Raw genomic sequence first — 81,033 nt, 5'->3', positions numbered from 1 at the left:
CTAACAGCTCCAGGAACGCTCCGGTGAACGTGGTGTGCTCGGCGTCCTCCGGAGCGCGGGCCAGTAGCTCCGCCGACCCAAGGAGATACATCCCGTTCCCGGGTGCCGCGTTGAAAGCGGTGATCAATGAGGTGCCGCCGAGCGACGCGCGCCCAGAGAAACAGCAGTCGAGCACGACGACTTTGGACGCCGCCCGGCTCGCCAGCACCGCCTCCCGCAAGGCGGCGAAGGAGTACGCCTGGTGCTCGGCCATACCGGGAGTGAGCTCCGCGGTGCTGCTGGCGGCCAGAAATAGATCCCCGCCCGGGGTAAGCAGACCGTGCCCGATGAAGTAGACCAGCAGAACGGTGACGGCCCGCTTCGCCGCCGTTGCCACGGCGAGGGCCATGCTCTGGGCGTCAGCCGGGTCGAGCACTGCCGTCACATGTTCCGGGCGCACCCCGCAACGCTCGATCAGAGCCGTCCGCAGATCTCTGAAGCTGTCGGCGACCGAGGGTACCGAGGGCAGTCCGCCGTCCTGGTGCGTCGCAGTAGCGATCAGCAGAACCTGTGCACCCGCGCCGTCCAGATCGGTCATCGGTCCTCGCGGCGCTCGACCGGGGCGATCTCCAAGGTCACGTCTCCTTGCTCGTCCTGTGCGCCAAGCAGGATCGCGACATCGGCCACTTGCTGCCGTAGGGCTGCCGCGTCGAGATCAGCCACGTTCCTGGCGGAGAGTCCCAGCGAACGGCGGTCCGGGAGTGTCACCTTGATGTGTATCTCACTGCGCCGGGTACGCAGCCAGGCGATGACGGTCGTGGCCAGCGCGGTCGCCGCGGCGCCGGGACCGAGGGCCACCGTAAGCGCCTCGAGCAAAGGTCCGAGCGTGCCCTTCTCGGGTGGGCTCTCCTTGCAGCCGACTCGGCCTCTCAACTCGTCGACATCAGTCAACCAGGCGTGCAATGAACGAAGCTGGTCAGCCGCCTCCGGGCCGTCGGTGTTCAGCGTCACTTCTCACAAGCCCCCGTCGCTGCCGCGTGTAACCCCACTGCCTTCACGGCCGCAACGAGGCTAGCGGCTGCTGCTGGGCCTGACTAGGGCCCCTGTTCTCCACGGGACAAAGGTGACTCCACCCCGCGGCGGTGCGGTCGTTCGAGGACCTGGTGGGACAGGACAGGGGTGTCGCCAGGCGTGATCAGACCCACGTCGTGAAGGTAGGACAACCTTTGGCCGCAGACACCTGACGAGAGTGGCGAGGGTACTCGACGCACTGCTGGAGAACCCGACGTTTCGTGATGGATCCCAGAGGATTCCTACACGAGGGATCCGATCCAGCCATCTCACCTGAACCACTATCAGCCCCTCATTGGGAAGTGTCACTATCCAAGTTGTCGAGTCACTTCTCTCAAGGGGGACCCATGAAGCGACACAAGATGTCCAAGGCCTTAGCCGTCGCTGCCACTGCTGCCTGCCTCACACTCGGCCTCCAGGCCACCCCAGCGTCTGCGGATTCGGTCTGCGGGAAGGAAGTCGGCGGCGCCATCCTCACGAAGTACAACGAACTGGGAGGCGAAGGCGGCGTCCTCGGGTGCCCCACATCCGGGGAGCTGACCACACCGGACGGCCGCGGACGGTACAACACCTTCGACCACGGCTCGATCTACTGGACCTCCACCACCGGCGCCCACCCCGTATGGGGCGCCATACGCGACAAGTGGTCGGACATGGGCTGGGAAGCCGGCAAGCTCGGCTACCCCGTGAGCGACGAACTGACCAACCCCGACAGCGAGGGCAAGCGCCAGCAGTTCGAAGGCGGCACCATGTACTGGCACCCCACCCTGTCCCACGGCGCCCACGCCGTCTCCGGAAAGATCGGCTGGGTGTGGTCGGCGTACAACTGGGAGTCCGGTGCCTTCGGCTACCCGACGTCCGATGTGTACTGGGACAACGACAACAAAGAGAACTACCAGCGGTTCTCCAAGTTCCAAACGATCTTCTATAACCCCGACGGAAACAACATCGAAGGCTGCATTCACGCGTGCGTCGGCTACTACGGTACGGTCGCGGACGACCCCGCGTCCCAGGCAGCCGACCTGATCAACGAGACCCGCATCGAAATCCCCCTCGACAAGTGGCAGGACACCTTCGTCGTGCGCACCTGGCCCACGCTGAAAGGACGCGCCGGTGGCCGTGCACTCATCCCCGTCGAGTGGGAACAGGCATGGCAGCGGGTACCGCAGCCGTGGGCGATGACCGACACGAAGAACAGCTCCCTGTACAAGCAGTTCGCCTGCCACGTCATGTTCTCCGTCCCCAAGCCCGGCGGCTGGACCGGCGGCGAGTCCTGGGACCTGGAGTCATGGCGTCCTGACATCTCGTGGCTGAAGGCCATGGACCCGCTCACCAACTCCAAGTGCAACTGGGACTGAACCGGCATCGATCCACCGGCTATGAGAAGGGCGTCGGCCCGCACATCACAGTGCGGGCCGAGTCGCGCTTGGTTGTCCTTCAGGAACCATGTCCCGGCTGGCGGTACGTACCATCCGCGGCCCGCCGACCGGTCACAAGCCGGCACTGACACCGGCTACCCCGTTTGTCGGGCCCATGCCGGGGTGAGGGACCGGGTGACACACGGGGCGGGCACTGTGCAGCTGCACGGCTGGGAGCAAATGCCCTGATGCTCCAGGACATCCTCGGTGAAGCCGAGTGGGCGGGCCTCCTCACGTCCGCCGACCGGCGCGGCCTGACCCCGCTGTTCTGGTCCCACGTATGCCCGTACGGAGAAGTCAACCTCGACATGGACACCCGCCTCAGCCTCGCCGCAGCCGCCGTACCTGGGCCCCGGCAACCGGCCGACGATGCCGCTCGATCTCAAAGGGGGTTCCTTTGCGCGCTCGTCTTGCTGTCTCAACGGTGGCCATCACCGTGGCCGGTGTCTTCTTCAGTGCACCGGCCGCGTCCGCAGTGACGCTCCCGTCGACCAACACCGCACATCACTGCATCCACCACACCACCGGCGTGTGCGGCTGGATGCACCACCAAAAGTAGCGGGGCACAACTCGACGAAGGCGCCGTCGCCGCCCTGCGCCGTTTAGCCGCGCGCACACGCCTGCTGAGTCCCGAGCAGTGGCAGGCCACCAGCCCTACAACGAGCGACCAGACCAACGACTTCGGCTGATTCGAGGCGACGCGGTTCGACGCGCCTGAAGCGGTGGCCGGTACGCAGGAACAGTTCCTCGAGCTCGTCGTTCCAGATCTCAACTGCACGCTCGTCGATCACACCGGGAGGCTGCCCGGCCCGTTGTCACTATCAGCGGCGGCTGCACACGATCGAGGGGCGGTCCGGGAAAGAGAACATAGGCCGGAACTCAGCCCACTACACTTACCCAAATCCCCCCTGACCAGGGAAGACGTCAAAGTGCTGCTGGAGTACTAAATGGCATGCTCCTGAGCGGAATTCCGGGATTCCGGGTGGGCTGGATCATCGGCCGGGGCGGCGCCACGCAGCGCCGCTTCGACCCGGCGGTTGCTGGTCATGGATGCCGTGACGGCCGTCATCGCCAGGAGGAGGACGGCGGCGGCGTAGAGCGGCGTGCGTACGTCGTAGCTGGTGGCCAGCCAGCCGCCGAGGAAGGCCCCGAACGGGGCAGCGCACATGGCCAGCATGCGGGAGGTGGAGGCGACCCGGCCCATGAGGTCGGCAGGGACGATCGCCTGCCTGAGGGAGGGCCCGAGCACCATGGTGGCGCCCATGCCGGCCCCGCAGACGGCGAGCGCGAGGCCGGCGACGTACGGGTTCGGGGCAGCGGCAAGGCCCAGGATGGCGAGCCCTTCGACTGCGGCCGTGCAGGTCAGTGCGGCGCCGGTGCCGAGTCGTCGGCCAAGGAAGGAGGCGATGCCCGCACCGAGCAGACCGCCGGTGGCCTCCGCCGTGAGGAGCAGGCCGAAGCCGTAGGTGCCGATGCCGAGGCGGTCGCGCGCGAAGAGGGCGAGGACGGTCTCCACAGCGAGGAAGGCGACGTTGCCGACCGCCGGACGCAGTGCGAGGCCGAGCAGCACTCGGTCGCGGAAGACGTACGAGGCTCCGGCCCGCGCCTGCCGAAGCAGCGACTCGCGGACCTCCGGCACGGGCCGGGGCATGGCGGGAAGCGACCGTACGAGCAGGGCGGAGAGCGCGAACGAGACCGCGTCGGCGAGCAGCGGAACCGCCCGCCCGAGCGCGAGCAGCGCACTGCCCGCAGGCGGCCCCGCGAAGCCGGACATGGCGGTCTGGGCGCCACGCAAGCGCGAGTTGGCGCGCTCCAGGAGTGCGGGGTCGCGGTGGAGCAGATCCGGCAGATAGGCCGTGGCGGCCGTGTCGAAGAAGAGCCCGCCGAGACCGAGCAGGAAGGCGACGGCCGCGAGCAGCGGAATGCTCAGCACGTCGAACACGGCCGCCGCCGCGGGTATCCCGAGCAGCACCGCACGTGCCGTGTCCGCGACCCACATCGTGCGCCGGCGGTCCCAGCGGTCCACCAGCGCACCGCCGAGCACCCCGAAGAGCAGCCACGGCAGGGTTCCGGCGGCCGTGACGACGGCGAGCGCCATCGGATCCCGCGTCAACGTCAAGGCGAGCAGCGGCAGCGCGGCGTGCGTCACCCCGTCACCGAGCGAGGACACCGTCTGCGCAGTCCACAGCCGTCCGAAGCCGGTCGGCAACTTCCGAACGCCTGAGGTCACTTGGCATCTCCTTCGGCCTGCTTCAGCGATGCGGGGTGGAACAGTGCAAAGACGAGTGACGCGTCCGGCAGCGACGGATCGGACAGCTCCCGGTACTCGTCCGCCAGTGCCTGCAGCCGCGCCCCCAGCTCCGCGAACTGCTCCTCGGTGAGCCGCAGATGCGCCATCCGCACGTGCCGCTCGCCATCCACCGGCGACGCCTCCAGATCCGCCACCGCGTGCCGCATGAGCACATCCGGCCCGCCCTCGCCCGGATCCGGCAGCACGATCGCCCGCGCGGCCATTGCGTAGTACCGCTCGTTGACTCCCCGCACCTTCCGGGTTCGTACCACCTTCACCAGGCCGGCCCGCTCCAGCAACCGCACGTGATAGCTGGAACTCCCCTTCGCAAGGCCCACCCGCTCGGCGATCTGCGTAATCGTCGCCGGCTCGAAGCGGAGCACGGCCATGATCCGGTGACGCGTGAGATTGGAGACGGCGCGCAGCTGCTCGTCCGTGGTGACGTGAAACGTCTCGGGAGGATCATCGGTAGGCATGCGAGTAATGGTCAACGATTCTTGACCATTGGGTAAGCGGATTGCGCGCGGACTTCCAGATCTGCTGTCCGGCGCGTGAGACCTTCTGCCAAAGCCCTCCCCCGCTGCCGATCCGGGGAGCTGCGGCCGCGCTGCCGGCCACCAAGTGCTCTTCGATGGACACCCGGGTCACAGGGGCTTCCCCAGACCGTGCTCGGTGGCGATGCGGGCGATGTCGTCCGGGGTTCCGGACATGATGGTGCGGGCGTGTTCGGTGACGAGGTCGGCGGGCCAGTCCCACCAGGCGGCGCGCAGCAGTTGCTCGACGTCGGCGTCGCTGAACCGTTGCCGGATCGGTCTGGCCGGGTTGCCACCGACGATCGTGTAGGGCGGAACGTCGGCGGTGACCACTGCGCCGGCCGCGATGATCGCGCCGTCGCCGATGCGCACGCCGGGCATGACGGTCACCTGGTGACCGAACCAGACATCATTGCCGATCACCGTGTCACCGCGGCTGGGCATGGACGTGACGATATCCAGGGTCTCCTCGGTCCAGCGGCCGCCGAACATGGTGAACGGGAACGTGGACACCCCCATCGTCGGATGGTCGGCACCGGCCATCAGGAACCTGGTTCCCGAGGCGATCGCGCAGTACCTGCCGATGACCAGACGCTCGGGGCCGTACGCGTACAGGACGTTGAGGTGCTCGAACCCGGTCGCGCCGGCCGGGTCGTCGTAGTAGGTGTACTCGCCCACGGCGATCTTCGGCGAGGTGACCAGTGGCTTGAGGAACACCACCCGGTCATGCGCCGGCAGTGGGTGAACGAGGGTGGGATCAGGCGACAAGGTGCGGTCCTTCGGATCTGTGGCTCGTTTGGCCCTCGGGATGGGACAGGCAGGACGGCACGGCACGGATCGTGTCGTCCTGTCGGAGTGTGATCACCGGGCAATCCCCTTGTCAAGACGGCACGTGTCGTGCCGTTAGGATGGCGACATGACCGATCGTCGCCCCAGCCGTACCGACCACCGAACCGATGCGATCATGAGGGCAGCACTCGACCTGGCCCTTGAGCTCGGCTACGCCAAGCTCAGCATCGAGGCGGTCGCGAACAGGGCCGGCGTCGGCAAACACACCGTCTACCGCCGCTGGTCGTCCCGCGGCCTCCTCTTCCTCGACGCGGTCCTCAGCCTGAACACCGAAGGTCTGAGCCACTCCAACACCGGCGATGTCGTGGCCGACCTGCGCGAGACGATGATCAAGGCTGTCGATGTGCTGGGCCGGCCCCCTTGGGGTCCGCTGTACCAAGCTCTCATCGGCGAAGCGCAGCATGATCCCGAAGTCGCCGCCGCGCTCAACCAGCGCTTCATCGAGCCGCAGACCGCCGACACCCTGGCTCGCCTCAAAGCCGCCAAGGACCAGGGCGAACTCGCGCCCGACTTCGACCTCGACCTGGCATTCGACATGCTGTCCGGCCCGCTGTACTACAGACTCCTCATCACACAGCAGCCGATCACACACGACTACATCGATCGCGTCCTGCAAGCGGCCTTCGCCGGCATGAGCCCCAGACCGCCCACGCGATAGAGGGCGTCAGCCGGTCACGAGCTGCACTGTCCGCCTATGACGAAGAGTTGCCACCCCCATCAGCGTCGCTACCTCTCTGTCGGGTCAGGGCGACACCGCACTTGCCGACAAACAACTCGGCCAGTGAACTAGGAAGCAGGCCGGTTCGCCGCCGATCACGATCACGTCCGCCATGACATTCTGCCGGTGTCGGGGATTCGGGAGCGGTCGCGCGGTCCATGTCGACCTTGTCCTCATCGGGGGCCAGTGGCGTCGTCGGGTACCTGATGATCGCCAAGTGCTTCGTGGGCCACGGAGCGGCCGGACCAGCGGCCGGTCTGCTGGGCGGCGGCATCACAGCCCTGGGAGCAGTGTTCCTGAGTAACCGGTACCGCAACTCGCGCTGATGCGGTCCCACTTGTGAACTCACGCCACACGATCTCGCCGGGTTCCGCTCCCCCACGCCCCGCTGTCTGCGGGGGCGGCGACGAAATGCAGCCCTCGGCCGTCTCAGTCGGGTGAACGGGCTTGTCCAGGACGGCACTGACGGCGTGATCATGCCAGCCACCGCAAGATCGTCTCACCTGCCAGTGAGGCAGTTGCCGAGCCGGTCCGCCTGCTCTGCACGATGGACTCCACCATCGCCATGCACGTCGTAGATCAGCGCCTCCGTGAAGGTCGAACCCAGGGACCACAGGACGTCCGGCCCTACGGCGACGACGCGCCCGCCGGCTGCGATGTACGGCCTCAACTGGACCGACCACGAACCCAAAGGGCTGTGGCTGACTGAGTCGTGCGTGATTGCGCGGCCCGGGACGGCGGGCCGCGACCGGAGGTTCAGGCCGCGTTCGCGAGCTTCTGGCGTACGACGATGGCGTTGAGCCGGACGGCGAACGGCGCGGTGTCGGTGAGGTCCAGGGTGCGCATGCGGGACTTGTCGAAGCCGATGGTGACGTCGGTGCAGAAGGCCACGGCGTACAGGTAGGGGCCGGCTTCTTCGTCCTGGAGGGCGAAGAACAGGTCTCGGTAGTAGCTCGTGTGGTCGGGGCCCTCGTCGTAGTAGGCCAGTCCCGGTTCGCCTTCCTGTGCCGCGAGATGGGTGAAGGCGCCCGCGAGGTCGTGCTCGACGGTGTCCCAGAAAGACGCCTGAGCCGCCTCGGGCGGGAGCGCCTGACGGACCGCCTCCTTGAGGGACAGGGCCATCACCAGGAGCGGCGCCTCCTCCTGGAGCCCCCAACCGCGGACCATCTTGACGATGTCGCTGTCGGGAAGCGCGGCGGCGGCATCGCGGATGTGACCGAAGTCGTAGTTGACGGTGGCGGGCGCGATCGCCTCCTGGAAAGCGCGTCCCAGAGCTTCCGCTTGAGCTTGGTGGGCCTCTCCCACCTGGGTGACTGTCCTGAAACTGGCTGCCAACTCCCCCTCCTTCAACATTTTGTTGTACTGGTGGGGTGTCAGTATGCCGCAGCGGTGCGCCGGCGCGAGCCGAGGGGCGTCGGCCGGGCACCACCGCGCGGTGGTGCCCGGCCGTTCCTCTCGCCGTGGCCGCCGGGTTTCAGTGGCCGGCGGAGCCCTCGGGCCGTGCGTGGCGCGGGAGGAGGAAGGAGAGCAGGAACGTCAGGACGAGCATGCCGTCGACGATCCACAGCACCGTCTTCATCACGGAGCCGAATCCGGTGCGGAAGGCCGACTTCGCGGTGGTCTCCAGCGCGCCGGATATCCGGGCGCCGGCCTGCGGCGACGTCACGGCGGACCGGGTGTCCTTCCCCAGGCGCGCGCAGGACGCCGGCGTAGCGGCCGGATCCTTGGCGACGGCACGGTCGGAGGCGCACCGCCGCAGGTCCGCCACGACGCGGTCCTGGGCGGCCGGTGCCACGTGCGCCGCGCTCAGCTGACCGCGCAGGCCGGCCGCATGGTGGTCGACGGCGGTGGCGATACCGCCGCCGAGCAGGCCGAAGAACACGGTACCGAGGAGCGCCACGCCGAAGGCGCCGCCGAGCTGCTGCATCGCGGTCATCGTGCCGGACGCCGAGCCCGTCTCGTGCTGCTCGACGCTGGCGAGCACGATGTCGAAGAAGGGGGCCATCAGCAGGCCCATCCCGATGCCGGTGACGAGCAGGGCCGGTACGAGCTGCCAGGGGCCGACGCCGCTGCCCACCGTGTCGAGGGTCAGCCACACGCCGAACACGCCGAGCGCCATGACCAGCGTGCCCGCCTGGAGCACGCCCCGGCCGAACCGGACGACGGCCTGGGCGACACCGAAACCGACGATCATGCCGCCCGACCAGGGCACCATCACCAGGCCCGCCTTCAGCGGCGAGTAGCCGAGGCCGATCTGGGTGTAGAGGTTGAAGACCAGCATGAAGCCCTGCATGGTCGAGAAGAAGACCAGCCCGAGGGTCATGCCTCCACTGAACCCGCGCTTGCGGAAGAGGCTCGGGACGACCAGCGGGTCACGGCCGGCCTCGCTGCGGCGCGACTCGTAGGCGGCGAAGGCGCCGAAGACGGCCACCGACGCGGCCATCATCGCGAACGTCCACCCGGGCCAGTCGTACTCACGGCCCTGGACCAGCGGGAAGATGATGAGCAGCGCGGCCAGCGAGACCAGGAGCACGCCGGGGGTGTCGAGGCGCGGCCTGTCGCCGGAACGCCCCTTGGGCAGGTAGCGCAGGGCCCCGAGGAAGGCCGCGGTCCCCAGCGGCAGGTTGATCAGGAAGATCATCCGCCAGCCGGTGCCGAGGTAGTCGGCGTCCACGAGCCAGCCCGCCAGGATCGGCCCGCACACTGCGGACAGCCCCATGACCGGGCCGAACATGCCGAACGCCTTTTGCGACTCCTTCGGCGGGAACATCTCCTTGATCATGCCGAGGCCCTGCGGCAGCATCACCGCGCCGAACAGTCCCTGCACGACGCGTGCGGCGATCAGCATCTCGGGCGACACGGCGAATGCGCACAGCAACGAGCCAAGGGTGAAGCCGGCGGCTCCCACCAGGAACATCCGGCGGCGCCCGTGGATGTCGCCGAGCCGGCCGCCGGTGACGAGTCCGACGGCCATCGAGAGGGTGTACGCGGCGGCGAGCCACTGGAGGGTGGAGGCGCCGCCGCCGAGGTCGGCCCGTATGGAGGGGCCGGCGATGTTCGTGACGACGGCGTCGAGGAGATCCATCACCTCGGCCGCGAGGATGACGAACAGCGCAGCCCAGCGCCACCGGTAGGGCGCCGGCGAGTCGGTGGGCCTCTCGGCGGACGCGACACCGGTGGTGGACATCGGAAACTCCTGGCGGAAGGCCGCGTCGCGCTGAGGAGACGCGGGCGCGGCGGGACGGATGGACGAAGGCTGCCCGGCTCACTGGACACGGCCCAGGGAGCTGGCGACCGGACACTCGGGAGAACGGTGTTCACCGTAGCAGAACAGCGCTCACCAAGAGAACGGTGTTCATTAAGATATAGCGCAATCACTCTCCCGGAACAAGATATATCGCGTCTCAGGCTCGGCGTATGCCGTCATCCTGGGCAGAACACTGTTCTCCGGGTCCCTAGACTGATCGCATGAGCGACGCGGCCGCCGGCACCCCCGCACCCCCTCCACCGTCCCCATGGGAGCGCGAGCGCCCCGCTCGAGCCGGCGCACCCGCACGCGCGCCGCTGTCACGCGACCGGATCGTCGAGGCTGCCCTCACCGTGCTGGACCGGCACGGACTCGACGGCCTCTCGATGCGCCAGGTGGCGGCCGAACTGGGCGTCGCGGTCTCCGCCCTCTACGCCCACGTCAGCTCCAAGGACGACCTCCTGGAGCTCATGTACACCCGGCTCTTCGACGGCTACGCGCTCCCCGCACCCGATCCGGAGCGCTGGCAGGAGCAACTGCGCGACTTCGCCACCACCTGGCGCAGGCGTCTGCTGTCCCACCGGGACATGGCCAGGATCTCCATGGGGCACGTCCCCTTCACCGCCGAACTGCTGCCGCACGTCGAGTCGTTGCTCGCCCTCTTCCGCACCGCCGGCCTGCCCGACCGCATCGCGGCGGAAGCCGGTGACCTTATCTCCACCTACATCGACGGGTTCGTCCTGGAGGAGGGCATGTGGCGGGACCGGGCCGCTCGGCACGGCGGTGGCACCGCCTCACCCGCCCGCCCCGACTGGGGCGAGATGGCCGACGAGATGCAGAAGTACTTCGCGTCCCTGCCCGCCCAGGACTTCCCCCACCTGCGCGCCCTGTCCGGGCTGATGGTGACGGACTCCTCCGACGAGAGGTTCGACATCGGCCTGGAGATCATTCTGCGTGGCCTGGCGAGCTACCTGCCGGCCACGCCAGCCGGCCGGGTACCAAACACGCATCGAGTCCCGGAGTCCGGCGAGACCCGGGAAGCCGGCCGCGCCGGGAGGTCCGAGGGGCGTACGGAGTCTGGTGACACCCCGGGAGCCGCCGCGTCCCGGGGGGCCGGTGCGACTCCGGGAACCGGTACGGCTCCGGGAGCCGGTGCGGCTCCGCAGGTCGGCCCGGCACCGGACGCCGGACGCGGCACCGGCACGGCCTGAGCCCCGGATGGTCCCCCGCTGTACATGTCTCACGGCCGGTCAGGAAACCGCTCCCTCGAACCGACCCGACAGGAGGCCGACCATGACCACCGCACCGTCTCCTCACGGCCAGGAGCGCACACTCCGCGCGGCGCCACGCCGGCGCCGGTTGTCCCGCACCGTACTCAGCGGCTTCGTCCGCGGCGCCGCCACCGCCATCCGTACCGTCCTCGCGGGCTGACTCACCACCTGGGCCCGCGAACACCTGTGAGCCGACGGCGAAGGCCTGCCCGTCGAGGAAACACTGGCGGAGCTCGATCATCATGGCCGGGAAACGAACGACAGCTCTCACGCCTCGATGCGCTGCGCTCCGCCTGACCCAACAATCCCCAAGGAGGAGGCGGCGGGGCTGGCACCGGCAGCAGGGCGGGCGCGTCCGGTCACCGGCTGACGACACCGAGTAAGCCGACGTCGTCATGCTCCGTCCCCGACCGCTTCGGATGACCGATGCACCGGGCCCGCACCTCGTCCAGGCCCGCGTCACCGCCCGCCTCTTCCGGAGCCATGACCACCCCGTGTGCGCTCCGGGGTCCGGCGGACCCGCCCGAGCACCGGGCATGCGGACGCCCCGCCACTGGCGGCTGGATCCGCCCGGCCTCAAGGCCCTGCTCGTCCCGTCCGTGCTCAGGCTGCTCAGCGGAATCAGAAACCGTCGCAACATGAGTTCGACGGACGAGCAATCCCGACGGACGTCATCTCCGTATTAAGTCACAGGAAGCAAGACCTTCTCCACAACAACATCAACCGAGAAGTTCGCAAATCGTTTGTGGTCGATTTCGGAAGGTGATGGTCCGCCGCCCGAATGCGCTTCGCGGGCGGCGAGCGGCGCACAGAGCTACGCGCAGGCTCTCAAGCGCCGGGGACGGCTCATCGAGGCCGCCTGAATATCAAGCACACCCTCAGAGAGGGGCTCACCATGCGCGTACACACCCGTATCAAGAAAGCGGCCATCGCAGTCGCGGCGGCGCCGATCCTGGCCATCGCCGCCGGAGCCGGGGCCGCCCACGCAGCCGCCACCACCGCGCCCGAGCACGTCGTCTCGTTCCACCAGGACAACGGCTGGGGCTGGGGCGACGGTGGCGGTTGGGGCTGGGGCGGCGGTCACAACCACGGCTGGGGCTGGGGCTGGGGTGAAGGACACCACCACCACGGCTGGGGCTGGGGCTGGGGCTGGGGTGGAGGACACCACCACCACGGCTGGGGCTGGGGCTGGGGTGACTGAGTTCCAGCAGAACTGATCGCCACCTGAGATCCAGTCCTCAACCCCGAAAGGAGAAGCTGCCATGCGTGCAAAAATCTCCACGGTCAGACGCGTGGCTGCCGCCATCTGTACCGCTCCCCTCATCGCCATAGCGGCCGGCGCGGGAGCCATCAGCGCGGCTGCGGCTGACCACCACGCACCCAACAGCACCGCCGCCGTGTCCCCCAAGCCCTGTCCTCCCAAGCACACCTGCCCACCTGGTTGGGGTCCGGGATGGGGCTGACGGCCCAGGAACTGTAGGACCGCAACGCGGTCCTACAGTTGGTTTCCACGTTCACGACCCGCGTACTGGAGGTAGCGCTCCTTGTTGCCGGCTTCCGGACCGGTTACTCACGGCGCCAAGCGGGCCATTCCCCGCGGGGTCGGCCGAGATTGCATGAGCCGCGCAGCGTCTTGCCGTCCACGGCGATCGCGCCGCCCAGGGGGGTGCCGAAAGTGACTGGTGAGGATGGTGGAGAGCCCATTTGAGATCCAGAATGATTGGATGGTTACGCTTGAGACTCCCCGTCTGATCCTGCGTCGCTGGCGCGAGGAAGACGTTGCCCCCATGGCCGCCGTCAATGCCGACCCTGAGGTCATGCGGTGGATCCGTGACGGCAGCGTCCTTGACGAACAGCAGACTCGCGGCAGGATCCAGGCATGGGAGAGCGAGTGGGAGTCACAAAGCTTCGGCCTGTTCGCCGTGGAGATCCGGTCCACTGGCGAGCTGGCCGGGTTCACCGGGCTTTCGGTGCCCGGCTTCTTGCCGGAGGTACTGCCGGCGGTTGAGGTCGGCTGGCGGCTGGGACGTTCCCACTGGGGGCAGGGCTTGGCCACCGAGGCCGCTGCGGCCGCAGTACGGTTCGGGTTCGAAGAGCGAGGGCTGGATCGAATCGTCAGTATCGCGCAAGTGGGCAACGACGCGTCCGAACGGATCATGGCCAAATTGGGGATGCATCTGTTCTGTGAGACCGTCAATCCCACCGGTGGTCGGCGAGTTCGGGTGTTCGAGTTGTCGTCGGACCAGTACGTCACAACCACTCGTTGATGGCGGCAACGAGGACGGTGGCCTCGTAGCGGACCGCGAGTTTGTCGTACCTGGTGGCCACGGCTCGATGTCTCTTGACGCGATTGATGCCGCACTCGACCGCGTGCCGGGCCCTGCAGTCCTCTGGGTCGAACTTCGGTGGCCGGCTTCCGCCGGACCCGCGCTTCTTGCGGTTGCGGACTTGGCCAGCCTTGTCCGGAGTGGTGCAGCGGATACCGCGAGTCCGCAGGTGGGCGCGGTTCTTGCGGGACGCGTACGCCCTGTCCGCCCGCACCCGTCGCGGGCGCACGCTGGGCCTGCCGCGCCCCGGTCGGGGCACCCGGATACGGCCCAGCACGACCTCGAACCGCGGAAATCCCCGCACTGCCAGGCCGTGATCACGAGGAACATGGGCTTCTGCCTCTGTTCGACGGCCGGGTGCAGCTTGGTGGTTGGACCGCCGCGGGAGCGTCCTGGTCCGTGGTCGTCCGGCTCGCAGGCGACACCGCCAGGCGGTTCCTGTGGGCAGTCCCCCGTTTTACGCGCACCGGCAGCGTGCTGGTGGGCGCGCAGGACCGTGGAATCTACGTTGAGATCCCAGGTGATCAGCTCCTTGGCATCCGCCCGGGCCCTGCAACGCGGTGAAGATCCGATGCCAGGTGCCGTCCCGCTGCCATCGACGGAACAGGTCGTACACCCGGCCCCAGGGTCCGTACTCGGCGGGCATGTCCGGCCGCGGGACACCGGTGCGGACCCGGAACCGTACGCCGTCGATCAGCTGTCGCCGGGCCCAGGTCAGCGGGCGGCCGGGCTTCTCGCCCATCGGCAACAACGGCTCCAGGACCGCCCATTGCTCGCCCGTCAGGTCTCCACGCGCCACAAACGAAGATCATCGCACGACTACTGCAACGGCCTGGGGAGCGATGACCGGTAGCGGTTGGTCGGTCAGGGCCGCGGGACAATGAGCGGCAGATCTCGGTGGAAGACGACCATAGCCCGGCCTGGGCCGTTGTAGTCGTCGACGATCTTAGTGTTGAAGCCGAGGCTGCGATGGAAGGCGATCGAGCCGGTGTTCTCGACTGACGTGATCGCCTTCAACTTCCGTGCACCGTGACGTTCCGCTGCTTCAGCGAACGCCGTGTACAGACGACGGCCGAGACCGGTGCCACGGGCATCATCCCGGGTGGCGATCAGATGCACGTACCCGGTGCCGTCCGGGGTGACGAACCCGAAGATGTACCCGCGGATTCCGTCCTCGGCCCGGGCAACCAAGCAGGTGGAGCCGAACTCCTGCACCATAGCCAGAAGATGCAGCGACCGAAGGTCGCGTTCGCCCCAGTAACGGGAGTGATCAGTCAGGACCTGGTGGAAGTCGGCCACCGCGGCCGGTGCGATGTGTATCCCCATGATGACGATCATGACAGGCGCCCTGGCTGTATGGGTCACGAGCGTTGTTAACGCGGGCCGTTCTTGATCGTGGCGAAGGCCCCCGTGTGTGGTGGAGGTGTCGAATCTTCACCGCATGGAGGCCTTCATGTCCCACCGTAATGCCCGGCAACGGCCCGCGATTCTCCGCTTTGCCCCTGGCGCCGCACCACCCCGCCTCGCCCGTACGTGCCGTGAGGAGGGAAGCAGGTAGATGTGAAGCCGGCCAGTTTCCGTGGAGGCCAACGGTGGCGCGGGTCGGGAAGCGGACCGCGGTGCCCAGAGGGGATCGGGGCGGTGGTCGGCGTCAGAGGATGCCACGCCGTGAGTCTGGGAGCATCGGCGAAGCCGCTCATGCCCCGCTGAAGTCGAGAGCCACGGGCTGGAGGCTCGGTGGCAGTTGGCTCTGCGGCTTGGTCGGCGGGGTCACTGGCTCGAGGCGACCGTGCAGGAGCAGGCACAGCGTGACGGCAACGGCGGTGAAGGCCCATCGCCCACCCGAAGGCGGCGTCGAAGCCGCCGGCCCAGGCGCTCGGTGTGTGGGCGTCATCGGCGATGTGCTGGAAGACGACAGCGAGGTCGGCGATGCCCACCGAACCGCCGGTCCGCTGAGCGACGCGGGCGATGATGCCGGCGTCCGGGATGTCTTGGTGTTCCAGGCCGACGTACGCAGCGCCGGCTGGCGGGATCATGGCGGCGCCCGAGCCGATGCCGCGGACCTGCTGAAAGTGCAGAAGCAGCAGCATCGTCGCCCCGTACAGGGGGTGTCACCCAGGAACAGCAGCGCGGAGGAGGAAGCAACCGCGCGATGGCGGAACAGCCGCAGGTTGACCAGGGCGCCGGCGGTGCGGGTCAATGCCCAGGCGGTGAAGCCGGCGACAATGGTGAGTCCGCCGATCAGTGGGATGAGGACCTTGGCGCCGGTGAATCGCGCACCGGTGCCGAGGAGCCCGACAGGATCCGAAGCGTCATCAGCAGCCTTGCGATCAAGCCGGCCGCCCAGGGCGGCAACGATCGAGGCCGCCTCCTCATCCAGAGCGACGCGTGCGGCGGGGGAGGCTGCCGTACTCGTCGGCTCAGCCCCGGGATGTGTCGAGCGCGGCCCCCTCACGGTTCCACCGGCTGTGCCGCAACGGCCGGCCGCCCCTGGAGAGCAGCAGTGGCAGCAAGCGGTACGGACCCGTTGTTCCAAGGGCGGTGACCGTGTGCCGGCGCGCCTGTTGCGTCCTGAGGCCGGTGGGCTCCTCGTCCGGGCCGGGAGCCGAGACCGATTGTCAGTGGTGCGTGAGACGGTGGGAGCATCGAATCGGGATGAGGGGGAGCTGGTCATGTCCGGAAACCAGAACTACATCAATCATGTCGCCCTTGTGCTGGATGCCAGTTCGTCCATGTCGCATCTGAGCCGCAAGGTCGTCGAGGTCGCCGATCAGCAGATTGCGTACCTCGCCCGCCGGTCGAGGGAGCTGGACCAGGAAACCCGCGTCACGGTGTACGTCTTCGCGGACAAGGTGAAGTGCGTCATTTACGACAAGGACGTGCTGCGGATGCCGTCACTGGAGCAGCTGTACCGGGTCGGGGGCATGACGGCCCTGCTGGCGGCCGCACTGAAGTCTCAGCGGGAGCTGGCGCAGACGGCTCAACTGTACGGCGACCACAGCTTCCTGACGTTCATACTCACCGACGGGCAGGAGAACGCGAGTCATCGCTGCCCCGACGCCCCTGCCACGGATCCGCGTGCACTGGTCGGGGCCGTGGCCGACATGATCGAGACACAGGAGGACAACTGGACGCTGGCCGTCCTGGTGCCGGACCAGATGGGCCGGCGCGAGGCCATGCAGTGCGGTTTCCCGAAGGATAATGTCGCCATCTGGGACGCCACGAGCACACAGGGACTGGAAGAGGCCGGGCAGGTCATCCGGCAGGCCACCGAGAAGTTCATGGTGGGGCGTACCAAGGGCATCCGGGGATCGCGGGCGGTGTTCTCCACGGGAGCCGAGGCGGTCAACAAGGACACCATCAAGGCGGCCGGACTCACGCCGGTTGATCCGTCGCAGTACGAGCTGATTCCGGTGGCTCGTGACGCGGCGATCCGGGACTGGGTCGTCGAGTGCGGGCACACCTACCGTACCGGTGGTGCCTTCTACCAGCTGAGCAAGTCGGAGAAGATCCAGGCGCAGAAGCAGATCGCGGTGCTGGAGAAGAAGACGGACCGGGTGTACACCGGACCCGAGGCCCGAGCCCTCCTCCGCCTGCCCGACGTGGAAGTTCGAGTCAAGCCGGACCACAACGACGACTTCACGATCTTCGTGCAGAGCACGAGCGTGAACCGTAAGCTCGTCCCGAACACGCGGCTGCTGCTCATGCTCTGACGCCTTGAAAACCGTCTCACGGGTCCGCGGACCAGGGGCCCGTGTGCTGCGGGCCTGTGTGCTGCACAACCGCCGCTGCATCAAAAGCAACTGCCCGCTCCGGAGGAACCAGGCCCCGTCCGCAGAGGGTAGGTGACGGAACTATCGGGCCACACCGACCCTGCCTGATGGGCTCGGAAAGGCCGAACTCCCATTGCTCAACCCCAGGTCTCGCCGGTGACAAGGTGGGGGCCGAAGTAGCGGGTGGCGACGGACGCGAGCGGTGGCAACGGGCTGTCCTCCATTGCGTGCTTGAAGGTGTGCACCAGGCATGAGCGCACAGGGTGCACCGGTCCATGAGGCTTCCAGCCGTCGTTCGTGGACAGCGGCCGGTTCTGCGGTCGGGCCAGGGAGAAAGCGACGAGCATCGTACGTGCGTCCTCGTACCCGAAGTAGTCGGCGATCGCCCGGTTGGTGAAGTCCAGATGGTGGAAGACGACCGCCACGTCCTCCTCCCCGTATGGTGCCTGCTGCAGGGCCGGCAGCACGTCGAGTATGGCGTCACCGCGGGCCAGAAGCCGGGCCCGTTCGAGTGAGTCACCCCACGGCGGGGGATCGTCGTCCCGCAGGCCTTCGGGATACTCCTCGGAATGCAGAACGGTGCCGACCTCAGGGGCGTCCCAGCGGGCCTGCCCGCTGACGCTCCCCCAGTTCAGACTCGCATTGACACACAACTCGCCCGCAAGCAGTGCCCAGGGCACGCAGGCCACCCGCTCGCGCGCCAGGCCGACCACGAGCTGCCCGAAGTCCTCCCGGGACAACAGGGTCGGCTCGGCGGGCGCGGTGAAGGCATCGGTCCATATCCCCATGCAACGGGTCTACAGGCAGCCTTCGCGGAGGGCCAACGAAATACGGGTGCACCGTGCGTCATCCAGCACAGCAGTGAGATGCCGCTGACACTGATGGCAGAGGAGGCGTGGTGGCCAGTACACAGGGAGTGGGCAGGACTCCCGCCGTGACCGGATCGGTCCGCACACGGACCCGATGAGCCCTGTCACCGCTCTGGTCGCGCCGGTCAGGATGGGGAGCATGACCCGAGCACTCATCGTCATCGACGTCCAGGAATCCTTCCGCGCCCGCCCGCTGTGGGAGACCATCTCCAACCCGAAGATCGCCAACCAGGTCGACCGCCTGGTCCGGCTCGCCCGCCAGGCCGGGGACCTGGTGGTGTGGGTACTGCACTCCGAGCCTGGCAGCGGCGATGTCTTCGACCCCGCCCTCGGCCATGTCCGGCTGATGGAGGAGCTGGAGCGCCGGGACACGGAACCGCTGATCCACAAGACCTCGCACAACGCTTTCACCACAACCTACCTGCAGCAACTGCTCACAGAGCGCGGCATCCGCGAGCTCACTGTCTGCGGCATCCGAACCGAGCAGTGCGTCGAGACCACGGCCCGCGTCGCGAGCGACCTCGGCTACCGGGTCACCTTCGTCATCGACGCCACTGCGACCAACCCCGTCCCGCACCGGGATGCTCCAGCCGACCAGAGCATCGCCGAACTGCTGGCGGACCCCCGCACCCTGAGCGCCGAGGAGATCATCAGGCGCACCGAGTACGCCCTCGCCGGCCGCTTCGCCACCATCACCACCGTCGGGCAACTGGAGGCCTCGGCCGGGCCTCGGGCATGATGACCGGATCGTGAGCCACATCGCCTTTCTCCTGGTGCCCGGACTCCATCTGCTGGACCTGGCAGGACCCGCGCAGGTCTTTTCCACGGCCTCCGACTTCGGGCACCCCTACGCACTCAGCTACATCGCCGAGCAGCCCCTGGTCCCCACCGCTCAGGGCGTGCCACTGGTGGCCCGGCTCGACTGGCCCGAGCTCGGCCCCGAGGACCTCATCGTGGTGCCCGGATGGCGGGCGCTCACCCTGGCCGGCGGTCCTGCCATCGGCGCGGCCTCCCTGCAGTCTCTCCGGGACCACCACGCCAGGGGCGGGACCGTTGCCAGCGTGTGCGCCGGAGCCGAGGCCCTCGGCCGGGCCGGCCTGCTCGACGGCCGCCGCTGCACCACCCACCACGATGTGCAGGATGAGCTCGCACGCCGCTACCCCAGGGCGACGGTCGACCGTGATGTCCTGTACACCGCCGACGACCGGGTGGTCACCTCGGCGGGCATCGCCAGCGGCATCGATCTGGCCCTGCACCTGATCGCCACCCGCCACGGCCCCGCGGTCGCCGCCCAGGTGGCCCGCGACATGGTCGTCTACGCCAGGCGCAACGGCCATGAACCGCAGGCCAGCGCGATGCTCCGATACCGGTCTCACCTCGACGACACCGTCCACCAGGCCCAGGACCTGCTCGACGCCCGCTTCGACCAACCGTTGCCCCTGGCCGTCCTGGCCGCGGCCGTGGGCGTGAGCGAACGCACCCTCACCCGCCTCTTCACCCGCGCCACCGGCGGCCTCACTCCACTGCGCTATCAGCAAGTCCTCCGTCTCGAACGCGCCGAGCACCTCATCAGTCACGGCGCCACGGTCGAGGCCGCCGCCCGCGCGGTCGGGTTCGAGGACTCCCGTATGCTCCGCCGCCTGAGAGCCCGCGAGCACTGACCAGTGGCGCACGCCAGGCTGCGAGCTGCACCGGCCCGACGACGTCCTCCAGGGCCAGGCCGGCTGCTTCCGCGAGCGTGGACAGGTCCACGGTGCGGTGGTCGGCCGGCGGGTGCGGCACCACCTCCTCGACGGGTGCGAACTCACACGCGCTGCTCGCGGCGGACAGTGCCTCGGAATCCCGCCTGTCTCTAGGACGGCGCGGACGGTGGTCAGCCGTACCCGCAGGTGCGGGTACGGCTGGGATGCTGTCGACGTACGGGAGGCGCGGCACCACATGGCCGACGGACCTGACCGTCCATCGCGCCCCGGGAGCGGACGATCAGCGCGGGGTCGCGCAGCGGTTCAGCGAGGCGCCTGCGCATCCCGTCCAGGACGTCGACGTGAACGGCCGGGGTGGCGAGCAGAGGCCGCAGCGTCGCGCCACCACACCTCGTGGATGAACAGCTGCTCGGACCCCCACGCCATCAGTCGTGTGGGTCTGCCGACCGCCACCAGGGGCTCGGCGCCGAGCCAGGTTCTGCCGGGGGCGGCTGCCGAACTGGCTGGGAGCATTCGAGGCCGGCCCACCGGCTCGCACACGACGATGACCGTCCGCAGCCTGAGTCGACCCTGCGTGATCGCTTCGGCCGGCAGCGCTCCCCCGCTTTGTTCGCAAACGCAAGAGGCTCGCTGGTTGGACTTGCGAGGCGAAGCGTGGCCCCTTGAGAGCTGGGCCTCGGCCCCGCCCCACATCGTGCTGACTCCCGCCGAGAACACCTTCGGGCTGCGCGTCACGCCGGCGCGGGACGACGAAGCGTGCTGGACCGGCAACCTGCTCACCCTGTCCGAACTGGCCCGATTTCAAGCTCCCCCGCCGGCCCGACTGCCAGCGGCACTGCGACGCCACCGTGTGCGGCGAGTCGGCCTTGCCAGATGGGGGTGTGACGAGGGTGGACTCCGCGAGTGACGGCCGGGTCCGGGCCCCATGAGCCGACGATGTGCTCGTTCTCGTCGGACCAGGTGAACAGCGACTGGTCGCCGAGCACACCCCCGAGTCCCTGCTTCCGGCGCGTTGGAGCCCATCAGAGTGACGGCATCGAGTGCGCCCGCAGGGCCTCGACCGAGCGGGTGCCTTCCTGCGCGTCGAACGGTGACCTACCGCTTCCGTCCGCACCCGTCTTCTAGCCTCGGCGACATGCTGGGGCTTCCTGCGCACATCCGTACCTGCCTGTTCGACCTGGACGGGGTGCTCACCCAGACCGCGAAGGTGCACGCGGCCGCCTGGAAGGAGATGTTCGACGGCTATCTCCGCGACCGCGCGACGCGCGAAGGGACTGCGTTCGTGCCGTTCGACGCGGTCGGCGACTACGACGAGTACGTGGACGGGCGGCCCCGTGAGGACGGCGTGCGTACGTTCCTCGCCGCGCGCGGGGTGCACCTGCCCGAGGGATCGCCCGAGGACCCGCCGGAGGCGGAGACGGTGAACGGCCTGGGCAACCGGAAGAACGAGCTGGTGCTGCGACGGATCCGCGAGGAGGGGGTGGAACCCTACGACGGCTCGGTCCGGTACGTGCACGCGGCGCGGGCGGCGGGCCTGCGCTGCGCGGTGGTGTCGTCGAGCGCGAACACCCGGGACGTTCTGAGGGCGGCCGGCATCGAGGAACTGTTCGACGAGCGGATCGACGGAGTGGTCGCCCGCGAGCGCCGGCTGCGGGGCAAGCCCGCCCCGGACACCTACCTGGAGGCCGCCCGAGAGCTGGACACGGATCCGGAAGAGGCCGCGGTGTTCGAAGACGCCCTCGCCGGCGTCGAGGCCGGGCGGGCGGGACGGTTCGGTGTGGTCGTGGGTGTCGACCGGGTTGGCCAGGCGGAACAACTGCGAGCCCACGGCGCCGATGTGGTGGTCCGAGACCTGGCGGACCTACTGGAGGAACGGTGATCACCCATCCCAGCTTCACGGTCGAGCCATGGTGTCTGCGCGAGACCGAGCTGAACCTGGACGTGCTCGCGCAGAGCGAGTCGGTCTTCGCCCTCTCCAACGGGCACGTCGGGTGGCGCGGCAACCTCGAGGAGGGAGAGCCCCACGGACTGCCCGGCGCCTACCTCAACGGCGTGCACGAACGGCATCCGCTGCCCTACGCCGAAGCAGGCTACGGATACCCCGAGTCGGGCCAGACGATGATCAACGTCACCGACGGCAAGATCTTCCGGCTGCTGGTCGACGACCACCCGTACGATCTGCGCTACGGCCGGCTCGTCGCGCACGAAAGGGTCCTGGACTTCCGCTCGGGCATCCTCAGCCGCACCGCACGATGGACCTCGCCCGGCGGCCGTACGGTGCGGATCTCCACGCGGCGGCTCGTGTCCTTCACCCAGCGATCGGTGGCCGCGGTCGTCTACGAGGTGGAGCCGGTCGACGGTCCGACCACGGTGGCCGTGCAGTCCGAGCTCGTCGCGAACGCGCAGCTGCCGCGGTTCGAGGGCGATCCGCGCGTGGCCGCGGCGATCGAGTCACCCCTGGTGCCGGAGGAGAATTTCGCGCAGGACACCCGGCTGCGGCTGGTGCACCGCACCGACCGCAGCGCGCTGCGGGTGGCCGCAGCGGCGGACCATCTCGTCGAAGGGCCGCAGAGCACCCGCTGGACGGCGCAGTGCGAGGCCGACGTCAGCCGGCTGACGGTGACCGCGGACCTGGTGCCCGGGCAACCGCTCCGGCTGGTCAAGTTCGTGGCCTACGGCTGGTCGGGCGAGCGTTCGCTGCCGGCCGTGCACGATCAGGTGGACGCGGCGGTGGCGGCCGCGGTCAGCACCGGCTGGGACGGTCTGGCCACGGCACAGCGGTCGTACCTGGATCGCTTCTGGGCGGGCGCGGACGTCGAGGTCGAGGGCAGCGCGCGCATCCAGCAGGCCGTGCGGTTCGCCCTCTTCCACGTGCTGCAGGCGGCGGCCCGTGGCGAGAACCGGGCGCTTCCCGCCAAGGGCCTGACCGGGACCGGGTACGACGGCCACTGTTTCTGGGACACCGAGTCCTATGTGCTGCCGGTGCTGACGTTCACGGCGCCGGAGGCCGTCGCACCGGCGCTACGGGCGCGTCACCGGATGCTGCCGGCGGCGCGGGAACGCGCGCGTCAACTGGGGCTCGCGGGCGCGGCGTTCCCCTGGCGCACCATTGACGGTGCCGAGTGCTCCGCCTACTGGCCGGCCGGGACGGCCGCCTTCCACATCAACGCCGCCATCGCGATCGCCGCCGACCGGTACGTCCTGGCGACGGGGGACGAGGACTTCGAACGTGGTGAGGGCCTCGAACTCCTCGTGGACACCGCCCGGCTGTGGCGCTCGCTCGGGCACCATGACGCGGAAGGCGTCTTCCACATCGACGGGGTCACGGGCCCCGACGAGTACAGCGCGATCAACCGTGACAACCTGTACACCAACCTGATGGCCCGCCAGAACCTGATCTCGGCAGCCGACACTGTTGCGCGTCATCCCGAACGCGCCGCGGAACTCGGCGTCGACGACGAGGAGACCGCCGCGTGGCGGGACGCCGCGACCCGCATGGCGGTGCCGTACAACCACGCGCTCGGCGTGCACGAGCAGTCGGCCGGCTTCACGAGCCTCCAGCGCTGGGACTTCGAGGCGACCCCGCCCGAGAACTACCCGCTGCTGCTCCATTACCCCTACTTCGACCTGTACCGCAAACAGGTGGTGAAGCAGGCCGACCTGGTGCTGGCGATGATGGAGTGTCCGGATGCCTTCTCCGACGAGCAGAAGGCCCGCAACTTCGCCTACTACGAGGCCCTGACCGTCCGTGACTCCTCCCTGTCGGCGTGCTTCCAGGCGGTGCTCGCCGCCGAGACCGGGCATCTGCGCCTGGCCTACGCCTACCTCGGCGAGGCAGCGCTGATGGACCTGGAGGACCTGGAGCACAACACCCGTGACGGGCTCCACATCGCCTCCCTCGCCGGAACGTGGATCGCGCTGGTCGCGGGGTTCGGAGGCTTGCGCCGGTACGGCGGTGACGACGGGAGACAGGCCCTGCTAGCGTTCGCACCGCGCCTGCCGGAGGCGCTGTCCAGGGTGGCGTTCACACTGCTGGTACGCGGACGCAGACTGAAGGTGGACGTCGGTCCGTCCCGGGTGCGGTATCACCTGGAGGAGGGCGAACCCCTCGTCGTGCTGCATCACGGGGAGCCGACGTCCCTGACTCCCGACGCGCCGGTGGACCGCCCGATGCCGCCCGCACCCGTCCTCCCCGAGCCGCAACAGCCCCCGGGCCGCCGCCCGGTGGGCCTGCCCGTCGAGGAGGAGGACCGGGCGGCGACGCCGGAGTAGCGCACAAGAGCGACACCAAGGACGCACAAGTGATATCGCTGGTTCTGATCACGACCCCTGTCCAGTTGCCTTCACCCGGCCGTGGGAGCGTTCGGCGTTGCCGGCGAAGATCTCGCGGTAGGCCCACTCCGTCTGCATGGAGGCGCGAGAGCCGGTAGTTCTTGGCGTTGTCGGTCATGACCCGCTCCTACAGGGCGGCCGGAGGGGGTGTGGGAGGTGCTGTGAGCGTACAGGTCTCTCTGGTCTCGGTCCCTGGCTAGGACGCACCGCCCATGGCGACCGCCGCTGTTCGAGCCGCCGACACGAATGCTGCGATCGCCGGGTGCGCGCCGCCGCCCGCGCGGAAGGCGACCCTCGAGCGACGGAAGAGGGGCAGCCGGGTCAGGACCACGCCCTCGGGGGCGTGCGAGACAGCCATCTCCGGTATAAATCCGGCACCTTGCCCGATCGCGGCCAGTGCCAGGACCGTACGGAAGTCGTTGACCTGATGGCGGATGCGCGGCTGGAAACCGGCCGCCTGACAGGCGCGTACGGCCATCGCGTGACCGGTCGTACCGTCCCGGGCCGTGATCCATGGGGATGTGGCCCACGGTCCGAGCAGCTCCGCCAGCGTGTCTGCGCGCGCGGCGGGACCGGTCGCGTGAACGCTGTCCGTGGTGCCACCCGTGGCCAGGTACATCGGCTCCTCCAGCAGGGGCACCTGGTCGACCGCGGTGTCGGGCGCCGCGGGAACGAAGTCGTAGTCGTGGACGAGGGCCACATCGAGTTCGCCGGCGCGGAGGCCGTCGGAGACTCGCGCCGAGTCGATCTCCTGCAGCATCGGTTCCAGCGCGGGATGACGCTGGGCGAGTTCGGCCAGCGTGGCGGGCACGATCGCGAGGCCGCCAGAGGGAAACGTCCCGATCCGAAGCGGTCCGCCGATGCCCTCGCGTGCCCCGGCCAGCTGGGAGACCGCCAGTTCGAGGCGTTCGAGGACGGCGTCAGCGTGGGTGACGAGGGTGCGGCCCGCCGGCGTGAGCACCACCCGTCTGCCACTTCGTTCCAGCAGGGGCACACCGGCCTCGCGCTCGAGCACGCCCAGCTGCTGGGAGACAGCCGAGGCGGTGAAGTTCAGCGCCTCCGCCACGGCCGCGATGGTGCCGCGCCGGTCCAGTTCGCGCAGGAGGTGGAGACGTCGAGCATCAAGCATAAGATCATCTTACGTATAGACGTAGAAACATGAGCTGGATCTACCGGGTTTGAGTCGGCCAGGCTGACCTCATGAAGCCCGAAGCAAACCTCACCGGCCTGTTCGTCCCCTTGGTGACTCCGTTCACCGACGACCTGCGCCTCGCGCCGGACGCGCTCGCCTGCCTCGCCCACGAGGCGCTGTCGGCAGGTGCTCACGGACTCGTTGCCCTGGGCACCACCGCGGAGGCGGCCACGCTGACGACCGAGGAGAAGCAGGCCGTGGTCCGCATCTGCTCTGCCGCCTGCCGGGCACACGGAGCTCCACTGATCGTAGGCGTCGGCACCAACGACACCGCCTCCGCCATCATGACGCTGCGGGAGCTCGCTCAGAGCGGTGACGTCACCGCGGCGCTGGTTCCCGCGCCGCCCTACACGCGACCCGGCGAGGCGGGAGCACTGGCTCACTTCACGGCACTCGCCGAACATGGGGGTCTGCCGCTGGTCGTCTACGACATCCCGTACCGCACCGGTCAGTCCCTCAGCACCAGCACCCTGAACGCGCTCGCGCAGCTACCCGAGGTCGTCGGGGTCAAGTACGCGACCGGCGCGATCGACGCGGCCACGATGGAGCTGCTCGGCTCGTCGACAACGGGATTCGCGGTGCTCGGCGGCGACGATGCCGTCATCTCGCCGCTGCTCGCGGCGGGCGCCCGCGGCGGCATCCTGGCGTCGGCCAACGTCCGCACCGCGGACTACGCCGAGCTGATCTCGCTCTGGCGACGCGACGCCACCGGACCGGCCCGCGAGCTGGGAGCCGAGCTGGCGCAGTTGTCCGCCGCGCTGTTCGCCGAGCCGAACCCCACCGTGATCAAGGGGGTGTTGCACGCCCGGGGCCGCATCCCCAGCCCGGCCGTCCGGCTACCACTGCTGGCTGCTTCCGCCGATTCGGTTCGGAGGGCGGCGGACCTGGCGACCGCCCGGACCCAACAAGCCCACCAAGGGGCTGCGGCCTGACGAGGGCACATTGTCCGAGGGATGCCATTGGGCTTCGACGCAAACTGATTGCGCCCGCCGCTCCCGTGCCACAACGCGCCCCACGTGGACCAGCTCTCCAGGCGGCCGAGGCGAGCGCCCGACATTGGGAGACCGAGTCCGTGCTCCCCGGGATGACAGTGGGTGGGCTTGCTGGTCACCTTGCGCGTAGCGTCCTCCAAGTGGAGTGGTTCCTCGACGGTCAGGTCTCCGGCGCAGAACCGGTGTCACCGGTTCGGTACGGCGCGCGGCTCGCAGATACGTCGTTGCCTGACTCGGCACTGAACTTCGGGGTGCACACCCGCAGCGAGGTAACTGCCGCAGTCGGCACCGTTGTTGTGGCTGAGCGGGCGCAGGCAGCGTTGGGGGGACTGTCGCAGCGGCTGGGCATTGAGTCGGCCGATCGGTGGGTGGCTGTCCTCCACCGGCCGGACGAGGAGATGTTGCTGGACGGATACCTGCAGGCCCGTTGCGTCGAGCAGGCGGTGCACCTCGATGACCTCGCCAATCGGACCAGGCAGGGCACTCACTGGCCATTTGGTTCACGGAGTCCGCGGTGGCAGATAGAGGCAGCTACCGGCGCGGTGAAAGGCCAGGAAGTGGTCGGGCTCGCGCTCGTGGCGACGGTGCGTGCGCCGGCAGCCGGTGAGCCAGGCGGTGGTGCGTTCGACGCTCCAGCGGTGTCAGCCCAGGTGTGTGGAGTTCTCGATGCCGCGGCGAGCAACACGAGAGATGACGCCGCGCGTGCGTAGCCATCGCCGCAGGTTCCGGGAGAAGACGACCGGCAATTCCTGCCCCGACGGCGCCACCACCTCCACCCGCCGGCCCCTCTCGGGGCTCAGTCCTCGTGTGCGCCCGACACCACACTGGGCTGGAAAGCAGGGGGGTGTGAACCACGTCGTTCAGGCTGCTCCGGGAACGCATCGGCCCCGAGCACGAAACGGCTTGATGGGCGGCGTCATCCGGACGCGCTGCAGCGCCGGCCACCCGGCCGGCTATCCAGCCTGATGGTGTGCCACCGAGGCCTGACGGGGTGTTGTGGTCCGATGAGTAAAAGTACTCATGACGCCCACCCAGCGGTGGGGAACGATCGAGGAATGACGACGCGAAAGAAGACCAGAGCCCGGCTCGGGATGCTGCCCTTGGCGGTGATGGTCCTGCTGACGGCGGGGTGCGGAACGCAGCGGGCGGGAGACACCGCCAACGCGTACCGGCGTTCGCATCCGACGCCGACCGGCATATCGACGCCGAGTGCCCCAGCGGACTTCCCCTGCCCCGGCGAGAGCACCAAGCCAGCTCCGCCCACGGCCGCCACTGCCCCCAGCTCAACCGTGCCACCGACCGACCACTACGCCGAAAACCACGGCTTCAGGGTTCCCATCCCGCTCCACGGCCAGAGCCGCTGCGACGGACTCACCGCCGTCGGACGCGTCAAGAGAGCACTCGAACCACTGCGCCGGCGCGGCGACTTCGCCCCGGACCACGTGCGCGACGCACTCGCCGGCCTCGGTTACTCCCCCGGGAAAGTGCAGGCGTACCAGGATGGGTCCGGGGCCGGCTTCCTCATCGACATCGGCGTCTCCCCTTGGTGTGTGGAGGGCACGATGAGCAGTTCCTCCACCCAGGCGGATGCCTTCGGCGGCTACCCCGACGGCACCGGCTGCGAGCCCCCGAGCGGCGGCCACTGACCGCAGCGTCCGCCAGTGGCACACCATCAGCGTTCGCCGTCACAGGGCATTCGTGAATGCGGGAGCCGTCGTACCGGCAGGGCCCGCACTTCGCCGCCACAGCCTGGGGTTCTGCCGCGTCCATCTCGCCGGCCGGGCTGCGCCTGGGCCGCCGAGGCGAAGGCGTGGATATCGGCTCGCCGGCCGGGCGGCCGCCCCCGGCTTTGCCAGCTCTTTACAACCCGGCTCGCCGCCGCCTCGTCTCTCCCCTCGATCCGTCACCCAGCCCGCCGACCCGGCGGGCCGACGAAAGAGAGCGATTCGATGCGCCGAACTGTCCTCAGTGCCATGGCACTCGCGGCCACCGCCGGGCTGGCGGGCACCGTGCCCGCGTTCGCCGACAGCCCCAGCCCGGTCCCCACCGTCGCCCCCAGCGCGACGCCGAGCACCGAACCGACCCCTCTGCCCAGTGCCTCCCCCACCCGGGCGCCGAGCGCCGAACCCACCCGGACGCCGAGCGTCTCTCCGACCTCGATGCCCAGCGCCTCTCCGACCCGGGCGAACGGCCGTGGCCAGGTCGCCGTCGTGCCGAAGGGCGCGCCCGACACCGGCGTGACGGCGGCGTCCTCGGGGGCCGGGCCCGACGGTGGGCTGATCGGCGGCGGCGCCGCCGCGGCGGTCGTCGTGGGCGGCGGGGTGGTCTTCGCCGTACGCCGGCGGCGGACGACCGGGGCATGACCCCGCTCTCCAGGCGCGCCTTCGCCGCCGCTGCGCTGGCCGCGCTGCTCGCGGGCTGCGGTGGCCACTCGTCGCACCATGCCTCCCAGGACGAGAGGGCCAGGGGTGCGGGATCCGGCGGTGCGCCACGGCCGTCGTCGGCCGCCGCCAAGCCGGTGCACGCGCTCGGGCGTTCGGTCCCGGTCGGGTTGCGGATCCCGGCGATCGGGGTCGACACCCCGGTCATGCAGCTGGGGCTGGCGCCGGACGGTACGGTGCAGGTGCCCCCGGTGACGGCCCACGACCGGGCGGGCTGGTACCGCAACTCCCCGACGCCAGGTCAGACCGGCCCGTCGGTCATCCTCGGCCATGTCACCGTCGGCACCTACGGCGACGGTGTCTTCCGCCACCTCGCGCGCCTGCACCGGGGCGACCGGATCGTGGCACGCCTGGAGAACGGCACGGCCGCGGTGTTCGCCGTCCGCGAAGTGCGGACGGTCGCCAAGGCGGACTTCCCGGTGGCGGACGTGTACGGGAACGTGGACCGTCCCGAGCTGCGGCTCATCACCTGCGGCGGCCGCCGCACCGGTCACGGCTACCTCGACAACGTGATCGTCTTCGCCGCGCTGACCCCCGCCGGCCCCTGATCCACCGCCGTGCACCCCCGGGCCGGTGGAACGTATGCCGCCTGTCCGGGGTCCTCACCTACGACCCCTCTGATCCGGGAGAGCGTTGAAACGGTCCCGCGACAGGGCAGCGTCCGAACTGTTCGCCGCCCTCTACCCCCGCCTCGCCGGCTGGTGCCGCCGTCTCGTCGACGACGACGAGACGGCCCACGAGATCGCCTCCGAGGCGTTCACCCGGCTCTGGGCACGCTGGACGTCCGTGGCGGAGCCCCGCGGTTTCCTCTACGTCACCGCGGCCAACCTCGTGCGCGACCACTGGCGCCGGCTGGAGCGCGAACGCAGGGCCGTGCGCCGCGCCGGCACGGAAGCCGCCGTTCGCCCGCACACCGAACAGGCCGACCCGTCCGTACGCCTGCTGGTGCAGTCCCTGCCGGAACGACTGCGCGTCCCCATCCTCCTGCACTACTACGCTGACATGCCGATCCGGGAGGTGGCCGTACTGACCGGGCGCAAGGAAGGAACCGTCAAGGCCGATCTCCACGCTGCCCGGGAACTGCTCCGCGTCCACCTGAGGAGAAGCCTTGACCACACGTCTTGACGATGGCGAGGAATATCATGAGTTCGCTCCCGACGACCCGCTAGCGGTGATCCTGCGGCCCACCCCCGACCACCTCGGCGCGCCCCCCGGCCGCTACGAGGCGATCCGCCGCGCCGCGACCCGCCGCCGGCTGCTGCGCGCCGCGGCCGGGGTCGGCGCGTCCTGTGCGCTCGCCGCCCTCCTCGCGCTACCGCTGACGGCACACCGGCCGCACCCGTCCCGGACGGTCCCCCTCGCACCACCGCCCGCGACCGGCCCCACGACGCCAGCCGCCGCCTCAGCGACGCCCCCCACACCGTCTGCCTCGCCCACCCCCACGGCCCCGCCACGGACGGCCGGCCCCCGCCCCACCAGGAGCTCCCAGAACGGCCCTTCCACCATCACCTCGGGAAATTCAGTGACACCCACCTCGGTGCCGACCCGCGGCCCCTCAGCGACACCGACCCCAGCGAGGACGGAACCGTCGGGGAGCCCAAGCGCCACCGTGTCCACCTCCGAGCCCGGCACGAGCCGGCCGTAGCCGGTGCTGGATTCCCCGAACGGCGTACACACCTCGGCGCCGTAGCAACCGGTCCGCCGACGCGTTCCGCTGGTCGGTTCGAAGAAAGTCGTGAGCCGCTGTCCATCCGGCACACTTCAACGTCTTGAGTGACAGGATCGGTGCCGGTGAGTACCAGAGTCTCGAGAGACCGCTCGGCTACGAACATCCCGGGCCTCGACGACCACTTCGAGATCACGGGCCGCAACAAGTTCAGGCCCCCGTTGCGCACTCCGGTGTGCGTCATGACCCACGGGTCCGGACTGCGACTTTGGGAGTCCTCCGATGAACTCCTCGACCGGTTCCACCCTGGAGGTCGTGCCCAGCCCCAGCGGCGTGACGCACCGTCTGTTCTGGCGAGGGCGACGTGAGAGCCCACTTGAGTTCACGCTTCGAGCGGCTGCGAGCACCTCGGCCTCAGTGGCGTCCGGGCGGCCGAAGGTGATGTTGTCGCGGACCGTGCCGTCGAAGAGCATGCTGTCCTGCGGGAGCAGGGTGATATGGTGGCGCACCTCCTCGACGGGGAGTTCCGCGATGTCCCGGCCGTCGAGCAGGATGCGGCCCCGGTACGGCTCGTGGAACCGCAGCAGCAGCTTGCCGAGGGTGGACTTGCCGGCACCGCTGGGTCGGGTCACCGCGACGAGCAGGCCGGTCGCGATGTCCAGGTGCGCTCCTTCCAGCACGGGGTGTCCGCTGCCGGCATAGGAGAAGCTGACGTCCTGGAAGGTCACGCCGAGCAGGACGTGCTCGCTGGTCCAGCCGGCGAGATAGCCGCCCGCCGAGCAGCAACGTCTCCACCAGGCGAGCCCAAGTTCAGCCGCGCGCGGTCCACTTCGCCCGGTCTGGGATCCGCGCTTGACCGGCCAGGACCTGGGCCTGGTGGAGGCGAGGAGTCCCCCTGTCGCGCCGGCCTGGGCTGGTAGGCTCCCGCAGTCGATCATGAGCATGATCGTTCGACGTACGGAGACGGAATGAGGGGGCCCGTGCGAGCGATTCCCATGACTATGGCACTGGCGTGTCTACTGAGCGGGGCCGTACTCACCGGCTGCGCGGCCGGTGGCGGCGATGCCACAAAGTCCGCTACCGACCTGCTCGACGAGGCCAACGGCACAATGCGCGCCCTGCGTTCGGTGACCGTGGAGACGACCAACACCACAGCCCACGGCACCGTGACGACCCGGCTCAGCACTGACCTCAAGAACCGATGCAAGGCGAAGACCAGCTGGGCCGGGAACGGCAGCCTCGAACAGATCCGGATCGGTGACACCGACTACGTCCGTCCGGACGAGACATACCTCGAGAAGTGGAGCGGCAGGAAGATCGACGCCCTCCGGCCGAAGCAATGGGTGAAGCAACCCGCCGACGAGGCACAGCCGGGGGACGGACTGACGAAGTGCACTTGGACGTTCGCCTCGTTCGGCAGCGTGAAGAAGGGCGAGGCCACCCGCATCGGCGTCCGGGAAGCAGTCGCGCTGCACGTTACGGACAAGGCAGACAAAGAGGGACAGTACACTTTCTACGTTGCCACCGAGGGTAAGCCGTACCTGCTTCGGGTCGCCTACAGAGGCGGCGGAAACGACACCACCACGTCTTTCAGCAAGTTTGACGAGCCGTTCGATGCCCAGCCGCCCGCATCGGCAGGAGTGCTGGACGCAGGACGTTGATGGCTGGGTCGCCGCGCCGATGAGTACCACGGCCGTGGCTGGGCGCGCGGCCCAGCCACGGGCGCCACTACTGCACGGCCTGCGGCGTGGATCGTTCGAAATTGGTGCATTGGCCGTCTGTTTCGGGGAACAGAGCTGCGGTGTTTCCCTCATCAGTCTCTCGGGTCGCAGGGCGACCGGGACCCCAGGGCCGTCAGCGCCGACGGAGTTTCGAACGCAGACGGCGGTGCGGGCAGGAATCGGCTGGTGGGGGGAGTTCAGGCGTAAGCGTCCTCGACAGCCACTCGTCGTACGGTGCGCAGCGTCGACTGGAGAGTGTCCAGATCGGTCGAACCGAGAGCGAGGCGGATCGCCTGTGGTGTGTGCGCCGAGGTGGCGAACGGCTCGGCCGTGCTGACCGAGATGTGCTGACGCGCGAGGGTGGCAGTCAGCCGGTCGGCGCGTGCGTCCTCGGGCAGCGGCAGCCATGTGAAGTAGGACGAGGGGTGGCTGATGAGTGGCAGGCCTGCCAGTTCTTGTCTGGCGAGTGCTTGACGGGCCTTGGCGTCGTCTCGTTTCTGCGCTTCCAGGTGGTCCACCGTGCCGTCCTCGAGCCAGCGGCAGGCGATCGCGGTGGTGAGGGCCGGGGTGTTCCAGGTGGTCGCCCGAATCGCGCGTTCGAGCGACGGCACCATAGAGGGCGGGGCGACGACGAAGCCGACCCGGAGGCCGGTGGCGACGCTCTTGGACAGTCCCGAGACGTAGACGGTGATGTCCGGTGCACTCGCAGCCAGGGGCGGTGGAGGGTCCTCGACCAGGTAGGCGTACGCGGCGTCTTCGATGATGAGCTGACCGTGCCGCCGAGCGATCTCGATCAGGCGGGCGCGATCAGCCGCCGGCATGACCCACCCCAGAGGGTTGTGCAAGGTTGGCATGGTGTAGATCGCGCGCACGGGGCGGGTCGCGCACAGCTTCTCGAAGGCATCGAGATCCGGCCCGTCGGTGGTTGTGGGTAGGGGCTCCAGGTCGAGATGCAAGGCATGTGCGAGCACCTTGAAACCGGGGTAGGTGAGTGCGTCGACCGCGACGACGTCGCCGGCGTTGAGCGCGGCCATGACGGTGACGGCCAGGCCGTGCTGTGCACCGTTGACGATGAGAACCTGATCCGCGTCAGGAGTGATCCCTCGACGCCTCAGGTGCCGTGCGATCGAGGCTCTGTCCTGGGGGCGCCCTCGATGTGGTTGGTAGCGCAACAACGAGTCGAGTTCACCGGAGGTGGCCACCTCTCGCAAAGCCTGTCGCAGGAGATCGGCTTGACCAGGCAGCGACGGATAGTTGAAGTTGAGGTCGATCGCATCCGTAGCGACGCATTGCTGATCGATGCCGTGACCGGCGGGAACCGCGATGTCACGCACGAAGGTGCCGCGGCCCTGTTCCCGGCTGACCAGGCCCATCGCTTCCAGCTCGGCATAGACCCGCGTCGCGGTCACCACGGCGATGCCCTCGCGGGCGGCGAGTCCGCGGTGTGTCGGCAGCCGCGCACCTGCGGCGATCCGCCCGGACCGGATGTCGGATGCGAGCGCGTCAACCAGCTTCTTGTATCGCGGGGCTGCCATGCCCCGGATTGTATCCATGACAATTCTTTGACTGTCCTGTTCGCGGGTCCTTACCGTCGAGACCCACTCATCCGGAAGGGCAGCCACCGTGCACATCGCCATCCTCACCTTCGAGGGCTACAACGAGCTCGACTCCCTGATCGCACTCGGGGTGCTCAACCGCATCAAGACCGACGACTGGCGTGTCACCATCGCCACTCCCAGCCCCAAGGTGACGTCGATGAACGGGGTGGTCATCGAGCAGATGTCCACTCTTGAGGAGGCGTGCGCCGCTGACGCCGTCATCGTCGGCAGTGGCATCGCCACCCGCGAGGTCGTCGAAGACCAGGCGATCATGAACATCCTGCGTGGCCTGGATCCCTCGCGCCAGCTCATCGCGGCGCAGTGCTCCGGCGCACTCGTGCTGGCCAGGCTCGGCCTGCTCGACGACATCCCGGCCTGTACCGACCTGACCACCAAGCCCTGGGTCATCGCCGCCGGCGTCGAGGTGCTCAACCAGCCCTTCTACGCCAAGGACAACATCGCCACCGCCGGCGGCTGCCTCGCCTCGCACTACCTCGCCGCCTGGATCCTCGCCCGCTTCGCGGGCAACGACGCCGCAGAAGCTGCGCTGCACTATGTCGCCCCGGTCGGCGAGAAGGAGGAATACATCGAGCGCGCCTGGCGCAACATCACTCCCTACCTGCCCGCTCCCGCACCGACGCTCGTCTGACCAACCAGTCGCAAGCAGCGGCCGCCAGGAACTCCCCCGGCAGCGTGGCCGCTGGTTGCGCCCGGCGTTGGGGCTCGTTCGGCTACGCCGCGACGCTCGCGATGAGCGGGGGGATCTCGGCGGTGAGGTTGCGCATGTCCTCCCCTGCCGCGTGCACCGTGGTGGTCGCGAACTGCCATTCCTCGGAGGGTGCCTGATCGCAGAGCAGTCGCCGCCCTCGGACTGGCCGACGTCGGGTCTCCCACTCCCCCGGCTCCGGGTCCGGAAGCCGCGGCGCGGCCGGTGTGACGAGGGGAATGGCGCTGTCGTCCACGGGGGCGAGGTCGTTCGTGGCTGCTCAGTAACGGCGCAGCAGCGGCCAGAGCACGGGCCATGGCCGGTCCGGCCCTGCGCAGAGCACCACGGCCGCGTGCTGCTCCTGGTTCGCCGTGCCGAGTCCGTTGTCGACTCGCGCCACCGTGTGGCAGGCGGTGAAGTGCTGCTCCAGCTCGGCATAGCCCGCTGGGTGGACGAGCAGCACCGGACCGGTGGCGCCGGCCGGTGGCGGGCCCCAGGCGTGCAGGCCCATGTGGCCGGAGTACGGTGCCGGCAGGCCGAGAGCGGGCCCGTACCGCGCGATGGCGCCGGCCTCGCCGTAGTTCGCGGTCAGCAGCACGGCGGTGGCCCGCTGGTCGGCGGGGATCGCTGCCCAGCCGGTGGCGGTGGCGCGTGCGAGCTGTGGCCAGCCGACCTCCTCGCCGAGGTCGGGGTCAACGGCCATCGGCACGGTCAGCGCCGACGCGGGCAGCACCGGCAGGGCTGCCAGGGCGCCGGTGAGCAGGGCCGCGAGCAGTCCGCCTGCCAGCTTGGCGCGATGCTCATGGATCCAGTGGGCGTACGGCTCGCAGCCGGCGGCGCTGATCGCGTACAGCAGCGGAATGGGGTAGTACCCCTTGCCGCCGCCGGCCAGCACCAGCAGGCACAGAACCACCCAGGCCACCACGACCGGTCGGGCCCAGCGCAGCTCCGGCCGGCGCGACAGCCGGCTCAACCCGGTCAGCCACAGGGGTGCCAGCACCGGGGAGAACTGGAGCAGCTGCATCGGCAGGGCGAGCAGGCGCCCTCCGACTCCGACATCGGCGCTGATTCCGTGAGCCACCGTCAGCTCAGGCCAACCACGCGCGGCCTGCCACCACAGCGTGGGGATCGCGAAGGGCAGCGCGGCGAGGACCGCGGTCAGCGGACCCAGCAGCGCGCGTGGACGCGGTACGAAGAAGCCCCGCGGTCCGGCCGTCAGCGCGCCCAACGCGAGGGCCGGCAACAGCGCCAGCACCAGCAACTTGTTCAGCAGTGCGATCCCGACCAGTGCTCCCAGTACGGGCCACCAGCGGAATTGGCCCGTGCGCAGCAGTCGGAGCGTCAGCAGAATGATCGCCAGCCAGACCGTCAGGTCGAAGGTCGCGGTGGAGAGCAGGTGGCCGATTCCCAGCGTATAGCCCGAGCAGGCCGCGGCTGCTGCGGCGAGTACCTGTCCGTCGTGTTCGGCGCCCAGCTCTCGGGCGATCAGCGCGGTGAGCGTGATCGTGATCGCGGTGAGCAGGGCGGGCAGGATCCGCACGCCCGTCGGGGTGGAGCCGAAGAGCTCCGCGCCGAGCCTGGCCAGCAGCGGGGTGAGGGGTGGCTGGTCCGGGTAGCCCCAGGCCGGGTGCCGGCCGGCGAGCAGGAAGTACAGCTCGTCGCGGTGGAAGCCGTAGCGGTCCGACAGCGCGATCAACAGCGTCGCGGCCGCCGCCGCGATCCCCCCGACCGGCCTGGCTGCGAATCGCCGCAGGCGCGGTTGCTCATCCCCCCGAACGCGCATGTGGAGATTCTGACAGTCCGGACGGGGCCGGAGAAGGTCCCGGACGACGATGGGGCGCCGCTGCCGTGACCTCGGGCTCCTACAGACGGCTCAGTACGTTCGCCTTGCAGCCACCTTTGCCTATGTACTCGTACGTCGACAGCAGGTCAGGGCCGCGCCGACAGTCCAGGCCAGCCTTCAGGGGAAGACATACGAGACGGCGAAGTGTGCGGACACCTCCGTGGACTGCTCAGGGCACTCGCAGGCCGCCTGTTCCCACCACCATGGCCTCCCCTATCGGTTCACATAGCCCGTCACACACGCAGGTCGCCTCGTCCGCACCCGGAGAAGGCGACCTGCACGCTTTCGCTCGGCTATGGGTCGGCACCAGCTGAGCGCAAGGCACCTGTGTGGGCTCTCAGTTGATGCGAGTTCCTGCGCCGCTGACCCGGACGCGCGGGTCACCCGCGCGCAGCGTCACCGTGAGCTCGCCAGGGCGGCCCAGGTCTTCGCCCTGATGCAGGGTCAGGACGACGTCCTCGGGTACCAGGCCGAGTTCACGGGCGTACGCTCCGAACGCGGCGGCCGCAGCGCCCGTCGCCGGGTCCTCGACGACGCCGCCGACGGGGAACGGGTCACGGACGTGGAAGACGGTGGCCGACTCCCGCCACACCAGCTGGAGCGTCGTCAGGTCCAGGCGGTGCATCAGGGCTTCGAGGCGCGGGAAGTCGTACGCGAGATCGGCGAGGCGCTCGCGCGTCGCCGCCGCGAGAACGAGATGGCGGGCACCGGCGAACGCCACACGGGGCGGGAAGGCCGGGTCGAGATCGACGGCCGGCCAGCCGAGCGCGGCGAGTGCCTCCGTGAGGTCGGCGTCGGCCACCTCCTCGATGTGCGGCTGGACACTGGTGAGCGTGGCCCTGACCGCCCCGCCCTCCTCGGCCACCTCCACCGGCACGATGCCGGCGCGCGTCGCGAAGAGCAGTTCCCCGGCGCCTATCCGCTCGGCGAGCGCGACGGCCGTCGCCACGGTGGCGTGCCCGCAGAACGGCACCTCGGCCTTCGGGCTGAAGTAGCGGATGCTGTACGCCCGTCCCTCCTGGCCGCCGAGGCCCTCCGGAGGCGCTGTCAGGAACGCGGATTCCGAGTATCCAAGGTCCGCGGCGATCGCCAGCATGTCCCTGTCGTCCAGGGCTGCGGCGTCCAGAACAACACCGGCGGGGTTTCCGCCATCGGGGACGCTGGAGAAGGCTGTGTATCGCAGCACCTCGGGCCGCGGCGCATTCGTCGTCATGCTCCTAGCAACGAGAGCGGGGCGGCGACTATTTCACAGGAGCAGTCCGATCGAGGACCTGATCGCCTGCGGCAGACTCCGGCCGGAAGCAGTGACGGGCGGATGCGACCCGCCGCATGGCACCGGGCCTGCCCGCTCGCCGATCCAGCCGAGCGCGAAGGAGGCCGTTCAGACCTCCGGGCCCCACGGCACGACAGGGAGAAGGCCGGGCAAGCCCTGTCGGCAAGCACTCCCCCGGGGATGGCGGTGGCACAGCCGGGTCGGGGACCGGCTCACAGCACCGCCACGACCGGACCGCCACCACCATCCAGATGAAGTTCCCGCTCTGGCACGCAGTTGCACGTCATCGAATCGCCGCATCACATGGCCGGGCTCGAAACGGGCGAGAACGAAGACGATGAAGCCCCGGCTCAACGCAATCGGGTCAGCCGCTCCGTGCTCGTCGACCGGTCCGGGTGAAAGGCGACAGGTCTCCTGAGGGCAGCCAGCCCCATCGGGCCTCCCGTTCCCTGCTTCTCGCCGTGGACGCTCGCCGAACGCCACTATTGGGTAACTGGGTTACTGACGCGCTCGGTCTCATCCTGCACGAGCAGGGAAAGCAGAGAGGCCACGGAGAGGCCGGCTTCCGCCGGATGTCGCAGCACCTTGTCCGGCTCGATGCGGTAGGTGTTCGTGCGCCCATCACGCGTGTGGGAGAGGTAACCGTCCTGCTCGAGATCGGAGATGATCCGCTGGACGGCGCGCTCCGTGAGCCGGCAGCGGGCGGCAATGTCGCGGATCCGGACGTTCGGGTTGTCGGCGATGGCTGCCAGCACGCGCGCGTGGTTGGTGATGAACGTCCATCCGGTGTGAGGTTCGGGCACTCCAACCATGCCCAGCAGTTTACGGGATACCGTTGCCAGAACCCAGATACATGACATACTTTTCACGTATTCGCTGACTCCCGTGATGAAGAGCCACGGAAGGAGCCTGAGGGTGTCCTGGGATGAAGCTGTCATGCCAAGACTCATGAGCAACGCCGGCGGGAAGCAGTGGTCGGACCTGGCCGGCGAGGAGGCCCCGGAGGATACGGTGATTCAGTACGAATGGCGCGGTGCCTGGGTCGTCGCCGCGCACGGCTCCTACGACATGGACTCGATCCCGCCTCTGGCGGACGCACTGGGCGCCGCCGCCAGGAAGCATCCGAAGGTGGTCCTGGACACCTCAGGGGTTGTCTTCGCGGACTCGTCGTTTCTCAATCTGCTGATCCTTACCCACCAAGCGGTCACCCTGCGCGTGGTCGCGCCGCCCCGGCAACTACAGCGGCTCTTCGAGATCACCGGAGCCGACGACGTCCTGGAGATACGTGAGACGGTGGATGACGCCGTCGTCTCCTGAGTCCCCCTCCACCGGAGAGCCGGGCGCGCGCCGCCGGATTTCAAACGCCACTTGCCCCCAGATCTCGGACGGGAGCTCCGGTAGAGAGGCCAGGAGGCCCCCGACCTGCAGTTGATGGAGAGGGATGGTTGACAGGCTGACGCCGAACTTGCCGGTGCGGTCTCACTGCTCCGGGAGCTTCAAAGAGACGAGGCCGGCGGCCCGTGTCGTACGGCCAGCATGGCCACGTCGTCGTCGTTGTCCGGTGGGCGCGCCCGCGCCAACAGCTCGTCGGTGAAGGATTCCAGAGGGCGGTGGGCCAGGGACGCGGCGTGGCGGCACAGACGGTCCAGGCCCTCGTCCAGGGTGCGGCTCGGGGACTCGATCAGGCCGTCGGTGTAGAGGAGCAGGGTAGCCCCGGGTGGCAGTTCCGCTGTCGCGTCGGGGCGAACCTGGCCGGGTGTGACGCCCAGCAGGACCCCGTGGCCGTCGGTCAGATAGCGGGCCATGCCCTCGTGGGTGACCAGCAGCGGCGGTGGATGGCCCGCGTTGGTCCAGGACAGCTCGCACTGGCCGGCGTCGTTCTCACTCATCCGGGCAAAGACCAGCGTGGCCATGGAGACCTCGGCGATGTCCAGGGTCGCCCGGTCGAGCCATTCCACGATCTTGCTCGGTGGCTTCTGCTGGGACACGGCGTACGCGCGGAGCATGTTGCGCAGCTGGGCCATGCCGGCCGCGGCGTCCAGGTCGTGGCCGACGACGTCGCCGATGACGAGGGCGGTGGCGCTGTCCGGCAGGGTGAACGCGTCGTACCAGTCGCCGCCGACTTCTGAGGCGTCCGGCGCGGGCAGGTAGCGCGCGGTCATGCTGCGGCCGGGCGTCCGCGGGAGCTTCGGCAGCAGATGGCGCTGCATGGTTTCGGCGACCTTGCGCTGGCGCTGGTAGAGGCGGGCGTTCTCCAGGCCGAGGCCGGCGCGTCGGGCGATGTCCTCCAGCAGGGCGGCGTCGGTCGCGGTGAACCGATCGGGCTGGTCGGCGCGGCCGAGGGTGAGGGCGCCCAGTACGTCGTGCAGGCTGCGGAGGGGGACCACGATCGCCGAGTGCATGCCGGTCGCCTCGAACAGGCGCCGCTGCTCCACCGCGATGCCGGAGTCGGGCGGTCCCTGGTAGGTCTCGGGGCCGGCGAAGGAGGACGTGACGCCGCGCAGGGCGCGGGACAGGGGCATCGGGGACTCCTGCGGCACGGGCGGCATGGGCCCCTGGAGGTCCTCCCGGAACACCACGGTTCCGCCTTGCGCGTGGGCGACGGCGAAGCGCGACACTTCGTCCCGCTCGCTGATCAGGTCGATGACGGCCCAGTCGGCGATGCGGGGCACCACGAGGTTGATCAGGCGGCGCAGCGCCTCGTGGATGTCCAGGGTCGAGGTGAGCAGGGTGGTGGTCTCGGCGAGCAGAGCGAGCCGTTCGAGTTCGGAGAGCCGTCCGCCGGCCGGTTGCCGCTGGGCGGGACGCCCGGAGCGGCCGGCGGAGTGAAAGAGGAAGAGCGTGGCCGACGGACGGATACCGATGTCGCAGGGGGTGGCCAGCCATGCCACCGGCAATAGCGTGCCGTCGCCACGCTCGAACCACTCGTCCTCACCCTGCTCCGTGCGCCCACCGAGGGCGCTTTCCCGCATCCGGCACTCGGCCCTCGGCATCGGCTCCCCACAGCTGGTGCGGTGCAGTAGATCGTGGGCGTCCTGGCCGACCAGATCCGACACGGAGCGGCCCAGGAGTTCCTCGCCACGCGCGTTGACGGCAACGATGAAGCCCTGCTCGTCCGTCAGGTAAGCACCCGTACCGAGGGCGTCGAGGGCCCTGACAACCGCTTCCTGCGGACCGTCCGGGCCCCACATTGCCGCCTCCCGTCAGCGGAGAAATCGTCTGGGCCACCGCTGCGATCCGGGTTCCCCCTGGGCCACGGCCGACCCTCCCGAGGGGAACCGCATCGAGCGGGGCCGGCAGGGAATCACGGTGCGAGCAGCCGCCCGACGCGACCGCTGTAACGCCGTTCACGCTGGTCAGCGCGCGAGCCCGCGGCACATGACCGCAGCTCCCCGAGCCGCGAGGACGGCCTGGCCGCTGCAGGGGCTTCGTCACTGCGCCCGGCCGGTCTGCCGGCAGGATCCGAATCGGTACTCGACCCGTTGCGGTGTCCGCCGCTTGGGGCCGCGCTGTCCGACGACACCGGACCCTGCGCCGAGCCCTTCGTCCTGGACCGGGTCGGCCGCCCTGGACGAGGACGGCGTCATCTACCTGATGGCGATCAGGGACTGGGCCACGCACGCCCCCGCGGCTGCCACACCGGGGACCACCCGCGCCATCGCCCACTTCGTCGGCCAGGTCCTCGCCGACGCACCGAAGGACGTCGCCCAGGCTCCGCAGGCGCTGCACGATGATCAGGTGCAGCGGACCCGTGCGGTGGTGGACACCGAGGTGACTCTGCACCGGTTGCCGCACCACCGCACCGGGTGGATGCGCACCCGGTGCGGTGGTGCGCACCCGACCGGGGGGGATCGCGCATCCGGTGCGCACCACCGCCCGCCGCGCCGTTGCCACGGCTCGGATTCGGCGCCTCGTCCCCTCACGGATCCACTGCGCTCGCAGGTCACTGCGGCCGATGCCAGACTGACGACGTGGCCGTCTTGTGGCGTGACCGGGTGAGGAGGCCGGGTATCGCCGTACGACTGGCGGAGGCGCCGGTGCCCACGGGCGGGGCGACCGGTCTGGTGCCTGTACGGCGCCGCGTACGCACGCCATCCGCGCCCCTGAGCGGGCGGCCGAAGGGGCACAAAAGACGCGCACGCCGCTCCTCGCCAGGTCCGCCCACCCGGGCCGGCCATCCCCACGGCACGAGTCGGTCCACGGCCGCCCCAGCCTGCGGACCCTGCTCGGGCCCCACCTCAGGGGGCACGGCTCAGGGAGGTCTCTCACATGAAGGCCTTCATACGGGACGTTGCTATCGCCGTGGTCGCCGTGTTGACGGCTCTTGCTGCCTGTGGGCAAGAGGGCGGGACCGGCGTCCACGCCGGAAGCGGCCCGAGGATCGGCCTGCTGCTACCGGATGCCATCACATCCCGCTGGGAGTCCAAGGACAGGCCTCTGCTGGAGGAGAAGATCAAGCAGTTGTGCCGCGACTGCACGGTCGAGCACGCCAATGCCAACGGCGACGTGGCCGCCCAGCAGCGACAGGTGGACTCCATGATCACCAAAGGGGTCGACGCACTGGTACTCGTGGCCGTCGACGCCAGCGCGCTCAGCGCCGCGGTCAGGAAGGCGCACGACGCGGGCGTCCCCGTCATCTCCTACGACCGCCTCGACGAGGGTCCGATCTCGGGCTATGTGTCCTTCGACGGCCGGGAGGTCGGCAGGCTCCAGGCGAGGGCGCTGCTGCAGGCCATGGCCCACCGGGCAGCCGGTGATCAAATCGTCATGATCAACGGCGATCCCACCGACCCCAACACCCTTCTGTTCGAAGCAGGCGCCCTGTCGGTACTCAAGGGCAAGGTCAAGATCGGCAAGACGTACGACACGCCCATGTGGCGTTCGGACATCGCCAACATGAACATGTCCGGCGCCATCGCCGACCTCGGCGCCCGGAACATCAACGGCGTCTACTCCGCCAACGACGCCCTCGCCTCCGGCATCATCTCCGCCCTCAGGGCGAACAAGGTCTCCCCGCTGCCGCCCGTCACCGGCCAGGACGCCGACCTCGGAGCCGTGCACCGCATCGTCGGCGGCGAGCAGTACATGACCGTCTGGAAGCCCACCAGCGCCGAGGCCTCCGCGGGCGCCGCCATGGCCGTGGCCGCGGCTCGCGGCGAGAACCTCCACCGCATCGCCACCGGCACGGTGCGCACCCGTGGCGGCAATGTGGTTCCGGCCGTCCTGCTCACCCCCGTGTCAGTGACCGCCGGCACCATCAAGGACACGCTCGTGAAGGGCGGCGTGTACACGGTCCAGCAGATCTGCGTGCCCCGGCTCAGAACGGCCTGCCACCGGGCCGGACTGACCGGATAGACCGGTCCACCACAGCCGGGCCCGGGGAAGGAGATGGTTTCCGTGCCGGCTCCACCACTGCTGGCGCTGCACGGCGTGTGCAAGCGCTTCGGCGTCGTTCAGGTCCTCACCGACATCGAACTGAAGATTCGCGCGGGCGAGGTCGTGGCGCTTCTGGGGGACAACGGGGCCGGCAAGTCCACCCTCGTCAAGGTGATCTCGGGCGTGGCCCCCGCGGACTCGGGCATCATCGAATGGGAGGGACGGACGGTCAACATCAGGCGTCCCCAGGACGCCCGGGATCTCGGCATCGCCACCGTCTACCAGGACCTCGCCCTGTGCGGCAACCTCGACGTCGTCGGCAACCTGTTCCTCGGGCAGGAGATCCGCAGGCTCGGCTTCCTCGACGAAGTGGAGATGGAACACCGTACCCGTGACCTCCTGAAGCGCCTGGCGACGGGCCTGCCCGATCTGCGCTCCCCCGTCGTGGCCCTGTCCAGCGGCCAGCGGCAGACGGTCGCCATCGCCCGCTCCCTCCTCGGCGATCCCCGGGTACTCCTCCTGGATGAACCGACGGCATCCCTGGGCATCGAACAGACCGCCGAAGTCCTGGAACTCGTCGACCAGCTGCGTGACCGCGGCATGGGAGTTCTCCTCATCAGCCACAACATGGCCGATGTCAAAGCCCTCGCAGACCGGGCCGCGGTGCTGCGGCTGGGCCGCAACAACGGCTTCTTCAACGTGAGCACCGCGTCCCACGAAGAGATCATCTCCTCCATCACCGGGGCCACGGAGAACGTTCCCCACCGGATGGCCCACCGGGAGGTGGACTGGTGACACAGGACCGCAAGAACACAGACAACAGGCAGGCCGCCCCCGCCGCCGGACCCCGCCGACCGGGGCCCGGGCGGAAAATCGTCCGAGTGGTGGAGGGCTGGGCCGCCGCGTCCCGGCACAAGTTCATCGCCGGCGAACTGGGCTCGTTCCCCGTCATCCTCGTCCTGCTCGCGGTATGGGTCATCTTCCAGTGCCTCAACCCGAACTTCCTCTCACCCCGGAACCTGTCCAACCTCAGTGTGGACATCGTGGGTACGGGTCTGATCGCGGTCGGCATCGTCTTCGTACTGCTGATCGGCGAGCTCGACCTGTCGGTCGGTTCGATCAGCGGTCTCGCGGCGGCCGTCTTCGCCGTGCTGAGCGTCAACAACGGCGTCCCCGAATGGCTCGCCGTCATCCTCGCGGTGCTCGTGGGCACAGCGGCCGGCACCATCCAGGGCTTTTCCTTCGCCAGGACCCGCGTGCCCGCGTTCGTCGTCACGCTCGCGGGGCTGCTGACCTGGAACGGCGTCATGCTCTACGTCCTCGGCACCAGTGGCACCATCGACCTCGACTCAAACGGCCTCGTCGCCAAGCTGACCAGCTACTACTTCAGCAACACCGCCGTCGCCTACGGTGTGGCGGCGCTCGGCGCGGGCCTGCCCTTCGTCATCTCCTACCGGAACAGGAGCCGGCGGCGGGCCCTGGGCCTGCCGCACCGTTCGCTCTCCGAGCTCGGGGTGCGCACGGGAGCGCTCACGGTGATCGCGTTCGCCGCCGCGTACGTGCTCAACCAGTTCCACGGACTGCCACTGGCCCTCCTGATCTTCCTCGTCGTGGTGGCCGGACTGGACGTGCTCCTGCGCAGCACGTACCTCGGACGACAGGTCTACGCACTCGGCGGCGGTGTCGAGGCGGCCCGCCGCGCCAGTATCGGCGTAGTGCGGGTGCAGACCGTGGTGCTCGCGGTCTCCGGCACAATGGCCGCGATCGGCGGCCTGTTCCTCGCCTCACGGATCACCTCGGTCAGCCAGTCCTCCGGCTCGGGTGTCCTGCTGCTGAACGCCATCGCGGCGGCGGTCATCGGCGGCACCAGCCTGTTCGGGGGACGCGGCACGACCTGGTCCGCGGTGCTCGGCGCGCTGATCATCCAGTCGATCGCCTCGGGCATGGCGATCATGGACATCCCGGTCGCCCTCCAGTTCGTGATCACCGGCGGGGTACTGTTCGCCGCCGCGGTCATCGACGCACTGTCGCGCCGCTCCCAGGAGGCGCACGGCCGGGCTTGAGCAGTCCGTTCACCCGGACCGCGCTCCCCGGCAGGGCCGACCATCGGCCACGTGGTCACCTGCCGTGTGCTCTCCGGCGACGCCGACGTCTCCGCGGAGCTCGCCGTGCCGGACCTGTGCCTCTTCGAAAGGGTCCTCACAGACGAGGCAGCAAGCTGAGCGCCGGGGTGCTTCCCCATGGAGAAATCGACGCGCGAGAGTCAGGTCATCTCGGAGGCTTGCCCTGACGGATGGTCTCCACGGCGAACACCGGGTTGATTGGTTCGACGACTTGCTCGACGGTAACTGCCACGAGATGGGCTGGGGCATCGCCACCCCTCCGATCCCCGCCCCGCGCGGGGACGACTCCGATCTGGTGAAGCCCTCCGTCGATGCGATCGACGAGGTATGGGCGGTTGCCGACCAGCATGACATAGCGGTTACGGCTGGTTTTCGCTGCCGAGCGTGGACATCCTTATTCGACCTCGGACTCTGAATATGAATTCGCAGAACGATGCAACCGGAGTCACTCCGCTCACGGAGCGAAGAGGAAGCCATGGGGAGTCGTCGCTGTCTCCTCAGGCCGCAAGTGCTGCAGCATCAGGTCTACCTGCACACGGACAGCCTCTACTGGATTCGTTCGGGCTTTGTTGCCCTGGCCCTCGCGAGGGCCACCGAGCGCGAGGGACGGCAGCTGAAAGACGTCGACGCCATCGTCGGCCTGTACGGCGCGTTCGAAGATCTCGGTGAGCTGGAGCGCCATGTGGTGACTACAGCGACCAGACGGTGGAGCAGACCGCCACAGAGCTCGCCGCCGGTCTTCAGGCAGGCCGGTTCACCCTCGAAACCGCGGCTCAGTGATCACACCGGCTTCGTGACTCCCAAGGGCTGACAGGCGGAAGCCCCCTTGCTCCTGCTGTGCGCCCTGCTCCGCAGTTGGGAGGACCGCTTGGGTGCGCGGGGCGTCGCCTTTGACTGCGCGATGATCCACGTCTCCGTCGCCCGCCCGCCCCGGGATGCCGATCACGCGACCCACGTCGCTCTCGAACACGTGCTGACGGGCGCCGATAAGATCTACGACGGCACCGTCCCGTACCCCGAGTACGCCGCCTCACTCGTCAACTCTCCCCTCTGGTCTACCTGGTGGGATGACAACGGCCGACACAGCAAGCTGAGCTGCCGGTGTGTGATCAGGCAGCAGGCGAGTTCGACGAAGGCTTCATGAATGTCGGCTCGGCGTTCCCACCGGACGCGAAGGGTCACGGGCAGTCCTTCTCCGACGTCTGGTCCTGGACAGGCAGGCGCTCGTCGACGGCGTACAGAGGGTGTACTTGGCCGGGGTTACTCCGCCGGTCGGTGCGTCGGTAGGGGTCGCTCAGTAGGCTGGTTCGGCGGGCGGGATGATGATCGGCATGACTTCGATAGCCCAGACTCCGGTCACCGGCCTGGACCTCACCGGATTCACGGAGCGTGAGCCCGGCGTGTGGACCGACGCGGCGGGGATCATCCTTTCGGTTCACTTCTTTCCCCTCGTACCCGACCTGCCCGCGCCGCTGCACGAGCTGGACCGGCTGCGGTACGAGCGCGCGCAGGGCGTGGCAAGGGCCGGGGGCGGCCTCATCGAGGCGGTGACGGGAACCGTGGACGGGGTCACGGCGCTCCGCCAGCTGATCAAGATGCCACTGGGAAACAGGCCGGGGCAGGCCTTCATCGGCAGTTGGACGCTACCGAAGGACCGTTGCAGCACCGTGGTGAAGGTGCAGGCCGCGGACCGCGGGATGACTGGCCTGCGGGAGGCCGTGGTGGCGGATCGCGTGGGGCTGGCCGACTACTTCCAGCCTCACCCGTACGCCGGAGGCGGACAGTTGAGCGGGTTGCCCTACCACGTAGCCGACCTGGAGCAGTGGGATACGCAGTTCCCCGACCATCCGCTCACCCTGGTACGAGCCGCCCTGCACCGGCTCACCCCGACTGTCACTCTGCACGAGCAGTTCAAGGCCCTGCCGCCATTCGCCGGCCTGGTGACGGCACCCCAGCCTCAGCCCGGACCGGCTCCGGCTCCGGCTCCGGCTCCGGCTCCGGCTCCGGCTCCCTACAGTGGGCCGGTCCCGGCCCCGCACGCGCATCCGGGTTCCGCGGCGCCGCCGTACCCCGGACCGGCCTCTCCGGCCGCACCCCGGCGCGGTTGGTTCCGCCGCAAGGGCGTCTGAGGGCTGACCGATATCGTCCGCAGCGCGTGCAGCCACTGAACTGGCCATGCGCCTCGCGGACTTGAGGCAGACGGTCTCGCCCTGGGGGCCTGTCGGTTACTGCCCGCGGCGATCGCGTTTTCCATCGCCAGCGGGCCACTGGGCGGCACATTCACCCCGCGGGTTCACACCCGCTCAGGACACGAGGGGCTGCTCTTCCGACTCGGTCAGCTTCACGGTGCACAGACCACCACGCTCGGTCTTCACATCCACCACCTCGAGTTGCGTGCCCGGCAGGAGGATGAACTCCTCCTCGCCCGTGAACGCGGAGAAATTGCGAATGCCGACGGCCCGTGCGGGTTGCACTTCGAAGAGCGTCCGCTTGCCGCGACTGCCGAGGAACCCCCGTGCCACGCCGAGCTCGGATGTGCACGAGGACACGCCCCACCAGGTCACGGTCCGCCCCACCGGGTACTGCGCCCGCAGGTCCAGCGGTACTCCGCGCCACAACGGCGCCCTGCGCACCGGAAGCCCCGACACGGCCGAGAACAGCAGCCGCAGATAGGGGAGGTACGGGACGACCTTCGACCGGTCCGGATTGCGCAGGACAGCGTTGATCTCCCGGTAGAACGCGGACTCGCAGGTGTAGAGGTAGAGGGCGGCGACGGCGTCGGCGGACAGGCCCCCGGTGCCTTCGTCCGCCCGCAGCTTGCCGAACTCGTGCGACCGCTGGACATGCCGGTCGAGACCGCGCAGCAGCCTGCCGACGGGGCTGACAGCGTCCCGGAAGTCCATGAGCGGGGTGTCAAACACACCGGTGATCGCGTCCAGGACCAGGCCTTCGTCCCTGACGCTGGAAAGTCGCTCCAGGTACAACTGGTGCAGCTCCATGGTGGACGTGATGAACGCGCCCATGCGCTGGGCGACATCACTGTCCGTCCCGTCGGACCCTGCCGCAGTCCTGTCCCACCCTCGGCTCGGCAGCCAGTCGACCGGGTCGGCGCCCACCGACGCGAGGGCGTCGTTCACCATGGCGAAGTGGTCGCCGTCGCAGAAGATGTCGCCCTGCGCGGCGGGGTTGCAGTGGTCGATGTGCCGGACCTCGACCTCGGGGTACATCTTCTGGAGCCGGAGGACGACCTGCTTCAGACTGCGGGCGTGGGCCCCCCACCACGCGAAGACGACACCGCGGTCCTCCTCGTCGGCGTTCTGCTTGGCCTTGAGTATCTCCTCGACGATCCGCTCGGCGACCGGACGCCAGAACCCCGTGTGCGGGTCGGCCCCCCTCGGCCCGTCGCTGCTGGCGGTGAGGGCCGCGTTCAGCAGCAGTACGCCCTGCGTGAGCATCGCCTGGAACCATTCCGGCGGCTGGACGGTGTCCTGCTTCTTCAGCAGGGCGCGGATGTCGGCGATCGGCGTCTTCTTGGGGATGCCGTACTTCCACATCGCCGCCGCCTTGATGATGCAGCGGATGCTGACGACCCTGCCGAACTGGCTGTCCTTCCAATCGTGGAAGGTGTTGTCGAACATGGCGATGCCGGTGGCGCTCTCCGGCCGTGGGTACGGGTTCTGCCCGAAGATGACGACCTTCCACTTGTGGGGCGGGTTGGGCTTGAGCGCCTGGAAGGTCAGTTCCCGGACGGGAACCACATCCGGGCCTCGGCCCGGGCCGATGAACGAGGCGGCGTTCGGCTGTGCCTCGATGACCGGCTTCAGCAGCGGGAACCACGGTTCACCGCCGTCCTTGAACAGTTCGTCGAGGGCAAGCGGGTCGTTCGGATCGGGCTGGGCCGAGGCGTTGTCATTGATCACGGCCGGGAGGCTAGCAGCGGGGTACGACAACGCGATCTCCCAACTGCGTTGTCAGTGGGTGCCTGTAGCGTCGTGATCACTGGACAGCCCCTTTCCCGACGGGAGTGTGGAAGATGACCGTGAACCGTGTGCAGCCGCCGCTCAAGGTGGTCCTGACCGACATCAACGTCAAAGTGGTGCACGCGTGGCGGGCTGCGTTCGCCGATACTCCCGAGATCGAGATCCGCAAGGGGTCGATCGTCGATGAGACCGTCGACGCCTGGGTCAGCCCGACCAACTCGCGGGGCCTGATGAACGGCGGGGTCGACGCCGTCATCAAGCGGCACCTGGGCGCGGGGATCCAACTGCGCGTACAGCGGGCGATCCGCGACCAGTTCGGGGGACGGCTCCCGGTGGGAAGCGCGGTGTGCGTTCCGTCCGGGGCGACCAACCCGAAGTTCCTGATCTCGACGCCGACGATGGAACAGTCGTCGCAGAACGTGAGCGAGACCCTCAACGTGGCCCTGGCGTGCGCCGCCGCGTTCCAGGCGATCCACCACCAGAACAACAAGGCACCCGGCAGCATCACGTCGGTGGCACTGGTCGGCATGGGAGCCCAGACCGGCCGGGTACCGGCACGCGTGTGCGCCAACCTGATGTGGACGGGCTACACGCTGTTCAACGACTACTGCTTCGACGACTACGACGACCTGCGGACCACGATCATCGGCCAACTCGATGACATCGAAAACGCTCCTGCCGACACCCAGGTACGCATAGCGCCGCCCAACCGGGGGTCATCCCGTCGGTGACCATCGTGAGAACCGTCGCCGGCGTTGTGTTTGATCGCGCAGGCTGCGCAGCGCCCCGACGAGCAGCCCCCTCCTGCCGCGCATCCGCTCTCTCTACGCCCTCGTGCCGCTGAACGCCGCACACAGCACCAGGAACCTTTACCAGCCCCCGTGGCCGAACCCCGGATCATCACCAGCGTGTGTGGACCGCACAGGAGCAGGCGCACCCCGGCCGCGCCGGGTACTCGGACCGGCACGGCCAGGCGGAGACGTCAGCGGGCCAGGGTGGCTGTGCCGGGAACGCGTCCCGGTGGGCGCGAAGCGGCCGGCAGGCTGGACGGCACGGGAGGCGTTGTGCACCTGGAAGCGGCCATGCACTGGCCGCGCGGGCCAAGGACGTGGCACGGGCGCCTGACGACACGCCCTGGTAGCGGTTCTCACACGCGATCAGCGTCGTCCGATGGGACCGCCGCACACCGGAGCCAGGTGCATCGACCAGCGGTTGCCGTTCTGACGGGCCGTACGCACCCGCTCGGCCAGGCCCTCGGCCGGCGGTACACGCAACCTCTCTGCCAGGGCGAGGGCGGAGGTCTGGCCCCGGACGTGGTGCCGCCCGCCTGCCAGCCTTGCGCCACGGTGACGTTCACGCCGCGATCGGCCGCGCGCTCGGCGTCTTCGACGGAGCCGACCTGTGCAGGTGGAGAACGCCCGTGGCGTACAGGCGTGCGGAGGGGGCCGACCGGGTCTTCCCAGAAGGTCGAGACGATCGGCACTTCCTGTCCAGACAGGCTGCCCCTCACGTCGTCGACGGGGAAGTCCAGCACCAGGTTGACGGCGAAGGAGTGTCCGTCAGTCAGTTCGTGGACTCGGCGGATCTGCTGCGCCGACTCTTGGAGACCGGCGCAGGTGAGCGCCAGTCTGCCCAGTCCGAACGCACGGAAGACCGGGGGGGAGTTCGGGGGGCCAGTTCGGGAGTGGCCGCCGAGCCGGTGGGGGCCTGGATGACGGGCATACGGATGCCCAGCAGGGCCGCAGCGGTGAACCAACCTGCTTGTGTTCATTGGGCGTTCGCCCTCTCCTGTTCGGGTCCCCGGGGGCGGACCGGCGCAGCAACTCGCCGCGCGCCTACGGCTACTGGGGATGCGGAAGGTGGACGACGTTCGTGACCTCGGCAGTGCCGCCCAGGTGGACCGTGGCACCGGACGGGCTGTGCTGTGCAGTAGCGATGATCGTGGCGGGGCTGCCGACGGAGTCGCCCATGTCGACCGCGATGCCGGTGATGCCCTGCCCGGCGAGGTGTGCGACCAGGGAGGCAGTGCTGTTGGCGTTGGCGATGTCTTCCGCGACGCCGATCGACGGGGCGAACATACGGGCTGCAAGGCGGCCGCTGGGGGCCGGAGGGGAGTAGACGTAGCAGCCTAGGATGCCGAGGCGGTCACAGGCGGCACGGAGCAGTTCGAGGTCGGGATGGAGGGCGGCCAGAGCGGACCGAGAACCGACGGGAACGAGCAGGCGCGGCCGCCCCACGGAGGCGACGCGGACGCTCTGCGCAAGAGCGGTGTCGGAGGCCATGCCGAGAGCGGGCAGGATGAGGTCGCACTCGGCATCGGTGGGGTCACGCAGTTCGACGGGACCCGAGTTGAATGCAGCCTCGATGTGCGCTTTCTCGCGTATGGCCCAGCCGGGGAAGACCCGCTGCGGAGTATGGAGGGTGACCCGGTACTCCCGGCCGTCGGCGCGGTCGGCCAGGAAAGCCACAGCGGCGATCGTCCCGTGGCCGCACGCGGGCAGTTCTCGCTCGGCGGTGAAGAAGCGCAGGGAGACCGCGACATCGCCGCCCCGGCCATCGAGCGGCGAGACGAAGACGGCGTGTGAGGTTCCCAGCAGGGCCGGTACGCGACGTCGTTCGTCGTCACTCAGCGGCGCTTCGTCCATCACCGCCGTGGGGCTCCCGCCTGCGCCCTCGCGCAGGCACGCGCGGACGATGGCGACGGGCAGGCCACGCTCACTCATCAGACGCCGTCCCGCGCGTCGGTCGCGCGGAACATGTCGAACCGCGGTGCCCCCGGCTCCGGTGGGAGCCTGGTGGCGCGGGCGGTGAAGCTGATGGCTTGGTACCAGCCGCACAGCATCAGCAGGTCGAGGATCTGTTCGGGGCTGAAGTGAGTGCTGAGCCGGGCCCACAGCGTGTCGTCGATGTCGTGGCCGTCGTGCAGGGCGTCGGCTGTGTCGATCAGCAGTCGGTCGCGTTCGCCGGTCCAGCAGGGGTCGGCGCTGGATCCGTGGGTCAGGGAGGTGATCTCTTCGGTGGTCAGGCCGGCGCGGTCGGCGAAGCGGGCGACGTGGACGCCCCATTCGTACTCGCAGCCGCACCGGGCGCAGGTGCGGTCGATGACGAGCTCGCGGTCCCGCAGACCGAGGCTGAGTCGGCGGCTGAGCTGGTAGGAGCCCCAGCCGTGCAGTGCCTGGGCGAGGGGGAGGTTGCGGGCGAAGGTGCGGAAGAGGGCGATCGGTTCCTCCCCGCTCGGCATCATGCGCCGCAGTACCGCCGCGCTCTCCCCGGGATAGGGGGCCGACAGTGGTGGGATCCGGGTGGCCATGGCGTTGCATTCCTCCTCACAGGGTGCTTCGCATTTCGAAGCACCCTGTGAGGAGGGTAGTGTTTCTGATTCCGAAGCACCACCCCGCACCCGGCACGAGAGAACGGCATCCCCCATGACGCCAACGCCTCGCCCGCGCCGCCCGGTCCGTGGTTCCACCACCGGCCGTCCGCTCATGGCCGCGCTCGACCTGTTCGGTCGGCGGTGGATCCTGCGCATCATGTGGGAACTGCGCGACGGACCGCTCGGTTTCCGGCCGCTGCAGCAGCGGTGCGACGGTATGTCATCCAGCGTGCTGCAGCAGCGCCTCACCGACCTGCAGGAGGCCCTGCTCGTCGAACGCGACGCCGTCGGCGCCTACCAGCTGACCCCCCTGGGCCGGGACGCCTATCACGAACTCCGCGGGCTGGTCCGCTGGTCCGACCGCTGGGCGGCCGAGCTCGACCGCCGGCCGCCCGATCGGCCGACCACAGGGTCGCCGCCGTCGGCCTGATCCGTCGCACGGCAGACGGGAGGAGGAAGGGTCGGTCCGCGAGGTGCCACGGCGCATTGAACAGGGTGTCCCGGGCGTGGGCAGCAAGCAGGATGGCAAGGGTGGGCCGGTCGGCCCCGACCGTCTCGCCCGGGTACTCGTGGCCGACCATATGACACTGCGCCGACAGGTCGAGTGGGACAGCTGCGTCATCGGCGGTGAGGTGTACGACCGTGCCCGGCGCGACGCCGTCGATCGTTTACGCAGGCGCAGCAGGAGCGTGACGCAGAGCAGTCCGGTGCCGTCGAAGGTGATGTCCGGATCCGGTATCGGCGTGGGGGCCGTGGAGAGAACCTTGCAGTGAGGAGGAGACGCATGCGCGCCATGCAGTTCGAGCGGTTCGGTGGGCCCGAGGTCCTTACGGAGGCCGCGGTGCCCGAGCCGGTGGCGGGGCCGGGTGAGACGGTGGTCGAGGTGGAGGCGGCAGGCGTCAACTTCGGCGACATCAAGCAGATCGCGGGCGAGCAGCCCGACGGCCCCTACGCCCCCAAGGGCCCGCTGCCGCGGATCCCGGGCATGGAGGTCGTAGGCCGGACGGCGGACGGGCGGCGGGTCCTCGGCCACGTCCTGCAGGGCGGTTACGCCGAGCGGACGGTGGTCGCCGAGCGAGACCTGGTCGCCGTGCCGGAGTGCGTGAGCGCGGGCGAGGCGCTGGCGGTCCTCATCCAAGGGCTGACGGCCTGGCACCTGCTGCGTTCGGTCGCCCGGATCAGACCCGGCGAGAGCGTGGTGGTGCATGCCGCCGCGGGCGGCACCGGAAGCCTCGCGGTGCAGCTGGCCCGGGAGTTCGGGGCCGGGCGGGTCATCGCCACCGCGTCCTCCGAGGACAAGCGCGCCTTCGCCCTGGAGCTGGGCGCGGACGTGGCGATCGACGGCGAGGCACGGGGTTACCGGGAGCGGGTCCTGGCCGCCAACGGCCGGCGGCCGGTCGACATCGTGCTGGACGCCATCGGCGGCCCGGTTCTCGACGCCGCCCTGGACACCTTGGGCTACCTGGGGCGGCTTGTCACCTACGGCGCCTCTGCCCGGCAACCGGCCTCCGCCATCGCCCCGAGCCGCCTTGCGGTGGACAGCCTCACCGTCGCGGGCTTCTGGCTCACCCCACTGCTCCTGCGGGAGGGGGCCGGGGGCGCGCCGCTGGAGGAACTGCTCGACCTCACGGCCAGGCGGCGCCTGCGACCGCTGGTCGGAGGGGAGTACCCGCTCGGGCAGGCCCGCCAGGCACACGAGGACCTGCTCGCCCGCCGCACGAAGGGAAAGCTCATCCTGGTCCCCCAAAACTGAACGTGCAGGCCGATCTCACCTTCATGACGGGACGGCCGCTGGTGGGCCGGTGAACGGGCGGACATCGATGACGCGCATGCCTGCGGCTCGGGCGGCGGCCATGCCCTCGGCGCTGTCCTCGGTCGGCCTGTTCGGCGAACGTGACCTTCGCACAGGCCGGGTTCTCACAGTACAAACGGCGCACGCACAGCCACCGATCGCCCTGTCGGCGAGATGGCGTACGTCACGGCAATACACCCAGTCGATGGTGATGCCGCAGCCCGAACACCGAGCAGGTGCTTCAGCACTGGTACGAGACCGGACGGTCACGACAGGCCCTGTCACTTCGACGGAGACAACCGCCACGCCGGTCAAGTGCGGTAAAAGCCAGGGAAGTTCAGCAACACATAACGAGAGGATGCCCAGCACCGGGAAGTCCGTGTCCTACGTGCCCGCGGTGATCGCCGGCTACGAAAATCTTGCCAGAGCAGGCAGAGGCTGTACGCCGACAACTGGGCCTGAGTCAGTCGCCGATGAACCACAGATAGAGGTGCAGCCCGCGTTCCACGACCTGGCACAGCTCGCGGGCCTGACCGACCCAGTCACCGCCCAACTCGGCGGGAAGCCGGTCGAGTTCCGCCAGCAGCAGTGGCACCTGCCGCTGGTTGAAGACGGCATCCCCGTACGGCGTCAGGGCCCAGAGCATCGGGAACTCCGCCGAATCCAGATCCGCGAAGCCAGCCGTCCACTTTACGCCGGCTTTGGCGCTAGCCACGACGTTCCCGCTGTCACCACGCACCGCCATATTGATCATTCGCCGAGCCTATCCGCACCCACTGCCGCCCACGAAGGAATTACCGACCGGGGCGGGGGCGTCGAACTTCTGCGAGAGGCGGGCTCTCAGTCGGGGTAGTGCGGCACTGCGGGTGCAACGCCGGTCGTCGCTTGCCGGGCTTTTCGACGGTCCACCCGTGTGCTTCGTAGTAGGCGCAAGAGCCGGCGGCGGCCGGGCTGGTCGACGAGGTGGCGACGGCAGGGCGCCGACGCAGCCGCCAGAGGCCGGGGGCGCGGTTCGAACGGGTTCGGGCAACCGACCGGTAATCGGATTGAACCGGCGCTGGTGGGCGGAGAGACTTGCGCGGTGATCACGGAGCTGTCCCCCCACAATCTGACCTGGGACGAGGTGGATCCCGCCCGTCATCCGTTCGACAGGGAATCGGCGGCGCGGGTGGTGAGATCGCTCGGGCCGGCCGCGCGGGTGCCCCGACGCCCCGACGTACCACCGGGTGACCAGACCCTGCGCGAGTGGAGCTGGGACGAGGCCAGACCCTGGTCCGACGCCATGACGTACGCCCTGGCCGAGCACTACGGCAGCTGGGTCGCCGGCTGGCGGTGGGCGCACGACGAAGGGGACTACGACGGGGGTCCGGTCGGCAGCTGGTGCTGCCCGCAGCACTCGGTCACCACCCCGGACGAGACCCTCGATCGCGTGACCGCGGCGCTGTGCGAGTGGCGTGAGTGGCTGGAGAGCCTGGCCACACGATTCGAGGCCTACCCGCTGGACCTGGCCGACATCGACGACCAGCGGATCTTGTGGGACCGCACCGCCCGCAACCTGATCCTGCACGTCACCGACCGCACCGGCTGCGGCAGCGCCTGGTACGGGCACTGCCATCAGGTACTCAGCTGGTTCCTCACCCGCTGGGGCGTCGCGGCGGACGACGCCGAGCACCTGGTGGACCGGGCGATCGGCGGCCGGTTCAAGAGCTGGACCGGCCCCGGCCCGGTACTGGTCGACGACATCGCCGAGCGGCTCGCGGCCTCCGTGCGGCCGCACGCGGACGCCCGGGCCGCCGAGTCGCCGCTGCCCGACCACCTGGAGCGCTGGCTCGCGGTGCGGGAAGCCGTGCCGTGGCAGGAGGCCCAGGACAGCACCGGGGATGGACCGGTGACGCCGTCCCGCGACGGAGCGGCGGAGGAGATCCGCACCTTCGACGCAGTCCTGGACCCCGCCCGCGGACAGGGTCTGCTCACCGCCCTGGAGCTGATGCGGGCCGACGCCGCGCGCGGGGCCCGGCTCGACTTCGACCTGATCCAGGGCTGGCAACGACACGTCCTGGGCACGCCCGCGCCGCCGCCGTTGCGCACCTTGGCCGCCTTCGCCAAGGGCGGCCGGGAACGGTACGGCATCGGCCCGGACACCCGCGCCCGCCTCGACGCCTGCCTGGCCGAGAGCGTGAAGGACGCCGCCCGGCCCCTCCCACTGACCGCCCGGGCCGCACGCGCCTTCCTCGACGTCTGCTTCTTCCACCCCTTCGACGACGGCAACGGCCGCTCCGCCCTCCTCACCTGCCTCTTCGTCCTGGCCCGCGAGGGTGTCGCGCTCGACAACGTGCGACTGCTGCGCCGTGTCTCCTTCCAGGCCGACGAGCCGCAGGACGCGCTGACCCTCACCCGGTACATCGACCTCCACCTGAGCGAGACCCGGCGAAGGGGCACCGACCCGGCCTCCTGAACGGCCTGCGGCCGCGTCCCGCTACCCCACGACGCAGCCGGCCGCCCATTGTCACCCCGCCCCGGCGACTCCCTCAGACGCCAGCTGCTCCGCGGCGGCCAGGATGCAGTCGCGCGGTACCAGGACCAGGGACTCACCCTCACCGATCGAGGCGCCCAGCTCGTTCATCCGCTCCGCCTCCGGCGCGGTCAGCAGATGCGACTTCCCGATCACCAAGAAGTCGCCGTCGTCCAGCTCCAGGACGTCGGGGCAGTTGTTCGCTCCGACGGACCCGCGCTCGGCGGGCGTCGATCCGATACGGCGCATGAGGCTCCTTACGGTGACACGATCGGTGTTATGAACACCAATACGGACTGGGTCTACCGGGTGTTCGAGCCCCACGGCTCCGAGGGCTGGCGCCCCTACGGCAGCGACCCCGAACGATGGCACGGCGTGATCACCGCCGCCGACACGGACGAGGGCGCCAAGCACGCCATCGGCCGCATCGTCGCCGACCTCATGACCGAGTGGGAGAGGACCGGCCTCCACCACGCGATGCACGTGCGCGTCTTCCTCTGGCACGACGAGGCCGGCCGGATGGAGGATGCGGACTTCGTCGTGGAGGTCCGGCCCCGATCCGACTTCGACACAGCGTGACGGATCCGGATACTCGGCCGAAATCCACGTCGACGGCAATCCGCCCGTGGGGCACCGAAACCCCTGATCAAGGGAGCCGCAGGTACGACCTCCTTCGCGGCCTCATGCTTCGCCTCGATGACCTGGGCGATGGGTGATCTCCGCCCGGCCCGGAAGTCCCCGTGTGCGGCTTCCTGGTCGCAGAGGGCGATCAATTCGGCTCGGCGTCGGCCCACGGAGGATGGAAGGCCGGAATGACGGAAAGGACCTCTAGATCGCAGACCGCCGCCGCACCCGAAACTTCAGACGGGGGCGTCGGGGGTGGTGCCGGGCGAACCATGAGGGCGAACGGGACGGCACCTATGATCTCCAGCCTGGGCGATGAGGAGGTCATGTGGCGTTTCAGGACCATGTGCAACGGGTCGCGGGCGAGGTCGTCGGAGGGTTTCCGGCGGACCGTGGCATCTACGCGGTGACCTTCCGTGTCGACAGCGTCGATCAGGATCCGCGGTTTCCCTACGTGGCGATCGGCTACACGACCGAGGCCGATGCCGCGGCATCGGGGCAGCAAGCGTCGGACGACTGGGAGGCGCGTTGGAGCTACGCGTTCTTTCCGGAGACGGGGCTCGAGGGGGTAAGGAGCGTCGGGCGTGATCCGGACGGTGCTCACTTGCACCGGCAGGAGGCGGAGTCCCGGGGGCTCTGGTACGAGGACGACGACGAGCCGGGTGATCGCCACGAGCAGCTGGTCGAGTGGTTCTACCAGGTGTGCGTCACAGCCGCTCGGCACCTCCACGACAGCGGCAGGATCCTGGAGGTACTGGGACGGCGGGTACCGGTGATTCTGTACGACATGTTCGACCCCGACGCGATGTTCCGGCTGACCTCGGACGCCAATCCAGCGGAGTTGATCGCCGAGTTCATGGCCGAGGACCCAGGTTGACGGCGACATGCGTGGCGGTGGTCGTTCCCCGCGCTACGCCGAGCAGCGGGCGTGTGTACGGGCCGCGGCGCGTCCGCCGGGCGACCGTGCCGGTGAAGGCCGACCCGACGCGGTCCAGGCTCTCCTCCACGCACGCGACGCGAAGCCGCCGCCACAACAGGGGCCAGGCCGGCCATGCCGATGCCTGCGATCCCTCGGCAAGAGGCGGCCGCAACCGGGCCCGTCCGCCCTCGTCGGAGGGCAGTGTCAGAGCTGTGTGCGACGGTATTACCGCGAGCTCGAACTCGGCCTGGGCCTGGACCACTTCGAAGAGCGCTCCCGGCCTGGCCGGCGCCACCACGTCACCCTGGTGACCGCCACCCACGCCTTCCTCACCGAACAACGCCTGGCCCCAGGAGTCCCGGAGCCGGCCTCACCCTCTACCAGGTCCTCGGCAGGCCTGTCGGTTCTCTGGTCTAGGGTCGCGCGCATGGCTGAGCCCTCCTTTCTGACCGCCGTGCGCGAGTCGTACGACACGGTCGCCGCCGATTACGTCGAACGCGTCCCGCCTCCCGCCGAGATGGACCCGCTGTCACGCGCGATGCTGGCGGGGTTCGCCGAGCTCGTACGGACGGCGGGTCTGGGGCCGGTCGCGGATCTGGGGTGCGGCCCCGGACGCGTAACGGCGCACCTGGCCGGCCTGGGAGTGTCCGCCTTCGGGGTCGATCTGTCACCGAAGATGATCGGGCTGGCCCGGCACGCCTATCCGAACCTGCGGTTCACCGAGGGCTCGATGACCGCGCTGGAGTTGGGGGACGGCGAGCTCGGCGGCATCCTGGCCTGGTACTCCACCCACCACACGCCCCCGCAGTGGCTGCCGGCGGTGTTCGCCGAGTTCCACCGCACGCTCGCGCCCGGCGGCTACCTGCTCTGGGGAGACTATGTCGGCGATGAACGGCTGCAGCCGACCCAGGGCTATGGCCGTCCGGTGTCCTACGAGTCGTACCTCCTGCCACTGGACCGCATGGCCGGCCTGCTGGAGCAGGCCGGACTCGTCGTCACCGCGAGGCTGGAGCAGGAGCCCGGCGGACGGGTCAACAGACCGCACGCCTGCCTGCTGGCCCGCAAGCCCGAAAAGCCCTGACGGGGCGTGTTGCTGCGGCGTGGCCGCTCGTGTCAGATCGCCAGCGGTCACGGCGCGGCGGTCAGGCCGCGCGGTTGAGAGGGCGGCCCCCTGACCGCTACGTCGCAGACTCATGCTGCCTGTCCACCATCACCTGGAACCGTCAAGCAGCATGCGAGACACCGTCAAACGAATCCGGGGACCATGCTGTGGAGGAGGTCACGGTCGAGGACCGGACAGTGGACTCACCGACCTGGCGATGGCGGGTCGGAAGGTCACCGCCGCGATACCGGGATGGGGCCCGGGACCACGTCGTACGTTGTTCCGCGCCGCCGGTCGGTGGTCGGCCGACCGGCCGCCCGTCACCGCCGTCCGCCGAGAAAATCGAGGATGTGACCGAAGACGTCCAGGGCGGCGCCCCGGCCGAGGAATGTGTCCAGGTGGCCGTAACCGGGGATCTCGGTGTAGGACACGTCCAACTGGGGCTGCCGGTGGGCGAGTACGTCGTGGCAGAGGCGCTGGGAGTCCAGCCAGAGGCCGTTCTCGCTGCCTGCGAGGAGCAGGACCGGGGTGTCGATGCGGTCGGCCGCGTCCAGGGCGTTGGGTGGCAGTGCGCGGTAGCGGTGGTCGGTGTCGTGCCAGCGGACCACGCTGCGGGCCAGTTCGATGCGGCGCAGGTGGGGCAGGATCCACAGTGGCGCGGGGCCGAGGAGGTCGGCCAAGCGGCCGTGGGTGGCCTCGGAGAGGTTCTCGTGCTGGAAGAGCGAGGCGCCCGTGCCCCAGGCGGAGTTGTGCAGGATCTGGCAGGTCGGGTCCGGGCAGCTCGCCTTCCGTGACGCCAGTGCGAACAGCGGGGTGTACTTCGACCACAGGCCCACCTTGCGGAAGTCGACCGGGATGTGGTCGATCCGCGTCTTCAGCAGCTCCCCCGCCAGCGACATCCGCAGCGATGTGCGGCCGGCGAGCTTCGGCGTCAGGAACACACCCTGGGACACCACACCGGCGAGGCCCGGCACCAGTCCCGCCGCCATGCTCAGCGACAGCGTGAGCGAGCCGATGCAGTGCGCGACCACGAACAGCGGGCGGTCGCCGATGCGTTCGCGGATACGGGCGACGGCCGCGGGGATGTCGTACAGGGCCACGTCGTCGTACGTGTACCGCCGGCCGGTCTCGTTGTACGGCAGCCGGCAGCTGCCCCGCCAGTCCAGCAGCCAGGGCTCGTAGCCGTCGTCGAGGAGGACGTCGACCAGATTGCGGGTCTCCGGCAGCAGGAACATGTCGGCGGACGCGGTGTGTCCGTGCAGGAGCAGCACGGCGGGGCGGTCCGCGGCGCCGGTGTCGATGCGGGTCAGGCCGAGGCGGACGCCGTCGTCCGCCCGGAAGGGGATCTCCTCGACGCGGGCCGGGTCCAGGCGGTGGTGGAGCGGACGCAGGGCCGCGGCGGTCCTGACCCGGCGCAGCGCCGGCCCGCCGGCGCGGGAGGTGGTCGTCCTGAAGATCATCGGTGGTGCTCCGTGGGGGTCGGGGTGCGGCGCAGGTCGAGCAGGTCAGCGGCGGCGCGGGCGAAGGGGCCGAGCAGGCCGCGGCCCATCTCCAGGCCGAACCAGGCGAGCCAGGTCAGCTTGGCGGCCCGCTTCTCCTGGCTGGTCAGCCGCGGGTCGACCTTGATGCCGTCGATCTGGTCGCGGACGTAGGAGTCCGCGGGCACCACGACCTCGCCCGCCAGGCTCGCCGGTTCGCCCTCGCGGCCGATCCGCACGGTCAGCGCGCGGGTCTGCCGCCACAGGTCACGGCGGGCCCGGGCGTACTTGTGGCCCTCCAGCCACCAGTGGCCGCCGTCGGCGTCGCGCAACCGCAGCCGGTAGCGCAGAAGTTGGTGCTTCAGCCCGTGCTGCTGCGGGATTCCCTCCTCGGGGCGGACCCATATGTCACCGCGCTCGACCGCCAGCGGCTCGGGATGTACGGCGGTGCAGACGACCTCGCCGGTCACGTCCACCCGCCGCTCCTTCACCAGCTGGTACATGCTCGCGATGGAGAGGGTGAGCGCCATGGTGCAGGGGCTGTCGGCGGGGGCGCCGACCGGGCCTACGCTGCCCTGTGTCGTCTCGGAGAACCACAGGTAGGGCCGGTCGTCCTTGTGCGGCAGCCGGGCGAGGCCGTCCTGGGCGAGCCGCTCGAAGGTCCTCAGCTGGGCCTGAGCGTCGTAGCGGGCCGCGGGCGGCAGCCCGAGCGCCTCGACCAGCGCGGCCGTGCGTGCGCCTTCCGCCGCCGGGCCCTTCAGGGTCGCCTCGCACAGCTTGAGAGCGGTGGGGCTCTGCAACACGCGGGTGAGGAAGGCCAGTTCGGGCACGGGATCGGCCGCCAGGCGGGCCAGGGCGTCGGTGCGCCACTCGTCCCAGTCCTGGACGCGCACGTGCATACCGCCGAGCGCCATGTCGCGGACGACGTCGTCGAGCGTGTTGGGCACGCCGGTGAGGTTGTAGTCGTAGCCCCAGGCGTCGGGCTCGCAGATCGCGGCGACGGCGACCCGGCTCACCCAGTCCACCGGGGCCGCGTTCAGGTAGCGGAAGGCCGGTACGGTACGGAAGCGGCCGAAGGCGGAGATCAGGCCGCTGCTCAGGTCCTGCGCATTGTAGGCGCCGGTCTTCGTGTGGCCGCCGATGCCGCCGGGGCGCAGCGCGGTGACGACCAGGCCGTGATCGCGGGCACGGCGCAGGGCGACCTCGGCGGCCCACTTCGACTGGTCGTAGCCCGAGACCAGCCGGTCGACGTGGGCGAGGGGGTCGTCCTCGCCCATGGAGGTGATGCCGACCTCGTTGAAGACGGCGATCGAGGAGATGTGGTGCAGCGGCTTGGGCCGCCCGGTGGCCGCGAGTTCGGCGAGGGTGAGCGCGCCGAGGACGTTGCTCGCCCGCAGCGACTGGTAGCCGCGCAGGAAGTCCACGGCCGCCGCCACGCCCACGACGCTGTCCAGTTCGTGGGCGAGCGTGTGCCACAGGTCGTCGGGCAGGCCGAGCCGCGGCCGCCGGATGTCGCCGGGCAGCACGGTCACCCGGCGTCGCACCTCCGACGACCAGGGCAGCCGGTAGCTCTTCAGCGCCTCGCCGAGCCGGGCGGCGGCCGCCTCCTCGTCGGCCGCGCGGACCAGGCAGTAGACATGCGCGTCGCTGTGCCGGAGCAGGTCGAGCAGCATGTGACTGCCGAGGAAGCCGGTGGCGCCGGTCAGCAGGACCCGGCGGGGCGGCAGCGGGTCGGGCACGTCGGCGAACGGCAGGCGGTCGGCGAGGGCCAGATCGGCGAGGATCTGCTCGAGGTCCTCGCGGCGGGCCGTGGCATACCGGTCGTCGCCACTGCCGGCAGGGGGGCGGAGCGCCGGCGGGGTGCGCGGCGCCGGGATCGGGAGGGTGCGCGGAGCGGGGGGCGGAAGAGCGCCCGCCGCGGAGAGCGGCAGTGTGCCGGGGGCCGGGTCCACGACAGCGCCCGCGCCGGAAACCGGCAGCGTACCGGCGGCCGGAACCGGCAGAGTGCCCTGGGCGGTGGGCGCCGGGGTCCCTGCGGGCACGGCCGACGGGGCGGCCTCGCTCGACGCTTCGGCCCCGGTCGCCCGCAGCCAGCGCCGGGCGAGACTGATCGGACGGGCGTCGGCGAACACCTCGTCCAGATCGAACTCGATGCCCAGCTCGCCCTCCAGCTCCGCGACGAGTTCAACGGCGTGCACGGACGTGCCCCCCGCGTCGAAGAAGTCGGCGTCGGGCGACAGGTGCCCCGCGGGCAGGTAGCGGCCCGCCGCGGCGGCGATGGCCGCGGCCACGTCGTCCACGTCGCGGGCGGGCGGGGCGGGGGCGGCACCGGAGTCCGCGCCGCCGGCGGCCTGCATCACCCTGGCCAGCAGGTCGTCCACACCGAGCCCGCCGCCACCGCGCTCGATCGCCTCGGCGGTCGCCCGCTGCCCGGAGTCGTCCGTCACGTCACGCATGAGTGCCCTTCCACGATGTGCGCGTCCTTTCCCTTGCCTTCCGACAAGGCCCCTGCTGTCCGGCAAGGCCCCTGCTTCCGATGAAGTCCCTTGCTCCTGACGAAGTCCTCACCTGCTGCCGCGGACGTCCTCACCGCTGCTCCCAGGACCGGAACGCCCTCAGGTGGTCCGGTGTGACCACGGCCTCCAGGCGCTCGTCGTCCTGGTCACCGCCGCCGAGCGCGGCCAGCAGCCGCCGTGCCGGTACGTTGCGCTGCGTGCGCTCCGCCGTCAGCCGGACCTTCGCGCAGCCCAGTTCCTCGGCGCGGTCGGCCAGCCACTGCAACAGGCGTTCCTCGACCCCTCGGCCGAGCGCCCGGCAGCTCATCAGCCAGCCCAGGACGTCCAGTTGATCGCCTTCGGCGCAGAGCGCGAGAAGCGCGATCTGGCCGTAGTCGCCGAACCGGTCCCGGGCCGCCGCCGTCCACACCTCGCCCCGCTGCCGCCACCGGGCGACGTCGCCGCCGTCGGCCGACCGGGGGCGGAGCGTGAACTGGTTGGTGCGGCGGAGGAGTTGCTCGGCCCGCTGCACGTCCGCCTCGGACAGCTCCCGGATGTCGACCTGCAGCTGCAGGTGCGCGAGGAACTCCTCGAAGCCGGCGGTTTCGCGGACGGCCTCCCGCTGCTGCTCCTGTGCGTAGAAGCGGGCCCGCAGCGCGTCCTCGGCGGTCGCCGCGGCGGGAACCAGCGGCCACAACCGGCCGAGGAAGTCCTCCAGTTCGTCCGCGGACGGGCAGGTCACGGACAGCACCTGCGGCAGCGCGGCGCGCGCCTTGGCGATCTCGGCGGGGTTGTCGTCCAGGAACAGGAAGCTGTCCAGGCCGAGGTTGAGCGTGCGCGCGGCCTCGGCCAGGCGGCCCGGCTTCGGTCCCCAGGCGGCCGACAGCACGCTGAAGTGCTCCGCCTTCAGCAGGCTGTCCGGGCGGTCCAGGACGGCGCGGACCGTGGCCTCGTCGTTGTTGCTGACGAGCGCCAGCAGCGCGCCCGCCTCGCGCCACTGCAGCAGCCTGCGGGCGAGCAGGGCGCGCGGGCCGGTCAGGTCGACGGCCTCGGGGCCGATCTCGCCGGCGACCCCGCCCCACAGGGTCTCGTCGCCGTCCACCGCGATCACCTTGGGCGCGGGGCGCAGCGCCGCGCGTACGACCTCGGCGAGGCGCAGTGCCACGGCCGCCTGGAAGGGAGGGGTGAAGGGCAGGTGGGCCAGCCGCTCGGTCCGCTCGTCGAAGGGTTCCGCGACGGGGTGGTGCCGGGTCCAGTCGTCGGGGCCGAGCACCGCGACGCCGGGCAGGCGGCCGAGGTCGGCGGCGACGTCGTGCTCCCACCGCCGAAGGCGGTCCTCCTGACGGGCGGCGGGCAGGAAGCCGACGATCAGCGGCTTGCGGGTGCGTTCGGACAGGGCCTTCAGCGCGGCCGGGTAGGCGGTGCGCAGCTCGGCGAGCAGTGCGTCGTCGACCGGGCCGAAGCGCTCCAGGTCCGCCGCCCGCAGCAGCACCACGCCCACCGCCGTCGCGGGGTCGGCGAAGACGCCCGAGGGGTCCTGGAGGCTCGCGAGCACGTGGTGGTACGGCGCCTCGGTGATCGCCAGTGCGCCGTTCCCGGCCCCGTCCTGGACGGCTGCCTCACACATCAGCGGGAGGTTGCCGAGGGCGAAGGTGGCGGCGAGGGCCAGGGTCCGGCCGGCCGCGGGCGCCGTACCGGCTGCAGCCCGGATGCCGGCGTGCACCGGGACTGCCGGGTCCTCGGCCGTGGCCGCGAGCAGCGTCAGGAACTCCTCCCCCAGTTCGGCGGTGGTCGCGGCGTCCAGGATGTCCAGGTTGTGGTCGAGCCGGATGCGTGCCGCGTCCGGGGTCATGGTGATCATGAGGTCGAGGTCGGAGTAGCCGGTGCCGGCCGGCAGCACCTCCAGTCGGGTGAGGCGGCGCGAGGACCGTACGTAGTTGAAGTACACCTCGACGAGCGGCGCGTTCTCCCGGTGCAGGCCCTGCCGGGCCAGGGTGGCCAGGACGTCGGAGAACATGGCGCCCTTGGCCAGGACCCGCTGCAGGCGCGCGTCGGTGCGGCGCAGCACGTCGGCGGCCTGTTCGCCCGCGCGGGCCTCGGCCGGGAAGGGCACCGGCACGCCGAAGAAGCCCACCGCGTCGTACGCGTCGGCGTGGATGCGGGTGTCCACGGGCACGGCGAGCACGAACCGCTCCCGCTCCCGCTTCCTGGCCAGCAGCACCGTCAGGGCGCCGAGGCAGAAGGCTGCGGGAGTGACGGCCAGCCTGCTCGCGGCCGCCGCGACCCGTTCCATCAGCCCGTCGGGAATCGTCACGGTCACGCTGCCGGCCCGGTACGACCGGGTCGCCGGGCGCGGCCGGGCCAGCTCCAGGTCGAGCCGTTCGCTGCCGTGGAAGTGCTCGCGCCACTCGGCGCCTGCGCCCTCACCGCCCTGCTGGGCCGCGATGAGCAGGGCGATGTCGCGGTTGGTGACGGCGGCGTCGAGCGGGGTGCCGGACAGTTCCGCGTCGATCTCGCCGGCCACGAGCAGCAGCGACTGCAGGTCGCTGACCGCGTGGTGGGCGCCGAACACCAGGATCTGGCCGTGGGCGCCGCCGTCCACCAGCTCGAACCGCCACAGCGGAGTGGTCGCCAGGTCGAACGGCGGCTCCAGCAGGGCGCGCAGCCGCTCGGCGGCGTCGACCGGGCCTTCGACGGCCGTCCAGCGCAGCACCGGCTCCGCCGGCTCCCGGTCCACACGCAGGTGCCGGACGCCTTCCCCGGCGGTGACGATCGCGGTGCGCAGGGCCGCGTGCCGCGCGACGAGCCGCGTGAGGATGCCGGTGAGCGTCCCGGAGGTGGTCGGCTCGGTCAGCCGTACGGCGAGGCCGATGCCGTGGGCCGCGTCCGGCATGTCCGGCCGGGCGCTGCGCAGCAGTCGTACGACATCGCGTGTGGCGGGCCGCAGTTCGGTCTCCGCGACCTCACCTACGAGGTCGCCGGAGTCCTGCTGCGGCACGGCTCCCTGCTCCGGCAGGCCCTCGGCCAGGGCGCGGGCGAGGCCGCGGATGTCGGATGCCGCGAACACGTCGGCGGCCGGGAGCTCCACGCCCAGATCGCGGACGAAGGCGTTGCGCAACCGCACCAGCATCAGGGAGTCCAGGCCCAGTTCCTTCAGGGCCGTGGTCGCCGACACGTCGGCCACTCCTCCGGAGACCTCGCCGACCCGGGCGCGGACGTACGCCTCGAGCCAGGTGGCGCGGTCGTCGTCGGTCGTCGCCGCGAACACCTTCCTGACCAGGTCGTCCGAGGCGGCCGTGCCCGACGGCACGGTGACGAGGTCGCCCAGGATCGGGCGGGTGCGCGCGGCGTCGGGGACGAGCGTCAGCATCTCCCAGTCCAGGGCCATCGGCGCGAGCTGGCGGCGGGCGGTGGCCAGGACCCGATCGAACAACTCGCCGCCCTCCTGCGGCGAGAAGGCGACCAGGCCCGAGCGGCTGGTCTCGGCGGCCCGGGTGCCGGACCCGGCGACCATGCCGACACCGGCCCAGGCACCCCAGTCCAGGCTCAGCGCCCGGCGGTCGGAGCGGGAGAGGTGGTGTGCCCAGGCGTCGAGGAAGGCGTTCGCCGCCGAGTACGGGCTCTGCCCGGCCGACCCGAGGAGCCCGGCCGCGGAGGCGAACAGGACCAGGTTCCGGGCCTCCGGGATCAGCTCGGTGAGGAGCGTGGTGCCCAGGACCTTCGGGGCGAGGACACGCAGGACACGTTCGTCGGTCAGGTTCGCCACCGTGGCGTCGTCGAGCACACCGGCCGCGTGCACGACCGTGGCGATCGGGCCGCAGGCGTGCCGTACGGCGTCCAGGGCGGCCGTGAGACTCTCGCGGTCGGCGACGTCGGCGCGGGCCAGGTGCACGGTGACGCCCCGCTCCTGGAGACTCGTGATCCAGTTGCCGGCCTCCGCGTCGGGCGTGCCCCGGCTCATGAGGGCCAGCCGGCGGGCCCCGCGACGGACCAGCCGCTCGGCGACGACGCGGCCCAGGCCGCCCAGGCCGCCGGTGATCAGGTGCACACCGTCCACGGAGGTCTCGCCGGTACCGCCGTCGTCCGGGCGGGTGCGGGCCAGGCGCGGCACCAGGCGGCCGGTGCCGCGCAGGGCTACGAGCCGTTCGTCGTCGGCGTGCCTGAGCTGGGTCCACAGGGCGTCGGCGCCGTCGGTGGGCGGCAGGTCGATCAGCGTGGTCGACAGCTCCGGGTACTCCTGCGCCACGGCCAGCCCGAAGCCCCAGGCGAGCGCCTGCTGCGGGTGGGTCACCGAGGTGCTGTCACCGGCGGCCTGGCTGCCGCGCACCACCACGAACAGGCGCGGGGCCCGGCCCTGCGGGCGGTCGGCGAGGGCGCGCACCAGGTGCAGGGTGCTCAGGCAGCACAGCCGCGCCGCCTGCTCGGCCGATCCGGCGTCGCCGATCGGCGGGGCGTCGAGCGCGGTCAGCTGGACCACCCGCTCGGGCGGCCCGCCCGCGAAGGCCTCCGCCAGCAGCCGGGCCAGGTGGTCGGGGTCGGCCGGATCGAGGACGTAGCGGCCGGGCCCCTCGGCGGCGAAGGCGCTGCCCGTGCGGGCGATGACGTGCGGCACGGAGGAGCCGAGCCGTTCGCCGAGAGCGTCCGCCATCCCCGTGTCGTCGGCCAGGATCAGCCAGCTGCCCTGGACCGGCGGTTCCTGCGCCACCGGGCGCGGGTGCCAGCGGGTCTCGAAGAGGGCGCCGTCCAGCGGGGAGAGCGCGGCCAGCCTGAACTCCTCGATTTCAAGCAGGAGTTGCTCGTCCTCGTCCCAGATCCTGATGTCCAGGGTGGCGGTGTCGCCGGACACGGAGCGCAGTTCACAGCTGGCCCAGGCAGGCGTGGTGCGCAGGCCGGTGAACCGCAGCCGCCCCGCCCCGGCGGGCACGAACGCCCTTCCCTCGGGCGCGTCCCCGGGCAGCGCCGCGGTGTGGAACGCGGCGTCGAGGACCGCGGGGTGCAGCAGGTGACCCGCGGCGGGCCTGGCGGCCAGTCGGGCCAGGGCCGCCGAGCGCCCGCGGCGGCCCTGCTCCAGGCCCCGGAAGGCGGGGCCGTAGTCGATGCCGAGGGCGGTCAGCCCGGCGTACACCGCCGGCAGGTCCACGTCCTGCGTGCACTGCTCACGCACGGCGGCGAGCCGTACGGCGTCGGGCCGCGCGCCGGCCGGGGGCTGCTCGCCGGACACCGCGATGCGTCCGCTGACGTGACGCTCCCACCGCGGGCGCCGCTCACCGGCGGGAGCGGAGGCGACGGTGAAGGACCTGGAGCCGTCCCGGGCGGGCCGCAGCACCAGCTGCACCCGTACGGGCCGTTCGGGATCCATGCGCAACGGCTGTACGAACTCGGTCTCGGTCAGCTGGACTTGGCGACCGTCCTGCACCGCGGTGGCGGCCTCCAGCACCATGTCGAGGAAGGCGGCGCCGGGCAGCCAGACCTCGTTGTCGACCCGGTGGTCGTTCAGATAGGCGAAGCGGCTGTCCCGCAGGTCGATGTCGTTCTGGAAGAGGTGCCGGTCGGGCTCGTCGCTGGACTGGACGTGCGTGCCCAGCAGCGGTGAGGCGCCCGTGGCGGTGGGCGGGGCGGGCGCGAGCCAGTGGCGTTCGCGGGCGAAGGCGTAGGTCGGCAGATCGACGCGCCGGCCGTGGGGGAACAGCGCCGGCCAGTCGGGGGTGTGCCCCGCGACGTACAACTGGCCGACCCCGCGGAGCAGGGCGTCGGGTCCGTCCTGCTGACGGCGCAGCGAGCCGACGCCGGCCACGTCGATCCCGGCCTCGGCCGCCACCGCCTCGATGGAGGACAGCAGCGACGGGTGCGGGCTGAGTTCGACGAAGTAGCGGTAGCCGTCGTCCAGCATCCGCCGGACGGTGTCGGCGAAGCGGACGGGCTGCCTGAGGTTGGCGTACCAGTAGTCGGCGTCCAGCCGGTCGCCGGGGACGGGTTCGGCCAGCACCGTCGAGTACAGCGGGGTCGGCGCCTGTGCGCCCCGGATGCCGGAGAAGCGGTCGAGCAGCTCCGCGCGCAGGGGTTCCATCAGCGGGGTGTGCGAGGCGAACGGCGTCGACAGCCGTCGTACGGCGATGCCCCGCTCCTCGAGGTGCTTGCGCAGTTCGGCCAGGGCGTCGGCGGCGCCGGAGACGGCCGTGGAGCCTGCGCTGTTGACCGCGGCGACGAACAGCCGGTCGGCGTAGGGGGCGAGCAGTTCCTCGGTCTGCGCCCGCGGCAGCTCCACCGCGACCATGCCGCCGTGCCCGACCAGCGGGACGACGGCCTGGGCCCGCCCGGCCACCACGGCCACGGCGTCGTCCAGGCCGAGGGCGCCCGCGCTGTACGCGGCGGCGATCTCGCCCAGGCTGTGCCCGACCACGGCGTCCGGGGCCACTCCGAGCTGCCGCCAGGCGGCGGCCAGTGCCGCGTTGACGGCGAACAGCACCGGTTGCAGGCACTCGGTCCGCTCGAGCGGGGAGAACTCCTCCGGTGCCCGCAGCGCGTTGAGCACCGACCAGCCGACGTGCCGCTGCACCGCCTCGTCGATCCGGGTCAGCTCCTCGCGGAACGCCTGCGATCGGGGCATCAACTCCAGGCCCATGCCCGGCCATTGGCCGCCGTGCCCGGCGAAGACGAAGGCCACCTTGCCCGTGGTCTCCTCGCGCGGCGTGGCCGGCCGTGCCCGTCCGCTGCCCACCGCGTCGAGCACGGCGCGCAGTTCGTCCACATCACCCGCCGTGACCGCCGCCCGCCAGGGGAAGTGGCTGCGGTGCCGGGCCAGGGTGTAGGCGACGTCCGGCAGCGAGGTGTCCCCGGTCAGGTGCCGGGCCAGCCGCGCGGCCTGCCCCCGCAGCGCGGCCTCGCTCTGCCCGGACAGCACGAACAGCCGCTTGCCGGACGGGAGTTCATCCGCCGACTCGGGCTGCGGCACGGGCGGCGGGGCCTCCTCGACGATGACATGGGCGTTGGTCCCGCTGATCCCGAAGGCGCTGACCCCGGCCCGCCGGACCCGCTCCCCCGCCACCGGCCAGGGCACGGCCTCCTGCAGCAGCTGCAGACCGCTGTCGTCCCACTCGACGTGCCGACTGGGTGTGCGGGCGTGCAGGGTGGCCGGCAGCATCCGGTGGCGCAGCGACTGCACCACCTTGATCAGCCCGGCGACGCCCGAGGCGGCCTGGGTGTGCCCGACGTTGGACTTCAGCGAGCCCAGGTGCAGCGGGCGGTGCCGGGGGCGGGAGTCACCGAAGACCTGTGCCAGGGCGTTGGCCTCGATGGGGTCGCCCAGCGTCGTGCCCGTGCCGTGCGCCTCCACGTAGTCGATGTCGGCGGGTTCGAGGCCGGACAGCGCCAGGGCCCGCCGGATCACCTGTTCCTGCGCCGGGCCGTTGGGCGCGGACAGGCCCTGGCTGCGGCCGTCCTGGTTGACGGCCGTGCCGCGCAGCACCGCCAGCACCTCGTCGCCGTCCCGCCGCGCGTCGCTCAGCCGCTTCAGTACGAGCATGCCGGCGCCCTCGGACCAGACGGCGCCGTCGGCGTCGTCGGAGAAGGAGCGGCAGCGGCCGGTCGGGGACAGGCCGCGCAGCCTGCTGAACTCCACGAAGGTCTGCGGGGTCACCATGAGCGTCACACCGCCGGCCAGCGCCAGGTCGCACTCGCCCGACCGCAGCGCCTGCACCGCCAGGTGCACCGCGACCAGCGACGACGAGCACGCCGTGTCCACCGTCAGCGCCGGGCCGTGCAGCCCGAGCGCGTACGCCAGCCGGCCGGAGGCCACGCTGAGCGCCGACCCGGTGCCGACGTATCCGTCCAGCTGGTCGAGGCGGGAGCCCGACAGGTAGTCGCTGCCGAACATGCCGACGTACACGCCGGTGGTGCTGCCCGCCAGTTCGGCGGGCACGATCCCGGCACGCTCCAGCGCCTCCCACGCGGTCTCCAGCAGCAGCCGCTGCTGGGGGTCCATGGCGGCGGCCTCCTTCGGGGTGATGCCGAAGAAGCCCGCGTCGAAGGACTCGATGTCGTCCAGGAAGCCGCCTTCGCGGGCGTAGGACTTGCCCGGGGCCTCCGGGTCGGGGTCGTACAGCGACTCCACGTCCCAGCGCCCGGCCGGGAACGGGCCGACCGCGTCACGGCCCTCGGCGACCAGCTGCCACAGCTCCTCGGGGTCGCCCACACCGCCCGGCAGGCGGCAGGCCATGGCCACCAGGGCGACCGGCTCGTCGGACGCCGCCGTAGGGGCGGGCGGCGCGGCGGGTGCGGGACGACGGGTGGTGGGGCCGCTGGTCGCGAGGGCGGTGGCCAGCAGGTGCTCGGCGAGACGGGCCGGGGTGGGGTGGTCGAACAGCAGGGTGGCGGGCAGCCGGGAACCGAGGCGGACGCCGATGCGGTTGCGCAGCTCCACCGCCGTCACCGAGTCCATGCCGAGCTCGCGCAGCGGCTGGTCGGGGCGGACCGACTCCGCCGAGCGCAGGCCGAGGGCGCGGGAGGCCTCCTCGCGGACCAGGTCCAGGACGCGGTCGGCGCGCTCGGCCTCCGGCAGCCGGGCCAGGCGGTCCGCCAGTCCGTCGGCGCCGCCGTGGCCGGTGCGGGGCGCGGGCAGCAGCGAGCGCCACAGCGCGGCCGCGCTGCCGCCCCCGCCCGCCGTGGTCTCGCGCAGCCGGGGCAGGTCCAGCGCCCAGGCGACCAGGTGCGGGGCGCCCCGGCGCAGCGCGAGCTCGACGAGGTCGCGGCCCTGTTCCGGGGTGAGGGCGCGGTGGCCGAGGCGTGCCATCCGCTCCAGGTCGGCGTGCTCGGCGGCCAGGCCCTCGCCGGCCCAGGCGCCGAAGGAGACCGACACGGCGGGCAGCCCCTGGGCGCGCCGGTGGTGGGCGAGCTGGTCGAGGAAGGCGTTGGCGGCGGCGTAGTTGGCCTGGCCCGCGTTGCCGACGACACCGGCGGCGGAGGAGACCAGCAGGAACAGGTCGAGCCCGGCGTCGGCGGTGAGCCGGTGCAGATGGACGGCGCCGTCGGTTTTGGGGCGCAGCACCCGCGCGAGGCGTTCGGGGGTCAGTTCGGTGACCACCCCGTCGTCCAGGACGCCGGCGCAGTGCACGACGCCGCGCAGTTCACCGGCGACGGCACCGAGGACGTCGGCCAGGGCGGCCGGGTCGGCGACGTCGCACGCCGCCACCTCCACCTCGGCGCCGAGCGCCGCCAGTTCGGCGGTGGCCTCGGCCGTGCGCGGGTCGTCGGCTCCGCGCCGGGACGTCAGCAGCAGGCGGGGCACGCCCCGTTCGGCCAGGAACCGGGCGATGTGGCGGCCGACGGCGCCGAGGCCTCCGGTGATCAGTACGGTGCCGTCGGTGGGTATCCGCGCGCCGTCCGTGTCCGCGGTCCGGGCGCGCACGAGCCGGGGCACGAGCAAGTCACCCGCATGCGCGGCGAGTTCGGGCTCGCCCGCCTGAGCGACGGCGGCGATGAGGGCGGCGGCCGGATCGGTGTCGTCGAGGTCGAGCAGCGTCAGCCCGAGGTCCGGATGCTCGGCACGGGCACCGCGCGCCAGACCCCACAGCACCGACTGGGCGAGGCCCGGCACGGTGTCCCGCTCCCCGGCCGCGACCGCGCCGCGCGTCACCCAGATGGTCCGGGCGGGCGCCTGATCCTGTGCGAGGAGCGTCTGCAGGTCGGCCAGCGCGGCTTCCGCCATCTCCCGTGCGGCGGCGGCCGGTTCGGCGTCCTCGGCCGGCCGTGGCCAGAACCGTACGAGCACCGCGGCACCGGTGTCGCGGTGCTGGATGCCCGCGGCTTCGAGGCCGCGCAGGGCCGCACCGACCTCCGGGTCGGACGGGTCGCCGACGACGGTCCAGTCACCGGCCGGTGCCTCGGCGGCCGGTTCGGGCGCCGCCGCCCAGGCCACCTCGTACAGGTGCCGCCCGTTGCCCGCACCGCCGGCGAGGTCCGCCGGGCTCGCGGCCCGCAGCCGTACCCCTTCCAGCCGGCCCACGGGGAAGCCGTCGCCGTCCCACAGGGTCACGTCCAGCGTCAGATCCGTGCCGGCGCCGCCGGTGCGCCGCACGGAAACGGTGAGCTCGTCGGCGCGGGCGTGCGACAGCGCGGCCCGGCCCACGGCGACCGGGAGGAGCACCCGGGCGTCGGGGGCGGCGCCTCCTTCGAGGGCCGCGGCCACGTGCAGCGCGGCGTCCAGCAGCGCCGGGTGGACCGGGTAGGGGTCGGCCAGGTCGCGGGCCGCGGTGGGCAGCGACAGCCGGGCCTGCAGCTCGCCCGCGCCGGTCACCACCGCCTCCCGTACGCCCTGGAAGGCCGGGCCGTAACCGAGGCCGACCCCGGTCAGCCGCGCGTAGGTGTCCGGGCTCCAGGCGGGCTCCGCCGCCTCTGGCCACAGCGGCGGCCGCCCCTCGGTTCCGGTCGCCCCGGCCGCCGAGGCGGTGGCGTGCAGGGTCCAGCCGGTGGCCTCCTGGCCGCGCGGGCGGCTGTGCACGGTGATCTCCGGTGCCTGGCCGGCGGTGACCACCTCCACGGACACCTCGACCGTGCCGGAGGCGGGCAGTACGAGGGGCGCGAGCAGCAGCAGGTCGGTGACGTCGGCCGGGTCGTCCGGGAGGCCCACGGCGAGGGCGGCCCGGCACAGCTCCAGCAGGGTCGTGCCGGAGACCACGGTCCGGCCGTACACGGTGTGGTCGGACAGCCAGTCGGCGGTGGCCGGGGACCACTCGTTGCGGAAGGTCCAGCGGCTCTCGTCGGCCGACTGCAACTGGACGCCGAGCAACGGGTGTGCGGCGCGGTCGAACAGGCCCGGGCCGCCCGCTGCGGACTCGGGTTCGATCCAGTGGCGTGCGGTGTCCCAGGCGTAGGTCGGCAGGTCCGCCCGGGCGGCCTCGGGGACCAGGCGCCGCCAGTCCATCCGCCGTCCGTTCACGTGCAGTTCGGCGGCGGCGCGGTCCAGGCAGGCGGGTCCGTCCTCGTCGCGGCGCAGGGAGCCGACGGCGAGCAGCTCGTGGCCGGATTCCTCGCCGATCGTGTGCAGGGCGGTGAGCAGGGACGGATGCGGGCTGAGTTCGACGAAGTGGCGGTAGCCGTCGGCCGCCATGCGCTCCACGGTGGGCGCGAAGCGGACGGGTTCGCGCAGGTTGGTGTACCAGTAATCGGCGTCCAGCTCCTCGGTGACGGGCTCACCGGTGACGGTGGAGTACCAGGCGATGGACGTGGGGTACGTGGTCACTCCGTCGAGCTCGGCGAGGATCGTCGCGCGGACCGGCTCCACCTGGGCGCTGTGGGAGGCGTAGTCGACGTCGAGGCGGCGGACGAAGACCTGTTCCCGCTCCAGGTCGGCGAGCAGCCCCTCCAGCGGCTCCACGTCACCGGCGACCACGGTCGCCCGGCCGCTGTTGACGGCGGCGACCGAGACCCGCCCGCCGAGGCCGTCGAGACGGGTGACGACCTCGGTGTGCGGCAGGGCGACGACGGCCATGGCGCCGGTGCCGGACAGCTCGGTCAGGGCCCGGCTGCGCAGGGCGACGACCGCGGCCGCGTCGTTGAGGCTGAGCACGCCGGCGACACAGGCAGCGGCCACTTCGCCCTGGCTGTGCCCGATCACGGCGTCCGGGCGGACACCACGGGCCCGCCACACGGCGGCCAGCGACACCATCACGGCGAACAGCACCGGCTGGACGACGTCCACACGGTCCAGCGACGGGGCTCCGGCCTCGCCGCGCAGCACCGCCGTCGCGGACCAGCCGGTGAACGGTCGCAGGGCGGCGTCGCAACGGTCGAGTTCGTCGGCGAACACCGGGTCGCGCTGGAGCAGGTCACGGGCCATGCCGGCCCACTGGGCGCCCTGTCCGGGGAAGACGAAGGCCACCTTGCCCGCGGGCAGCGTCCGCCGGGGACCGGCAACCAGGCCGGTGTCGGGCCGGCCCTGCGCGAGGGCCCGCAGCGCGGTCAGCAGCTCGTCCCGGCCGGCCGCCTGGACGACGGCACGGTGCTCGAAGTGGGTGCGGTGGTGGGCCAGCGTCGCGGCCACGGCGGGAAGCACCGACTCCGGCTGTCCCAGGGCATATGCGTGCAGTCGATCGGCTTGTCGCTGGAGCGCGGGGAGCGAGCGGGCGGAGAGCGGGAAGAGCGTCGGGCCGGGCAGCTCCGCCTCCGCCCCGGCCCGGGCGCCGACGTCCTGCGGTGCCTCCTCCAGCACGACGTGGGCGTTGGTGCCGCTGATGCCGAACGCGCTCACCCCGGCCCGCCGCACGCGGTCGCCGCCGCGCGGCCACGGCCGGGCGCTGCCGTGCACGGCCAGGTGGCTGCCCGCCCAGTCGATGTGCTCGGTGAGGGTCTCGGCGTGCAGGGACGGCGGTATGAGCTCGTGCCCGAGGGCGAGCACCGTCTTGATCACGCCGCCGATGCCCGCGGCGGCCTGGGTGTGACCGATGTTGGACTTCAGCGAGCCGACGCCGAGCGGCCGGTCGGCGGGGCGGCCCGGTCCGAACACGGCGGCCAGTGCGCGGCCCTCGATGGGGTCGCCGAGCCGGGTGCCGGTGCCGTGCGCCTCGACGTAGTCCACCTCGTCGGGTGCGAGTGCCGCGGCGTCGAGGGCGGCGCGCAGCACCCGTTCCTGCGCCGGGCCGTTGGGGGCGCTCAGCCCCTGGCTGCGGCCGTCCTGGTTGATGGCCGAGCCCTTGACCACGGCGAGCACCCGGTCGCCGTCGCGGCGGGCGTCGGCGAGCCGCTTGAGCAGCACCACACCGCAGCCCTCGGCCCACACCACACCGTCCGCGTCGGCGGAGAAGGGGCTGCACCGCCCGGACGGCGACAGCCCGCGCAGCCTGCTGAACTCCACGTGTCCCCGCGGGGTCACCAGCAGGCTCGCGCCGCCCGCCAGCGCGAGGTCGCACTCGCCTGCCGCCAGCGCGCGGGCCGCCAGGTGCAGGGCGACGAGGGAGGAGGAGCAGGCGGTGTCGACGGTGACCGCCGGACCCTGCAGACCGAGGGTGTAGGCGATGCGTCCGGAGGCCACGCTGGGCGCCGAGCCCGTGCCCACGTGCCCGTCGAGCTGGGCCAGCGAGGCGGCGGCGAGGTATCCGCTGTCGTACAGGCCGATGTAGACGCCCGTGGAGCTGCCGTGCAGCGTCTCGGGGACGATCCCGGCCCGCTCGATCGCCTCCCAGCTGGTCTGCAGCAGCAGCCGCTGCTGGGGGTCCATGGCGTCCGCCTCGCGGGGCGAGATCCCGAAGAAGGACGCGTCGAAGCGGTCGATGCCGTCGAGGAAGCCACCACGCAGCGTGTACGCCTTGCCGGTGGCCTCGGGGTCGGGGTCGTACAGGCCCTGGGTGTCCCAACGGCCCGCCGGTACCTCGGAGATGGCGTCCTCGCCGGTGGCGAGCAGCCGCCACAGCCCTTCGGGGTCGTCGGCGCCGCCGGGCAAGCGGCAGGCCATGGAGACGATGGCGATGTCGTCGCCCGCCGCCCGCGGCCCAGCCTCGGCGGCGCCCGGGTCGGTCGCCGGGGCGGGCGGTTCACCGAGGACCGCGTCGGCCAGCGCGGCGATCGTGGGGTGGTCGAAGACGAGCGACGGCTCCAGGGGCCGGCCGGTCCGTTCGGAGAGTTCGGCGGCCAGCGCCACCAACTGCCGTGACCCCAGCCCGAATTCCGCGATCGGACGGTCCGGGTCGACGGCCAGCGGGTCGACCCCGGCCGCCTCGGCGACGGCCGACCCCAGCCAGGCCCGTACGTCCTCGGCGGTGGCGAGGGGCGTGGTGGTGGACTGCTTCTGGTGCTCGTTCGCAGGCATCTGGGCAGGTGTCCTCAAGCAGCGGTGGTGCGGGTGGAATCCGCACGACCGCATGCGGCAGCGGCGTACGGCTGGAATCGGGTGACGTACGGCCGCGGAGGCGCGGTCGCACGGGCGGCGCGATGGGTCGGGCCGCCGCCGGCGCGGGCGTGCGCCGGCGGCGGTGGGGTCAGCCCGTGACGGGCACGCCGACCACGGCGAGGGCGCCGTCGAGGTAGGCCGCCCGGGAGGCACGGCGCTGGATCTTCCCGCTGGACGTCTTCGGGATGGTGCCGGGGTGGACCAGCACCACGTCCCGCACCGACAGGCCGTGGGCCTCGCCGATCGCGCTGCGCACCAGGTCGGTGATCTTCTCGGCCTCGCCGGCCGCGTCGGGCGCCACCTCGGCCACCACGACGACCTGTTCGCCCTCCGGGCCGGCGTCCACGGAGAACGCGGCGGTGCAGCCGGGCCGCAGTGCCGGGTGGGACAACTCCGCGGACAGCTCCAGGTCCTGCGGGTAGTGGTTGCGCCCGTCGATGACGACGAGGTCCTTCAGACGGCCGGTGACGAACAGTTCGCCGTCACGCAGGAAGCCGAGGTCGCCCGTGCGCAGGAAGCGGTCCTCGCGGCCGGTCAGGGTGGCGCGGAAGGTCTCGCGGGTGGCAAGGGTGTTGCGCCAGTAGCCCTTGGCCACGCTCGCGCCGGCGACCCAGATCTCACCGGTCTCGCCCTCGGGCAGTTCCTCCTGCCGTTCGAGGTCGGCGATCACCACGGTGATCCCGGGCCCGGGCCGGCCGCAGCCCACGGCGGCCGCGTCCGCCTCACCGGCGTGCGGGCCGGTCTCGGCGGCCTCCAGCAAGGTGGGCGGGGCGTCCACCGCACCGCCGGTGACCATCAAGGTGGCCTCGGCCAGGCCATAGCACGGGTAGAAGGCCTCCTGACGGAAGCCGGCCGCGCGGAAGGTCTCGGTGAACCGTCGCAGCGTGGCCGCGCGCACCGGCTCGGCGCCGTTGAAGGCCACCTTCCACGCGCTCAGGTCGAGGCTCTCGACCAGGTCGTCGGTGGCGTGCTTCAGGCACAGCTCGTAGGCGAAGTTGGGGCCGCCGCTGGTGTGCGGCCGGTAGCGGCTGATCGCGGTCAGCCAGCGGTCGGGGCGCTGCAGGAAGTGCAGCGGCGAGAAGAGCGTGGCCGTGGCGCCCAGGTACAGCGTGTTCAGGATCGGTCCCATGAGGCCCATGTCGTGGTAGACGGGCAGCCAGCTGAGGATCAGCTCCCCGTCGTGCTCCGCGAGGACGTCCGGGGTGTGGCCCATCCGCTCGGTGATGATCCGCTCGTTGTCCAGCAGGTTGCCGTGGGTGACCACCACACCGCGCGGGGCGGAGGTGGAGCCGGAGGTGTACTGCAGGAAGGCCACCGAGTCGGCGGTGAGGTCGGGGGCGTGCCAGGAGCCGGCGGCGTCGTCGGGGATGTCCTCGGTGGCGACGCAGGTGACCGCGTCCAGTTCGGGCAGGTGCTCGGTCCAGGTGCGCAGGGCGCCGACGACCTCCCGGCCGCCGAGGATCACCTTGACGCCGGAGTCGGCCATCAGACGCTTCATCCGGATCAGGGCGCGGTGGTTCTGCGACCGCCCCTGCGGGGGCACGCCCGGTACGGCGACCACGCCGGCGGCGAGGCAGCCCAGGAAGGCGGAGACGAACTCCAGGCCGGGCGGATGGAGCAGCAGGGCACGCGAGCCGGCGAGGCCGCGGTCCTGAAGCCAGGCGGCGACGGCCCGGGAGCGGTGGGCCAGTTGTCCGTAGGAGATCTCCTGCGTCTCCCCGTCGCTGTCGCCGGTGAGGAGGTACCGGTAGGCGGTACGGTCGGGCTGTTGCTGGGCGTGTACGGTCAGTAATTCGACCAGGGAACGAGCCATGTGTCGAGTCCCACCTGTCCGGGTCAGCGCGTGAGGGAACTGGAGTTCGATGACTATGGCTGCGTGATGCCCACGCTCAAGAAGCCGTTGACCCGGCCCCCTTGCCAGGTCATCCGTCTCGCCAGCCGCCCGGCGGCGAGATGGCCACACGTCTCCCCGTGCCCCCCACTCAACTTGCTACCAACGAGTAACACCATAACAAGTCCCACGGGTCGACGGGTCGAACGCATGTAAACGCTGCGTGTCCAAAAGGAGTTGGCTGTCCGTCGGCTCCGCTGGGCCGGCTCACCCGTCCACGCACCCGGCGCCTGCCCGACAGTCGGAGCCACCCAGCACGTCCGCCGTGTCGGGGGCCGGCGACAAGGCGTTCTGCACGTCGGCGTGGACCACGCCGCGCTTGCGCATCACGGCCCGATGACCGGCCCGCCACAGCAGCCCCGAAGGATCGCCCCGTGCGGCTCGTCCCTGGACGTCGCCCCTTCGACACCACCTCGCAGCGAGGGGATGCCCCACCGGAGAGGTTGATGACGCGCGGGCCGCCGCACAGATCCGGTCACCGGGCCGCGCCGGCTCGGTCGAGCGGACACCGGGCTGGGCGTCGCGCCTTGGATGGTGCGGAAGCAATGGCCGTCGACAGTGGGTGACAACAATGTGCCTTTACCGGCATGCCCGGGGGTCAGCCGTTGAGGTTCTGCATCAGCTCGGGGGCGTAGCGGTCGCCGGAGACGATGCCGCGCGGGGCGACGGCTTCGATGGCGGCCACGTCCTCATCGGTGATCGTCACGCTGGTGGCGGCGACGTTCTCCTCCAGGTAGCGGCGGCGCTTGGTGCCGGGGATGGCGACCGCGCCCTGGTGCAGCACCCAGGCGAGAGCCAGCTGGGACGGCGAGACCTGCTTGGCGGCGGCGATGCGGCGGACCTCGTCGACCACGGCCAGGTTGCGGGCGAAGTTCTCGCCCTGGAAGCGCGGGTCGGTGCGGCGGAAGTCGTCGGCGGCGAAGTCGTCCGGGCCGGTGATCGCACCGGAGAGGAATCCGCGCCCGAGCGGCGAGTAGGCGACCAGGCCGATCCCGAGCTCGTTCAGGGTGGCCATGACCCCGTCGTCCTCGATGCCGCGCTCGAAGAGCGAGTACTCGGTCTGGACCGCCGTGATCGGGTGCACGGCGTGGGCGCGGCGGATGGTCTGCGGGGCGACCTCGGACAGGCCGATGTAGCGGACCTTGCCGGCTGCCACCAGCTCGCCCAGGGCGCCGACGGTCTCCTCGATCGGCACCTGCGGATCGACCCGGTGCAGGTAGTAGAGGTCGACGTGATCGGTGTCCAGATGGCGCAGGGAGCGGTCCAGGGAACGCCGGATGTACTCGGGGCGCCCGTTGTGGCCGACGAGCGTGCCGTCGTCGGTGAACTCGATGCCGGTCTTGGTGGCGACGACGGCCTGCTCGCGGCGGCCGGCGAGGGCCTTGCCGAGGAGCTGCTCGTTGATGAACGGGCCGTAGCTCTCGGCGGTGTCCAGCAGGGTCACGCCCAGTTCCAGGGCGCGGTCGATGGTGGCGAGGGACTCGGCCTCGTCGGTGCTGCCGTAGAAGGCGCTCATGCCCATGCAGCCGAGTCCTTCGGCGGAGACGGTCAGGCCCTGGCTGCCGAGGGTGCGGAGTTCCATGATGATCTTCCTTGCTGTAGCGGGTCGTCCCACGGTGTGTGACTGGTTGGTGGTGCGTCCGGTGCGCTGCGACACTCGGCCCGGACCGGGTACGG

General features: G+C 70.7%; 58 protein-coding genes and 7 pseudogenes. 35 read left to right on the top strand and 30 right to left on the bottom strand.

The features are described from left to right. On the bottom strand, positions 1–577 hold a 577-nt coding region (locus ABB07_RS38595), incomplete at its 3' end, for a caspase, EACC1-associated type (RefSeq protein WP_208903076.1). Next, positions 574–990 (bottom strand): effector-associated constant component EACC1, encoded by a 417-nt coding sequence (locus ABB07_RS38590; RefSeq protein ID WP_208903075.1) that lies wholly within the window; start codon positions 988–990, stop codon positions 574–576. The genes ABB07_RS38590 and ABB07_RS38595, both read right to left, overlap by 4 nt. Before the next feature lie 407 nt (positions 991–1,397). On the opposite strand from ABB07_RS38590, the gene ABB07_RS38585 reads away from it, so the two are divergent. After that, positions 1,398–2,408 (top strand): DUF2599 domain-containing protein, encoded by a 1,011-nt coding sequence (locus tag ABB07_RS38585; RefSeq protein ID WP_208903074.1) that lies wholly within the window; start codon positions 1,398–1,400, stop codon positions 2,406–2,408. A 662-nt stretch (positions 2,409–3,070) separates the two neighbouring features. Here the strand turns inward: ABB07_RS38585 and ABB07_RS38580 are convergent. The 4 genes from ABB07_RS38580 to ABB07_RS38565 form a co-directional block, all read right to left on the bottom strand. Continuing rightward, positions 3,071–3,259: a hypothetical protein gene (locus ABB07_RS38580; RefSeq protein WP_208903073.1), complete on the bottom strand. Its 189-nt coding sequence runs from the start codon at positions 3,257–3,259 to the stop codon at positions 3,071–3,073. A gap of 152 nt (positions 3,260–3,411) precedes the next feature. Continuing rightward, positions 3,412–4,698 carry an MFS transporter gene (locus tag ABB07_RS38575; protein WP_208903072.1) on the bottom strand — a complete coding sequence of 429 codons (1,287 nt, stop codon included), beginning with the start codon at positions 4,696–4,698 and terminating at the stop codon, positions 3,412–3,414. Beyond that, positions 4,695–5,234 (bottom strand): ArsR/SmtB family transcription factor, encoded by a 540-nt coding sequence (locus ABB07_RS38570; protein ID WP_208903071.1) that lies wholly within the window; start codon positions 5,232–5,234, stop codon positions 4,695–4,697. Before ABB07_RS38570 ends, ABB07_RS38575 begins: the two co-directional genes overlap by 4 nt. A gap of 168 nt (positions 5,235–5,402) precedes the next feature. Next, complete coding sequence (locus ABB07_RS38565; protein WP_208903070.1) at positions 5,403–6,059, bottom strand: CatB-related O-acetyltransferase; 657 nt, start codon at positions 6,057–6,059, stop codon at positions 5,403–5,405. Between the two features lie 148 nt (positions 6,060–6,207). Here ABB07_RS38565 and ABB07_RS38560 point away from each other — a divergent pair, with 148 nt between their 5' ends. Beyond that, positions 6,208–6,798 (top strand): TetR/AcrR family transcriptional regulator, encoded by a 591-nt coding sequence (locus ABB07_RS38560; protein ID WP_208903069.1) that lies wholly within the window; start codon positions 6,208–6,210, stop codon positions 6,796–6,798. Between the two features lie 816 nt (positions 6,799–7,614). Here the strand turns inward: ABB07_RS38560 and ABB07_RS38555 are convergent. Further along, a complete protein-coding gene (locus ABB07_RS38555; RefSeq protein WP_208903068.1) occupies positions 7,615–8,193 on the bottom strand; it encodes a Type-2Aa cytolytic delta-endotoxin in 579 nt (192 codons plus the stop codon). Positions 8,194–8,332: 139 nt separating this feature from the next. Next, positions 8,333–10,045: an MFS transporter gene (locus ABB07_RS38550; RefSeq protein WP_208903067.1), complete on the bottom strand. Its 1,713-nt coding sequence runs from the start codon at positions 10,043–10,045 to the stop codon at positions 8,333–8,335. 281 nt (positions 10,046–10,326) lie between these two features. Here ABB07_RS38550 and ABB07_RS38545 point away from each other — a divergent pair, with 281 nt between their 5' ends. The 4 genes from ABB07_RS38545 (at position 10,327) to ABB07_RS38530 (ending at position 13,643) form a co-directional block, all read left to right on the top strand. Continuing rightward, entirely contained in the window at positions 10,327–11,316 is a 990-nt protein-coding gene (locus ABB07_RS38545; RefSeq protein WP_244189682.1) for a TetR/AcrR family transcriptional regulator C-terminal domain-containing protein, read from the top strand. Positions 11,317–11,398: 82 nt separating this feature from the next. Continuing rightward, entirely contained in the window at positions 11,399–11,536 is a 138-nt protein-coding gene (locus ABB07_RS38540) for a hypothetical protein (protein ID WP_208903066.1), read from the top strand. A gap of 735 nt (positions 11,537–12,271) precedes the next feature. Next, complete coding sequence (locus ABB07_RS38535) at positions 12,272–12,577, top strand: hypothetical protein (RefSeq protein ID WP_208903065.1); 306 nt, start codon at positions 12,272–12,274, stop codon at positions 12,575–12,577. 523 nt (positions 12,578–13,100) lie between these two features. Further along, positions 13,101–13,643, top strand: a complete 543-nt coding sequence (locus ABB07_RS38530) for a GNAT family N-acetyltransferase (protein WP_208903064.1) — start codon at positions 13,101–13,103, stop codon at positions 13,641–13,643. Here ABB07_RS38530 and ABB07_RS38525 read toward each other — a convergent pair. Together ABB07_RS38525 and ABB07_RS38520 are read right to left on the bottom strand one after the other, a co-directional pair. After that, positions 13,627–14,502, bottom strand: a pseudogene (locus tag ABB07_RS38525) (IS5 family transposase). The gene ABB07_RS38530 and the pseudogene ABB07_RS38525 overlap by 17 nt on opposite strands. Positions 14,503–14,567: 65 nt before the next feature. Next, a complete protein-coding gene (locus ABB07_RS38520; RefSeq protein WP_208903063.1) occupies positions 14,568–15,041 on the bottom strand; it encodes a GNAT family N-acetyltransferase in 474 nt (157 codons plus the stop codon). Positions 15,042–16,375: 1,334 nt separating this feature from the next. Here ABB07_RS38520 and ABB07_RS38515 point away from each other — a divergent pair. Further along, complete coding sequence (locus ABB07_RS38515) at positions 16,376–17,416, top strand: vWA domain-containing protein (protein WP_208903812.1); 1,041 nt, start codon at positions 16,376–16,378, stop codon at positions 17,414–17,416. A 197-nt stretch (positions 17,417–17,613) separates the two neighbouring features. Here the strand turns inward: ABB07_RS38515 and ABB07_RS38510 are convergent, their stop codons facing one another. Then, positions 17,614–18,264, bottom strand: a complete 651-nt coding sequence (locus ABB07_RS38510) for a hypothetical protein (RefSeq protein ID WP_208903062.1) — start codon at positions 18,262–18,264, stop codon at positions 17,614–17,616. A gap of 220 nt (positions 18,265–18,484) precedes the next feature. On the opposite strand from ABB07_RS38510, the gene ABB07_RS38505 reads away from it, so the two are divergent. From ABB07_RS38505 to ABB07_RS38490, 4 genes are all read left to right on the top strand, one after another. Continuing rightward, positions 18,485–19,084: a cysteine hydrolase family protein gene (locus ABB07_RS38505; RefSeq protein WP_208903061.1), complete on the top strand. Its 600-nt coding sequence runs from the start codon at positions 18,485–18,487 to the stop codon at positions 19,082–19,084. 10 nt (positions 19,085–19,094) lie between these two features. Beyond that, positions 19,095–20,006 carry a GlxA family transcriptional regulator gene (locus ABB07_RS38500; RefSeq protein ID WP_208903060.1) on the top strand — a complete coding sequence of 304 codons (912 nt, stop codon included), beginning with the start codon at positions 19,095–19,097 and terminating at the stop codon, positions 20,004–20,006. A gap of 1,177 nt (positions 20,007–21,183) precedes the next feature. Then, on the top strand, positions 21,184–21,927 hold the full coding sequence (locus tag ABB07_RS38495; RefSeq protein WP_208903059.1) for an HAD family hydrolase: 744 nt from the start codon (positions 21,184–21,186) through the stop codon (positions 21,925–21,927). Next, positions 21,924–24,320 (top strand): glycoside hydrolase family 65 protein, encoded by a 2,397-nt coding sequence (locus tag ABB07_RS38490; RefSeq protein ID WP_208903058.1) that lies wholly within the window; start codon positions 21,924–21,926, stop codon positions 24,318–24,320. The genes ABB07_RS38495 and ABB07_RS38490 overlap by 4 nt, the downstream gene beginning before the upstream one ends. Positions 24,321–24,576: 256 nt before the next feature. Here the strand turns inward: ABB07_RS38490 and ABB07_RS38485 are convergent, their stop codons facing one another. Beyond that, positions 24,577–25,509: a LysR family transcriptional regulator gene (locus ABB07_RS38485; RefSeq protein WP_208903057.1), complete on the bottom strand. Its 933-nt coding sequence runs from the start codon at positions 25,507–25,509 to the stop codon at positions 24,577–24,579. Positions 25,510–25,580: 71 nt separating this feature from the next. Here ABB07_RS38485 and dapA point away from each other — a divergent pair, with 71 nt between their 5' ends. Then, positions 25,581–26,504, top strand: coding sequence for a 4-hydroxy-tetrahydrodipicolinate synthase (gene dapA / locus ABB07_RS38480; RefSeq protein WP_208903056.1), 924 nt, complete (start codon positions 25,581–25,583; stop codon positions 26,502–26,504). Positions 26,505–27,048: 544 nt separating this feature from the next. On the opposite strand, the pseudogene ABB07_RS41290 reads toward dapA, so the two are convergent. Further along, a pseudogene (locus ABB07_RS41290) lies at positions 27,049–27,292 on the bottom strand (IS5/IS1182 family transposase); the annotation flags it as partial. Positions 27,293–27,619: 327 nt separating this feature from the next. Here ABB07_RS41290 and ABB07_RS38470 point away from each other — a divergent pair. The 5 genes and pseudogenes from ABB07_RS38470 to ABB07_RS41825 form a co-directional block, all read left to right on the top strand. After that, complete coding sequence (locus tag ABB07_RS38470; protein WP_208903055.1) at positions 27,620–28,210, top strand: hypothetical protein; 591 nt, start codon at positions 27,620–27,622, stop codon at positions 28,208–28,210. A gap of 303 nt (positions 28,211–28,513) precedes the next feature. Further along, positions 28,514–28,927 carry a Tat pathway signal sequence domain protein gene (locus tag ABB07_RS38465; protein WP_208903054.1) on the top strand — a complete coding sequence of 138 codons (414 nt, stop codon included), beginning with the start codon at positions 28,514–28,516 and terminating at the stop codon, positions 28,925–28,927. Next, positions 28,924–29,553: a class F sortase gene (locus tag ABB07_RS38460; protein ID WP_208903053.1), complete on the top strand. Its 630-nt coding sequence runs from the start codon at positions 28,924–28,926 to the stop codon at positions 29,551–29,553. Before ABB07_RS38465 ends, ABB07_RS38460 begins: the two co-directional genes overlap by 4 nt. Before the next feature lie 85 nt (positions 29,554–29,638). Beyond that, positions 29,639–30,130 (top strand): RNA polymerase sigma factor, encoded by a 492-nt coding sequence (locus ABB07_RS38455; protein ID WP_208903052.1) that lies wholly within the window; start codon positions 29,639–29,641, stop codon positions 30,128–30,130. 644 nt (positions 30,131–30,774) lie between these two features. Beyond that, a pseudogene (locus tag ABB07_RS41825) lies at positions 30,775–31,028 on the top strand (hypothetical protein); the annotation flags it as partial. Between the two features lie 47 nt (positions 31,029–31,075). Here the strand turns inward: ABB07_RS41825 and ABB07_RS41820 are convergent. Continuing rightward, a pseudogene (locus ABB07_RS41820) lies at positions 31,076–31,609 on the bottom strand (ATP-binding cassette domain-containing protein); the annotation flags it as partial. A 57-nt stretch (positions 31,610–31,666) separates the two neighbouring features. Here ABB07_RS41820 and ABB07_RS38445 point away from each other — a divergent pair. Then, entirely contained in the window at positions 31,667–32,332 is a 666-nt protein-coding gene (locus tag ABB07_RS38445; RefSeq protein WP_244189679.1) for a hypothetical protein, read from the top strand. Between the two features lie 257 nt (positions 32,333–32,589). Here ABB07_RS38445 and ABB07_RS38440 read toward each other — a convergent pair whose 3' ends face one another. Continuing rightward, positions 32,590–33,927: an aminotransferase-like domain-containing protein gene (locus ABB07_RS38440; RefSeq protein ID WP_208903049.1), complete on the bottom strand. Its 1,338-nt coding sequence runs from the start codon at positions 33,925–33,927 to the stop codon at positions 32,590–32,592. Between the two features lie 88 nt (positions 33,928–34,015). Here ABB07_RS38440 and ABB07_RS38435 point away from each other — a divergent pair, with 88 nt between their 5' ends. After that, positions 34,016–34,639, top strand: a complete 624-nt coding sequence (locus ABB07_RS38435; protein ID WP_208903048.1) for a DJ-1/PfpI family protein — start codon at positions 34,016–34,018, stop codon at positions 34,637–34,639. A gap of 337 nt (positions 34,640–34,976) precedes the next feature. Here the strand turns inward: ABB07_RS38435 and ABB07_RS38430 are convergent, their stop codons facing one another. From ABB07_RS38430 to ABB07_RS38420, 3 genes are all read right to left on the bottom strand, one after another. Further along, positions 34,977–36,479, bottom strand: a complete 1,503-nt coding sequence (locus ABB07_RS38430) for an ArnT family glycosyltransferase (protein ID WP_244189678.1) — start codon at positions 36,477–36,479, stop codon at positions 34,977–34,979. Positions 36,480–36,876: 397 nt separating this feature from the next. Continuing rightward, positions 36,877–37,752, bottom strand: a complete 876-nt coding sequence (locus ABB07_RS38425; RefSeq protein ID WP_208903047.1) for a PhzF family phenazine biosynthesis protein — start codon at positions 37,750–37,752, stop codon at positions 36,877–36,879. 542 nt (positions 37,753–38,294) lie between these two features. Then, the gene (locus ABB07_RS38420; protein WP_208903046.1) at positions 38,295–38,624 is read right to left on the bottom strand and encodes a helix-turn-helix transcriptional regulator; all 330 of its coding nucleotides are present in this window, start codon (positions 38,622–38,624) and stop codon (positions 38,295–38,297) included. Positions 38,625–38,748: 124 nt separating this feature from the next. On the opposite strand from ABB07_RS38420, the gene ABB07_RS38415 reads away from it, so the two are divergent. Continuing rightward, positions 38,749–39,129: an STAS domain-containing protein gene (locus tag ABB07_RS38415; RefSeq protein ID WP_208903045.1), complete on the top strand. Its 381-nt coding sequence runs from the start codon at positions 38,749–38,751 to the stop codon at positions 39,127–39,129. Positions 39,130–39,308: 179 nt separating this feature from the next. Here ABB07_RS38415 and ABB07_RS38410 read toward each other — a convergent pair whose 3' ends face one another. Beyond that, the gene (locus ABB07_RS38410) at positions 39,309–41,003 is read right to left on the bottom strand and encodes a SpoIIE family protein phosphatase (RefSeq protein WP_208903044.1); all 1,695 of its coding nucleotides are present in this window, start codon (positions 41,001–41,003) and stop codon (positions 39,309–39,311) included. Between the two features lie 1,078 nt (positions 41,004–42,081). On the opposite strand from ABB07_RS38410, the gene ABB07_RS38405 reads away from it, so the two are divergent. From ABB07_RS38405 to ABB07_RS41620, 5 genes and pseudogenes are all read left to right on the top strand, one after another. Then, positions 42,082–43,167: a sugar ABC transporter substrate-binding protein gene (locus ABB07_RS38405; protein ID WP_208903043.1), complete on the top strand. Its 1,086-nt coding sequence runs from the start codon at positions 42,082–42,084 to the stop codon at positions 43,165–43,167. 33 nt (positions 43,168–43,200) lie between these two features. Then, on the top strand, positions 43,201–43,983 hold the full coding sequence (locus tag ABB07_RS38400) for an ATP-binding cassette domain-containing protein (protein WP_208903042.1): 783 nt from the start codon (positions 43,201–43,203) through the stop codon (positions 43,981–43,983). A gap of 86 nt (positions 43,984–44,069) precedes the next feature. Continuing rightward, on the top strand, positions 44,070–45,251 hold the full coding sequence (locus ABB07_RS38395) for a sugar ABC transporter permease (protein ID WP_425264792.1): 1,182 nt from the start codon (positions 44,070–44,072) through the stop codon (positions 45,249–45,251). Between the two features lie 568 nt (positions 45,252–45,819). Beyond that, on the top strand, positions 45,820–46,122 hold the full coding sequence (locus tag ABB07_RS38390) for a hypothetical protein (protein ID WP_208903040.1): 303 nt from the start codon (positions 45,820–45,822) through the stop codon (positions 46,120–46,122). Positions 46,123–46,137: 15 nt separating this feature from the next. Beyond that, a pseudogene (locus tag ABB07_RS41620) lies at positions 46,138–46,368 on the top strand (DUF4253 domain-containing protein); the annotation flags it as partial. A gap of 26 nt (positions 46,369–46,394) precedes the next feature. On the opposite strand, the pseudogene ABB07_RS41275 reads toward ABB07_RS41620, so the two are convergent. Continuing rightward, positions 46,395–46,487: pseudogene (locus tag ABB07_RS41275) on the bottom strand (IS5/IS1182 family transposase); the annotation flags it as partial. 155 nt (positions 46,488–46,642) lie between these two features. Here ABB07_RS41275 and ABB07_RS38380 point away from each other — a divergent pair. Further along, on the top strand, positions 46,643–47,440 hold the full coding sequence (locus tag ABB07_RS38380) for a hypothetical protein (protein ID WP_244189677.1): 798 nt from the start codon (positions 46,643–46,645) through the stop codon (positions 47,438–47,440). A 174-nt stretch (positions 47,441–47,614) separates the two neighbouring features. Here ABB07_RS38380 and ABB07_RS38375 read toward each other — a convergent pair whose 3' ends face one another. Continuing rightward, positions 47,615–49,231, bottom strand: coding sequence for an ADP-ribosyltransferase domain-containing protein (locus ABB07_RS38375; RefSeq protein ID WP_208903038.1), 1,617 nt, complete (start codon positions 49,229–49,231; stop codon positions 47,615–47,617). A gap of 113 nt (positions 49,232–49,344) precedes the next feature. Here ABB07_RS38375 and ABB07_RS38370 point away from each other — a divergent pair, with 113 nt between their 5' ends. Then, positions 49,345–50,022, top strand: a complete 678-nt coding sequence (locus tag ABB07_RS38370) for a macro domain-containing protein (RefSeq protein ID WP_208903037.1) — start codon at positions 49,345–49,347, stop codon at positions 50,020–50,022. Positions 50,023–51,132: 1,110 nt separating this feature from the next. On the opposite strand, the gene ABB07_RS38365 is transcribed toward ABB07_RS38370, so the two are convergent. Next, positions 51,133–52,014 carry a PhzF family phenazine biosynthesis protein gene (locus ABB07_RS38365; RefSeq protein WP_208903036.1) on the bottom strand — a complete coding sequence of 294 codons (882 nt, stop codon included), beginning with the start codon at positions 52,012–52,014 and terminating at the stop codon, positions 51,133–51,135. Continuing rightward, a complete protein-coding gene (locus tag ABB07_RS38360; RefSeq protein ID WP_208903035.1) occupies positions 52,014–52,601 on the bottom strand; it encodes a carboxymuconolactone decarboxylase family protein in 588 nt (195 codons plus the stop codon). Before ABB07_RS38360 ends, ABB07_RS38365 begins: the two co-directional genes overlap by 1 nt. A gap of 115 nt (positions 52,602–52,716) precedes the next feature. Between ABB07_RS38360 and ABB07_RS38355 the strand changes: the two genes are divergently transcribed. From ABB07_RS38355 to ABB07_RS38345, 3 genes are all read left to right on the top strand, one after another. Beyond that, complete coding sequence (locus tag ABB07_RS38355; RefSeq protein ID WP_244189676.1) at positions 52,717–53,094, top strand: winged helix-turn-helix transcriptional regulator; 378 nt, start codon at positions 52,717–52,719, stop codon at positions 53,092–53,094. A gap of 76 nt (positions 53,095–53,170) precedes the next feature. Further along, positions 53,171–53,437, top strand: a complete 267-nt coding sequence (locus ABB07_RS38350) for a hypothetical protein (RefSeq protein WP_208903034.1) — start codon at positions 53,171–53,173, stop codon at positions 53,435–53,437. Between the two features lie 11 nt (positions 53,438–53,448). After that, positions 53,449–54,417 (top strand): quinone oxidoreductase family protein, encoded by a 969-nt coding sequence (locus ABB07_RS38345; protein ID WP_208903033.1) that lies wholly within the window; start codon positions 53,449–53,451, stop codon positions 54,415–54,417. Positions 54,418–54,919: 502 nt separating this feature from the next. On the opposite strand, the gene ABB07_RS41270 is transcribed toward ABB07_RS38345, so the two are convergent. Continuing rightward, entirely contained in the window at positions 54,920–55,102 is a 183-nt protein-coding gene (locus tag ABB07_RS41270) for a hypothetical protein (protein ID WP_244189675.1), read from the bottom strand. 435 nt (positions 55,103–55,537) lie between these two features. Between ABB07_RS41270 and ABB07_RS38335 the strand changes: the two genes are divergently transcribed. Then, a complete protein-coding gene (locus tag ABB07_RS38335; RefSeq protein ID WP_208903031.1) occupies positions 55,538–56,911 on the top strand; it encodes a Fic family protein in 1,374 nt (457 codons plus the stop codon). 51 nt (positions 56,912–56,962) lie between these two features. Here ABB07_RS38335 and ABB07_RS38330 read toward each other — a convergent pair whose 3' ends face one another. Further along, on the bottom strand, positions 56,963–57,217 hold the full coding sequence (locus ABB07_RS38330; RefSeq protein WP_208903030.1) for a hypothetical protein: 255 nt from the start codon (positions 57,215–57,217) through the stop codon (positions 56,963–56,965). A gap of 30 nt (positions 57,218–57,247) precedes the next feature. Here ABB07_RS38330 and ABB07_RS38325 point away from each other — a divergent pair, with 30 nt between their 5' ends. From ABB07_RS38325 to ABB07_RS38310, 4 genes and pseudogenes are all read left to right on the top strand, one after another. Next, on the top strand, positions 57,248–57,547 hold the full coding sequence (locus tag ABB07_RS38325) for a hypothetical protein (RefSeq protein ID WP_208903029.1): 300 nt from the start codon (positions 57,248–57,250) through the stop codon (positions 57,545–57,547). A 373-nt stretch (positions 57,548–57,920) separates the two neighbouring features. Next, positions 57,921–58,469, top strand: a complete 549-nt coding sequence (locus tag ABB07_RS38320; protein WP_208903028.1) for a hypothetical protein — start codon at positions 57,921–57,923, stop codon at positions 58,467–58,469. Positions 58,470–58,737: 268 nt separating this feature from the next. Then, positions 58,738–58,902 (top strand): annotated as a pseudogene (locus tag ABB07_RS38315) (IS701 family transposase); the annotation flags it as partial. 36 nt (positions 58,903–58,938) lie between these two features. After that, positions 58,939–59,592, top strand: coding sequence for a class I SAM-dependent methyltransferase (locus tag ABB07_RS38310; protein WP_208903809.1), 654 nt, complete (start codon positions 58,939–58,941; stop codon positions 59,590–59,592). A gap of 341 nt (positions 59,593–59,933) precedes the next feature. On the opposite strand, the gene ABB07_RS38305 is transcribed toward ABB07_RS38310, so the two are convergent. The 5 genes from ABB07_RS38305 to ABB07_RS38285 form a co-directional block, all read right to left on the bottom strand. Continuing rightward, on the bottom strand, positions 59,934–61,073 hold the full coding sequence (locus ABB07_RS38305; protein WP_208903027.1) for an alpha/beta hydrolase: 1,140 nt from the start codon (positions 61,071–61,073) through the stop codon (positions 59,934–59,936). Further along, a complete protein-coding gene (locus ABB07_RS38300; protein WP_208903026.1) occupies positions 61,070–63,547 on the bottom strand; it encodes a thioester reductase domain-containing protein in 2,478 nt (825 codons plus the stop codon). The genes ABB07_RS38305 and ABB07_RS38300 overlap by 4 nt, the downstream gene beginning before the upstream one ends. 130 nt (positions 63,548–63,677) lie before the next feature. After that, positions 63,678–77,384 (bottom strand): type I polyketide synthase, encoded by a 13,707-nt coding sequence (locus tag ABB07_RS41615; RefSeq protein ID WP_208903025.1) that lies wholly within the window; start codon positions 77,382–77,384, stop codon positions 63,678–63,680. Between the two features lie 169 nt (positions 77,385–77,553). Further along, positions 77,554–79,278, bottom strand: coding sequence for a fatty acyl-AMP ligase (locus tag ABB07_RS38290; protein ID WP_208903024.1), 1,725 nt, complete (start codon positions 79,276–79,278; stop codon positions 77,554–77,556). A gap of 676 nt (positions 79,279–79,954) precedes the next feature. Continuing rightward, complete coding sequence (locus ABB07_RS38285; RefSeq protein ID WP_208903023.1) at positions 79,955–80,938, bottom strand: aldo/keto reductase; 984 nt, start codon at positions 80,936–80,938, stop codon at positions 79,955–79,957. Between the last annotated feature and the right edge of the window lie 95 nt (positions 80,939–81,033).

Source organism: Streptomyces incarnatus (genome assembly GCF_001027185.1).
In the GTDB taxonomy this organism is placed as follows: domain Bacteria; phylum Actinomycetota; class Actinomycetes; order Streptomycetales; family Streptomycetaceae; genus Streptomyces; species Streptomyces puniciscabiei.
Note: the sequence above shows the minus strand (reverse complement) of the source record. Positions and strands in the feature narration are given on the sequence as shown.

Excerpts from the sequence above, each read along its gene's own strand:
- ABB07_RS38325 (WP_208903029.1), top strand. The coding sequence starts at position 57,248 with ATGAACACCAATACGGACTGGGTCTACCGGGTGTTCGAGCCCCACGGC.
- ABB07_RS38460 (WP_208903053.1), top strand. The coding sequence starts at position 28,924 with ATGACCCCGCTCTCCAGGCGCGCCTTCGCCGCCGCTGCGCTGGCCGCG.
- ABB07_RS38425 (WP_208903047.1), bottom strand. The coding sequence starts at position 37,752 with ATGACGACGAATGCGCCGCGGCCCGAGGTGCTGCGATACACAGCCTTC.
- ABB07_RS38465 (WP_208903054.1), top strand. The coding sequence starts at position 28,514 with ATGCGCCGAACTGTCCTCAGTGCCATGGCACTCGCGGCCACCGCCGGG.
- ABB07_RS38585 (WP_208903074.1), top strand. The coding sequence starts at position 1,398 with ATGAAGCGACACAAGATGTCCAAGGCCTTAGCCGTCGCTGCCACTGCT.
- ABB07_RS38530 (WP_208903064.1), top strand. The coding sequence starts at position 13,101 with ATGGTTACGCTTGAGACTCCCCGTCTGATCCTGCGTCGCTGGCGCGAG.
- dapA (WP_208903056.1), top strand. The coding sequence starts at position 25,581 with ATGAAGCCCGAAGCAAACCTCACCGGCCTGTTCGTCCCCTTGGTGACT.
- ABB07_RS38550 (WP_208903067.1), bottom strand. The coding sequence starts at position 10,045 with ATGTCCACCACCGGTGTCGCGTCCGCCGAGAGGCCCACCGACTCGCCG.
- ABB07_RS38285 (WP_208903023.1), bottom strand. The coding sequence starts at position 80,938 with ATGGAACTCCGCACCCTCGGCAGCCAGGGCCTGACCGTCTCCGCCGAA.
- ABB07_RS38345 (WP_208903033.1), top strand. The coding sequence starts at position 53,449 with ATGCGCGCCATGCAGTTCGAGCGGTTCGGTGGGCCCGAGGTCCTTACG.
- ABB07_RS41270 (WP_244189675.1), bottom strand. The coding sequence starts at position 55,102 with ATGCTCTGGGCCCTGACGCCGTACGGGGATGCCGTCTTCAACCAGCGG.
- ABB07_RS38380 (WP_244189677.1), top strand. The coding sequence starts at position 46,643 with ATGACTTCGATAGCCCAGACTCCGGTCACCGGCCTGGACCTCACCGGA.
- ABB07_RS38310 (WP_208903809.1), top strand. The coding sequence starts at position 58,939 with ATGGCTGAGCCCTCCTTTCTGACCGCCGTGCGCGAGTCGTACGACACG.
- ABB07_RS38560 (WP_208903069.1), top strand. The coding sequence starts at position 6,208 with ATGACCGATCGTCGCCCCAGCCGTACCGACCACCGAACCGATGCGATC.
- ABB07_RS38535 (WP_208903065.1), top strand. The coding sequence starts at position 12,272 with ATGCGCGTACACACCCGTATCAAGAAAGCGGCCATCGCAGTCGCGGCG.
- ABB07_RS38360 (WP_208903035.1), bottom strand. The coding sequence starts at position 52,601 with ATGGCCACCCGGATCCCACCACTGTCGGCCCCCTATCCCGGGGAGAGC.
- ABB07_RS38515 (WP_208903812.1), top strand. The coding sequence starts at position 16,376 with ATGTCCGGAAACCAGAACTACATCAATCATGTCGCCCTTGTGCTGGAT.
- ABB07_RS41615 (WP_208903025.1), bottom strand. The coding sequence starts at position 77,384 with ATGCCTGCGAACGAGCACCAGAAGCAGTCCACCACCACGCCCCTCGCC.
- ABB07_RS38300 (WP_208903026.1), bottom strand. The coding sequence starts at position 63,547 with ATGCGTGACGTGACGGACGACTCCGGGCAGCGGGCGACCGCCGAGGCG.
- ABB07_RS38445 (WP_244189679.1), top strand. The coding sequence starts at position 31,667 with ATGACTATGGCACTGGCGTGTCTACTGAGCGGGGCCGTACTCACCGGC.
- ABB07_RS38405 (WP_208903043.1), top strand. The coding sequence starts at position 42,082 with ATGAAGGCCTTCATACGGGACGTTGCTATCGCCGTGGTCGCCGTGTTG.
- ABB07_RS38330 (WP_208903030.1), bottom strand. The coding sequence starts at position 57,217 with ATGCGCCGTATCGGATCGACGCCCGCCGAGCGCGGGTCCGTCGGAGCG.
- ABB07_RS38570 (WP_208903071.1), bottom strand. The coding sequence starts at position 5,234 with ATGCCTACCGATGATCCTCCCGAGACGTTTCACGTCACCACGGACGAG.
- ABB07_RS38470 (WP_208903055.1), top strand. The coding sequence starts at position 27,620 with ATGACGACGCGAAAGAAGACCAGAGCCCGGCTCGGGATGCTGCCCTTG.
- ABB07_RS38505 (WP_208903061.1), top strand. The coding sequence starts at position 18,485 with ATGACCCGAGCACTCATCGTCATCGACGTCCAGGAATCCTTCCGCGCC.
- ABB07_RS38290 (WP_208903024.1), bottom strand. The coding sequence starts at position 79,278 with ATGGCTCGTTCCCTGGTCGAATTACTGACCGTACACGCCCAGCAACAG.
- ABB07_RS38305 (WP_208903027.1), bottom strand. The coding sequence starts at position 61,073 with ATGATCTTCAGGACGACCACCTCCCGCGCCGGCGGGCCGGCGCTGCGC.
- ABB07_RS38370 (WP_208903037.1), top strand. The coding sequence starts at position 49,345 with ATGACCGTGAACCGTGTGCAGCCGCCGCTCAAGGTGGTCCTGACCGAC.
- ABB07_RS38485 (WP_208903057.1), bottom strand. The coding sequence starts at position 25,509 with ATGCTTGATGCTCGACGTCTCCACCTCCTGCGCGAACTGGACCGGCGC.
- ABB07_RS38540 (WP_208903066.1), top strand. The coding sequence starts at position 11,399 with ATGACCACCGCACCGTCTCCTCACGGCCAGGAGCGCACACTCCGCGCG.
- ABB07_RS38365 (WP_208903036.1), bottom strand. The coding sequence starts at position 52,014 with ATGAGTGAGCGTGGCCTGCCCGTCGCCATCGTCCGCGCGTGCCTGCGC.
- ABB07_RS38510 (WP_208903062.1), bottom strand. The coding sequence starts at position 18,264 with ATGGGGATATGGACCGATGCCTTCACCGCGCCCGCCGAGCCGACCCTG.
- ABB07_RS38415 (WP_208903045.1), top strand. The coding sequence starts at position 38,749 with ATGCCAAGACTCATGAGCAACGCCGGCGGGAAGCAGTGGTCGGACCTG.
- ABB07_RS38430 (WP_244189678.1), bottom strand. The coding sequence starts at position 36,479 with ATGCGCGTTCGGGGGGATGAGCAACCGCGCCTGCGGCGATTCGCAGCC.
- ABB07_RS38355 (WP_244189676.1), top strand. The coding sequence starts at position 52,717 with ATGACGCCAACGCCTCGCCCGCGCCGCCCGGTCCGTGGTTCCACCACC.
- ABB07_RS38440 (WP_208903049.1), bottom strand. The coding sequence starts at position 33,927 with ATGGCAGCCCCGCGATACAAGAAGCTGGTTGACGCGCTCGCATCCGAC.
- ABB07_RS38545 (WP_244189682.1), top strand. The coding sequence starts at position 10,327 with ATGAGCGACGCGGCCGCCGGCACCCCCGCACCCCCTCCACCGTCCCCA.
- ABB07_RS38400 (WP_208903042.1), top strand. The coding sequence starts at position 43,201 with ATGGTTTCCGTGCCGGCTCCACCACTGCTGGCGCTGCACGGCGTGTGC.
- ABB07_RS38495 (WP_208903059.1), top strand. The coding sequence starts at position 21,184 with ATGCTGGGGCTTCCTGCGCACATCCGTACCTGCCTGTTCGACCTGGAC.
- ABB07_RS38420 (WP_208903046.1), bottom strand. The coding sequence starts at position 38,624 with ATGGTTGGAGTGCCCGAACCTCACACCGGATGGACGTTCATCACCAAC.
- ABB07_RS38410 (WP_208903044.1), bottom strand. The coding sequence starts at position 41,003 with ATGTGGGGCCCGGACGGTCCGCAGGAAGCGGTTGTCAGGGCCCTCGAC.
- ABB07_RS38520 (WP_208903063.1), bottom strand. The coding sequence starts at position 15,041 with ATGATCGTCATCATGGGGATACACATCGCACCGGCCGCGGTGGCCGAC.